The 111,108-nt window shown below is 61.8% G+C and carries 99 protein-coding genes, 5 tRNA genes and 3 pseudogenes (1 of these 107 only partly in view); 71 read left to right on the top strand and 36 right to left on the bottom strand.

The window, feature by feature from the left end; translation table 11 throughout:
* Positions 1-2 precede the first annotated feature (2 nt).
* Both H9642_RS12845 and H9642_RS12840 read right to left on the bottom strand, forming a co-directional pair.
* A tRNA-Asn gene (locus H9642_RS12845) sits at positions 3-75 on the bottom strand.
* A 121-nt stretch (positions 76-196) separates the two neighbouring features.
* Positions 197-1,393, bottom strand: coding sequence for an amino acid aminotransferase (locus H9642_RS12840; RefSeq protein ID WP_251836839.1), 1,197 nt, complete (start codon positions 1,391-1,393; stop codon positions 197-199).
* A 218-nt stretch (positions 1,394-1,611) separates the two neighbouring features.
* On the opposite strand from H9642_RS12840, the gene uvrB reads away from it, so the two are divergent.
* A complete protein-coding gene (gene uvrB, locus H9642_RS12835) occupies positions 1,612-3,633 on the top strand; it encodes an excinuclease ABC subunit UvrB (RefSeq protein WP_251836838.1) in 2,022 nt (673 codons plus the stop codon).
* Positions 3,634-3,832: 199 nt separating this feature from the next.
* Here the strand turns inward: uvrB and H9642_RS12830 are convergent, their stop codons facing one another.
* The 4 genes from H9642_RS12830 to H9642_RS12815 all read right to left on the bottom strand — a co-directional run bounded on the left by H9642_RS12830 (position 3,833) and on the right by H9642_RS12815 (position 7,544).
* Positions 3,833-5,011: a vWA domain-containing protein gene (locus tag H9642_RS12830; RefSeq protein WP_251836837.1), complete on the bottom strand. Its 1,179-nt coding sequence runs from the start codon at positions 5,009-5,011 to the stop codon at positions 3,833-3,835.
* Between the two features lie 21 nt (positions 5,012-5,032).
* A complete protein-coding gene (locus H9642_RS12825) occupies positions 5,033-5,431 on the bottom strand; it encodes a GFA family protein (RefSeq protein ID WP_251836836.1) in 399 nt (132 codons plus the stop codon).
* Positions 5,432-5,450: 19 nt separating this feature from the next.
* Positions 5,451-6,296 (bottom strand): AAA family ATPase, encoded by an 846-nt coding sequence (locus tag H9642_RS12820; RefSeq protein WP_251836835.1) that lies wholly within the window; start codon positions 6,294-6,296, stop codon positions 5,451-5,453.
* A gap of 177 nt (positions 6,297-6,473) precedes the next feature.
* Positions 6,474-7,544, bottom strand: a complete 1,071-nt coding sequence (locus H9642_RS12815; RefSeq protein ID WP_251836834.1) for a DUF748 domain-containing protein — start codon at positions 7,542-7,544, stop codon at positions 6,474-6,476.
* 146 nt (positions 7,545-7,690) lie between these two features.
* Between H9642_RS12815 and cysK the strand changes: the two genes are divergently transcribed.
* The 4 genes from cysK (at position 7,691) to H9642_RS12800 (ending at position 11,664) form a co-directional block, all read left to right on the top strand.
* A complete protein-coding gene (cysK, locus tag H9642_RS12810; protein WP_251836833.1) occupies positions 7,691-8,665 on the top strand; it encodes a cysteine synthase A in 975 nt (324 codons plus the stop codon).
* A 342-nt stretch (positions 8,666-9,007) separates the two neighbouring features.
* Entirely contained in the window at positions 9,008-10,738 is a 1,731-nt protein-coding gene (gene aceK / locus H9642_RS12805; RefSeq protein ID WP_251836832.1) for a bifunctional isocitrate dehydrogenase kinase/phosphatase, read from the top strand.
* Positions 10,739-10,885: 147 nt separating this feature from the next.
* Positions 10,886-11,017 (top strand): PA1414 family protein, encoded by a 132-nt coding sequence (locus tag H9642_RS18355; RefSeq protein WP_286010314.1) that lies wholly within the window; start codon positions 10,886-10,888, stop codon positions 11,015-11,017.
* A 56-nt stretch (positions 11,018-11,073) separates the two neighbouring features.
* Entirely contained in the window at positions 11,074-11,664 is a 591-nt protein-coding gene (locus H9642_RS12800; RefSeq protein WP_251836831.1) for a tRNA-uridine aminocarboxypropyltransferase, read from the top strand.
* Between the two features lie 66 nt (positions 11,665-11,730).
* On the opposite strand, the gene H9642_RS12795 is transcribed toward H9642_RS12800, so the two are convergent.
* Positions 11,731-12,129, bottom strand: coding sequence for a YbaN family protein (locus H9642_RS12795; RefSeq protein WP_251836830.1), 399 nt, complete (start codon positions 12,127-12,129; stop codon positions 11,731-11,733).
* Between the two features lie 10 nt (positions 12,130-12,139).
* On the bottom strand, positions 12,140-12,727 hold the full coding sequence (locus H9642_RS12790) for a UPF0149 family protein (protein WP_251836829.1): 588 nt from the start codon (positions 12,725-12,727) through the stop codon (positions 12,140-12,142).
* Positions 12,728-12,883: 156 nt separating this feature from the next.
* Between H9642_RS12790 and recQ the strand changes: the two genes are divergently transcribed.
* The 5 genes from recQ to H9642_RS12765 all read left to right on the top strand — a co-directional run bounded on the left by recQ (position 12,884) and on the right by H9642_RS12765 (position 19,268).
* Positions 12,884-15,016, top strand: a complete 2,133-nt coding sequence (recQ, locus tag H9642_RS12785) for a DNA helicase RecQ (protein WP_251836828.1) — start codon at positions 12,884-12,886, stop codon at positions 15,014-15,016.
* A 114-nt stretch (positions 15,017-15,130) separates the two neighbouring features.
* Positions 15,131-16,336: a GGDEF domain-containing protein gene (locus H9642_RS12780; RefSeq protein WP_433962701.1), complete on the top strand. Its 1,206-nt coding sequence runs from the start codon at positions 15,131-15,133 to the stop codon at positions 16,334-16,336.
* Between the two features lie 17 nt (positions 16,337-16,353).
* Positions 16,354-17,370, top strand: a complete 1,017-nt coding sequence (locus H9642_RS12775) for a DUF2804 domain-containing protein (protein ID WP_251836827.1) — start codon at positions 16,354-16,356, stop codon at positions 17,368-17,370.
* Positions 17,371-17,442: 72 nt separating this feature from the next.
* Positions 17,443-17,877, top strand: coding sequence for a MarR family transcriptional regulator (locus H9642_RS12770; RefSeq protein ID WP_251836826.1), 435 nt, complete (start codon positions 17,443-17,445; stop codon positions 17,875-17,877).
* Positions 17,877-19,268: a DHA2 family efflux MFS transporter permease subunit gene (locus H9642_RS12765; protein ID WP_251836825.1), complete on the top strand. Its 1,392-nt coding sequence runs from the start codon at positions 17,877-17,879 to the stop codon at positions 19,266-19,268. The genes H9642_RS12770 and H9642_RS12765 overlap by 1 nt, the downstream gene beginning before the upstream one ends.
* A gap of 21 nt (positions 19,269-19,289) precedes the next feature.
* Here the strand turns inward: H9642_RS12765 and H9642_RS12760 are convergent, their stop codons facing one another.
* Positions 19,290-21,476, bottom strand: a complete 2,187-nt coding sequence (locus H9642_RS12760) for a patatin-like phospholipase family protein (protein ID WP_251836824.1) — start codon at positions 21,474-21,476, stop codon at positions 19,290-19,292.
* 72 nt (positions 21,477-21,548) lie between these two features.
* Between H9642_RS12760 and H9642_RS12755 the strand changes: the two genes are divergently transcribed.
* Positions 21,549-21,836 carry an Rdx family protein gene (locus H9642_RS12755; RefSeq protein WP_251836823.1) on the top strand — a complete coding sequence of 96 codons (288 nt, stop codon included), beginning with the start codon at positions 21,549-21,551 and terminating at the stop codon, positions 21,834-21,836.
* A gap of 51 nt (positions 21,837-21,887) precedes the next feature.
* Here H9642_RS12755 and H9642_RS12750 read toward each other — a convergent pair whose 3' ends face one another.
* From H9642_RS12750 to mnmC, 3 genes are all read right to left on the bottom strand, one after another.
* Positions 21,888-22,985 (bottom strand): TRAP transporter substrate-binding protein, encoded by a 1,098-nt coding sequence (locus H9642_RS12750; RefSeq protein WP_251836822.1) that lies wholly within the window; start codon positions 22,983-22,985, stop codon positions 21,888-21,890.
* A gap of 207 nt (positions 22,986-23,192) precedes the next feature.
* Entirely contained in the window at positions 23,193-23,948 is a 756-nt protein-coding gene (locus H9642_RS12745; RefSeq protein ID WP_251836821.1) for a sulfite exporter TauE/SafE family protein, read from the bottom strand.
* A 7-nt stretch (positions 23,949-23,955) separates the two neighbouring features.
* A complete protein-coding gene (mnmC, locus tag H9642_RS12740; protein ID WP_251836820.1) occupies positions 23,956-25,917 on the bottom strand; it encodes a bifunctional tRNA (5-methylaminomethyl-2-thiouridine)(34)-methyltransferase MnmC2/FAD-dependent 5-carboxymethylaminomethyl-2-thiouridine(34) oxidoreductase MnmC1 in 1,962 nt (653 codons plus the stop codon).
* A 114-nt stretch (positions 25,918-26,031) separates the two neighbouring features.
* Between mnmC and pap the strand changes: the two genes are divergently transcribed.
* Positions 26,032-27,582 carry a polyphosphate:AMP phosphotransferase gene (pap, locus tag H9642_RS12735; RefSeq protein WP_251836819.1) on the top strand — a complete coding sequence of 517 codons (1,551 nt, stop codon included), beginning with the start codon at positions 26,032-26,034 and terminating at the stop codon, positions 27,580-27,582.
* 6 nt (positions 27,583-27,588) lie between these two features.
* Here pap and H9642_RS12730 read toward each other — a convergent pair whose 3' ends face one another.
* Positions 27,589-27,948 carry a rhodanese-like domain-containing protein gene (locus tag H9642_RS12730; protein WP_251836818.1) on the bottom strand — a complete coding sequence of 120 codons (360 nt, stop codon included), beginning with the start codon at positions 27,946-27,948 and terminating at the stop codon, positions 27,589-27,591.
* A gap of 87 nt (positions 27,949-28,035) precedes the next feature.
* Here H9642_RS12730 and H9642_RS12725 point away from each other — a divergent pair, with 87 nt between their 5' ends.
* From H9642_RS12725 to H9642_RS12715, 3 genes are all read left to right on the top strand, one after another.
* Positions 28,036-28,923, top strand: coding sequence for an AEC family transporter (locus tag H9642_RS12725; protein WP_251836817.1), 888 nt, complete (start codon positions 28,036-28,038; stop codon positions 28,921-28,923).
* Between the two features lie 398 nt (positions 28,924-29,321).
* Positions 29,322-30,527 carry an acetyl-CoA C-acetyltransferase gene (locus H9642_RS12720; protein WP_251836816.1) on the top strand — a complete coding sequence of 402 codons (1,206 nt, stop codon included), beginning with the start codon at positions 29,322-29,324 and terminating at the stop codon, positions 30,525-30,527.
* Between the two features lie 17 nt (positions 30,528-30,544).
* Positions 30,545-32,689, top strand: coding sequence for a 3-hydroxyacyl-CoA dehydrogenase NAD-binding domain-containing protein (locus H9642_RS12715; RefSeq protein ID WP_251836815.1), 2,145 nt, complete (start codon positions 30,545-30,547; stop codon positions 32,687-32,689).
* 92 nt (positions 32,690-32,781) lie between these two features.
* Here H9642_RS12715 and H9642_RS12710 read toward each other — a convergent pair whose 3' ends face one another.
* Entirely contained in the window at positions 32,782-33,147 is a 366-nt protein-coding gene (locus tag H9642_RS12710; protein WP_251836814.1) for a glutaredoxin family protein, read from the bottom strand.
* Positions 33,148-33,289: 142 nt separating this feature from the next.
* Between H9642_RS12710 and H9642_RS12705 the strand changes: the two genes are divergently transcribed.
* Positions 33,290-34,009 carry an amidotransferase gene (locus H9642_RS12705; RefSeq protein WP_251836813.1) on the top strand — a complete coding sequence of 240 codons (720 nt, stop codon included), beginning with the start codon at positions 33,290-33,292 and terminating at the stop codon, positions 34,007-34,009.
* Positions 34,010-34,145: 136 nt separating this feature from the next.
* Here the strand turns inward: H9642_RS12705 and H9642_RS12700 are convergent, their stop codons facing one another.
* Both H9642_RS12700 and H9642_RS12695 read right to left on the bottom strand, forming a co-directional pair.
* A complete protein-coding gene (locus H9642_RS12700) occupies positions 34,146-34,889 on the bottom strand; it encodes a lysophospholipid acyltransferase family protein (protein WP_251836812.1) in 744 nt (247 codons plus the stop codon).
* A 90-nt stretch (positions 34,890-34,979) separates the two neighbouring features.
* A complete protein-coding gene (locus H9642_RS12695; RefSeq protein ID WP_251836811.1) occupies positions 34,980-35,669 on the bottom strand; it encodes a crotonase/enoyl-CoA hydratase family protein in 690 nt (229 codons plus the stop codon).
* Positions 35,670-35,887: 218 nt separating this feature from the next.
* Here H9642_RS12695 and H9642_RS12690 point away from each other — a divergent pair.
* Positions 35,888-35,977 (top strand) — tRNA-Ser (locus H9642_RS12690).
* 473 nt (positions 35,978-36,450) lie between these two features.
* Here the strand turns inward: H9642_RS12690 and H9642_RS12685 are convergent.
* A complete protein-coding gene (locus tag H9642_RS12685; RefSeq protein ID WP_251836810.1) occupies positions 36,451-38,010 on the bottom strand; it encodes a sensor domain-containing diguanylate cyclase in 1,560 nt (519 codons plus the stop codon).
* Between the two features lie 281 nt (positions 38,011-38,291).
* Positions 38,292-38,564: an HU family DNA-binding protein gene (locus H9642_RS12680; protein WP_251836809.1), complete on the bottom strand. Its 273-nt coding sequence runs from the start codon at positions 38,562-38,564 to the stop codon at positions 38,292-38,294.
* 290 nt (positions 38,565-38,854) lie between these two features.
* On the opposite strand from H9642_RS12680, the gene earP reads away from it, so the two are divergent.
* The 5 genes from earP (at position 38,855) to H9642_RS12655 (ending at position 43,487) form a co-directional block, all read left to right on the top strand.
* Positions 38,855-39,994 (top strand): elongation factor P maturation arginine rhamnosyltransferase EarP, encoded by a 1,140-nt coding sequence (gene earP / locus H9642_RS12675; RefSeq protein ID WP_251836808.1) that lies wholly within the window; start codon positions 38,855-38,857, stop codon positions 39,992-39,994.
* A 126-nt stretch (positions 39,995-40,120) separates the two neighbouring features.
* A complete protein-coding gene (gene efp / locus H9642_RS12670; protein ID WP_251836807.1) occupies positions 40,121-40,687 on the top strand; it encodes an elongation factor P in 567 nt (188 codons plus the stop codon).
* A 253-nt stretch (positions 40,688-40,940) separates the two neighbouring features.
* Positions 40,941-41,135 (top strand): hypothetical protein, encoded by a 195-nt coding sequence (locus tag H9642_RS12665; protein ID WP_251836806.1) that lies wholly within the window; start codon positions 40,941-40,943, stop codon positions 41,133-41,135.
* Between the two features lie 465 nt (positions 41,136-41,600).
* Entirely contained in the window at positions 41,601-41,930 is a 330-nt protein-coding gene (locus H9642_RS12660; protein WP_251836805.1) for an SEL1-like repeat protein, read from the top strand.
* An 81-nt stretch (positions 41,931-42,011) separates the two neighbouring features.
* Complete coding sequence (locus H9642_RS12655) at positions 42,012-43,487, top strand: DNA recombination protein RmuC (RefSeq protein ID WP_251836804.1); 1,476 nt, start codon at positions 42,012-42,014, stop codon at positions 43,485-43,487.
* Between the two features lie 26 nt (positions 43,488-43,513).
* Here H9642_RS12655 and H9642_RS12650 read toward each other — a convergent pair whose 3' ends face one another.
* The 3 genes from H9642_RS12650 to H9642_RS12640 form a co-directional block, all read right to left on the bottom strand.
* A complete protein-coding gene (locus H9642_RS12650; RefSeq protein ID WP_251836803.1) occupies positions 43,514-44,491 on the bottom strand; it encodes an alpha/beta fold hydrolase in 978 nt (325 codons plus the stop codon).
* Positions 44,492-44,712: 221 nt separating this feature from the next.
* Positions 44,713-45,966 carry an MgtC/SapB family protein gene (locus H9642_RS12645; protein WP_251836802.1) on the bottom strand — a complete coding sequence of 418 codons (1,254 nt, stop codon included), beginning with the start codon at positions 45,964-45,966 and terminating at the stop codon, positions 44,713-44,715.
* Positions 45,967-46,083: 117 nt separating this feature from the next.
* Positions 46,084-49,572 (bottom strand): hybrid sensor histidine kinase/response regulator, encoded by a 3,489-nt coding sequence (locus H9642_RS12640; RefSeq protein ID WP_251836801.1) that lies wholly within the window; start codon positions 49,570-49,572, stop codon positions 46,084-46,086.
* Positions 49,573-49,888: 316 nt separating this feature from the next.
* Between H9642_RS12640 and H9642_RS12635 the strand changes: the two genes are divergently transcribed.
* The 3 genes from H9642_RS12635 (at position 49,889) to H9642_RS12625 (ending at position 51,650) form a co-directional block, all read left to right on the top strand.
* Positions 49,889-50,518, top strand: coding sequence for a GNAT family N-acetyltransferase (locus H9642_RS12635; RefSeq protein WP_251836800.1), 630 nt, complete (start codon positions 49,889-49,891; stop codon positions 50,516-50,518).
* 92 nt (positions 50,519-50,610) lie between these two features.
* On the top strand, positions 50,611-51,327 hold the full coding sequence (locus tag H9642_RS12630) for an AzlC family ABC transporter permease (protein WP_251836799.1): 717 nt from the start codon (positions 50,611-50,613) through the stop codon (positions 51,325-51,327).
* A complete protein-coding gene (locus H9642_RS12625; protein WP_251836798.1) occupies positions 51,327-51,650 on the top strand; it encodes an AzlD domain-containing protein in 324 nt (107 codons plus the stop codon). Before H9642_RS12630 ends, H9642_RS12625 begins: the two co-directional genes overlap by 1 nt.
* A gap of 91 nt (positions 51,651-51,741) precedes the next feature.
* On the opposite strand, the gene sugE is transcribed toward H9642_RS12625, so the two are convergent.
* The 3 genes from sugE to rdgC form a co-directional block, all read right to left on the bottom strand.
* Positions 51,742-52,056 (bottom strand): quaternary ammonium compound efflux SMR transporter SugE, encoded by a 315-nt coding sequence (sugE, locus tag H9642_RS12620; RefSeq protein WP_251836797.1) that lies wholly within the window; start codon positions 52,054-52,056, stop codon positions 51,742-51,744.
* Between the two features lie 147 nt (positions 52,057-52,203).
* Positions 52,204-53,172, bottom strand: coding sequence for a bile acid:sodium symporter family protein (locus H9642_RS12615; RefSeq protein ID WP_251836796.1), 969 nt, complete (start codon positions 53,170-53,172; stop codon positions 52,204-52,206).
* Between the two features lie 187 nt (positions 53,173-53,359).
* Complete coding sequence (gene rdgC, locus H9642_RS12610; protein ID WP_251836847.1) at positions 53,360-54,280, bottom strand: recombination-associated protein RdgC; 921 nt, start codon at positions 54,278-54,280, stop codon at positions 53,360-53,362.
* A gap of 205 nt (positions 54,281-54,485) precedes the next feature.
* On the opposite strand from rdgC, the gene H9642_RS12605 reads away from it, so the two are divergent.
* A tRNA-Val gene (locus tag H9642_RS12605) sits at positions 54,486-54,561 on the top strand.
* A 13-nt stretch (positions 54,562-54,574) separates the two neighbouring features.
* A tRNA-Asp gene (locus tag H9642_RS12600) sits at positions 54,575-54,651 on the top strand.
* 201 nt (positions 54,652-54,852) lie between these two features.
* On the opposite strand, the gene ytfE is transcribed toward H9642_RS12600, so the two are convergent.
* Positions 54,853-55,518: an iron-sulfur cluster repair protein YtfE gene (gene ytfE / locus H9642_RS12595; protein ID WP_251836795.1), complete on the bottom strand. Its 666-nt coding sequence runs from the start codon at positions 55,516-55,518 to the stop codon at positions 54,853-54,855.
* 213 nt (positions 55,519-55,731) lie between these two features.
* Between ytfE and moaB the strand changes: the two genes are divergently transcribed.
* Positions 55,732-56,286: a molybdenum cofactor biosynthesis protein B gene (gene moaB / locus H9642_RS12590; RefSeq protein WP_251836794.1), complete on the top strand. Its 555-nt coding sequence runs from the start codon at positions 55,732-55,734 to the stop codon at positions 56,284-56,286.
* The gene (locus H9642_RS12585; protein WP_251836793.1) at positions 56,283-57,515 is read left to right on the top strand and encodes a molybdopterin molybdotransferase MoeA; all 1,233 of its coding nucleotides are present in this window, start codon (positions 56,283-56,285) and stop codon (positions 57,513-57,515) included. The genes moaB and H9642_RS12585 overlap by 4 nt, the downstream gene beginning before the upstream one ends.
* Before the next feature lie 77 nt (positions 57,516-57,592).
* On the opposite strand, the gene H9642_RS12580 is transcribed toward H9642_RS12585, so the two are convergent.
* From H9642_RS12580 to H9642_RS12570, 3 genes are all read right to left on the bottom strand, one after another.
* Positions 57,593-58,000 carry a putative zinc-binding protein gene (locus H9642_RS12580; RefSeq protein ID WP_251836792.1) on the bottom strand — a complete coding sequence of 136 codons (408 nt, stop codon included), beginning with the start codon at positions 57,998-58,000 and terminating at the stop codon, positions 57,593-57,595.
* A 112-nt stretch (positions 58,001-58,112) separates the two neighbouring features.
* The gene (locus H9642_RS12575) at positions 58,113-58,523 is read right to left on the bottom strand and encodes a putative zinc-binding protein (RefSeq protein WP_251836791.1); all 411 of its coding nucleotides are present in this window, start codon (positions 58,521-58,523) and stop codon (positions 58,113-58,115) included.
* A 20-nt stretch (positions 58,524-58,543) separates the two neighbouring features.
* Positions 58,544-59,221 (bottom strand): Crp/Fnr family transcriptional regulator, encoded by a 678-nt coding sequence (locus H9642_RS12570; protein WP_251836790.1) that lies wholly within the window; start codon positions 59,219-59,221, stop codon positions 58,544-58,546.
* Positions 59,222-59,483: 262 nt separating this feature from the next.
* On the opposite strand from H9642_RS12570, the gene can reads away from it, so the two are divergent.
* Positions 59,484-60,113, top strand: a complete 630-nt coding sequence (gene can / locus H9642_RS12565; RefSeq protein ID WP_251836789.1) for a carbonate dehydratase — start codon at positions 59,484-59,486, stop codon at positions 60,111-60,113.
* A 47-nt stretch (positions 60,114-60,160) separates the two neighbouring features.
* On the opposite strand, the gene narL is transcribed toward can, so the two are convergent.
* Together narL and H9642_RS12555 are read right to left on the bottom strand one after the other, a co-directional pair.
* Complete coding sequence (gene narL / locus H9642_RS12560) at positions 60,161-60,793, bottom strand: two-component system response regulator NarL (protein ID WP_251836788.1); 633 nt, start codon at positions 60,791-60,793, stop codon at positions 60,161-60,163.
* On the bottom strand, positions 60,790-62,586 hold the full coding sequence (locus tag H9642_RS12555; RefSeq protein WP_251836787.1) for a histidine kinase: 1,797 nt from the start codon (positions 62,584-62,586) through the stop codon (positions 60,790-60,792). Before H9642_RS12555 ends, narL begins: the two co-directional genes overlap by 4 nt.
* Positions 62,587-62,818: 232 nt before the next feature.
* Here H9642_RS12555 and H9642_RS12550 point away from each other — a divergent pair, with 232 nt between their 5' ends.
* The 8 genes from H9642_RS12550 to moaA all read left to right on the top strand — a co-directional run bounded on the left by H9642_RS12550 (position 62,819) and on the right by moaA (position 74,621).
* Entirely contained in the window at positions 62,819-64,084 is a 1,266-nt protein-coding gene (locus H9642_RS12550; RefSeq protein ID WP_251836786.1) for an MFS transporter, read from the top strand.
* Positions 64,085-64,086: 2 nt separating this feature from the next.
* Positions 64,087-65,499, top strand: coding sequence for a NarK family nitrate/nitrite MFS transporter (locus H9642_RS12545; protein ID WP_251836785.1), 1,413 nt, complete (start codon positions 64,087-64,089; stop codon positions 65,497-65,499).
* A 70-nt stretch (positions 65,500-65,569) separates the two neighbouring features.
* Positions 65,570-69,325: a nitrate reductase subunit alpha gene (locus H9642_RS12540; protein WP_251836784.1), complete on the top strand. Its 3,756-nt coding sequence runs from the start codon at positions 65,570-65,572 to the stop codon at positions 69,323-69,325.
* Positions 69,326-69,429: 104 nt separating this feature from the next.
* Positions 69,430-70,968, top strand: a complete 1,539-nt coding sequence (gene narH, locus H9642_RS12535) for a nitrate reductase subunit beta (RefSeq protein WP_251836783.1) — start codon at positions 69,430-69,432, stop codon at positions 70,966-70,968.
* Positions 70,969-70,970: 2 nt separating this feature from the next.
* Positions 70,971-71,714 carry a nitrate reductase molybdenum cofactor assembly chaperone gene (narJ, locus tag H9642_RS12530; RefSeq protein ID WP_251836846.1) on the top strand — a complete coding sequence of 248 codons (744 nt, stop codon included), beginning with the start codon at positions 70,971-70,973 and terminating at the stop codon, positions 71,712-71,714.
* Entirely contained in the window at positions 71,714-72,499 is a 786-nt protein-coding gene (gene narI, locus H9642_RS12525) for a respiratory nitrate reductase subunit gamma (RefSeq protein WP_251836782.1), read from the top strand. The genes narJ and narI overlap by 1 nt, the downstream gene beginning before the upstream one ends.
* A gap of 180 nt (positions 72,500-72,679) precedes the next feature.
* Positions 72,680-73,546: a peptidylprolyl isomerase gene (locus tag H9642_RS12520; protein WP_433962700.1), complete on the top strand. Its 867-nt coding sequence runs from the start codon at positions 72,680-72,682 to the stop codon at positions 73,544-73,546.
* Positions 73,547-73,628: 82 nt separating this feature from the next.
* Positions 73,629-74,621, top strand: coding sequence for a GTP 3',8-cyclase MoaA (gene moaA / locus H9642_RS12515; protein WP_251836780.1), 993 nt, complete (start codon positions 73,629-73,631; stop codon positions 74,619-74,621).
* Positions 74,622-74,893: 272 nt separating this feature from the next.
* On the opposite strand, the gene H9642_RS12510 is transcribed toward moaA, so the two are convergent.
* On the bottom strand, positions 74,894-76,327 hold the full coding sequence (locus H9642_RS12510) for a M48 family metalloprotease (RefSeq protein WP_251836779.1): 1,434 nt from the start codon (positions 76,325-76,327) through the stop codon (positions 74,894-74,896).
* A gap of 108 nt (positions 76,328-76,435) precedes the next feature.
* On the opposite strand from H9642_RS12510, the gene H9642_RS12505 reads away from it, so the two are divergent.
* Complete coding sequence (locus tag H9642_RS12505; RefSeq protein WP_251836778.1) at positions 76,436-76,678, top strand: sulfurtransferase TusA family protein; 243 nt, start codon at positions 76,436-76,438, stop codon at positions 76,676-76,678.
* A gap of 170 nt (positions 76,679-76,848) precedes the next feature.
* On the opposite strand, the gene H9642_RS12500 is transcribed toward H9642_RS12505, so the two are convergent.
* Together H9642_RS12500 and H9642_RS12495 are read right to left on the bottom strand one after the other, a co-directional pair.
* Positions 76,849-77,322, bottom strand: a complete 474-nt coding sequence (locus H9642_RS12500; RefSeq protein ID WP_251836777.1) for a peroxiredoxin — start codon at positions 77,320-77,322, stop codon at positions 76,849-76,851.
* 13 nt (positions 77,323-77,335) lie between these two features.
* Positions 77,336-77,893, bottom strand: coding sequence for a glycine cleavage system transcriptional repressor (locus H9642_RS12495; protein ID WP_251836776.1), 558 nt, complete (start codon positions 77,891-77,893; stop codon positions 77,336-77,338).
* 164 nt (positions 77,894-78,057) lie between these two features.
* On the opposite strand from H9642_RS12495, the gene dapA reads away from it, so the two are divergent.
* From dapA to H9642_RS12475, 4 genes are all read left to right on the top strand, one after another.
* Entirely contained in the window at positions 78,058-78,936 is an 879-nt protein-coding gene (gene dapA / locus H9642_RS12490; RefSeq protein WP_251836775.1) for a 4-hydroxy-tetrahydrodipicolinate synthase, read from the top strand.
* Positions 78,937-78,954: 18 nt separating this feature from the next.
* Complete coding sequence (gene bamC, locus H9642_RS12485) at positions 78,955-80,055, top strand: NlpB/DapX family lipoprotein (protein WP_251836774.1); 1,101 nt, start codon at positions 78,955-78,957, stop codon at positions 80,053-80,055.
* A 103-nt stretch (positions 80,056-80,158) separates the two neighbouring features.
* Positions 80,159-81,028, top strand: coding sequence for a phosphoribosylaminoimidazolesuccinocarboxamide synthase (locus H9642_RS12480; protein ID WP_251836773.1), 870 nt, complete (start codon positions 80,159-80,161; stop codon positions 81,026-81,028).
* A gap of 105 nt (positions 81,029-81,133) precedes the next feature.
* Positions 81,134-81,223: transfer RNA gene (locus H9642_RS12475), tRNA-Ser, on the top strand.
* 348 nt (positions 81,224-81,571) lie between these two features.
* Here H9642_RS12475 and H9642_RS12470 read toward each other — a convergent pair.
* Positions 81,572-81,684 (bottom strand): annotated as a pseudogene (locus tag H9642_RS12470) (hypothetical protein); the annotation flags it as partial.
* A 9-nt stretch (positions 81,685-81,693) separates the two neighbouring features.
* On the opposite strand from H9642_RS12470, the pseudogene H9642_RS12465 reads away from it, so the two are divergent.
* Positions 81,694-81,896, top strand: a pseudogene (locus tag H9642_RS12465) (IS5/IS1182 family transposase); the annotation flags it as partial.
* A gap of 12 nt (positions 81,897-81,908) precedes the next feature.
* Here the strand turns inward: H9642_RS12465 and H9642_RS12460 are convergent.
* Positions 81,909-82,046 (bottom strand): hypothetical protein, encoded by a 138-nt coding sequence (locus tag H9642_RS12460; protein WP_251836849.1) that lies wholly within the window; start codon positions 82,044-82,046, stop codon positions 81,909-81,911.
* Between the two features lie 852 nt (positions 82,047-82,898).
* Here H9642_RS12460 and H9642_RS12455 point away from each other — a divergent pair.
* The 27 genes and pseudogenes from H9642_RS12455 to H9642_RS12330 all read left to right on the top strand — a co-directional run bounded on the left by H9642_RS12455 (position 82,899) and on the right by H9642_RS12330 (position 111,014).
* Positions 82,899-83,918 carry an ornithine cyclodeaminase family protein gene (locus tag H9642_RS12455; RefSeq protein ID WP_251836772.1) on the top strand — a complete coding sequence of 340 codons (1,020 nt, stop codon included), beginning with the start codon at positions 82,899-82,901 and terminating at the stop codon, positions 83,916-83,918.
* Between the two features lie 25 nt (positions 83,919-83,943).
* On the top strand, positions 83,944-84,963 hold the full coding sequence (locus H9642_RS12450; protein ID WP_251836771.1) for a dihydrodipicolinate synthase family protein: 1,020 nt from the start codon (positions 83,944-83,946) through the stop codon (positions 84,961-84,963).
* 10 nt (positions 84,964-84,973) lie between these two features.
* Positions 84,974-86,449 (top strand): NAD-dependent succinate-semialdehyde dehydrogenase, encoded by a 1,476-nt coding sequence (locus H9642_RS12445; protein WP_251836770.1) that lies wholly within the window; start codon positions 84,974-84,976, stop codon positions 86,447-86,449.
* A 92-nt stretch (positions 86,450-86,541) separates the two neighbouring features.
* Positions 86,542-88,200 carry a DUF1302 domain-containing protein gene (locus tag H9642_RS12440; protein WP_251836769.1) on the top strand — a complete coding sequence of 553 codons (1,659 nt, stop codon included), beginning with the start codon at positions 86,542-86,544 and terminating at the stop codon, positions 88,198-88,200.
* A gap of 38 nt (positions 88,201-88,238) precedes the next feature.
* The gene (locus tag H9642_RS12435; RefSeq protein ID WP_251836768.1) at positions 88,239-89,603 is read left to right on the top strand and encodes a DUF1329 domain-containing protein; all 1,365 of its coding nucleotides are present in this window, start codon (positions 88,239-88,241) and stop codon (positions 89,601-89,603) included.
* A gap of 220 nt (positions 89,604-89,823) precedes the next feature.
* Positions 89,824-90,909 carry a WD40/YVTN/BNR-like repeat-containing protein gene (locus H9642_RS12430; protein WP_251836767.1) on the top strand — a complete coding sequence of 362 codons (1,086 nt, stop codon included), beginning with the start codon at positions 89,824-89,826 and terminating at the stop codon, positions 90,907-90,909.
* On the top strand, positions 90,906-93,341 hold the full coding sequence (locus tag H9642_RS12425) for an efflux RND transporter permease subunit (protein WP_251836766.1): 2,436 nt from the start codon (positions 90,906-90,908) through the stop codon (positions 93,339-93,341). Before H9642_RS12430 ends, H9642_RS12425 begins: the two co-directional genes overlap by 4 nt.
* Positions 93,342-93,417: 76 nt before the next feature.
* Entirely contained in the window at positions 93,418-94,818 is a 1,401-nt protein-coding gene (locus H9642_RS12420; protein WP_251836765.1) for an aromatic ring-hydroxylating oxygenase subunit alpha, read from the top strand.
* Positions 94,815-95,324 (top strand): aromatic-ring-hydroxylating dioxygenase subunit beta, encoded by a 510-nt coding sequence (locus tag H9642_RS12415; protein ID WP_251836764.1) that lies wholly within the window; start codon positions 94,815-94,817, stop codon positions 95,322-95,324. The genes H9642_RS12420 and H9642_RS12415 overlap by 4 nt, the downstream gene beginning before the upstream one ends.
* A gap of 35 nt (positions 95,325-95,359) precedes the next feature.
* Entirely contained in the window at positions 95,360-95,572 is a 213-nt protein-coding gene (locus tag H9642_RS12410) for a ferredoxin (protein ID WP_251836763.1), read from the top strand.
* Between the two features lie 19 nt (positions 95,573-95,591).
* Positions 95,592-96,131 carry a VOC family protein gene (locus H9642_RS12405; RefSeq protein WP_251836762.1) on the top strand — a complete coding sequence of 180 codons (540 nt, stop codon included), beginning with the start codon at positions 95,592-95,594 and terminating at the stop codon, positions 96,129-96,131.
* An 80-nt stretch (positions 96,132-96,211) separates the two neighbouring features.
* The gene (locus H9642_RS12400; protein ID WP_251836761.1) at positions 96,212-97,180 is read left to right on the top strand and encodes a VOC family protein; all 969 of its coding nucleotides are present in this window, start codon (positions 96,212-96,214) and stop codon (positions 97,178-97,180) included.
* 256 nt (positions 97,181-97,436) lie between these two features.
* On the top strand, positions 97,437-98,408 hold the full coding sequence (locus H9642_RS12395; protein ID WP_251836760.1) for a VOC family protein: 972 nt from the start codon (positions 97,437-97,439) through the stop codon (positions 98,406-98,408).
* A gap of 93 nt (positions 98,409-98,501) precedes the next feature.
* Positions 98,502-99,401, top strand: coding sequence for an alpha/beta fold hydrolase (locus H9642_RS12390; protein ID WP_251836759.1), 900 nt, complete (start codon positions 98,502-98,504; stop codon positions 99,399-99,401).
* Between the two features lie 21 nt (positions 99,402-99,422).
* Positions 99,423-99,866 (top strand): lipocalin-like domain-containing protein, encoded by a 444-nt coding sequence (locus tag H9642_RS12385; protein ID WP_251836758.1) that lies wholly within the window; start codon positions 99,423-99,425, stop codon positions 99,864-99,866.
* A 12-nt stretch (positions 99,867-99,878) separates the two neighbouring features.
* On the top strand, positions 99,879-100,712 hold the full coding sequence (locus H9642_RS12380; protein WP_251836757.1) for an alpha/beta fold hydrolase: 834 nt from the start codon (positions 99,879-99,881) through the stop codon (positions 100,710-100,712).
* 41 nt (positions 100,713-100,753) lie between these two features.
* A complete protein-coding gene (locus tag H9642_RS12375) occupies positions 100,754-101,881 on the top strand; it encodes an FAD-dependent oxidoreductase (protein ID WP_251836756.1) in 1,128 nt (375 codons plus the stop codon).
* A 37-nt stretch (positions 101,882-101,918) separates the two neighbouring features.
* Entirely contained in the window at positions 101,919-102,707 is a 789-nt protein-coding gene (gene dmpE, locus H9642_RS12370) for a 2-oxopent-4-enoate hydratase (protein WP_286010313.1), read from the top strand.
* Positions 102,708-102,739: 32 nt separating this feature from the next.
* Positions 102,740-103,870 carry an FAD-dependent oxidoreductase gene (locus H9642_RS12365; RefSeq protein ID WP_251836755.1) on the top strand — a complete coding sequence of 377 codons (1,131 nt, stop codon included), beginning with the start codon at positions 102,740-102,742 and terminating at the stop codon, positions 103,868-103,870.
* 20 nt (positions 103,871-103,890) lie between these two features.
* A complete protein-coding gene (locus tag H9642_RS12360) occupies positions 103,891-104,700 on the top strand; it encodes an SDR family NAD(P)-dependent oxidoreductase (protein ID WP_251836754.1) in 810 nt (269 codons plus the stop codon).
* 99 nt (positions 104,701-104,799) lie between these two features.
* A complete protein-coding gene (locus H9642_RS12355) occupies positions 104,800-105,513 on the top strand; it encodes a hypothetical protein (protein WP_251836753.1) in 714 nt (237 codons plus the stop codon).
* Positions 105,514-105,635: 122 nt separating this feature from the next.
* A complete protein-coding gene (locus H9642_RS12350; RefSeq protein WP_251836752.1) occupies positions 105,636-106,418 on the top strand; it encodes an alpha/beta fold hydrolase in 783 nt (260 codons plus the stop codon).
* 60 nt (positions 106,419-106,478) lie between these two features.
* Positions 106,479-107,714, top strand: a complete 1,236-nt coding sequence (locus H9642_RS12345) for an NAD(P)/FAD-dependent oxidoreductase (protein ID WP_251836751.1) — start codon at positions 106,479-106,481, stop codon at positions 107,712-107,714.
* Positions 107,715-107,783: 69 nt separating this feature from the next.
* A pseudogene (locus H9642_RS18520) lies at positions 107,784-108,851 on the top strand (HAMP domain-containing protein); the annotation flags it as partial.
* Positions 108,843-109,706: a methyl-accepting chemotaxis protein gene (locus H9642_RS18515; RefSeq protein WP_433962704.1), complete on the top strand. Its 864-nt coding sequence runs from the start codon at positions 108,843-108,845 to the stop codon at positions 109,704-109,706. The pseudogene H9642_RS18520 and the gene H9642_RS18515, both read left to right, overlap by 9 nt.
* Before the next feature lie 22 nt (positions 109,707-109,728).
* Complete coding sequence (locus tag H9642_RS12335) at positions 109,729-110,016, top strand: hypothetical protein (protein ID WP_251836749.1); 288 nt, start codon at positions 109,729-109,731, stop codon at positions 110,014-110,016.
* An 89-nt stretch (positions 110,017-110,105) separates the two neighbouring features.
* A complete protein-coding gene (locus H9642_RS12330; protein ID WP_251836748.1) occupies positions 110,106-111,014 on the top strand; it encodes a LysR family transcriptional regulator in 909 nt (302 codons plus the stop codon).
* A 67-nt stretch (positions 111,015-111,081) separates the two neighbouring features.
* Here H9642_RS12330 and dmpG read toward each other — a convergent pair whose 3' ends face one another.
* Positions 111,082-111,108 carry the end of a 4-hydroxy-2-oxovalerate aldolase gene (gene dmpG / locus H9642_RS12325; protein WP_251836747.1) on the bottom strand. 1,011 nt of this gene lie beyond the right edge of the window, so the window shows 27 of its 1,038 coding nt (coding positions 1,012-1,038); its start codon lies beyond the right edge, outside the window — the gene reads right to left on this strand; its stop codon occupies positions 111,082-111,084.

Here is a 111,108-nt window from a genome sequence, read left to right as displayed (position 1 = left end):
GGCTCCGCGACCTGGACTCGAACCAGGGACCCAATGATTAACAGTCATTTGCTCTACCGACTGAGCTATCGCGGAACAACGGCGCGTATGTTACTGATTCAAAAAAGGAAGTCAACAGACTTTTGCCGGTTGCCGTGGCTCTCAACACCAACCTGACCGAGCAGGTTGGTGTTGAGCCAAGCGAAGCCTCGAGGCGTCAGATTACGGCCTTGATGGCGTTGAGCACCGGGCCGAGGTTGTTGCGGTTCAGTGCGGCGACGCAGATGCGTCCGGTGCCGATGGCATAGATGCCGAACTCGGTACGCAGGCGTTCGACCTGTTCCGGGCTGAGGCCGGAGTAGGAAAACATCCCACGCTGACGCGCAACAAAGCTGAAATCACGGGATGCGCCCATTTCAGCCAGGCCCTGCACCATGGCCATGCGCATGCCGCGGATGCGTTCGCGCATTTCAGTCAGCTCGGCTTCCCACAGGCTGCGCAGCTCTGGGCTGTTGAGCACGTTGCCGACGATGGTGGCACCATGGGTCGGCGGGTTGGAGTAGTTGGTGCGAATCACGCGCTTGACCTGGGACAGCACGCGGCTGGTTTCTTCCGGCGAGTCGGTGACGATTGACAGCGCACCCACTCGCTCGCCGTACAGCGAGAAGGATTTGGAGAACGAGCTGGAAACGAAGAATTGCAGACCTGACTCGGCGAACAGGCGTACCGCTTCGGCATCCTGATCGATACCGTCGCCAAAGCCCTGGTAGGCGATGTCGAGGAAGGGCACGTGCTCTCGCTCACGCAGCACGTCCAGCACGGCTTTCCAGTCGTCCAGGCTGAGATCGACGCCGGTTGGGTTGTGGCAGCAGGCATGCAATACGATGATCGAACGGGCCGGCAGTGCCTTCAGATCGGCGAGCATGCCGGCGCGGTCAACACCCTGGCTGTCCGCATCGTAATAGCGATAATTCTGAACCGGAAAACCGGCGGATTCGAACAGCGCGCGGTGGTTTTCCCAGCTCGGGTTGCTGATCGCAACCACGGCCGTGGGCAACAGGCGCTTAAGGAAGTCGGCACCGGTTTTCAAGGCGCCTGTACCGCCCAGCGATTGGGTCGTCACTACGCGACCTTCGGCAAGCAAGGACGAGCCTTCACCGAACAGCAGCTTCTGGACTGCGCTGTCGTAGCTGGAAAGGCCTTCAATCGGCAAGTAGCCGCGCGGTGCATGGGCGGCGAGGCGGGCCTTTTCGGCTTCGGCAACGGCGCGTAGCAGCGGAATTCGACCTTCTTCGTTGTAGTAGACGCCCACCCCCAGATTAACCTTGGTGGAGCGCGTGTCGGCATTGAACGCTTCGTTAAGACCCAGGATAGGGTCACGCGGTGCCATTTCTACAGCAGAGAACAAACTCATGATGACGGAGCTCGAAGAGGAAGAGGGGAGGACGCCGCATCACCCTGCCGCCGTAAGGCACTAGGGCGCTGCGCAAACGGGGTCGTATTATAGACACCAAGTCCGCTAGCTGCGATATGTTGCTAGGGGTTTCGAGCGGCCTTTATCCCGATGGTTCCCAGCAGGGGAGCCGCCCGCCATGGGATTTGCCGCACGATGGTTCACCAATTGAGGTTTTCATGTCCGAGTCAGCGCTCCACCTGGTCACCCGTTTTCAGCCCGCTGGCGATCAGCCCGAGGCCATTCGCCAAATGGTCGAGGGGCTGGAAGCCGGGTTGTCGCATCAGACATTGCTCGGGGTGACCGGCTCAGGCAAGACCTTCAGCATTGCCAATGTCATCGCTCAATTGCAGCGTCCGACCATGGTGCTGGCGCCGAACAAGACCTTGGCCGCGCAGCTGTACGGCGAGTTCAAGGCGTTCTTCCCGAACAATGCGGTGGAGTATTTCGTCTCCTATTACGATTACTACCAGCCCGAAGCCTACGTGCCATCCTCGGACACCTACATCGAAAAAGATGCGTCGATCAACGACCACATCGAGCAGATGCGCCTGTCGGCGACCAAGGCGCTGATCCAGCGCCGCGACGCGATCATTGTCACCACCGTCTCGTGCATCTATGGCCTGGGCAGCCCGGAGACCTATCTGAAGATGGTCCTGCACGTCGATCGCGGCGACAAGCTGGACCAGCGCGAACTGCTGCGTCGCCTCACCGAACTGCAATACACCCGCAACGACATGGACTTCGCCCGTGCCAGCTTCCGGGTGCGCGGCGATGTGGTAGACATCTTCCCGGCTGAATCCGAGCTGGAGGCGGTGCGCATCGAGCTGTTCGATGACGAGGTGGAAAGCATTGCTGCCTTCGACCCGCTGACCGGTGAGGTGATCCGCAAATTGCCGCGCTTCACGTTCTTCCCCAAGACCCACTACGCCACGCCGCGCGAGACTCTGCTGGACGCAATCGAGCACATCAAGGCCGAACTCAAGGACCGCCTGGACTACCTGCGCGGCAAGGACAAGCTGGTCGAGGCTCAGCGTCTGGAACAGCGCACACGCTTCGATCTGGAGATGATCCTCGAGCTGGGCTATTGCAACGGCATTGAAAACTACTCGCGCTACCTCTCCGGTCGTGGTCCCGGCGAGCCGCCGCCGACCCTGTTCGACTACCTGCCAGACGACGCATTGCTGGTGATCGACGAATCCCACGTCTCGGTACCCCAGGTGGGCGCCATGTACAAGGGCGACCGGTCGCGCAAGGAAACCCTGGTGGACTATGGCTTCCGCCTGCCCTCGGCACTGGACAACCGGCCGCTGCGCTTCGATGAATGGGAGTCGATCTGCCCGCAGACCATCTTCGTGTCCGCCACGCCTGGGCCCTACGAGGCCGAACATGCAGGACGGGTGATCGAGCAGGTGGTGCGCCCGACCGGGCTGGTCGATCCCCAAATCGAAGTGCGCCCGGCCACGACCCAGGTGGACGATCTGCTTTCGGAGATCAACAAGCGCGTCGCCATCGAGGAGCGCGTGCTGGTGACCACGCTGACCAAGCGCATGGCGGAAGATTTGACCGATTACCTGTCTGACCACGGCGTGCGGGTGCGCTACCTGCACTCGGACATCGACACGGTGGAGCGGGTGGAGATCATCCGCGATCTGCGCACCGGGGTTTTCGACGTGCTGGTGGGCATCAACCTGCTGCGCGAGGGGCTGGACATGCCCGAGGTGTCGCTGGTGGCGATTCTCGATGCCGACAAGGAAGGCTTTTTGCGCTCCGAGCGCTCGCTGATCCAGACCATCGGCCGCGCCGCGCGTAACCTCAATGGCCGGGCGATTCTCTACGCCGACCGCATGACCGGCTCGATGCAGCGTGCCATTGATGAAACCGAACGGCGGCGCAACAAGCAGATCGCCTTCAACGAACTTCACGGCATCGTGCCCAAGGGCATCAAGAAGGATGTTCGCGATATCCTCGAAGGCGCCACCGTGCCGGGCGCCCGCAGCGGCAAGCGCAAGGCGCAGGCCAAGGCCGCGGAAGAAAGCGCTCGCTACGAAAGCCAGCTGCGCTCGCCCAGCGAGATCAACAAGCGTATTCGCCAGTTGGAAGAGAAGATGATGCAACTGGCCCGCGACCTGGAATTCGAGGCCGCCGCCCAGGTGCGCGACGAGATTCAGGGCCTGCGCCAGCGCTTGTTGCAGGTGTAGCCCTAGCCTTGGCAGAGCAACCTTCTTTGTAGCAATCAGCTTGCTGGCGAACCGTTGGCATAAGCTTGGCCAATCGCCAGCAAGCTGGCTCCTCCTTTACCATCGGCAGCGCCGCTACCTCGCGCGATGGCTGAACTCCGTTGATGGGTATCGCTGCGCTCAACGCCATCCTACGTGGCCGCGAGCAAGGCGTGACCTGCTATTTCGACAGGAAGCGCATGCCTTCTTCCAGCCCGCTCAAGGTCAGTGGGTACATCTGATCATTGATCAGCTCGCGCACGATGCCGGTGGAGGCGGTGTAGTCCCAGCTGGACTTGGGGTAGGGGTTGATCCAGATGAGCTTCTTGTATTTCTCCATGATGCGGCGCATCCACACGTAGCCGGCTTCCTCGTTCCAGTGCTCGACGCTGCCGCCGGCCTGGGTGATTTCGTAGGGCGCCATGGCGGCGTCGCCGACGAAGACGATCTTCCAGTCGGCGCCATACTTGTGCAGCAGATCGAAGGTGGAAAAGCGCTCCGAGGTGCGGCGCATGTTGTTCTTCCACACCGACTCGTAGATGAAGTTGTGGAAATAGAAGAACTCCAGGTGCTTGAACTCGGTCTTGCAGGCCGAGAACAGCTCTTCGCAGACCTTGACGTGGGCGTCCATCGAGCCGCCGATGTCCATTAACAGCAACAGCTTCACCGTATTACGCCGTTCCGGGCGCATCTGAATGTTGAGCAGGCCCGCATCCTTGGCGGTGTGGTCGATGGTGCCGTCAATATCCAGCTCTTCGGCGGCGCCTTCGCGGGCGAACTTGCGCAGTCGGCGCAGGGCAATCTTGATGTTGCGCGTGCCCAGTTCCACCTGGTCGTCGAGGTTCTTGTACTCGCGCTGATCCCAGACCTTCACCGCGCGCCCCTGGCGCTTGCCGGCGTCGCCGATGCGGATGCCTTCCGGGTTGTAGCCGCCAGAACCGAAGGGGCTGGTGCCACCGGTGCCGATCCATTTGTTGCCGCCAGCGTGACGTTCTTTTTGTTCCTCGAGGCGCTTCTTGAATTCCTCGATCAGTTTGTCCAGGCCACCCAGGGACTGGATCATCGCGCGCTCTTCTTCGCTAAGCGAGCGCTCGAATTCCTTGCGCAGCCATTCCTCGGGAATCAGCGCTTCAAGGTGCTGGTCGAGATTCTGCAAACCATTGAAATAGGCGCCGAAGGCCCGGTCGAACTTGTCGAAGTGGCGCTCGTCCTTCACCAGGATCGCCCGCGACAGGTAATAAAATTCATCCATGTCGGCGAACACGACGTTGTGCTTGAGCGCATCGACCAGGTCGAGCAGCTCACGTACCGAAACCGGCACCTTGGCGGCGCGCATTTCATTGAACAAACCGAGCAGCATGAGTACCTCGAATAACGACGATTAGTGATCGCCGCTGTACTGGGGATAGGAGTCGTGGATGCTGTACCAGTCGGCCTTGGAGGTGACGAAGATATGCTCCTGCGCTACCTGGCCCAGGGGGGTGTCCAGGGTGCCGACCGCCACGCCCACTTCATCGTTGCGATCATCGACGAATTGCAGCGAGGCACCACACTGCGTGCAGAAGGTACGCGTCACCGACTCGGAGGAGGCGTAGCGACCGATCCGGTCCTCGCCCTCGATCAGGTGAAACGCAGGCCTCGGCACACTGGCAAAACTGGCAAATGCCGCGCCATGCGCCTTGCGGCACATGCTGCAGTGACAGTGGCTCACGTCGTGAATGGGCGTATCGATGCGGTATTTCACCGCGCCACACAGACAGCTGCCGGTATGCATTGCCACATCCTCCAATAACGCGCCGTCAGCGATTGGCGCGACGGCTCATGAAGGCCAGGCGCTCGAGCAGCATCACATCCTGTTCGTTTTTCACCAGGGCGCCAGCCAGGGGCGGGATGGCCTTGGTCGGATCGCGCTCGCGCAGGACGGCGGCGCCGATGTCGTCGGCCATCAGCAGTTTCAACCAGTCGACCAGCTCACTGGTGGAAGGTTTCTTCTTCAGGCCGGGCACCTTGCGCACATCGAAGAACACGTCCAGCGCCTCGGCAACCAGCTCGGCCTTGATGTTCGGGTAGTGCACGTCGACGATCTTTTGCAGCGTCTCGCGGTCGGGAAAGGCGATGTAGTGGAAGAAGCAGCGGCGCAGGAAGGCGTCGGGCAGTTCCTTCTCGTTGTTGGAGGTAATGATGATGATCGGGCGCTGCGTGGCCTTGATGGTTTCGTTGGTCTCGTAAACGTAGAACTCCATCTTGTCGAGTTCCTGCAGCAGGTCGTTGGGGAACTCGATGTCGGCCTTGTCGATCTCGTCGATCAGCAGGATGACCCGCTCTTCGGCCTCGAACGCCTCCCAGAGCTTGCCCTTCTTGATGTAGTTGCGCACGTCATGGACCTTGTCCACGCCCAGTTGCGAATCGCGCAGGCGGCTGACCGCATCGTATTCATACAGGCCTTGGTGCGCCTTGGTGGTGGACTTGATGTGCCAGGTGATCAGCTTGACGCCGAAGGCGTCGGCCAATTGCTCGGCAAGCAGGGTCTTGCCGGTGCCGGGCTCGCCCTTGACCAGCAACGGGCGTTGCAGGGTGATGGCGGCATTGACGGCCAGTTTCAAGTCGTCGGTGGCGACGTAAGACGGTGTGCCTTCGAATTTCATCGGGAGTTTCCTCGAACGGTGACGCGGGTGGAGCACCCGACGACGCAAAAAAATTTGAGGGCCGACTATAGCGTGGGTGTTGGGTAACTGTGAACGCAGGGAGGGTATTCAGTCATTCGATGGGGATATTTCGGCGGATGTTCCTTCGTTCGGGCCAGATACGATCAGGCGCAGGGCTCAACCTTCTTCCAGTGCCCGCTCGAAGCGCGGCGTGAAGGCTTGCACGAAGGCATTGCGCAGGATGGCCCAGAAGGCCTGGAACGGGCTGATGTCGCGGTCCTTGATACTGCCCGACAGTTCGATGCGGGTGGCGAACTGATCCTTGCGCTGGTTTTTCAACACCGTTTGGGTGCCGCCAACAATGGCCTCCCAGAGGCCGCGCAGAAAGCCTTTATCTTCGGCCTCCACATCCTGTTTCCAGTCGAATACCTCGACATTGTGCAGCAACGGTTTGATATAGCCGCTGAGCTGACTCTTCTCCGCTTCGACTTCCATGACCAGGTCGCCCGTGCCGCCGACAAAATCGAATTTGCCATAGGCGCGGCTGAAGTCGTTCAGGCGGGTCAACTCGATGCCAGTGGTGCGCAGGCGCAATTCGAAGTCTTCCCAGTCGGTAAAGGGGTCGAAGCTGGCCTGTGCTTCCAAAGGTGCCTGGTCGAACAGCCGGGCGGTGCCCTCAAGCTGCGCGACCCGCCGTCCCTGGGCATCGGTGGTGTTGGTGAGATTGAGGACCGTGGCATTCAACTGGTCGGCGTAGATATTCACCGGCGGATCGGAACCGAAGTTGCGAAACGCGACCTTGCTGTTGACGATGTGCAGCTCGTTAAGGGTAATTGGCAGCAGAGCCTTGAGCGTGTCGCGCCAATCCACGCCTTCGCCGGTTTGTGACTGCTCTTTGTTTCGGGCATCCACGAAGTTCAGTTCGGCCGACACGAACTCCACCTGCGCCACGATGGCCTGGTCCTCCCAGAGCGCGCGCCAGCTCACGGCAATGTCGATCAGCGGGGCTTTGAGAAACGGCACGGGCACCTTGCCGCTGGTTTTTTCGATGTTCAGGCCATTGATTCGATAGGCGCCGCGCCACCAGGCCAGGTCCACATCCTCGACGTGACCCCGGTAATCGCCCATTTCAGCCAAGGTATCGTTGAGGTAATTGCGCACTAAAGTAGGCAAGGCCAGATGCGCGACCAACAGAACCAGCGCAACCAGCAGGAGGATCCACAGCGGAAGAGCCCGGTTTCGGTTCATGGCGTTTATCCGTCAGGATTCGTGACGATGGACATATTTTGGCGAAGCGGGTTCGGCTGGACTGACATTCGTGTCGCGCTTAGGCTGATAGTCTTCCGTCGACCATTGTTTCTCCAACCCATTCATTTAGACGCAGGCAGACCATCATGAGCCGCATTTATGCAGACAACTCCCGCTCCATCGGCAATACGCCGCTGGTGATGATCAACCGCCTCGGTCCCAAGGGCGTGACCATTCTGGCCAAGACCGAAGGGCGCAATCCCGCCTACTCGGTGAAATGCCGAATCGGCGCCAGCATGGTCTGGGACGCCGAAGAACGTGGCCTTCTCAAGCCGGGCATGACGATTGTCGAGCCCACGTCCGGCAATACTGGCATCGCGCTGGCCTATGTTGCCGCTGCCCGCGGTTACAAGCTGATCCTGACCATGCCCGCCTCGATGAGTCTGGAACGTCGCAAGGTGGTCAAGGCGCTGGGCGCCGAACTGGTGTTGACCGAGCCGGCCAAAGGCATGAAGGGCGCCATCGAAAAGGCCCAGGAGATCGTGGCTAGCAATCCCGCCACGCACTACCTGCCGCAACAGTTCGAAAACCCGGCCAACCCGGCGATCCACGAGAAAACCACCGGCCCGGAAATCTGGAATGACACCGATGGCGCGGTCGATGTGGTGGTCGCTGGCGTGGGTACCGGCGGCACCATCACCGGCGTCTCGCGCTTCATCAAGCACACCCAGGGCAAGCGAATTCTCTCGGTGGCGGTCGAGCCGATCAGCTCGCCAGTGATTACCCAGGCCATGGCGGGCGACGAGCTCAAGCCCAGCCCGCACAAGATCCAGGGTATCGGCGCCGGTTTCGTGCCCAAGAACCTCGACTTGTCGTTGGTGGACCAGGTAGAACAGGTCGGCGATGAAGAGGCCAAGAGCATGGCCCTGCGCCTGATGCGCGAAGAAGGCATTCTGTGCGGCATTTCCGGTGGCGCAGCCATGGCCGCGGCCGTGCGCCTGGCCGAACACCCGGACATGCAAGGCAAGAACATCGTGGTGATCATTCCCGATTCCGGCGAGCGTTACCTGTCGAGCATGCTGTTTGATGGCCTGTTCACCGAGCAGGAAATGGTGCAGTAACAGTCACTGCGGTTCTAGTGTGGGGTCGACGTGGCCCGGTGGAGACTCCGTCGGCCGATGTAAAATCGGCCCCACACCGTATTTCTTCGCACCGCCCCAGAACACGCAGCAGAATGTGGTTGGTCGTACACGTAACTCGCCGATGTGTCGTCGAGTTACGCTGCGCTGGTTGACGCACGGGCAACTTGGGCCGACTTCATGTCGGCAGCGAAGCTTTGCCGATCGATGAGCAAGCGGTTGCGAAACCGCGGTGCCGCAACGCTTGGCGCAACCGCTGCTTGCCGCCCGTCTCGACGACTGGCTAAGCTCCGGCTTCCATTCGCCACCACAGAGACGTGATCCATGGCGCAGCAATGGCCGGTAGCCGATATCGCGCGTTCTATCCTCGACGGTTTCGACGACTATCGGGAGCATTTTCGTCTGATCACCGACGGTGCCCGCCAGCGCTTTGAACAGGCGCAGTGGCAGGAAGCCCAAGTCGCTTCGACCGCGCGCATCACCCTGTACGAAGAAAAAGTCAGTGAAACCACTGCCAAGCTGCGGCCGTTGTACGGAGACGCTTGCTTGCTCGATGTGCACCTGTGGCCTCAGGTCAAAAGTGCTTACATCGAGTTGATCAATCCCCGCTTAGACGATGAGCTGGCGGAAACCTGGTACAACTCGATCTTCTGCCGTCTGCTCAGCCATGACTGCATCAGCGATGACACCATGTTCGTGCACACCACGCGACCGGCGTTGCATGCACAGATGCGTGTCGTACAGACCCGCATTTACCATCCGCGGGGCAATCTGCCCGGCATGCTGGAAGAGATCTTCAGCCATTACCGCTTCGATGCGGTGTACGAGGATCTTCCGGGCGATATTCAGCGCCTGGAGGCGCAATTGCGCTACTGTCTGCCGGATTGGGTTTGCAAGGATGCCGGGCTGACCGTCGAACTCTTTTGCTCACCGCTGTACCGCAACAAGGGTGCGTATCTGGTTGGGCGAATCTATACCCACGACGAGCAGTGGCCGCTGGCAATCGCCTTGATTCATCGCGAGGGTCAGGGCATCAAGCTCGATGCGCTGATTACCGATGAGGCGGAAGTCTCGATCATTTTTTCCTTCACCCGGTCCTACTTCATGGTCGATGTGGCCAATCCGGCGGAATTCGTTGGCTTTTTGCAGCGCATCCTGCCGGGTAAACACATTTCCGAGCTGTACACCTCGATCGGCTTTTACAAGCAGGGCAAGTCGGAGTTCTACCGGGCGCTGATCGATCACCTGGCCAATGTCGATGACCGTTTCGTCATGGCCCCCGGCGTGCGGGGGATGGTGATGAGCGTGTTTACCCTGCCTGGCTTCAATACGGTGTTCAAGATCATCAAGGACCGGTTTTCGCCGTCCAAGAGCGTTGACCGCGCCACGGTCATCGAAAAGTATCGCCTGGTGAAAAATGTCGATCGGGTCGGGCGCATGGCGGACACCCAGGAGTTTGCCGATTTCCGTTTTCCGGTCAGCAAGTTCGATCCGGAATGCCTGGCCGAGTTGTTGGAGGTGGCGCCGTCCACGGTGGAGGTGCAAGGCGACACGGTGTTGGTTCGCCACTGCTGGACCGAGCGGCGCATGACGCCCCTCAACCTCTACCTGGAGCAGGCCAGCGAGGCGCAAACCCTTGATGTGCTGGAAGATTACGGGCTGGCGATCAAACAGCTGGCCGCCGCGAATATCTTTCCCGGTGACATGCTGCTGAAGAACTTCGGGGTTACTCGCCATGGTCGTGTGGTGTTTTATGACTACGACGAGATCAGCTACCTCACGGAGGTAAATTTTCGACGCATTCCGCCACCGCGCTACCCAGAGGATGAGATGTCGGCTGAACCTTGGTATTCCGTGGCGCCCAACGATGTCTTTCCGGAAGAGTTCCCGCGTTTTCTCTTTGTCGATCTGACGCAGCGCAAGCTGTTCGCCAAGCTGCATGGCAACCTGTATGACGCGGACTACTGGAAAAGCCTGCAGGACGCCATTCGTGCCGGCAAAGTCATCGACGTGTTCCCCTACCGGCGCGGGGAGCGGAACGAGGCATTGCAGTAGGCCTCATTTAGGCCTCACCCACTGCAGACCGCCCTCTAGTCAGACGATGGTGTGGCAGTCCGGAGGTAAGGGCTAGACTCTGGGAGAGGCAAGCGGGCCGCTTGGTAGTCGGCCGACTCGTTCCATGCAGTCTCGGAGGGTGAGTTAATGAAAGCTTGGTGCAAGCAGTTGATTGACAACCTCGGTAGGGCGCTCGGCATGCTCGACGCGCCTCGTCTGCAACCTGTGCCTGTGCGTGATGACGGGCCGCGGCAGGGCAAGGCTCGCCCCGCACGTTGATTGGGTCTGGAAACGGGCGGGGCTGTGGCACACTGCGCACCCTTGCAGGAGATGCCATGCCCCGGCCAACATGTTCACAGTGCTGTCGCCCCCTCGCTTATTGTTTATGCGCACTTGTGTCGCGCCTGGACAGCCGTACCCGCGTATTGATCCTGCAGCACCCGAGCGAAGCCGGACATGCCTTGAATACGGCCCGGTTGGCGGCCCTTGGGCTGGAGAATGCCGAATTGCGCATAGGCGAGCACTTCGCTGATCTGGCGGACCTGTTGGCAGATCCCGGCTACGACGCTCGGCTGCTATTTCCAGGCGACGAGGCGGAGCTGCCCAGCCAGCAACGCGCCGAGCAACGTCCGTTGTTGCTGGTAGTGCCGGACGGCACCTGGCGCAAGGCGCGCAAGCTTCTGTACTGCAACCCGCTGCTGGAACATCTGCCGCGTCTGACCCTGCCTGAGGGGCTGGAATCGCGTTACCGCCTGCGCAAGGCCCCGAAAGTCGGGGCCTTGTCCACCTTGGAAGCCATCACCGAAACCCTCAATCGCCTGGAAGCACCCCGGCGCTTCGATGCCCTGCTGCGACCCTTCGAAGCACTGATCGACGGGCAGATCGCCGCGATGGGTGAAGAAGTCTTCCAGCGCAATCATGGCTGAGCTGTGGTTAGAGCGTTTTAGCTCATCGCTGGCGAAGCGCGGATATCCATGGATGCCAGGGCAGGCTTAGCGCATTGGCAGGGTTTTCTGTCGCAGGATATAGATCGTCACCAGCACGGCGCTGCTCAGCATGGCGATGCGGGCCAAGGGGATATTCACCAGCCAGCAGGCGAAGAGGATGCTTAGCCACATCAAGACCAGGGTGTAGACCTTGCCTTTTAGCGGGATGCCCTGGCCGTCGAGGTAGTCGCGTATCCAGGGGCCCAGACGTGGATGGCCCACCAGCCAGGCGTAGAAGCGCGGCGAGCTGCGCGCAAAGCAGGCGGCCGCCAGTAGAAGGAAAGGCGTGGTAGGCAAGACCGGCAGAAAGATACCGATGACTCCCAAGGCCACGCTCAACCAGCCCACCACGAGCAGGCAATAGCGAATCCAGGGCGAGCGGCCTGGCATGCCGGAATCGGTCATGCCAGTGCGATCAGTTCTGGCGCGGCTTGAGCAGCGAGGGTTTTTCCTCGGGCGCCTGGCAGATCAGGTAGAGGGCGGTAAGCAGCTCAGGAATCTGATCGATCATGCTGTCCACCAGCGCGCGGTCGGCGGCAATCTCCTCGAACTCCGGTTGTTCTTCGAACAGGCCGGAACCGACCATGATGGGCAGCAGCAGCTCGCTGACTTCGTCTTCCGAGTCCTCGAACCACACCGCCTCGCGCATGAACACCCCTTCCATGAAACCAATGCACCAGCCGCGCAGGTCGGACTCGTCCGGCTCATCGCCCAGGTCCAGGTCGCAGGGCAGCTCCATGTCTTCGTCGCTGGCCAGCTGGCGGGCGATGTAGGCCTTGAGTTGCACTAGGCTGGTTTCGATTTCCTGGCGTTCGGCCTCATCGCGGTAGTGCGGCGGCTCGGCGAACAGCGCATCGATCCATTCGCGATCCGGAACCTGCTGCGGGCAGATGGACAGGGCGGTCAGGTAACCGTGGGCGGCCACGTAGTCCAGCGCTTCCTCATGCAGGTCATCGGCATCAAGGAAGGTTTGCAGGCGGGACAATTGCTCGGCGAAAGACATACGAGGACTACCTTGGAGAGGGGATAGCGCGGATTCTAGTCCACAGGGCGCCTGCAGGCCACAGGCATAAGGTCGCTCACGGTTAGGCAACTGCTTAGCGGCCTGAAGCCGGTCGCGACCTCGCGTATACTTCCCGGCCTTGCTTCGGAGACCGGCATGCTCGATTCAGCCCAGCGCATTCTCAAAGACGTATTCGGTTACGACGCCTTTCGTGGCCACCAGGCGGCGATCATCGAACGCGTGGCGCGGGGCGGCGATGCGTTGGTGTTAATGCCCACCGGGGGCGGCAAATCGCTGTGCTATCAGGTGCCGGCCTTGTTGCGCGATGGATTGGCGGTTGTGGTTTCGCCGCTGATCGCCCTGATGGACGATCAGGTCGCCACCCTCAATGAGCTGGGCGTGGAGGCGGTGGCGCTGAACTCCACCCTGAACCTCGATGAGCAGCGGGAGATTGCCGAGCGCATCCGTCGCAATGAAATCAAGGCGCTGTACCTGGCCCCGGAGCGGCTGGTGCAGCCGCGTATGCTGGCTTTTTTGCAGCGTCTGGAGATCGCCCTGTTCGCCATTGATGAGGCCCACTGCGTTTCGCAATGGGGGCATGATTTCCGCCCTGAATACCTTCAGCTCGGCCAACTCGCCGAATATTTTCCCGAGGTGCCGCGCATTGCGCTGACCGCCACGGCGGACATGCGCACCCGCGAGGAAATCGCTCAGCGGCTGCATCTGCAGGATGCCGAGCGTTTCCTGTCCAGCTTCGACCGGCCCAACATTTTCTACCGCATCGTGCCCAAGGAACAGCCGCGCAAGCAGTTGCTGGGGTTTCTGGCCGAGCGCAAGGGCGATGCCGGCATCGTCTATTGCCTGTCGCGCAAGAAGGTCGACGACCTGGCCGCCTTCCTTAGCGAGCAAGGTTTTCCGGCATTGCCCTACCACGCCGGTCTGCCCAGCGAATTGCGTGCGTATCACCAGAAGCGCTTTCTCAACGAGGAAGGGCTGATCATGGTGGCGACCATCGCCTTTGGCATGGGCATCGACAAGCCCAACGTGCGCTTTGTCGCTCACCTCGATTTGCCCAAGTCACTGGAGGCCTATTACCAGGAAACCGGTCGGGCCGGTCGCGATGGCCTGCCGGCCGACGCCTGGATGGCCTATGGGCTGCAGGACGTGATCTTCCTTAAGCAGATGCTCAACAACTCCGAAGGCGATGAACGACACAAACGCGTGGAGCAGCACAAGCTCGACGCCATGCTCGCTCTGTGCGAGGAGACCCGCTGCCGCCGTCAGGCGCTGCTGGCCTACTTTGACGAAGACCTGCCCAAACCCTGCGGCCATTGCGACATCTGTGTCGACGGGGTGCAGACCTGGGATGCGACCGAGCCGGCGCGCCAGGCGTTGTCGACCATTTACCGCAGTGGCCAGCGCTACGGTGTCGGTCATCTGGTGGACCTTCTGTTGGGTCGTGACAATGACAAGGTGCGCAGCCTCGGCCATCAGCACCTGTCGGTATTCGGCATGGGCAAGGCGCTCAGTGAAAGCGAGTGGCGCACGTTGTTCCGCCAGTTGGTGGCGCGCGGTCTGGCGGATGTCGATCTGGATGGTTTCGGCGGTCTGCGCCTGTCCGACAGCTGCCGTCCCTTGTTACGCGGCGAAGTCACCTTGGAGTTGCGCCGCGAGCTGCCCAGCAAGACGCCCAAGGCATCGGGCGGCGCCAGCGCAGCCAGCCAGTTGGTGCGCCATGATGAGCGGGAAAAGTGGGAAGCCCTACGTACCCTGCGCCGCAAGCTCGCCGAAGAGCACGGTGTGCCGCCCTATGTGATCTTCCCGGATGCAACCTTGCTGGAAATGCTGCGCAGCCAGCCGAGTACGATGCCGGAAATGAGCCGCGTCAGTGGTGTGGGCGCCCGCAAGCTGGAGCGCTATGGCGAGGCGTTTCTCGAGGTGCTCAATGGCACGGCGCAAGAGGCACCGCGCGCCGTGGCCGACCTGCGCCATGAGCTGGTAACCCTGGCCCGCGCCGGGATGACGCCGGCACAGATCGCCAGCCAGCTGCACTGCACCGAAAAGAATGTCTACAGCATGCTTGCCGAGGCCATCGGCAAGCAGCAGTTGAGCCTGGAGCAGGCACTGGATTTACCCGAAGACCTGCTCGGTGAAATCCAGGATGCTTTTCTGGATGGCGAAGGCGAGTTGCCGCAAGTGGCGCAGATTGCCGAACACTTCGATGGCCGCGTGCCAGACGGTGTTTTATATTGCGTGCGAGCGGCCTTGCAGGCTGAATTCGAAGTGTAATAAAAATGACGCGATCGCCATGGAGTGGCGGTTTTCTGGCGGTCCTCATTCAAGTCTTGTGGCGTTTTCCGCGAGCGTATAGGGTGAGATCGTGCTCCGACCAAAGGACTGATTGTGGGTAATCGACCGCAGACTTGGCTCGACGATGTTCGAGCCAACCCCTATGCCGAACAATTGGCTCAAGGGTTCACCCGGCTGCGATTCGCAGCGCCGCTGGAGGAACAGTATCGCGCCTACCAGCTTGAGCACAGCTTCGATCTCAAACGTATTTCATTGCTGGCCGCCATCCTTATCTGGATGGCGCAGACCTTGCTGGACCTGCGCTTGGTCGACAGTCCGGAACGCGATGCCATGCTCGTCGTACGCGTGGCAGTAAGCGCATTGCTGCTGGTATGTGGTGGCTTGATCCTGTGCAGTCGACGTACCAACTTGTTGGTGCCGTTGACCCTGGCCTGCATTCTGGCGCTGGGCATCGGTTCGGCTGCCGTGGTGGCGCTGGCCCACCGGATCGATCCGGCCTACCCGGAAGAAGGCCTGTTGCTGGTGTGCATGGCCGGTTTTTTTCTGGCCGGCTTGCGACTGTCCGAGGCACTCGCATGCTCGGTGGTAGTGCTGGTGACCTATATCGGCTTTGAGCTGTTGTTTGGCGCGGCCGTGGTCCGTTTACTTTATGTCCTGTTGTATTTGCTGTTCGGCATTCTGATCGGCGCGGTCGGGTGCTATCAGCTGGAATACAAGTCTCGCGAACATTTCCTGTCCCGGCGCTTGCTCAAGGTCATGGCTGACTGCGACAGCCTGACGGGCCTGCATAATCGGCGCAGCTTCCGCCGTCAGTTCGACCGTGTGTGGCGCCAGGGCCTACGCGAAGGCCAGCCGCTGGCCATGCTTTTGTGCGATGTCGATCATTTCAAGGCCTATAACGATTGCTATGGCCACCAGGCCGGCGATGACGTGTTGCAACGCATCGGCCGCTTGCTGGAGGAGCGGGCGCGACGTCCGCTGGATATGGCCGTGCGCATGGGCGGCGAAGAATTTGCCTTGCTGTTGTATGGCAGCGATGCCGATGACGCCCGTGAGGCGGCGGAGCAGGTGCGCGGAAGCCTTGAGCGGCTCGGCATCGAGCACGCGCAGTCATCCACCGCGCCGGTGGTGACCATGTCCATTGGGGTGGCCTGCCTAAACAGCAACGATACCAATGTCAGCCTGAAGGAGCTGTACGCGCGAGCGGACCAGCTCCTCTACGAGGCGAAAAACAGCGGGCGCAATCGCATCGCGGTCAGCGCCTGTGGGCAACCGATGCTCACCGAAACTACGATCTAGCACGAGAGCAGTCTGTCATGGAGCGATTGATCCAGGCCGATGGCCAGCCGCACTACGGCATCTTCAAGAGCGCACCTAAACAGGTGAATTACCGCGATTTCGATTTTCGCTCACCGATGGGGCGTCGTTCGGGTGCATTGGCCAAATGGCGCCGCTTCCACCAGTTCCAGTATTTCGGGGTGATCAGCGACGAGCTGATCGGCGGCTGTGCGTTGGCCAATCTGAGTCTGGTCGGAATCGGTTTCGTCTATTTGTTTCACCCTGCCAGCGGGCGTTTGCTGCAGCGCCAGTTCAAGTTGCCGCTGGGGTTCGGCACTGTCTTCAGCCAGACGCCGGATGACGGTGTGTGCGAGCTGATCCAGGGTCGTAATCGGCTGCGACTGGAAAACTGCGCCGCCACGGGTGAGAAACGCCTGCTGGTGGAGCTGGATGATGGGCTGCGCATCGATGCCCGCTTCAGCGAGCGTGAACCCGCCTTTCAGCCGATGCATATCTGCACGCCGACCGCCGTGAATGGCTGGGTGTATGCGCAAAAGGTCGCCGGGGTGCGGTGCCGGGGCCAGGTGCGCAGCGCACTGGGCAATTTTGACCTGGCGGCCCTGAACGCCTTCGCCCATCACGATTGGTCAGGCGGTTACATGCGCCCGGAAACCCATTGGAACTGGGCTTGTCTGTCCGCTCAGGTAGGCGACGTTCGGGTTGGGCTCAACCTGTCCTGCGGGGTCAATGAAACCAGCTTCAGCGAAAATTGTTTTTGGCTGGACGGCGAGTTGCTCAAGGTGGACGGCGTGAGGTTTCAATTCGATCGCGACCAACCGCTGCACCCTTGGCATATTCGCTCCGGTGACGGTCAGGTGGAGCTGCGTTTCACGGGCGAAGGCATGCACCGCGAACGGTTGAACCTGGGCTTTCTGGCCAGCAACTTCAAACAGATCTTCGGTCGGTTCTCCGGTGAGCTGCGTCCCCTGGGCAGGCCCGTGGTGCCCATCGACGGGATATGGGGGTTCGTCGAGGACCAGTACGCAAAATGGTGAGCGAAGTGGGCCATCGTGCCCATTCACGGTTATTATTAGCCGCCTAATGATTAGCTCTTACAAGAACAGTCCATGAACGAGTTTGATCAACATCTCTTCGCCATGCAGTTGACCCAGTTGTCACGCTCCTGGCGAGCTGAGTTGGACCGCCGCCTGGCCGAACTGGGTTTGTCCCAGGCACGCTGGCTGGTCTTGCTGCACCTGTCACGCTTTCCCGAACCTCCTACCCAGCGGCAACTGGCGCAAAGCGTCGGTGTAGAAGGCCCGACCCTGGCCCGGCTACTGGATAGCCTGGAAGCGCAGGGGCTGGTACGCCGTCAGGAAGTCCCCAATGATCGACGCGCCAAGAACGTCATGCTCTGTGAGCAGGCGCATCCGTTGATCGACACGATTCGCACCATCGCCGACCAGCTGCGATGCCAATTGCTCGCCGGCATACCGCCTGCTGACCTGGAGCACTGCAAGCGCGTCCACGCGCGGATTCTGGCCAATCTCGAAGCGCTGTGATGGCTGAGACACTGGATGATTTGTGCGCCCGCTTCGGGCCGCGCTATCCCCAGTGGATGCTGGTTGTGCTGATGCTCGGCACCATCGCCATGGTGTTGTCCACCACCACGATCTTCGTCGCGCTGCCGGCGATCATGGACGAGTTCGCCATGGGGCGTCCTATGGTGCAATGGCTGTCTACAGGTTTTCTCGCATCAATGACTTCGGGGCTGCTGCTGGCCGCCTGGGCACAGTCGCGTCTGAGCGCGCGGCGCACTACCCAATATGCGTTATGGCTGTTTATCTTCACCACCTTATTGGCGCCGCTGGCGACACAGGGCTGGGAGTTGATTGCCTTGCGCATCGTGCAAGGGTTCTGCGCCGGGATTATCCAGCCCCTGGCCACAGTGCTGATTTTTCGGGTGTTCAGCAGCGGCGGGCGCGGCAAAGCCTTGGGGGTATACGCCCTTGGCGTGACGGTGGCGCCCAGCCTGGGGCCGAGCCTGGGCGGCTATCTGGTGGATCACTTTGGCTGGCTGGCCGTGTTCTGGCTGCCGTTGCCATTGTGTGCTGTGGTATTGCTGAGCGCCCGCCTGTTACCCAGCGATCGCCAGCCGGGCGTCTCCAAGCTGGATCTGTGGGGTTTCGTCCTGCTCAACCTGGCGCTATTCGCCTTGCTGCTGGCCTTGGCCGAAGCCCAGCGCGTGGGCTGGGGCAGTTCACGCGCCTATGCGGCCGGTCTGCTCGGCGTGCTCGCCGCGACCTGGTTTGTGCGGCGCAGTCGCACCCATGCCCAGCCCTTGCTGAACTTCACGCTCTGGCGGCATGCCGCCTTTCGCAGTGCCAGTTGGGTGGCGGCGGTGATCGGTATGGGGCTGTACGGGATGATCTACCTGATCCCGCTGTTCTTGCAGACCATAGAGGGCTACAGCGCCGGACAGGCCGGCATGCTGCTGTTGCCCGCCGGCCTGGCGCTGGGTGCGGCCTCGTACCTCAGTGGCTGGCTATGCGATCGCTGGCAAGTGGCCTGGATCATGGCGGCTGGTCTGGCTGTCTGCGCCCTGTCATCGCTGGTATTCGGCCTATTGCCCAGCACGGCTTCATTCTTTGCATTCTGTCTGTGGGCGAGTATCGGGCGCGGCGGACTGGGCCTGCTGCTGCCAGCCTTGACAAGTGGCTCGCTGAGCGGCTTGCCGGCGGACGAGTTGGCCTCCGGGGCGGGGGCGATCACCTTCATCCGCCAGCTCGGCGGTGCGTTCGGCGTGAACCTGCTGACCTACTTTCTCGAGTGGCGCAGCGCATCGGCCGGTGATGTGCTGGCCTTCCAGCACACCTTCTGGCTGAGCGCCGCGATTTTCCTGCTGGCGATAGTCGCTGCGTGGGGTATGCGTGTGCAGAGCCAGACGTCATGAGCTCGCGGCCTGCGGCTTTGGTCAAAAGCTGCTACCCAGGTTGAAATACAGCGCCTGCTCATCTTCATCGTTGAAGCCATAGCCCAGGTTCAGCGGGCCGAGCGGGGTTTCATAGCCGAGGAACAGGCTGGCGGCCGTGATCACGCCGCTGTCGAAGTCGTTGTCGCGGTTCCAGGCGCGGCCTCGTTCCAGTGAGGCTCCCAGGTAGACCGGAAAATCCAGGGGCAGAAATGCCTGTTGGGTCATGCGCCGGTAATACACCAGCCGGCCCAGGCCGATGTTCTGCCCGGAGATGGCGCCTTGGCTGAAGCCAGACAATTGCTGCGGACCGCCGAGCAGGAAGCTCGAGGTCACCACCTCGGCGTCGTCGAGGGTACGCGCGTAGCGACCGCCGATGAGCAGGGTATGCGCGCCATGGCTGAGCGCCTTGGTGGCGTTGAGTTGCCATTGCCGATAGCGCAGGTCGCCGCCCAGTTGCGGCTCATGATGGCGCAGGACCAGGCTGAGGTCTTCGCCGGAATGGGGAAAGTCGAGGCTGTCCAGCGTATCGAAGGAGTAACGCAGCTCGGTGTAAGCCTCGTTGAAGCTGAAGCTGGGCAGGTCCTGATCGCCGATTCTGACATTGGCCTCGCCCCAATTCTGGCCAACGCCCAGGCGGATTTCGCCGGAGTTGCCGATCTGCCGACCCACATTGAAACCCAGGCCATAGCGCTCCAGGCGGTATTCAGCGATCGGGTCACGGTCGAGGATCGACTCGATATTCTGCGCGGTGGCTTGCAGATAGGGCGCAACAAAGTAACGTGAACCGGCATCCAGGGGCTGATAGAACTCGCTGTACAGATCCTGATGATCACCCAGTTGAACGCGCGTCAGCCATTCGGCACCCAGGCGGTTGATGCCATTGACCCGGTAACTGGCGCCGATGTTGAACGCACTGTCACCGCGGAAATCATCCGACAGGTTGATACCCAGGCGTAGATAATCGGTGCCGGCGCGCTTACCCCGCGCGCTGATCACCAGCGTGTTCTCCAGGTGCCGGTGACGCACCACGCGGTACTGCACCTGCTCGAAATAATCGAGGCCGTAGAGCGTACCCATGTCGACCTGCAAGCGTTGCAGATCCAGTGGCTGACCCACCGGCTGGCGGATGTGCCGGCGAATCACCTGATTGTCGACCTTGGAGGTGTTTTCGATATGGACGGCGGTGATCAGTGGGCTGCGGTCTTCGGCTGCCTGGCGGGCGGCAATGCTCGCGGCGGGCGCCATGGGAGGAACAAGGGCTGCCAGGCGTGTGGCGAGGCGTTGCGTGGCCTGATAGCCGGCGGCGATCAGGGGTGAAACAAGGCCAAAATCGGTGGAACCATAGCCACTCAGTTCCGGTTGCACGAGGATGTCGTCGGCTTTCAGCGTGGCGAGCTGGACTTCGGAGTTGCTGCGGGTCATCAGCGTGGTCGATTGGTTGAGTACGTCGACCACGGTGAGCAAGTCCTTGCGCTCCATAAGCGGCGTGCCGATATCAACGACGATGACCCGATCGACGCCCATGCTTCTGGCCACGTCGATGGGAATGTTGTCCACCATGCCGCCGTCGACCAGCAGCCGGCCGTCAACCTCGACCGGCGCGAAAACAGCGGGAATCGACATGCTGGCACGGATCGCCAGGGGCAGATGTCCGGTGTTGAACACGATCTTTTCGCCGCTGGCGATATCGGTCGCCACAGCGCGAAAGGGAATCGGCAGTTGGTCGAAATCACGGGTATCGCTGCTGTTGACCAGCAGACTTTCCAGCCACAGGGCCAGGTTCTGGCCCTGGATCACGCCCAGCGGCAGGCCCAGGCTGCCGTCGTCGCGGAAGCTCAGTTGTTGCTGAACGAGAAAGTCGCGATCGTCCTGCTTGCGCCGGAACGGGATGTCCTTGCGCGGCGGTGAGTCGGACAATACCTGCTGCCAGTCCATGCGCAAGGCCAGCGCTTCGATTTCCTCCGCGCGATAGCCTGATGCATACAAGCCGCCAATGACCGCGCCCATGCTGGTGCCCGCGATGGCATGGATCGGCACTCCCTGTTCTTCGAGTGCCTTGAGCACACCAATGTGGGCCAGGCCGCGCGCGGCACCGCCGGACAGGACCAGGCCGATTCTCTCGGCGGCTTGCACACTCGAAATACACAGGGGAAGGATCAACAACAGACAAAACAGCATGCGACGCATGGACACATCCGCAAACGCCGAAGGGGAGGGCTGGCTATTATAGGGGCCCCGATTTTTTATTCAGAGCGCTGTATGCAGCAACACAAAGCCGAAATCGTCATTACTTATTGCACGCAATGCCAATGGCTGTTGCGGGCCGCCTGGTTGGCGCAGGAGCTGCTCAGTACCTTTGCCGAAGATCTGGGCAGGGTGAGTCTGGAACCGGCGAGCGGCGGGGTCTTTCGCATTACCTGTAACGGCGAGCAGATCTGGGAGCGCAAGGCAGACGGTGGCTTTCCGGAAGCCAAGGAGCTCAAGCAACGGGTGCGCGACCGTATCGATCCGGCGCGTGACCTCGGGCATAACGAACGGAAACGTTGAATCCCGGCGTTTGCCGGCCTCCCTACCGTTGCGGCAGGGAGGCCGAGAGGATCAACGCCAGTTGTAGATTTGCTTGTCGGTGACGTCGCTCATCGGGCCGACTTCTTCACGGAACGCCTTCATGGACGTCCAGATGCGCTGATTGAGGTCGCTGGTCTGGGCGAACTGATCCATCACCACCTCGGACTGCTCACGCAGGGCAGCGATGACCTCATCGGGGAATTTCTTCAGCAGTACGCCCTGCTTTTGCAGTTCCTGCAGTGCTTTGGCGTTGTGATAGACGTATTCGTCGAGCATCAACTGCACCGAGCCGCGGGCGGCTTCTTCGAGAATCGCGTGCAGATCGTCGGGCAGCGCGTCCCAGGCTTCCTTGTTGACCAGCAGCTCAATGGCCGCCTGCGGTTCCGCCCAGCTCGGGTAGTAATAGTACTTGGCGGCCTTGTGAATGCCGGACGCCAGGTCGTTGTAGGGGCTGACCCAGTCGGTGGCGTCGATCATGCCGGTCTGCAGCGCGGTGAACACTTCGCTGCCGGGAACGATGACCGGCGTAGCGCCGATGCTGCCGATCACTTCGCCGCCCAGGCCGGGCATGCGAATCTTCAAACCCTTGAGGTCATTGACGCTGTTGATTTCCTTGTTGAACCAACCGCCCATCTGCATGCCGGAGTTGCCGCCAAGCAGCGGCTTCACGCCGTGCGGGGCGTAGGCTTCCTCCCACAACTGCATACCGCCGGCAAAGCTCAGCCAGGAATGGAATTCATGGGTGGCCAGGCCGAAGGGCACTGAGGTGAAGAATTGCGCAGCCGGTACCTTGCCTTTCCAGTAATAGGAAGGACCGTGGCCCATCTGCGCAGTGCCACGGGAGACCGCGTCGAAGACTTCCATGGCCGGTACCAGTTCACCGGCGGCGTACACCTTGATATTCAGGCGGCCATCGCTCATGCGGTTGACGCGCTTGGCGAAGTCATCGGCGCCGGTCCCCAGGGCCGGGTAGTTCTTAGGCCAGGTGGTGACCATTTTCCAGTGCACGGTCTCGACCGGTGCAGCGGCAGTTTGTGCGGCGCTCTGGGTGGGTTCGTCTTTGCACGCGGTCAGGCCGAGTGCCATCAAGAGCGCGGTGGTTGCACCGAGCAGGTGGCGTCGATTCATGAACAGTTTTCCCCAAGAGTGTGAATGCCCCTCTCAGTCGGCGCGGCGGACGGCGGTGAGGGCCGCCGCGGCCGCCCGAATTGCCTGAGGAGGCGAGGCAGAGCCTGCGATCAAGGTCGAGGCCGTGGGCACAATAATGCAGCGCCAATTCGCTTCACAACCTTTATCGGACTCATGATGGCCTTTGGTCTAGTTAAGAGGGGAGCCTCAGGCCGCCGTGATCAACTTTTGCACCGCCAGGGAGATGCTCACGATGACCAGCATCACGGCAAACAGGCGTTGCAGGATCTGGCTGTTGAGCCGCTGCGCCAACAGGTTGCCGGTCAGCACCCCGCTGGCACCGCCGGCGGCCAGGCCGCCGAGCAACAACAGCGGCGGGTGAGCATCGGTGAGGTAAAGAAGAAAACCACCGCCGCTGACCAGCGCGATGACTGCCATTGACGTAGCCATGGCGCTGAGCAGCGACAACGAGGTAAACCAGAGCAGGGCGGGGACGATCAGGAACCCCCCGCCGACCCCCATCAGTCCGGACAGCACCCCCACGGCCAGACCGACCAACAGCAACGCAGCAGGCCGGGTGTGGGTCACAGCCTGTCGATCCAGGCCGGCACCCCGCCACATGCGCCGGGCCGACCAGAGCACTAGTACGCAGAAGCAGACGATCAGGACGTTTTCCGGAAGGTGGCGACCCAGCCACTGGCCGATGGCGTTGCCCGGTAGGCCACAGATCGCCAGCAACAGCACTGGGCGCCAGGCCACCTGGCCAAGGCGGGCACGGGGAATCGCGCCAATCAGCGCGGACATGGCCACGGCGCCCAGGCTGACGCCGATGGCGTCGCGCAACGGCAGTTGCAGGCTGAGCAGTAGCGGCAGGGCGACCAGCGAGCCGCCCGCGCCGGTGAGCCCCAACAGCAGGCCGAGGATCAGGCCGATGCCTAATCCCTCGATGATCATCCATTCCATGGCGTGTTCAGTCCTGGCCGCGAATCAGTTGGCGCAGCGCGAAGCGATTGGGATGGCAGGCTTCGGCCACCGCGCGCGGCAGCGGCAACGGCTCGTCTTCCAGCCAGGCGGCGAGCAATTCTCCAGACAAGGGCACGGTGACCACACCGCGCGAGCCGTGGGCAAGATTGAGATACAGGCCATCAAGCCAGGGACAGGGCAGATCGGGCGTTTGCCGGGCATCCTTGCCAAGCGCGGCATAGACCTCAGCGAATGCCCTGCTGTCGGCCAGCGGACCCACCAGCGGCAGGTAGTCGGAACTGGTGCAGCGGTAGGCGGACCGCCCTTGCATCTGCGCGGGATCGAGCTGATCGATGTGCAAGCGCTGGCCTAGATCCTCGGAAATCCCTCGCAACAGCTCGAGGTTGCTCTGGTGTTCTTCCGGGGTGACGCCTTGATGCTGGTTCTTCAGGTCGAAACTTGCGCCCAGGGTGTGTTCACCGGCGCGCGGCGGGGCCACATAACCGTCGGCGCACACCACGGTGCTCAGCTCCCGGCTGGCGTCGGTAGCGGGCAGGCAACTGATCTGTCCGCGAATGCGCTTGAGCGGCAGTTCGGCGGTCTGGGCGAAGGCTTTGGCATCGGCGGCGTTGGCCAGGATCAGCACTGGTGCGCTGGCCAGCACGCCGTCAGCGCCCAGCGCCCGCCATTCGCCGTTCTCGCGCTGCAAGCTCAAGGCGTCATGGTGGGTAAGCAACTGAATGTTGGCATGACTGCTCAGCAGCCGGCACAGCGCGGGCGGATGGGCCCAGCCGGCTTCCGGGAAAAACAGCCCGCCGCTGGGTAGGGCAACACCCGCCAGTCGTTCGGCGGCCGACTGATCTACAGCATGCAACAGACTGGGCGGAAAAGCGGCGCTGAGCTGAGCCTGGCGCTCGGCTTCCTTGGCGTTAAAGGCCAGTTGCAGCACGCCGCAGGCGTCCCAGTCGACGCCGCGTTCGAGGCGTTCCAGCAGGCGACGGGTATGGCCAAATCCGCTGAGCACCAATTGCGAGAGCGCTGTACCGTGGGCGGACAGCTTCAGGTACAGCACGCCCTGGGGATTGCCGGAACCTTCCTGGGCGGGCGCGGCGTGGCGCTCCAGCACCGTCACCTGCCAGCCCCGTGCCGCCAGGCTGGCGGCGCTGGCGCAGCCGGCCAGCCCAGCACCGATCACCAGGGCACGGCGTTCGCTCGGCCGGGGCGGACGCGCGAACCAGGGTTTTTGAATGTCGTTTACCTGGTCGTGAAACGCCCCGGCGAGCATTTCCCGCTTGTGACCAAAGCCGGGCACCTTGGCCATGACAAAACCGGCCTCGTTGAGGCCGCGGCGCACCAGGCCCGCACAGGTGAAGGTGGCCAGTGTGGCACCGGGGGCTGAGAGTCGGGCCAATTGAGTGAACAACTCGGGCGTCCACATCTGCGGATTCTTGGCAGGCGCGAAGCCATCCAGGAACCAGGCGTCGATGCGCGCATCGAGCTGCGGCAGGCAGTCATGCACATCGCCAATCAGTAGAGTCAGCACCACCCGGCCGTCGTCAAACAGCAGGCGCTGAAAACCCGGCTGGATGCCGACGTACAGAGCCAGCAATTGGGCGCTGAAAGCCTGCAGCTCCGGCCACAAGGCCAGGGCGCGCTCGAGATCGTCGCGTGTGAGCGGATACTTTTCGACGCTGACGAAATGCAGGCGAGCGTCGTGCGGGGCGAGTTGGTCAAAGGCCTGCCAGGCGCAGAGAAAATTCAGCCCGGTGCCAAAGCCGGTTTCGCCAATCACCAGCCGTCCGCCCGTCGGCAGGGCGGCAAAACGTTCTGGCAACTGATTGTTGGCCAGGAACACGTAGCGGGTTTCCTCCAGGCCGCTGGCGCGGGAGAAATAGACATCGCCGAACTGCCGCGACAGCGGTTGGCCGTGATCATCCCAATCGAGGTGGGCTTCTGAAGCGTCAGACATGGCAGGCACCGGGAAAAACGAGACGCGTAGTGTAACGCCCACGCTGGCAATTTCGGTTTTGTCGATGGAGTCGCGTTCCGTTAGTCTGACGCCCTGCAGTCCAGGAATACCCCTATGTTCGAATCCGCCGAAATCGGCCACGCCATCGACAAGAAAACCTATGAGGCCGCCGAGCCCGCCCTACGTGAGGCGCTGCTGGAAGCCCAGTATGAACTCCGCCAGCAGGCGCGCTTTCCGGTCATCATTTTGATCAATGGCATCGAAGGCGCCGGCAAGGGCGAAACGGTCAAACTGCTCAACGAGTGGATGGACCCGCGCCTGATTCGAGTAGAAACCTTCGACCTCCAGACCGATGAAGAGCTGGCGCACCCGCCGGAGTGGCGGTACTGGCGGCAGCTGCCGGCAAAAGGCCGGATCGGGGTGTTCTTCGGCAATTGGTACAGCCAGATGCTGCAGAACCGGGTCAACGGACGGACCAAGGATGCCCAGCTGGATCAGTCCATCAATCGCGCCCTGCGCCTGGAGCGCATGCTGTGCGATGAAGGCGCGCTGATTTTCAAGTTCTGGTTCCATTTATCCAGGCACCACATGCAGGCTCGCCTGAAAAGCCTGGCCGATGATCCTCTGCACAATTGGCGTCTCAGTCCGCTGGATTGGCAGCAGTCGAAAACCTATGACCGTTTCGTTCATCATGGCGAACGAATCTTGCGCCGCAGCAGCCGCGATTACGCACCCTGGTATGTGATTGAAGGGGTGGATCCGTACTATCGCAGCCTGACCACCGGGCGCATTCTGCTCCAGGGGTTGCAGGCGGCGCTGCAGTCGGGCCGGGGTGCCACGCCGGCACCTCATGCCGCGCCCTTGGTGGCCAGTCCAGATAATCGCAGCCTGCTCAACAGCCTGGACCTGACCCAGGTGCTAAGCAAAGACCACTACAAGGCGCAGCTGGCGACCGAGCAGGCACGGCTGGCGCATTTGATGCGCGACAAGCGCATGCGCCGCCAGGCACTGGTCGCGGTCTTCGAAGGTAACGACGCGGCTGGCAAGGGCGGCGCTATCCGCCGCGTGACCGGTGCCCTGGACCCACGCCAATACCGCATTGTGCCGATTGCCGCGCCCACCGACGAAGAACTTGCCCAGCCGTACCTGTGGCGCTTCTGGCGTCACGTGCCGGCGCGCGGCAAATTCACCATTTTCGACCGTTCCTGGTATGGCCGGGTGCTGGTCGAGCGGGTCGAGGGACTCTGCGCGCAAGCCGACTGGCTGCGGGCCTATGGCGAGATCAACGACTTCGAGGAAAGCCTGGTGGAGCATGGTGTGGTGCTGGTGAAGTTCTGGCTGTCGATCGATAAGGACACCCAGTACCAGCGCTTCAAGGAGCGCGAAGCCACGCCATTCAAGCGCTTCAAGATCACCGAGGAAGACTGGCGCAACCGTGAAAAATGGGACGCCTATGTCGAGGCAGTTGAAGACATGGTCGACCGCACCAGCACGGAAATCGCTCCCTGGACGCTGGTGGAGGCCAACGACAAGCGTTTTGCCCGGGTCAAGGTGCTGCGCACGATCAACGATGCACTGGAAGCAGCCTTCAACAAAAATAATCAGCCTCGGCCCTGCGGTCTTCATCGTGACGGAACCGGCCGCCTGGTCAGGACGCATTCGTGACGAGCGCTACTCGCGACTGTCCAGCACGGTTTTCAATTCGTCATAGCCGCCGGCATTGAATACCTGGCGATAACCCAGTCCGTGGAGGGTGTCCTGGGCAATGGATGAGCGGCTACCGCTGCGGCAATAGAGCACGATGGGCGTGTCCTTGTCAGGGGCCACGTCGTCGATCTGTGCGGCGATTCGGGTGTGCACGATATGCCGGGCTTCGGGCAGCGCGCCGGCGGCGTATTCCGCGTCGCTGCGGACATCGATCAAGACTGCGTTGGGTTGTTCAAGTGCCCGCAAGGCGCTTTCCTGGTCAACCTCCACGGACAACGCCGGCAGGCTGAACGCGAGGGCGGCGGCAAACAGTAAATGGCGCATGGTAGACGGTTCCGTTAGGGTTTGAGGGGCGGCTAGAGCATCCTCCAGCGTGATAGCATCGCACGGATTTTTCTGGTGGAGATCGTCATGCTAGCCGAGTTGTTTGCCATTCTGGCTCCCGTGCTGATTGCCGCGGGTATCGGCTATGGCTGGGCGCGTAGCGGGCAGGCGTTCCCCACGGCATTTATCGCACAGCTGACCCTGAATGTCGGCACGCCCTGCCTGGTGCTTTCCGCGCTGACGCGCACCCGTGTGGAGCCGCAGGCATTTGCCGAAATGGTGCTCGGTTGCGTGCTGGTCACCGTCTTCATGGGCGTGGTCGGCTGGTTGGCCAGCCGGTTGTGGCGCCAGGACTGGCGGGTGCTGGTGCCGGCCTTCCTGTTTTCCAATACCGGTAACCTGGGCCTGCCCATCAGCCTGTATGCCTTTGGAGAACAGGGTCTGGCGCTGGCCGTGGTGTTCTTCATGGTGCTGTGCGTCAGCCAATTCAGCCTCGGCGCGCTGTTGGCCGGCGAACGTTCGCCGCGCAAGCTGCTGCTTAATCCGACCATGCTCAGCGTGATGCTCGCGCTCATAGTGGTGATCTTCCAGGTGCCATTGCCGCGATGGTTGGATAACACCCTGGGGCTGATGGCCGGCATGACCATCCCGCTGATGTTGCTGACCCTTGGCGTGTCGCTGGCCTCGATCCGCGTGCGGCATCTGGGCAACGGTATGCTGCAGGGCGGCCTGCGGGTGTGCAGCGGGGCGGCGCTGGCCTGGCTGGTGGGCACCTGGCTGGAGCTGCCACCCTTGACACTGAATGTGATGATTCTGCAATCGGCCATGCCGGTGGCGGTATTCAACTACCTGTTCGCCGTGCGCGCCAATCGTGCTCCAGAAGAAGTGGCAAGCCTGGTGCTGTGTTCGACGCTGCTGGCGTTTCTGTTCCTGCCGCTGTTGCTGGCCTGGTTGCTGCCGGTGCTGCCTCTTTAGCTGAACAACCGGGTCAGATTGGGCAGGATCAGGACCAGGGCGACCGCACACACGATCCAGCCCGCCTGGCGAATTTTCTTCGGCTCTTTGTGCATGATTTTATTCCTTCTTCTTGTTGTTGGGCTTCGCAGGGCCTTGTTGATTGACTCTATCTGGGTCCCTACGTTCTGTTAGACCCCTTGGTTCTCAGCCCGCAGGGGTGCAGAGCGCGGACTTCTCAGCCGTGGTAAAAGCGTGCGGCAGACGGGTTGCCCGGCCAGCCGCCACGCAGCGCCATTCGTCTGAGCGCAGGCGTCAACGCAGCTGAGCGTATTGGTCATTGCCGATAGTCATGCCGGGTCTAAGGTAACGGGCGAACCGGAATTCCGGATGCCAGAACAATGACAAGAGACCAGGCCATGAGCGAAGCATTGATATACGACGCGGTGCGTACGCCGCGCGGCAAAGGCAAACAGGACGGCGCGCTGCACAGCGTCAAACCAGTCAATCTGGTCGCTGGGCTGTTGCGCGTCATGCAACAACGCAACCGGCTGGATACCGCCCAGGTGGATGACCTGGTGCTGGGTTGCGTGACCCCGGTGGGCGATCAGGGCGCCGATATCGCAAAGACGGCGGCTCTGGTGGCCGGTTGGGACGAACAGGTTGCGGGCATGCAGCTCAACCGCTTTTGCGCCTCGGGCCTGGAGGCGGTGAATCTCGGCGCCATGAAAATACGCTCCGGCTTTGAGGATCTGGTGGTGGTCGGCGGCGTGGAGTCCATGTCCCGCGTGCCCATGGGTTCGGATGGCGGCGCCTGGGCATTGGACCCGGAGACCAACCTGAGCACACAGTTCGTGCCGCAGGGCATTGGCGCCGATCTGATTGCGACGCTGGAAGGTTTTTCCCGTCAGGATGTCGATGCGTTCGCCCTGCGCTCCCAGCAAAAAGCCGCCCAGGCGCGCGCCGAAGGGTTGTTCGCCCGATCACTGGTGCCGGTCATCGACCAGAACGGCGTGGTAGTACTCGATCATGATGAGTTCATACGCCCGCAAACCACCTTGGAAGGCCTCGGCGCCCTCAAGCCGAGCTTCGAGATGATGGGCCAGCTGGGCTTCGATGCCACGGCGCTGCGCAAATACAGCCAGGTCGAGCGCATCAACCATGTCCATACACCGGGCAACAGCTCGGGCATTGTCGATGGCGCAGCGCTGATGTTGATTGGCTCGGCGGCCAAGGGCCGTGAGCTGGGGCTGACGCCGCGCGGGCGCATTGTCGCCACGGCGGTCACCGGCAGCGACCCGACCATCATGCTCACCGGTCCGGGTCCGGCCACCCGCAAGGCGCTGGCCAAGGCTGGGCTGTCGGTGGGCGATATCGACCTGTTCGAAGTCAACGAAGCCTTTGCCTCAGTGGTGATGAAGTTCATGAAGGACATGGGCGTGCCGGAGGACAAGGTCAACGTCAATGGTGGGTCCATTGCGATGGGTCACCCGCTGGGCGCCACCGGTTGCATCATCCTCGGCACCCTGCTCGACGAGTTGGAGCGGCGCAATCAGCGCTACGGCCTGGCCACCCTGTGCGTGGGTGGCGGCATGGGCATCGCCACCATCATCGAACGACTTTAAGGCGGAGAAAAAGAACCATGACTGACGCCATTCGCTACGAAAAAGGCCCGGACAACATCGTCGTCCTGACCCTGGATATGCCGGGCCAGAGCGCCAACACCATGAACGCCGCCTACCGTGAGGCAATGGGCCGCACGGTGACTCGCCTGGAGGAGGAGAAGGACGCGATTGCCGGAGTGATTCTGACCTCGGCGAAGAAGACCTTTTTTGCCGGCGGCGATCTCAATGAACTGATCCAGGTCACCCGCGAGGACGCGCCGGCGTTCTACCAGATGGTGCTGAACATCAAGAGCCAGCTGCGACGGCTGGAAACCCTCGGCAAGCCGGTGGTCGCCGCAATCAATGGCGCAGCGCTGGGCGGTGGTTGGGAAATCTGCCTGGCCTGCCATCACCGCATCGCTTTGGACGATGCGCGTATCCAGCTCGGGCTGCCGGAAGTGACCCTCGGCCTGCTGCCGGGCGGCGGCGGTATCGTGCGCACCGTGCGCCTGCTGGGCATCGAGAAGGCGCTGCCGTATCTGGCTGAAGGCAAGAAGCTGCGCCCGCAGGAGGCGCTCAAGGCCGGGTTGCTGCATGAGCTGGCCGCCACCCCGGACGAGTTGCTGGCTAAGGCGCGGCAGTGGATCCTGGCGAATCCCGCCGCCGTACAGCCGTGGGACGTGAAGGGCTACAAGATTCCCGGCGGCACCCCATCCTCGCCCGCCGTGGCGCAGATGCTGGCCATCGCGCCCAGCGTGTTGCGTGACAAGACCAAGGGCTGTTTCCCGGCGCCGGAAAAGATCCTCTGCGCCGCGGTGGAAGGTGCCCAGGTGGACTTCGACACCGCGCAACTGATCGAGGCGCGCTATTTCACCGAGCTGGTCATCGGGCAGGTGGCGAAAAACATGATCGGCACCTTCTGGTTCCAGCTCAATGAAATCAACGCCGGCCGTTCGCGCCCCCAGGGTTTCCCCACCTATGCGACGCAAAAAGTCGGCGTGCTTGGGGCTGGCATGATGGGCGCCGGCATTGCCTATGTGTCAGCCATGGCTGGCATCGAGGTGGTACTCAAGGATGTCTCGCTGGCGGCTGCCGAGAAGGGTAAAGCCTATTCGGCCGCCCTGCTGGACAAGAAGGTGTCCCGTGGCCAGCTGAGTGCAGAGAAACGCGACGCCATCCTTGCACGCATCACCCCGAGCGTTGACGATGCTGATTTTGCCGAGTGCGACCTGATAATCGAGGCGGTTTTCGAGGACCGCGCCCTCAAAGCCAGTGTCACGGCCGCCGCCGAAGCCTGCGCACTGCCGGAGGCGCTGATCGCCTCCAATACCTCGACGCTGCCGATTACCGGCCTGGCCAGCGCCGTGCGCCATCCGGAAAAATTCATCGGCCTGCATTTCTTCAGCCCGGTGGACAAGATGCCGCTGGTGGAGATCATTCGCGGCGAGCAAACCAGCGACGAAGCTCTGGCGCGGGCGTTCGACTTCGTGCTGCAAATCAACAAGACGCCCATCGTCGTCCATGACAGTCGCGGCTTTTTCACCTCGCGGGTGTTCGGCACCTTTACCAATGAAGGCATTGCCATGCTCGGCGAGGGCGTGTCGGCGGCAATGATCGAGAACCAGGCCCGTCAGGCGGGCATGCCGGTCGGTCCGCTGGCGATCTCCGATGAAGTGTCGATGAGCCTGATGGAGCATATTCGCCGGCAAGCAGTCAGTGACCTGGCTGCCGAAGGCAAGACGGCGCCCGAGCATCCGGCATTCGCGGTGATTGACTTGATGCTCAACGAGTACCAGCGTCCCGGCAAGGCCGCCGGTGGCGGTTTTTACGACTACCCGCAAGGGGACAAGAAACATCTGTGGCCCGAGCTCAAGGCGCGCTTCGAAAAAGCCGGGGCACAGATTTCACCCCAGGATGTGCGCGATCGTCTGCTGTTCATCCAGGCCATCGAGACCGTGCGCTGTGTGGAGGAGGGCGTATTGCGCTCTACCGCCGACGCCAACATCGGTTCGGTGTTCGGTATCGGCTTTGCCGCCTGGAGCGGTGGTGCCTTGCAGTTCATCAACCAGTACGGCCTGGCCGACTTCATCGCCCGTGCTCAGTACCTGACGGAGCAGTATGGCGATCGATTCTCTCCGCCGGCGTTGTTGTTGGAGAAGGCGGCGCGAGGGGAAACCTTCTAAAAAACACTGATGACCCTGCGGTGCCGGCTGCATGCCGGCATCCGCAGTTCTGGTGTGCCGATGTGAAATCGGCCCTACATGGCGATTGCCGCTCAGGCGAAGCGCTGTTCCAGCCAGGCAATGATTGCCTTGGATTCATACAGCCAGGAAACCTGGCCATTTTCTTCGATACGCAGGCAGGGCACCTGGATCTTGCCGCCCTGGGTTTCCAGTTCCTGGCGGGCCTGGGCGTCGTTCTTGGCATCGCGCAGGGCGATCGGCAAGTTCAGCCGATGCAGGGCACGCCGCGTCTTCACACAAAACGGGCAACCGTGAAACTGATAAAGCGCCAGGTTGGCTGTGCGTGCCTTGACCTCGGCTTGCGCCTCCGCGCTGCGCTGCATTTTTTTCGGGCGGGTGAGGAAATCAATAAAAACGATCAGTTGGCCCAAGCCAACCCGTAAGGCCTTGATAAGCACAGTCAGGCTCCAGAATAGAAAAGGTTGCGCAGTGTAGCCGATTGACGGCTGTGTCTGGCGGGCGCGGGCTATTCCTCACCACGTACGGGCTATGGTAAGAAGGGTAACAACCGCTCCATACCTTTATGTTTTTGGGATTCCCATGTCGTTGCGTATCTGTATTCTGGAAACCGATCACCTGCGTCCTGAGTTCGTCGAGCAGTACACCGGCTATGGCCATATGTTCGAACGGTTATTCGCTAACCAACCGATTGCCGCGCAGTTTGAAATTTTCAACGTGGTTGAGGGCCATTACCCGGCCGATGACCAGCGTTATGACGCCTATCTGGTTACCGGCAGCAAGGCGGACTCGTTCGGCAGCGATCCGTGGATCCAGACGCTTAAGACTTATCTGCTGGAGCGCTACCAGAACGGCGACAAGCTGCTGGGCATCTGCTTCGGTCATCAGTTGCTGGCGTTGTTGCTCGGTGGCCAGAGCGAGCGGGCCGGTCAAGGGTGGGGCGTGGGCATGCATCATTACAGCGTTCAGGAGCAACTGGACTGGATGCAGCCGGCGCTGGATCAACTGACCCTGCTGATCAGCCATCAGGACCAGGTCACCCGCGCTCCGGAAAACGCCACGGTGCTGGCCTCCAGCGAGTTCTGCCCAATTGCTGCGTTCCGCATCGAGGACCGCGTACTGTGCTTCCAGGGGCATCCCGAGTTCGTACCGGATTATTCACGGGCACTGCTCGACGTGCGCCAGCAAACCCTGGGCGAGACGCTCTATCAGAATGCCTTGCAAAGCCTTCATCTGCCGCATCACGGCAGTGTGGTGGGCGAGTGGATGCTGCGCTTTATCGCCCAGGGGCGCGAAGCGTAACGTTCAATATGTGTTAGCTGCTGTAAGGGTTAAGGGGCGCGGCAGCAGGGAATTGGGTTCGTCCCGTGCATCGCGCCGAGCCCCATCAATGCCCATCAATGATGGGCATTGTCTCGCTCAACGCAACGCTACCGACCTAAAGCGGCTGCGCCGCGGCCAGGCGCTGCTCCAATTCTTCATCTAGCTCGTCAATGCATGCCTGCATGCGGGCATGGCATTGCTCGATCAGCGCCGGCATGTCTTCCAGGCTCAGGTGTGCGGTTGGAATGGCCGGCAGCGCGCGGACGCGTATCTGCCCACTGTCCCAGCGATTCAGATCCAGTGTTTGGGTGTAGCGGCTGACGCACACCGGCACGATCGGAGCCCCAGCGGCGATGGCCATCTGAAACGCCCCTTTCTTGAACGGCAGCAGCTCCTGGCCGCCATTGCGCGTACCTTCCGGAAACACCCAGATAGACGTCTGGCGCTTTTGCAGGGTTTCGGTGGTGGTGAGCATGGTCTGCCTGGCCTTGCAGGCATTGCTGCGATCAATCAGGACATTGCCGGCCAGCCAGTAAAGCTGGCCGAACACTGGAATCCACTTCAGGCTTTTCTTGCCCAGGCTCACGGTGCGTGAGGGCACCGTGCCGCCGAGGACGAACAGGTCGTAATTGGACTGATGATTGGCAATGATCACACAGGCCTGTGTTTGACTGTTCAGGTGCTCCAGTTCGGTCTCGACCTTGATGCGCAGCAACCATTGGCTCGGGGTGGCGAACAAACGGGCGCACAAAGACGTATTGTTGGGATTGAAAGGGCGGAGCACGCCAAGCAACGCGCCGAGGCAGCTGGCAATAACGGAATACACGCTCAGCAACAACAAGCGCAGAACGGACAGCATGGCAGGATCTCCAGCAAAGGGACGTCGAGTGTACGAACGTCCACTGTGCTCGGCAATCCACTCGCCTTGGCAGCGGTCCCAAACGGTCTGTTAGAGACCGTGGCGCTTGTCCAACTCGATAGCCTGCTCAAGGGCGTCAAGCAATTCTTTGCGTACCTTGAGCTTGGTGTTGCGGTGAGCGGTCATGTTGATCTTCTTCAACTGATTCGCTGTCTCCAGTGCGGTGCTCATCAGCGCCTCGGGGGTGACCACCTTGTCCAGGAAGCCGGCTTCGCGCGCGCCCTGCGGATCGAACATCTCGCCGTTGATCACCGAGCGGTGGAAAGCGGATTTGCGTAAGCGATCACGGGCCAGCTCGATACCGACGTAATGCATGGTCATGCCGATCTGCACTTCGTTCAGGCCGATGCTGAACGGACCTTCAACACCGATGCGATAGTCTGCGGAGAGCAGGATAAAGGCACCCTTGGCTACTGCATGGCCTGGGCAGGCGACGATGATCGGGAAGGGGTGAGCAAGCATGCGTCGGGCCAATGTCGAGCCGGCGGCGACCAGGTCCAGTGCGTTTTGCGGGCCGGAGGTCATGACCTTGAGGTCGTAACCGCCGGAAAGAATGCCCGGCTGCCCGGTGATGATCACCACGGCGCGGTCCTGCTCGGCGCGATCCAGCGCCGTATTGAGGGCAACAATCATGTCCGGTGAAATCGCGTTGACCTTGCCATTGTGCAGGGTCAGGGTGGCGATACCGTCTGTGCATTGGTAGGAAAGCAGCTCACTCATGGCGGGGGTTCCTTGTGATAAGTGGCGCTGACGTTACCCAGCCGGCTTGCACAGGTAAAGCGCGATGACTGACTGGGCGGTCGCAGAGCTGCGCGAAAATGCAGCTATTTTCGCTGGGGATACTTAAACGCATGAAAAAGCTGAAAAAAAGTTTGCCTTTGGAGAAACGTTCGACTAAATTAGCGCGCCTCGACGGGGTGAACGCCTCGAAGAGATCCGGTGAGGTGTCCGAGCGGTTGAAGGAGCACGCCTGGAAAGCGTGTATACGGGAAACCGTATCGTGGGTTCGAATCCCACCCTCACCGCCAGACCATATACACAAAGCCCCGTTCTGCGGGGCTTTGTTGTTTCTGGCATTCGCCTAGTCCTGGAACGGCGCTGCAGTAAGCGCAACGCGTCCAGGTTTCCCTGATGCCGGGTTCCCCGCTTCCCCCTCCTGTCACTTCGTTCTGGCGGCGCTGGCGCGCCCTGGAAAAGCGGCAGCTGGCACGTGTGCGGGCGCCTGGCGGCAGGCTATTCGTCCGCTGCGCCTTCAGGCTTGGCGACCTGCTGATACTCAGTGGCGTGCTGTTGATTAGTGGTTGGGTGCTGCTGCCGGTGTTGCTATTGGCTGGGTTTGTTCACCTCATTGCCCGGACTCTAACGATTGATCCGTGGCCCGAATCGCCAACGTCCGATCAAGTTGATCATCCAGACCATCGAGCTCAATGGCCGGAGCGTTATGACGAGTGGGGCAATTTGAAGTAGCCGCCATTCTGCGTTGTACTGCCGCAGGCGCTGATCAGCTTCTTTGGGCAGCTGCGATAACCACTTTGTTGCGGCCCTGGCGCTTGGCCTGGTAAAGCGCCTGATCAGCCGAGCGCAGCACCATTTCGATGCGCGCATTGCTAATGGGGTAATGGGCTACCCCCAGCGACAGGGTGATCGGCTCTCCGGCCGGACTGCGGGTGCTGGCCAGCGTGGCACGTAGGTTTTCGGCGAATTCACCGGCTTCTTTCAAGTCGGTGTCAGGCATGAGCACCATGAACTCTTCGCCCCCGCTTCGACACAGGACATTTTCGTTGCCTGAGAGTCGGCGCATCTGCCTGGCGAGAAACTGCAACGTCAGGTCGCCAATGTCATGCCCATGGGCATCATTGACCTGCTTGAAATGATCGATATCCAGAAGAATCACGGCAAATGGCTGGGCACTGACATGCCATTTATCGATGGCCGCTTGTGCTCCGCGTCGGTTCAGCAGCTCGGTCAGCGGGTCGGTCATCGAGTCAAGATTGAGTTTGCCGATTCTGTGGTTGAGCATTTCCAAGCCGGACAAGATCGACTGCTTGAGTTGGGCCACTTCGAAATACCACGGCTTGATCTGCCGAACCGCGTTTTCGGCGATGCGGGCATCATCCTTCTGCACACTCTTGGCCAGGCTCCACAGGGGCTGGGAAATGATTCGCGACAGCCACCAGATGGCGAGCATCACGGCCAGGAAAAAGGGGACCAGGGTGATCAGCATGTTCAGCATCAGCTTGTTGAGTTCCGTCAGCGTGGCCTGCAGGGGCCGTTGCGCAACGATGCCCCAGCCTGTGCTCTGAACGGGCGCGAAACCGGCCAGCATCTCGATACCTTCCGAGTTGGTCAGCAGCTGGTTGCCTTCTCTGCCTTGGCTCACCTCATGGATCGCTGGATTGCCATGAATGATTTCCCCCACGCGCTCCTGCTTGTTGTGATAAATCAGTTGGCGGTCGTGCACGACATACAGGTATGAGCCGTCGCGGTAATAGTGCTCGCCCAGCAGGTCATGAAGGGAATTGTTTTCCTGGAGGTAGATCGCGCCGCCGATATAGCCCAGGTAGTCACCCTGCGCAGTGTGCAGCGGGTGCGTCATCGCCACGATCAAACGTCCGTGGGGGGCACTGTAGGCCTGGACTATGGAAGGCTGCTGGCTGGCCAGTGCGGAATACGAGCCTGGGTTGTCGATCAGGCTGTCTTCCGCCTGGTGATTTCTTGGGGCTCGGGCCAGCAGTTTGCTCTCGGTATTGACGACATACACCGAGTTGAACGTATTGGTTTGCAGCAGGAGGCGGTCGACTTCGCCATTGAGATGCTCGGCCGTGTTCAGGCGCGGGCCGATCACCGAAGCGCTGTAGGCCAGTTGTTTGTGTGCTGTGTTGAGAAAATTTTCCGTGACCTCGGCCAGTTTCACCGCATAAATGCGATTGGCCTCCAGCGTCTGCTTGATCAGCAGTTCGCGCTGCATCTGATAGCTGGCATACAGGAAATAAGCCAGAACCAGTGAGGTTGCTGACATGCTCAGGAGTAGAATCAAACGACGCAGATCAAGCTTGGGCATGGTGACGGATGGGTTACTGCATGGCCGAAGTCGAATGCGTAAGCAACGCCGTTTAGGTAACTCGACGCAGGGCAGTCAGATTGCCTGAGGCGGGGGGCAGGCTCTGGATGTAGTCAGATCGCCGCGCGCAATGAACGTCGCACCGGGAGGGGATACTACTTCGGGGTTGATCGTTAGGGGTAGGTGCGCAGGTGCATTTGCGACGTGCGGATGGCAAATAGCCTGTGGGGAGGAGGCTAGGCAGGAACTGCCCCGGCGTGTTAGCCGGGGCAGTCGGAGAATCAGTTTACAGCGTCTTTCAAACCCTTGCCTGGCTTGAAGCCTGGCAGCTTCGCAGCGGCGATTTGCAGGGTGGCGCCGGTCTGCGGGTTGCGGCCTTCACGGGCGGCGCGCTCCTTGACGGCGAAGGTGCCGAAACCGACCAGCGATACGCTGTCGCCATTTTTCAGGGCGTTGGTAATGCTCTCGGTGATGGCATCCAGCGCACGGGCAGCGGTGGTTTTCGGCAGGTCGGCGGAGGCGGCAATCGCCTCGATCAGTTCAGCTTTGTTCATGGATGACTCCAGTGGGGAATGGTTGGCCAGTATACGCAGCCACAAATGAATAAACTGCGCTGTGTTTGACCGATTGCACCTCGCCTGGCTACGACCTAAGCAGGCCTTGCCGGCAGGGGCGAAAGAAAGCGCCTGCAAAAGATAAAGGCTGAGGGCTTGTCTGGCGAGCCCCCAATAGGGAAGTTACTGCGATTTAGACGCTTGCCGTGTGCTGCGTGCCGCGATTTGACGGTTTTTTATCCGCTGACTGGCGCGTTTCCAGTGTAGCGATGATTTTTCGGAGTTTTTGCATGTCGCGTTCCTGGGACATTTTTTGCTGTGTCGTCGACAACTATGGCGACATTGGTGTGACCTGGCGCCTGGCTCGACAACTGGCGACTGAACATGATCAGCGCGTGCGCCTGTGGGTCGATGAGCTGGCCGCGTTCGTGCGTTTGTGTCCTGAGGCGACAGTCACGGCGAGCGTACAACACCACGCAGGGGTCGAGGTGCGTCAATGGCCGCGGGATTGGCAGCCGGTTGAGCCCGCCGAGGTGGTGATCGAAGCCTTTGCCTGTCGCCTGCCTGCGCTTTTCGAGGCCGCCATGGCGTCTCGGACGCCTGCGCCGCTGTGGCTGAACCTGGAATATCTCAGCGCCGAAGACTGGGTGGCGGGCTGTCATGGGCTGTCCTCGCCGCAGCCCGATGGCCTGCAAAAGCATTTCTTTTTCCCCGGCTTTGGCCCGGCCACCGGCGGATTATTGCGTGAAGGCGATCTGCTGGCGCGGCGCAGGGCTTTTCAGGCCAATGGGCAGGCGCAACAGGCCTTTCTGGCCAGGCTGGGTGTGCAACGGAGTCCCGAGGAGCGGCTGATCTCGCTGTTCGCCTACGAGAATCGGGGACTGGCCAGTTGGCTGGAGGCGTTGACAGAAGTTACCCGGCCTACTCGGCTGTTGATTCCCGAAGGGCGTATCCAGGCTGATTTGCAGGCCTGGCTGGCTGGCCCTGCGTTGCGTGCGGGCGACAGTTGCCAGCGTGGCAATCTGCGCATCAACGTGCTGCCCTTCGTTCGTCAGGAAGAGTACGACCAACTGCTGTGGTGCTGCGACCTCAATGCGGTGCGTGGCGAGGATTCCTTCCTGCGCGCGCAGTGGGCCGGGCGGCCCATGCTCTGGCATATCTATCCGCAGGAAGACGGAGCGCACTGGGACAAGTTGCAGGCCTTTCTGGATCAATATTGCCAGACCCTGGCGCCCGATGCGGCGCGGGCGGTGGGTGAATTATGGCGGGCCTGGAATGCCGGCGAGGACATGGCGGGGCCGTGGCAGCGCTGGCTGGCGTGTGAGGGCGATCTGCAGCGGCATGCCGAGGCCTGGAGTAGCGACCGGGGAGCGGAAACGGATCTGGCCAGCAATCTGCTGCGCTTCAGCGAGCGCATGCGCGATGCCTGAGGGCGTGCAGTCAGGGCAGGCGGAGAAGGGTCGTCAGGCCGTGCGCGGGGCAGAGTTACTAATTTCGCGCGAATTGGCTATCATACGCGGCCTGTTTTTTGTCCCTCATCTGCTCGGATATCCCGTATGAAAACCGCACAAGAATTTCGCGCTGGCCAGGTAGCCAACATCAACGGCACTCCCTGGGTCATCCAGAAAGCCGAGTTCAACAAGTCCGGCCGTAACTCTGCGGTCGTCAAGATGAAGCTGAAGAACCTGCTCACCGGCGCCGCTACCGAAACGGTATTCAAGGCCGACGACAAGTTCGAAACGATCATCCTCGAGCGCAAGGAAGTTACCTACTCCTATTTCGCCGATCCGCTGTACGTATTCATGGACGCTGAGTTCAACCAGTACGAGATCGAAAAGGACGACCTGGAAGGCGTGATGACCTTCATCGAAGACGGCATGACCGACGTCTGCGAAGCCGTGTTCTACAACGACAAGGTAATCTCGGTTGAACTGCCGACCAGCATCGTTCGCCAGATCGCTTACACCGAGCCGTCTGTACGTGGTGACACGTCCGGCAAGGTGATGAAGACCGCTCGCCTGAACAACGGCGCCGAGCTGCAAGTATCCGCCTTCTGCGAAATCGGTGACTTCATCGAAATCGACACCCGCACCGGCGAGTACAAGGCCCGCGTCAAGGCCTGAGCCTGATACGTATGTCGAGCTGCCGCCAGCCCGGCTGACCGCGAGCAGATCGACACAAAACCCCGACTTCCTCGGAAGGGCGGGGTTTTTTATTGGCTGAAAACCGCCAAACGCCCATGCCTTTGGTCGGTTTTAGCCTGAGCAATCATGGGTTTGTGATTGGGGTCGCTTTTACGGACATTCGCTGAATAGTCTTCGGCAATCGCCTGTCTACGCTGTGGGGACCATACCAACATGCCCCAAGGAGGGAGGAATGCTGTGTACATCTACTGATGCCGAACGACGCGCCGTCAATGCTTTGCTGGACTGGCTGAAAGCCAGGCGCCTGGTCACGGGTGCCATGGAGATGGCAGAGGCGGAACAGATGCTCGATGAGGCAGCGCGGCAAGTCATTCTGACCGGGGCGCGCAAACTACCCAAGGAACATTTGCAGGAGCTTGAGCTGTAACCACGAAGGATCTGCGGATGGTGCAGGTCTGTCACAACGAAAAACCCCGGAGCATCTTGGCCGGGGTTTTTCGTTGTCCGCGTTGGCAGGCTGGTGTTCACCTATCATGATTCGCGGGCACTGTGCATTTATCGAGGTAGGGCCTGCCAACTTGTGCACAATAGCGTCGTTCGTTGTCAAGTCACTCTCAGATTCATTTGCAAGTCATTGATTTACGATTGAGCTTTTTATAAGCCATTGAAAAATAATGAATTTATTTGAATGGTCAAAGAATGGACAATTTGACTCAATGGCCCGAATCACCACGCTTTGCGGCGTTTCTCAGCGGCTTCTCAACAGAGTTATCCACAGAAATTGTGGATTGCTGAGCGCTGGCGCCAAGGCTTATTTGAGCGTTTTTTGCAAGCCTTTACCCGGCTGTAAAAAAGTGTAGAGTGCCGCCCCCCTTGGCTATTTGCTGAACCCATGAAGCGTCTACATCCGACCATTCATTCAACCTGCGCTGCAATGCCGCGCAGTGGTTTGCCGCTGCGGCTGGCCGGCTGGTTGTTGGATAGCCCGAGACTGGGACAGGCCACCAGCGTCAAGCGCCTGGCCGGCAACCTGCTCAAGCAACCGGCGCGTCAGGGTGTGGTAGAAGCGCAGAGCCGGCTGGGATTGCTGTTGTGCCGCGATTGCGGCAACGCCCGCGATCGGCGTATCGGCCAGGCGCTGTTGCAACAGGCGGCACGCGCGGGCGATGAACGTGCCCTGCAGGCGTTGGGCCAGGCGGAAAACCCGCCGCTTTCCGAGTAATTCTCCTGGTTTGGCCGCACGGCCCGATCAGTGGGCTGGATATACTCGCCGCATTCGCTGAAATCCATGCCGGGAGCTGTCATGCCGATCCATGTTTCCTATCTTTTAGCCGGCTTGTTGCTGGCCGCGTTGCCCTTGCTCGGCCTGGCGTGGCAGCAGCAGCGCCAACTGGCGCGGCTGCGCGCTGAAGCGGCAGTTCTCAAGGAGCGCGCCGACACCGCCTTGCTGGCCCAGGATGTGCTCGGCGGCCAGTTGAATGAGTGCCGTCAGGAACTCGCCGAAGTGGCCCAGCACAATGCCGCGCAACAGGCCGAACTGGCAGCCCAGCGCCGCGAGCGCGAACTGCTGGCCCTGGACCAGCAGCGCGCCCGTGCCGACCAGCAGGCCTGGCTCACCGAACGCGAACACAAGGAAAGCGAACTGCGCCGGCTGGGTGCCGAGCGTGCGGCCCTGGCGGCGGAGCTGCACGAGCAGCAGCAGGCTCATCAACAGCGTTTGCAGGATTTGCAGGGCGCGCGCGACGAGCTGCGTGCGCAATTTGCCGAGCTGGCCGGCAATATCTTCGCCGAACGCGAGCAGCGTTTCGCCGAGTCCAGCCAGCAGCGGTTGGGCCAATTGCTCGATCCCCTCAAGGAGCGCATTCAGGCGTTCGAAAAACGCGTCGAGGACAGTTATCAGCAGGAAGCTCGCGAGCGTTTCTCGCTGGGCAAGGAACTGGAGCGCCTGCAGCAGCTCAATCAGCGCCTGGGCGATGAGGCCACCAACCTGACCCGCGCCCTGCAGGGCCAGAAGACCCAGGGGAACTGGGGCGAGCTGGTACTTGAACGGGTGCTGGAGCATGCCGGGCTGGTCAAGGGCCGCGAGTACCACACCCAAGTCAGCTTGCAGAGCGCCGAGGGCCAGCGTTTTCAGCCGGATGTGCTGATCCAGCTGCCCGGTGAAAAACAGGTGGTGGTGGATTCCAAGGTCAGCCTGACCGCTTATCAGGCGCTGGTTAGCGCAGAAAATGACGAGGTGCGCGAGCAGGCGCTCAAGCGTCATGTGCTGTCACTGCGCAGCCACCTGAAAGGCTTGTCGGTGAAGGATTATCAGCGCCTGGAAGGCTTGCACAGTCTGGATTTCGTGTTGCTGTTCGTGCCCATCGAGGCGGCGTTCGCCGCGGCCTTGCAGGCCGATCCGGGCCTGTTCCAGGAAGCCTACGACCAGCACATCGTGATTGTCAGCCCGACGACGCTGCTGGCCACCCTGCGGGTGATCGACAGCCTGTGGCGTCAGGAACGCCAGAGCCAGAATGCCCGTGAAATCGCAGAGCGCGCCGGAGCGCTGTACGACAAGTTCGTGGCCTTCGTGCAGGATTTGGACGAAATGGGCAGCCGCCTGCAGCAGTTGGACAAGGCCTACGCCAGCGCCCGGAACAAGCTGGTGGATGGCCGCGGCAACCTGATCGGCCGGGTGGAAAATCTCAAGCTGCTGGGGGCGCGCGCCAGCAAGAGCCTACCCAATGAACTGCTGGAACGTGCCGCCGGCCTGCCGGCGCTGGATGATCAGGACATCTGATGCTGTTCTAGCTTTCAGGGCTGCGGCTAACGGCGTGACTGTGCTGAGTGGAAATCGTTTTCCACCTGGTGGGTGAACTGCCGCATCCAGTCGGCCATTTTCTGGGGACGCGCCAGCAACTGCCAGTGCCCCGCGTCAGCGTCGCGTCGAGTTACGTTGGGCGCCCAGCGCGACAAGCCGTCGAACAGTTGCGGGCGCACGAAGCGGTCGCGCAGCGGTACGATCAGTTGCACCGCCACCTCGGTGCTGCGCAGGCGCGGCCTGAACAGGCAGCGGAAGAAATTGGCTCGGTACAGGTGGATGCCATGCATGCCATCGGCGCGCTGGCTGGTACTGGGGGGCATGTTTGGCAACCCTTCAAGCCTGGCCAGCAACCACGGCCAGGCCCGGTCCAGTCCCAATCGCCAGCACAGCTCCGGTAGCAGCGGAATGTGGAAGAAGCCGATGTACCAGGAGCTGAGCAATTGCCCGGTCAGCTGGCTTAACGCGCCGGTCCGTCTTTTGGGCTTCAGGCGGTCGCGCATCCAATGGCCAACGTGATCGAGGCAAGGACCGGAAATACTGGTAAATGACGCCAGTAGCGGCTGCATGCGCGGCTCGGTTACCGCTTCCCAGCACTGAATCGAACCCCAGTCATGGGCCAGCAGGTGCACAGGGCGATCCGGGCTGGTGGCGCGAATCACCGCTTCAAGGTCATTGGCCAGCTTCTTTAGTCGGTAGTCCTGGCGCCGTCGGGGTTTTTGCGAGGCGCCGAAGCCGCGCACGTCATAGGCGATGATCCGGTAGTCGTCAGCCAATTCACTAATCAGCGGCAGCCAGACGGTATGGTTATCGGGGTAGCCATGCACCAGCAGCAAGGGTGGTGCGTCGGCCCGGCCCCAGCAGTAAACCGCCAGGCGCACGCCATCAGCGGATATATCCAGACGTTGCGCTTTCGCCGTGTTCAGGTTGATCGCAGGTGCGGGTTGAACAGGCGTGGAAGGCGTGTCGGTGTGGCTGGGCATGACGACTCCTGGCGGTGGCGTGACCGTGACAGCCCTCAGTGTGATGCCGATTGTTCCTGGGCGATGGGAGCCACGCGCTCGCTGACAGCCATCCAGTCCTTGGTTGGGGGAGTCAGGCGTTTTCTTGTCCGCTCGCCGGAGGCCAAAAATGTTCCGCATCACTACCACAGGATGGGTATCGTTGTGCTCAACGCCTTCCTACGGACGCGCGCCCAGGCGCTTCATGCCGTCAACAGCAGCGCCGCGCCGGCCATTAAGCCCACCGCCATAAAGGGCAGGGTACGCAGCGCCAGGTGACGACCACCGACCACGGCGATCAGCAGGCCCTTGACCAGGCTGTTGCTCAACGCGGCGAGGAAGATGCCATACACGGCGGTGCTGGCATGCAGATCGCTCTGGGCATTACGCGCCAGTGACAGGGTGATGGCGTCCACATCGGCCAGGCCGGAGAGCAGGGCGACCAGATAAACCCCGGCATCACCGAACAGCCGACGGCCGCCTTCGACCAGGAACAGGATCAGCACCAGCAGGGCGGCGAAACGCAGCGCCGGCGCCAATTCGAACGGGTTCGACAGTGGCGCCTCGCTGTCTGGACTGCCGGGCTCGTGGGGTCGGGAGATCCACCACAGTGCGCCGGCTGCATAGACCGCGCAACTGACCAGCAAGGGACCAAGCAAAGCGGGCAACAGGCTGGCGTTGATCACGCCGACCTCCAGCAACACGCGCGGAAACATCAGCGCCGAGGTGGCCAGCAGGCCGGCGGCTAGAACGTTGCGCAGGCGCGTCTGATCATGCAGGCGTGCCAGGCTCAGGGTCATTGCGGTGGAAGACACCAGGCCGCCGAGCAGTGCGGTCAAGAGCAGGCCATGGCGCGTGCCCACCAGGCGCACAGCAACGTAAGCGGCGAAGCCAATACTGGCGATCAGCACCACCATCCACCAGATGCTGTAGGGATTGAGCACGCCCCAGGGGCCATAGCCCTGGTTCGGCAATACCGGCAGCAGCACCAGCGAGATGAACAGCAACTTCAGTGCGCCGCTCACCTCGACGGCGGACAGGCGCTTGAGCGCGCCGTGCAATTGGTCCTTGAGGCTCAACAGCACCGCCACCAGCACCGCGCAACTGGCGGCCAGGGCACGGTAATCGGCCAAGGCCAGGCTGCCGAGCACGAAGGTCAGCAGCAGGGCGATTTCGCTGGTCAGGCCGCGATCGCCGTTCTTGTGTAGATCATTGACATACCCGGCCAGCACCAGCAGCCCCAGAACCACCAGGCTGGCGATCCAGGCTCCGCCGCCAAAGGTATCCGCCAGCAAGGTGGACAGTCCGCCGAACAGGCCGACCAGCCCATGGGTGCGAATACCGGCAGCCAACTGGCCATCGTTAAGGGTGCGCCCGCGCCAGCCGCGCTCGGCGCCGATCAGCAGGCCGATGGCCAAAGCGGTAGCAAGGCTGAGAAGTAAGTGGGGAGTATCCATGGAGGTTCCTGGCAAGCGGTGATTCCGGGCCGCATAGTACCGCTCAACACCCCGTGGTAAAGCCACTCAGGTCAATCATGGAAGGACTGGCCCGTGGCAACACGGGCCGTGTCAGCCTCAGCGCAGCTTTAGGTGGCGACTGATCAGCGCGCGCAGGGCGGCGGGTTTGACTGGCTTGCTCAGGTAATCGAGGCCGGCGGCATGCACCTCGCTGATCAGCTCCGCTCGGCTGTCGGCGCTGATCACCACGCCCGGAATCGGTTCGCCCAGGCGGGTGCGCAACCAGGCCATCAGCTCGGTACCGGTGTCGCCTTCATTAAGGTGATAGTCCACCAGGGCCAGTTGCGGCTGCACATCGTCATTAAGCAACTGTTCGCACTCTTCACGGCTGCGCGCCGTCCATACCTGGCAACCCCAGCGGCTCAACAGGCTGCGCATGCCGATCAGAATGCTGTCTTCGTTATCGATGCACAGCACCTGGGCACCGTTCAGGTTGCCGTTATGGATGGCGTTCTGGCGGCCGGTCACCGCACTGGGCGCCGCACTGGGCGCCGCCGAGCGCGCCAGCGGCACGGTGACGCTGAATACGCTGCCCTTCCCCGGCCAGGAACGTACTTCGATGGGGTGCTTGAGCACCTTGCAAAATCCATCGGCAATCGCCAAGCCCAGGCCCAGGCCCTTTTCGGCGCGGGTCTGATGGTTATCCAGTCGCTTGAACTCCTCAAAGATCTCGCGGCGCTTGTTTTCCGGAATTCCGGGCCCTTGGTCCCACACCTCCAGGCGCAAATGGCTGCCGGTGCGGCGCACGCCCAGTAGCACACTGCCTTTGGCGTAGCGGAAGGCGTTGGTAAGGAAGTTCTGTAGCACACGGCGCAGCAGCTTTTGGTCGCTGTCAATGCGCAAGCGGCTGCCGCGCAGGCGGAAGTCGATGCCCTGTTCCTGGGCCAGCGCCTTGAATTCGACGCCCAGGGTGTCGAACAGGCTGCTCAGTGCAAAGGCATGGCGATCCGGGGCAATGCGGTCGTTCTCCAGGCGCGAGATATCCAGCAGGTCGGTGATCAGGTCTTCCACTGAGCGCAGCGAGCTGTCCAGGTGCTGGACCAGTTCGCGGGTTTCCGGTTGCAGACTTTGCTCGGCATGGGCCAGGGACGCGGAAAACAGCCGGGCGGCGTTCAGGGGTTGCATCAGGTCGTGGCTGACGGCGGCCAGGAAACGGGTTTTCGACTGGTTGGCGGCTTCGGCGATGCCTTTGGCGGCAATCAGCGCCACGTTGAGCTGGGACAGTTCCCGGGTGCGCTCGGCGACCCGCTGCTCCAAGCCTTCATTAGCGACCTTGAGCGCCGTCTCGGCTTCGCGGAATTCGGTGATGTCGGTGAAGCTCATGACAAAACCGCCACCGGGCATCGGGTTGCCAATCAGTTCGATGACCCGACCATTGGGGAACAGGCGCTCGGAGGTGTGCGCAGTGCCCTGGCGCATCCAGTACAGACGCTTGATCACATGGTGTTCCGCATCGCCCGGGCCGCACAGGCCGCGCTCGGCGTTGTAGCGGATCAGGTCGGCGATCGGCCGACCGACATAAATCAGCCCCTCGGGGTACCCGAACAGCTCCAGGTAACGGTGGTTCCAGGCGACCAGGCGCAGCGACTGGTCGACCACGCTGATGCCCTGAGTGATGTTCTCGATGGCGCCCTGCAGCAAGGCGCGGTTGAACTGCAGCACCTCTGAGGCTTCGTCGACGATGCGCACCACATCCTCGACCTGCATGTCGCGGCCTTCAATGGCGGCCTTGACCACCGCCCGGGTGGACGAGGCGCCCAGTACCCCGGCGAGCAGGCGTTCGGTGTGGGCGATCCAGTCGCCATCCGCGGCTTGGCTGAGGTTCAGGGCCTTGCCCTGGCGCATGGCGAAGCGTTCGAAGCTCTGCTCGGCGCGTTCATCGCCGACGAAACGTGCGGCCAGGGTGCGCAGGTCGTTGATCTGCACCGCCAGCAAAGGCCGGTTGCTTGGGCGATAGACTTCCTGGCCGATGAAACGGCTGGCCTGCCAGTACTCCGAAACCCGGGTGCGCGAGAAAATCGACACCAGGGCGAAGAGCAGGAAGTTACCGGCCAGCGACAGCACCACGCCGCGGGTCAGGGGATCCACTTCGATCCATAACGGGAAGTACAGTACGGTGCGCAGACCGGGGAAGGCATCCAGCGACCAGCCCAGGCCGCCTGCCACCAGCGGCAATACCAGGGTGTACAGCCAGATCAGCGAACCGGCGGCCAGGCCGGCGAACACACCGCGGCGGTTAGCCTGTTTCCACACCAGGGCGCCGAACATGGCGGGCGCCAACTGGCCGATGGCAGCAAACGACACCTGGCCAATGGTCGCCAGGCTGGCGTTGGCGCCCAGCAGGCGATAGCTGACGTAGGCAAGCAGCAAAATCACCACAATGCTCACTCGGCGTGCGGTGAGCATCCAGTGGCGGAACAGTTCGAAGGGCCGCTCCGATGTCTGCCGGCTGAGCAGCCAGGGCAGCAGCATGTCGTTGGAGATCATCGTTGACAGCGTCACGCTGGCGACGATGACCATGCCGGTGGCCGCCGAGGCGCCGCCGATGAATGCCAGCAGTGCCAGGGCCGGGTGGGATTCGGCCAGCGGCAGGCTGATCACGAAGGTGTCCGGCATCACGCCGGCAGGCAGCAACATCTGCCCGGCCAGGGCAATGGGCACCACGAACAGCGCGGCGAGAGCCAGGTACAGCGGGAACACCCAGCGCACTTGACGCAGGTCCTGCGGGGCGTTGTTTTCCACCACGGTGACGTGGAATTGTCGGGGCAGGCAGACGATGGCGATCATGGCCATTCCGGTCTGCACCAGCATGGCCGGCCAGTTCATCTGCTTCGCCCAAAATGCTTCCAGTTGCGGCGCCAGGTGGGCCTGGCTGAGCAGATGCTCGAAACCGTCGAACAGACCGTAGGTAACGAAAATCCCCACCGCGAGGAACGCCAGCAGCTTGACCAGCGACTCGAAGGCAATGGCCATGACCATGCCGCGGTGGTGTTCGGTGACGTCCAGCTTGCGGGTACCGAACAGGATGGAAAACAGCGCCAGCGCCCCCGACACCAGCAGTGCGGTGTCCGTGGCACTGCTGGTGGTGGAATCCGGGTTGGCGCCGATGAGCAAGTTGACGCCCAGCACGATGGCCTTCAGTTGCAACGCCAGGTAGGGCAGGATGCCGACCAGGCAGATCAAGGCCACCACCACCGCCAGGGGCCGTGACTTGCCATAGCGCGCAGCAATGAAGTCGGCAATCGAGGTAATGCTTTCCTGTTTGGAAATCATCACCATTTTCTGCAGCACCCAGGGTGCGAACAGCAGCAGCAGGACGGGCCCCAGGTAGATGGGCAGAAAGGCCCACAGCTGCTCGGTGACTTGTCCCACGGCACCGAAGAAGGTCCAGCTGGTGCAATACACGGCCAGCGACAGGCTGTAGACCCAGGCGCGCAGGGCGGGCGACAGCGGAGTACGGCGACGGTCGCCATAAAAGGCGATGGCGAACAGAAGGGCCATGTAGGCGAAGGCGACCAGCGCGATCAGCCCGGGGGACAGCGACATGCGAACTCCAAACGTTTCAAAACAGCGTCGGCCGGAGGTGGCCGGACAGGGTGTGGCGACAGTGATCGATCCATGCTCGGTAACATCGGGGCAATGACCGAGTAGCGCAAGGTGATGCCACGTCCGTGCCTATAGTTTCGCAGTAAAGCGGTGCGGCGTCAGGCGTCTTGCTACCAATGTCGCAGATGCCCACCCCAGTTCGACCCTGACACAGCGCAGTGCTCGAAACGGCTTGTTTTATGCCAGGGCGGCACTTCTGGCGGGGCCGATGTTCATATGGGACCGAGGCCCGTCTGGAAAAAACAAGGAGAGTGCGATGTTCATGCCGCAACCTATTACTTTGCAGCGCGGGGCGCTGCGTCTGGAGCCTCTGCTCGAAAGCGATATTCCGGCCTTGGTCAGCCTGGCCGAAGCCAATCATGAGCGCCTGGTCTACATGCAGGGCCCTCTGCGTCCGGACTGGTATCGGCAGGCGCTGGTGGAGCAGCGTGAGGGGCGGGCAGTGGTCTTTACGGTGCGCCTTGATGAGAGCGTGGTCGGTACTACACGATTCGCCGATTTCCTGCCTGCTTTGCCGGCAGCCGAAATCGGCTGGACCTGGCTCGACCATCACCAGCACGGCACGGGACTGAACACTTCGATCAAGTTCCTTCTGCTGCGCCAGGCGTTCGAGCAGTGGCAATTGGTCCGCGTGCAACTGAAAACCGCCGCCAGCAACTTGCGTTCCCAACGGGCGATTGAAAAGCTCGGCGCTCGGCGCGAGGGCCTGTTGCGCAACCATCGTCGCCTGGCGGACGGCCGTCTCGACGATACCGTGCTGTACAGCATCACCGACCTGGAATGGCCAGACGTCAAGCGGCAACTCGAGGACAGTTTTGCCGGTGGGCGTGCCAGCGAGCATTCCCTACAAAGCGGCCCGCCGAAACAGCCCCTGGCGGCCAAGTGAAGGATTTGCGGGTCGTCGCGCTCTGAGGCCGCTGGCAGAGTGAGACGAACCACGCCGACTTGGTGTAGGTTTCTTCTCCCCAAGGAGAAACCATGTCCCGCTTACACGAATTCCTCAATGGCGCCCGCGATACCCTACCTCTGATTCTCGGCGCGATTCCCTTCGGCATCATCTTTGGCACCCTGGCCAGTGCCGCTGGCCTGTCCCTGTGGCAGGCATTGGGCATGTCTCTACTGGTCTTCGCCGGCTCCGCGCAATTCATTGCGGTCAGCTTGCTGGGGGGCGGCGCCGGTATGGTCGTACTGCTGCTCACCACCTTTGTGGTCAACCTGCGACACGCCCTCTACAGCGCCACCCTGCAACCGTTCGTGCGCCATCTGCCGGGCCGCTGGCGGGCGCCCCTGGCGTTCTGGCTGACCGATGAAACCTTCGCCGTGGTCCAGCACCGCTACGCGGCACGCGACGAGTCAGCGCATAAACACTGGTATTTTTTCGGTTCCTGCCTGGCCATGTACACCAACTGGCAGCTGTGCACGCTGATCGGCGTGGCCTTCGGCCAGGCGGTGCCAAACCTGGCGACCTGGGGATTGGATTTCGCGATGCTCGCCACCTTCATCGGCATCGTCGTGCCGATGCTGCGCAATGTGCCGCAAGTTGCCGCGGCGCTGGTGGCCGGTGCAGTGGCATTGGCCTTTCACGGCCTGCCGTACAAGCTCGGCCTGCTGGTTGCAGCACTCGCCGGAATCATCGTCGGTGTCTGGCTGGAGCAGCGTCGTGAAACCCGCCACGCAGTCGGGGAGGATGCCTGATGGATATCTGGTTGCTGATACTGGGTATGGCAGTGATCACCTTCGTCATCCGTTACAGCTTGTTCGCCTGGCCGAACCTGCGATTTCCACCGCTGGTGCGTCAGGGCCTGCGCTATGTGCCCATCGCTGTGCTATGCGCCATCGTCGCGCCGGGCATGTTCATGCCTGACGGACAAACGCTGCAGGTGCGCCTGGACAATGCCTATCTGCTGGGCGGGGTGGTGACCATTGCGATTGCCGCACTCAGCCGTAACCTGCTGGCCACCATCGCGGGCGGGTTGCTGGTGTTCTTTCTGTTGCGCTGGGCGCTGGGTCAGATCTGACTGTCAGTCGCAGGGCGGGAAATCCGCCCTGCGCTGGGTCAGATCTGACTGTCAGTCGCAGGGCGGGAAATCCGCCCTGCGCTGAGACACGTCAATGACTGAGCTTGAGCCCGACCAGGCCGGTGACGATCAGCGCCACACTGGCCAGGCGCAGCGGCGCCATGGACTCACCGAACAGGATGATGCCGGCAATCACCGTGCCGACGGCGCCAATGCCGGTCCACACCGCATAGGCGGTGCCCAGGGGCAGCCCCTTCATGGCCAGGCCCAGCAGCCCCAGGCTGACCAGCATGGCTGCGACCGTCAGGGCGGAGGGAATCAAGCGGGTAAAGCCGTCGGTGTATTTCAGGCCGATGGCCCAGGCAATTTCGAACAGGCCGGCAAAGAACAGAATGAGCCAGGACATGGGGATACCTCCAAAAAGCTGGGGCCGTCCCCTGATGTGAAGCGCTCTTGCGGCCGCACAGGGCCAATAAGAACGCCGGCGGGGTCGTCCCCGCCGGCGTTTTATTTTGCACAGCTGGGCGCCCCGGGCAAGGGGCCCCCAGCATTTTTATTCGGCGGCGGCCTGCTTGGCCGGCGCCGTTTGCGGATCGTTCATGCGCCGGAACACGGTCGCCAGCATCGGGCCGGAAAGGTTGTGCCAGACGCTGAACAGCGCACTGGGCACCGCCGCCAGCGGCGAGAAATGGGCGCTGGCCAAAGCGGCGCCAAGCCCGGAGTTCTGCATGCCGACTTCCATAGACAGGGTCTTGCGCTGCGCCAGTGGCAGGCCGAACAGTTGGCCGGCGGCATAGCCCATGGCCAGTCCCAGGCCATTGTGCAGCACCACCACGGCCATGATCAGCAGGCCGGATTCGGCGATTTTTGCCTGGCTGGCCGCCACCACGGCGGCAACGATGGCGACGATGCTGAACACCGACACCAGCGGCAACACATCCACAGCCACCCGCACGCGCGCGCCCAGCAGGCGCTGCGCGAGCAAGCCGAGCACGATGGGCAGAATCACCACCTGAACGATGGACCAGAACATGGCGCCGAAATCCACCGGCAGCCAGGCCGAGGCCAGCAACCAGATCAGCGCCGGGGTGACGATCGGGGCGAGGAGGGTGGACACCGAGGTGATGGCCACCGACAACGCCACGTCGCCGCGGGCGAACCAGGCCATCACGTTGGACGCCGTGCCGCCCGGGCAGCAGCCGACCAGGATCACGCCAACGGCGATTTCCGCGGGCAGATTCAGGACCTTGCACAGCAGCCAGGCCAGGCCCGGCATGATGATGAACTGGGCGAGTACGCCGATCAGCACACGCAACGGTTGGCGCGCCACTTCGCGGAAGTCTTCAGTCTTCAGGGTCAGGCCCATGCCGAACATGATCAGGCCCAGCAGCGGCACGATCCAGCCGCCCTTGGCGATAGGTAGAAACCAGGCGGGTTGATAGAAGGCCAGTACAGCGAACAGCAAAACCCAGAGGGCGAACGTGTTACCGACGAAGCGGCTTAAAGCGGCCAATGCACGCATGGAGCTTTCCTTGAAAGGCAGATTAATAAAGCCAGGGTTTGCACCGTGTCCGGTTGCGTTGCACCTTCCCGGCGTGACGGGAACGCATGGCAGGCCTGTCGACACACAGGTGGCGCGCCGCCGCAGCCTGCCCATCAGGGCATGCTCCTGTGTATAGGGCTACTGCAACGGGCAGCGGAAGCAGGAATCAAATGGCCTGGGGAATCTCCTCACCGCCAAGGGCTTCGAACAACTGCGGCAGGAACTCGATGAAGGTCAGCATCATCAAGGTAAAGCTGGCGTCCAACTGGCCGAGGGCGTCATCGCCACCGTCCTGTTCAGCCTGGTCCTGCAACAGGTCTTCAAAACGTAGGCGTTTGATCGCCAGCTTGTCGTCCAGCACCAAGGACAGTTTGTCTTCCCAGGCCAGGCTCAGCTTGGTGACCAGCTTGCCGGCGGTGAGGTGGTGCTGGATCTCCTCGCTGGCCAAGTCTTGGCGTTTGCAGCGAATGATGCCGCCATCTTCCTGAGTGTCGCGCAGTTCGCATTCATCCAGCACGTGCAGGCCATGGCTGGCTGCGTTGCTTTTCACCCATTCGGTGAACGTGGCGGTCGGCGCCAGCTTGACGTTCAGCGGCCGTACCGGCAGTGAGCCGAGCACTTCGCGCAGGGTGGAAAGCAGGTCTTCGGCGCGCTTGGAGCTGGAGGCATCGACGAGAATCAGGCCCTGCTCAGGCGCGATGGCGGCAAAGGTGGCGGATTTGCGGATGAAGGCGCGGGGTAAGAAGTCCAGGATGATTTCATCCTTGAGCTGGTCGCGCTCCTTCTTATAGACCTTGCGCATCTGCTCGGCTTCGATCTGGTCGACCTTCTCCTTGAGGGCATCGCGCACTACGCTGCCGGGCAGGATGCGTTCTTCCTTACGCGCAGCCAGCAGATAGAAACCCTGACTGGTGTGCATCAGCGGGGCGTCCGCACCTTTGCCGAACGGGGCGATGAAGCCGTAGGTGGACAGCTCCTGGCTGGCGCAGGAGCGGGCAGGTTTGCTGGCCAGTGCGGTTTCCAGGGCCTCGGCATCGAATCGGAAATCGGCATTGAGGCGGTAAACGAGCAGGTTGCGGAACCACATGGCGGGGAGGATCTCCTGAAAACGCAAAGCGGGCATTATTCCCGCCCGCCGCGCGCAGGCCAACCCTGGCGGGTATCAACGGTGGATGAATCGTCTAAAAAGCAGAAATTTCCTAAGTCATTGGAACATCTGCAAAATTTTTTTCATTTAGGGCTTGCCAAGGTCATTCGGGCTCTCTAGAATGCGCCCCACTTCGAGAGCAAACGGGTGATTAGCTCAGCTGGGAGAGCATCTGCCTTACAAGCAGAGGGTCGGCGGTTCGAACCCGTCATCACCCACCACTCGAGGTAATGCGCAGTGGTAGTTCAGTCGGTTAGAATACCGGCCTGTCACGCCGGGGGTCGCGGGTTCGAGTCCCGTCCACTGCGCCATATTCGATACGGGTCAGACTGAAGCCCGCATCAACGAGAAAGCGACCTTAGGGTCGCTTTTTTCGTTTCTGCCTTCCGCGCATACCGCGCTCATTCCTGCAACGCTAGATTGCCTGTTCGGATTCGAGCCGTGGCCCACTTTTTTCGAGCCACGTTGCCCGCATTAATTATCTGCCCTCGTCGCAGCCGTGCGTTGGGCAGTCACGAGCGCACAAACAAAACAGTGTTCTCCAGGTGGATGTGCTGTATCAGGTCATCGCGAAATTCCCGCAGGCCGCGATACAGCGCGCGCCAGGTGTTGCAGGCGCCGGGCGGCGGTTGGATATCGTGGGTCAGTTCGGCCAGTTGCTCCAACGCTTCGCCGTGCTGATCGTGTTCATGGCGCATCACTGCAATTGGCCCGCCCACCAGTACCGAGGCCGCCACACCCTGGTTGAACATCGGGAACAGAATACGTTCCTCCTTGCACATATGGTGCTCCAGTTCGCCGTAAATCTCGTCCAGCAGTGCGGCCAGGCCGTGGGGGCAGTCGGGGTTGCGGGTGTGAACATGCTCCACGCGGTTGGCCAGACGAATAAGTTCCGGCAGCTGTTCACGGTGGCGGGCGTGGTAGCGCTCCAGAATGTGCTCGATCAACTGCGGGGTAGGCGTCAGCTCCCAGTTGCTATTCGCGCCGGGCTGTTGCTGAAGGTGCAGCAGTTGTTCGGCCACCAGGGTTGCATCGATTCCGCGCTGTTCGCAGGCCTGCTGCAGGGACTGCGCGCCGCCGCAGCAGAAATCCAGCCGTTGCTCGCGCAGGATACGGGTTGCGCCGGGAATGCGCGTAGCCAGGCTGCCGAGTGTTTCGTTCAACAATGCAGTGCTCATAGGGCAGGCTCGTGTCGGATGAAGGGATCGATACTCTGCCGCCAGATAACCCGTGGCCCCTTGACGTTGATCAAGGGGTAAAAAATCGATTGGGCCTAGGCTGACGCTCACATGTTCTCCGGCCCCCGTTGCCGGTAGTACCTCCTTGGGGGGATGGGCTGCACGTCGGTGGCGGTGCAGTCTGCATCGATATTTTCAACGGAGATTTCTTCCATGGCGCATTTATCCAACGCTGAATTCCTGCCTCTGCGCATCGCGGTGCTGACAGTCAGCGATACCCGCAGCCTGGACACCGATACCTCCGGGCAGGCCCTGATCGACGGGCTGTTGGCAGCCGGCCATGAACTGGCCGATCGGGCGCTGGTGAGCGACGACATCTGGCAGATCCGTGCCCGGCTGTGCAGCTGGATTGCCGATGGGCAGGTTCAGGTGGTGCTGATTACCGGCGGCACTGGTTTTACCGCGCGTGACAACACACCGCAGGCGGTGACGCCGCTGTTGGAAAAGACCGTGGACGGCTTTGGTGAGCTGTTCCGGCAGGTTTCCCTGGTCGATATCGGCACCTCCACCGTGCAGTCGCGGGCGCTGGCCGGGATGAGCAACGGTACCCTGGTGTGCTGCCTGCCGGGATCGCCGAATGCTTGCCGCACCGCCTGGCAGAAGATTCTTGTCGAACAGCTCGACAGCCGTACCCGGCCATGCAATTTCGTGCCCCATCTCAAGCGCCCGGCGGATCAGGCGGCGACCTGCTGCGGGAGCCGCTCATGAGCGCCTGTGGCTGTGATACCCACGGGCTGCGCCCGGTGGATGAAGCGATAACGGCCTTGCTGGAGCGCGTGCCGGCAGCGCCGCAAGTAGAGTCGTTGCCCCTGGCGCAGATTCTCGGTCGGGTGTTGGCAGAGGAGGTGCGTGCACCCTCCGATGTGCCGGCCTGGGACAACAGCGCCATGGACGGTTACGCCCTGCGTGCCGCCGATGTGCCGGCGCAGGGTGGCTGGCTGCCTTTGGCTGGGCGTATCGCGGCTGGCGACGCGGCCCTGGAGCCGTTGCCGGGCGGTCATCTGGTGCGGATTTTTACCGGGGCGCCACTACCTCCGGGTGCCGACACTGTGGTGCCCCAGGAGGTGTGCAAGGTGGAGCCCGAGAGGGTCTGGGTACCGGCGCTGGACATCGGCGCCAATGTGCGTCGGCAAGGCGAGGAGTTGCTGGCCGGCACACCAGTGCTGGCGGCCGGCCAACGTATGCGTCCGCAAGAATTGGGTCTGCTGGCCAGCCTGGGCTATGCCCGGGTGGCGGTGTACCAGTCACTGCGCGTCGGGCTGCTCAGCAGTGGCGACGAGCTGCGTGAGCCGGGCGAGGAGTTGGCCCCCGGCCAGCTGTACAACGCCAACCGCTACAGCCTGCTCGGCGTGCTCAGCAGCCTGGGCTTGCAGGTAACGGATTACGGAGTGATGGCCGACGATCTGGCCGTTACCCGTGACACGCTGGCCCGGGCTGCGGCTGAACAGGACGTCGTGATGACCTCCGGCGGCGTTTCCGTTGGTGAGGAAGACCATCTCAAGCAGGCGGTACGCGAACTGGGCGAACTGCACCTGTGGCGCCTGGCGATCCAGCCGGGCAAGCCGCTGGCGTTCGGTGAAATCCACGGCACGCCGTGGCTTGGTCTGCCGGGCAATCCAGCGGCGGCGCTGATTACCGCCCTGGTGGTGGCGCGGCCCTTCCTGCTCAGTGCGCAGGGCTGTCGGGAGGTGGTGCCGCAGCCGCTGCGCCTGCCTGCGGGTTTCGCCTGGCGCAAGCGCAATGTGCGCCGCCAATATTTGCGCGCGCGCCTGGAAACAGTCGACGGCGAACTGCGTGTCTGTCTGCATCCACGTCAGGGCTCGGCGATGCTGACCTCGGCCTGCTGGGCCGATGGCCTGGCGCTGGTCGAATGCAATCACACCCTGGAAGAGGGCGAGTCGGTCGAATACCTTCCGTTCAGCTCGTTATTGAACTAATAGAAGGAAATGGGGAGCGGCTTGTTCCCCATCTGTTTTGGTCACGGGTGATTTCATGTGCGCCATTTCTGCTCCCATTACTTGATGACGTGCAGCTTCGGTTGCTCGGGCGGCGCGGTCATGCGGTCACTGGCAATCAGCTGGCTCAGCTCGTCGTACAGCTGATCGGCTTGCGCACTGGAAAAATCTTCCCGGTAGCGCTTCTTCAAACCGTACTCACTGAGCACCACATGTACATTGGCGGTCACTCCATGCTGGGCCAGGCAGGCCTTGGCGCAGTGCAGGTGGCAGCCGTCGATGGCTAGAATCGGCCGGCCGGCGCTGGCTTTCTTGACCAGCGCGGGGACATTGCCACCCACCCCGGCAATGCAGGACATCTCCGCCAGCCCCGCGCGGTCCAGGCGCACCGCCAGCGTATTGGCCAACTGGGCCACGTTGGAGCAGCCGGAACAGGAATAGACCAGGGCAGGTGACGGCTTGGGCATCGTGGTATCTCCCGGAGGTGGCCTGCAAAGGGCCTCAGTATGGTGGGCGGGTCATGTCTTGACCTTGATCATGCTCAAGGACGGCAGAGCGGTCGGCGCTACCGCGCATGCGCTATCTGACAATCCTCAGTTGCGGTGTTACCTGGGGTGGTGCCCGGCCAGCCATGCGCGGGTCGTCCAGCAACGTTTGCATTTGTGCGTATACCCGTTCGGTTTCCTCGCGGGAGCAGTCTTCGCGATAGCGCTTTTTCAGGCCGTACTGACTGAGCACCACATGGATATTGGCGGTAACGCCGTGCTGTTTTAGGCAGGCCCTGGCGCACTGCATGCGGCAGCCGTCGATGGCCAGGATCGGGCGCTGGGCATTGGCCTTGTCGACCAGTGAGGCGACCCGCCCGCCGATGCCGGCAATGCAGGACATTTCCGCCAACCCGGCGCGATCCAGGCGCACGGCCAAGGTATTGGCCAGTTGGGCCACATTGGAGCAGCCGGAGCAGGAATAAACGAGTGGGAGAGAGGACATGGGCGTTTCATCCTAACGGCTTATTCGCAGTATTGGGCCAGGCTGGGACTGTCGAGCACGCGGATGGTACGACGCTCCATGTCGATCAGCCCGGCATCGATCAGGCGGTGCAGGATGCGTGAGAAGGTTTCCGGCTGGATGCCCAGTTGCGAGGCGATCAGGCGTTTGGGTGCGCGCAGCTGGATTTGGCCGTTGCTGCCTTCCAGTTCCTGGCAGAGAAAGCGCACCACGCGCCGGCTGGCGTTGCCCACCGTCAGGGTGTCGATCTCGTTGAGACGCTGATGCAGGCGAATGCTGAAACTGGCCAGCAGGTCGAGGCAGATCCTGGGTTGCTCTTCCAGCAGGCGCCGGTAATGAGCGCCATCGATGCTCACCAGGCTGCTGGCTTTGAGTGCGCCGGCGGTCACCGGATAATGGCGAGTACCGTTGAACAGCAGGGCTTCGGCGAAGCTCTCCCCGGGCTGGATCACTTCTACCAGCTTTTCCTGGCCTTCGAGCAGGACCCGCGTCAATTTTATCTGCCCCTGGATCAGCAGGTAGAAGCGGTCGGCGTTTTCACCCTGGTGAAACAGCGTCTCGCCTTTATCCAGGCGGCGGAAGATGGCCAGATCGCAAACATCCTGGAACACATCAAGTGGCAACTTCTGGAACAGGTGATGGCGGCGCAGGGCGCTAAGCGTGGCGGGGTCGGTCAGCATAAAGTCACCTCCGTGGACTGCATGGTAAAAGTCACGGGAGCGCGGGCAAATCCCTCCAAGGCGCTACCTCCAAAGAGGCAGGTGTGTAGGGCGGAGGTAGATAAAACGCGCCAGCCCGCGACGGCTGGAGAGGAGGATTCCATCGCGGCTGACGCTGTGGCTAGAGTAGCGTTCGGTGTGCCGGGCACCCTTGACGATGGACAAGACGGGCGTCGCCGACGGGTGATATTTCTGCGCCCCACAGGTTGCGACAGGAAAGGACATGAACGTCAAGCAGTTGTTGATCAACAATCGAAGCTGGTCGGAGGCGTTGCGTGCGCAAGACCCGGAGTTTTTTGCGCGTCTGGCCCGCCAGCAGCGTCCGGAGTTTCTGTGGATCGGCTGCTCGGACAGCCGCGTTCCGGCCAATGATGTGGTCGGGCTGATGCCGGGCGAGCTGTTCGTGCACCGCAATGTGGCCAATATGGTGGTGGCCACCGACATGAATATGCTTTCGGTGCTGCAGTATGCGGTGGATGTCCTGGAGATCCGCCAAGTGATCGTCTGCGGCCATTATGGCTGTGGCGGCGTGCGCGCGGCGCTCGGACATACCGAGATGGGGCTGATCATCGACAACTGGTTACGGGCTTTGAAAGCGCTTTATCATCAAAACCTGCCTCGGTTTGCGGGGTTGGACCACGGCGCCAGGGTCGACCTGCTCTGCGAGTTGAATGTGCAGCGTCAGGTACGCAACGTGTGTCATACCACCATCGTGCAGAACGCCTGGCAGCGGGGCCAGCCATTGGCGGTGCACGGCTGGATCTACGGGCTGGACAACGGCCTGGTCAAGGACCTGATGGTTACCGTGAGCGGCCCGCAACAGCTGGATGCCACCTTCCGCTATGAACCCTAAGAAAGCGGCAAGCCGCAAGCTCTGAGCTTGCCGCTTGCCGCTTGCCGCTATCGCAGGTGCTCCAGGGCCCACACCGCCGCTTCCACCCGCGAGCGCAGGCCGAGCTTGTGCAGCAGGTTCTTCATATGCACCTTCACGGTGCCCTCGGTGATGCCCAGTTTGTTGCCGATCATCTTGTTGCTGTTGCCGAGGGCAACCATTTTCAGCACCTGTCGCTCGCGGTCGGTAAGGTCGGCCTGGGTCGCGCCTTGCGGGCTGCGCAGGGCTTGGGCCAATACCTTGGTCAGTGCCGGGCTGATGACCAGATTGCCGTGTAGAACCCGGCGCAACTGATCGATCAGTTGTTCAGGCTCCATGTCTTTGAGCAAATAGCCGTCGGCGCCGAAACGCATGGCGTCGCGCACGTCCTCTTCAGCGTCGGAGACGGTGAACAGCAGGACCTTGCCGGCATAGCCCTGCTCGCGAATCTTTTTCAGGGTTTCCACGCCATTCATCTGCGGCATGTTGTTGTCGAGCAGGATCAGGTCGGGGCGCAGGTCGGTCAGCAAGTCGAGTGCTTCGGCGCCATGGCCGGCCTCGCCGATGACGTCGAGGTCGTCTTCCAGTTCGAGCAGCTGGCGGATGCCGCGGCGCATCATCGGATGGTCGTCGACCAAGAGCAGGGTGTGCGGAGTGGTCATGCAAGGGCCTCGTTGAAAGGATGGCCAAGAAACTCGGGGCGAAAGCGCAACTGCACGCGAGTGCCATGGGGGATTTTGTCTGTCACGCTCAGTTGCCCGGCCAGGCTGCGCGCGCGTTCCTGCATGATGGTCAGGCCATGATGCTGGCGTTTGTCGTGCTCATGGGACAGCCCGCAGCCGTCGTCTTCGATCAGCAGTTCGACAGCCTCGCCGGTTTGGTGCAAGGCAACTTGCACCTGGCTGGCACCGGAGTGGCGGGCGCAATTGGACAGCGCCTCGCGGGCGATCTGCAGCAGGTGGATCTGTTCGCTGGCCGACAGCGGCACGGCCAGCGGACTGACCTGCAGGTCCACCTCGAACGGGCTGCGCGTCGAGAACTCCAGGGCGGTGTCGCGCAGGGCCTGGTCGAGTCCGCCTTCCTTGATGCTCAGGCGGAAGGTGGTCAGCAGCTCACGAAGTTGGCGGTAGGCGGTGTTCAGGCCGTCGCGGATCTCTTCACTGACCGTTTCCACCTTGGCCAGCGATTCGCCGCGGCGAATCAGCGTTTGCAGGCGACTGACCTGCAATTTGATGAACGACAGTGCCTGGGCCAGCGAGTCGTGCAGCTCACGGGCGATCACGGCGCGCTCCTCGAAAATCAGCAGGCGATGCTCCTGTTCACGCTGGCGCTCCAGCGACAGCGCGGTGCCGATCAGGTTGGCCAGCGCCTGGATCAGTTCCATTTCCCAGGCCTGGGCAGGGCGGCCGCCGGTAAACGCCGCGCGTAATTCGCCGAGCTCGCTGCCCAGGTTGACCACCGGGCAGGCGATCAGGTTATGGCGGTTGTGCAGCGTGCAATTGGCGCAATCCGCCGGTGAGCAGATCTCGCGTAGTTCCTGGCCATGCAGGGCGATCAGCTGGCCCACCGGCTGCTGGGGGTCGCCATGCAGGCACAGCGACAGGCGCAGGCCAGGCAAACGCTCCTGAAAGCTGTCCAGCAGATGGCCGAGGGTGTCGGCATCGGCGGCCTGGCTGGCCAGGCTGCGGCTGCTGCGGTACAGCAGCTGCAAGGCGGCATTGGCCTGGGCCAGGTTGGCGGTTTCTTCGGCGACGCGACTTTCCAGCGTGCGGTGCGATTCCTCAATGGCTGCGGCCATGGCATTGAAGCTGTTGACCACCTGGCCCAACTCATCGGTTGCCTGGTAGTCGACCCGCGCGCTCAGATCGCCGGCGCGAAAACGCTCATTGGCCCGATTCAGCTCCTGCAATGGCGCCAGGACGGTTCCCTGCAATTGATACATGCCGATCATCAGCACGATGGTGGTGACGAACAGCGCCAGGCCTTGAATGGTCTGCTGCCAGGCCTGTTTGCTTTCATTGTCCTGTTGCAAGACATAGACGAACTGGTCGAGTTGCTCGACGAAGCTGTCTGCATGGTCCAGGAACTGTCGGGTATCGCCGCCGAACAAGGCAGGCTTGAGTTCGTTCACCCAGCGCTGATGGAGTTGATCGTAGGCGTGGCGTAACGCGTCGCTGTTCTGCAGCACGCCGGTCAGGTCGGAGCTTTCCAGGCGCTTTTCGAGGTTACCGCCGTGCATCTGCAGCAGCTGGATGTCAGCTCCCGCCTCGATCTTCCAGCTCAGCCGGTAGGTGGCCATGCGCAGGGAGCCGGCGGTATTGATGGCAGCCGCATCGCCTTCGCTGAGGCGGGCGATCACGCCGGAGCTGAGCGCGCTGGCCAATGCAAAGATGGCAATCAAGGCCACCGCGAGGCCCGCTCGGGCCGGCAACGAGCCTTTCAACCATTGCAACATGGCAACTACCTCTAAAGAGTCCGGGGGATCGATCAAGCCGGTTTTCTCAGCAGGCTTGATTGATTAACTTGTTGAATTAAAAAGGGAATTTTAATTTTTACGGGTTTACCTCTTTGTGGGTAGGCGCGTGGATAGTAGGGGGTGAGGGGCTGTCTTGCCCTTGATCTGCATCAAGGGTTTGCTCGGCTCCGTCGCTAGGCTGCGGCCATAACAGCTACCCCTGGAGGTCGTTATGGCCGGTCACAAGATGCAGCAAGGCCTGATATTGGGCATGAGTACCCTGGCGTTCACGGTGTGCTTCATGGTGTGGATGATGTTCGCCGTGCTGGGTGTGCCGATCAAAGAGCTGTTGCAGCTCAACGAAACCCAGTTCGGCCTGCTGGCCGCCACCCCGGTGCTCACCGGTTCGCTGATCCGTCTGCCGCTGGGCATGCTCACCGACAGGTTCGGTGGGCGCGTGGTGTTCTTCGTGCTGATGCTGGTCTGCGTGCTGCCGATCTACCTGATCGCCGAGGCCACCGCCTACTGGCACTTCCTGGTGCTCGGCCTGTTTGTCGGTCTGGCCGGCGGCTCGTTTTCGGTGGGCATCGCCTATGTCGCCAAGTGGTTCGACAAGGACAATCAGGGCTTCGCCATGGGCATTTTCGGCGCTGGCAACGCCGGGTCGGCGCTGACCAAGTTCCTCGCCCCGGCGCTGATTGCCGCCGGCAGTTGGCAGCTGGTGCCCAAGGTCTTCTCGGCGACGATGTTCATCACTGCGCTGCTGTTCTGGTTTTTCACCCGCGAGAACAAGGCGCACCGCGTGGCTGGCGGAGTGACCCTGCGCGAGCAGATGCAGGCGCTGAAAGACCCGGCGGTGTGGCGCTACTGCCAGTACTACTCGATCGTCTTTGGCGGCTATGTGGCCCTGGCGCTGTGGATGACCAAGTACTACGTCGAGGAATACGGCTTCAACCTGCAGACCGCTGCGCTGCTGGCTGCCTGCTTCTCGCTGCCCGGCGGTGTATTGCGCGCGGTGGGTGGCTGGATGTCGGATCGCTGGGGCGCGCAGAGCGTGACCTGGTGGGTGATGTGGGTGAGCTGGGTGTGCCTGTTCCTGCTGTCCTATCCACAGACCGATTTCACCATCCAGACCGTCAACGGCCCGAAGACCTTCTCCCTTGGCCTCAATGCGTGGGTGTTCACCGCGCTGATGTTTATCGTCGGCATTGCCTGGGCGTTCGGCAAGGCCTCGGTGTTCAAGTACATCTCCGATGACTACCCGCACAACATGGGCGTGGTCTCCGGCATCGTCGGTCTGGCCGGCGGCATCGGCGGCTTCATCCTGCCGATCATGTTCGGCGCTCTGGTGGACCTCACCGGCGTGCGCACCTCCGCTTTCATGCTGCTGTATGGCGTGGTCTGGATCTCCCTGATCTGGATGTACCGCAGCGAAATCCGTCAAACCCCGCTCATGGGCAATAGCGTGCCTGCGCGCGTTAGTGTCCAAGGAGAATAAGCATGTCCACCCTTGAAAGAACGGTCGCCGACTTCCAACCGCCCAAAGGCGCGGTGATCACCGACTGGCGCCCCGAAAACCCGCACTTCTGGAGCGACGTCGGACAGAGGATCGCCACCCGCAACCTGTGGATCTCGGTACCCGCGCTGCTGTTGGCCTTCGCCGTGTGGATGGTGTGGAGCACCGTGACGGTGCGCCTGAACAGCATCGGTTTCAGTTTCAGCACTGAACAGCTGTTCATGCTCGCCGCGCTGCCCTCCTTGTCTGGTGCCACGCTGCGCATTTTCTACTCGTTCATGGTGCCGATCTTCGGCGGGCGGCGCTGGACGGCGCTGAGCACCGCCTCGCTGCTGATCCCCTGCATCTGGATGAGCATCGCGGTGCAAAACCCGGATACCCCCTACGGCGTGTTCGTGATCATCGCCCTGCTGTGCGGTTTTGGCGGCGGCAACTTCTCTTCGAGCATGTCCAACATCAGCTTCTTTTTTCCCAAGGCCCGTCAGGGCACCGCGCTGGGGCTGAATGCGGGCCTGGGCAATCTGGGCGTGTCGGTCATGCAGTTCGCCGTGCCACTGGCGGTAGTGGGTGGGTTGTTCGGTAGCTTCGGCGGCGAGCCTCAGGTGCTCAGCGATGGCACCCAGCTGTGGGTGCAAAACGCCGGTCTGATCTGGGTGCCGTTCATTGCCGTCTCCGCTCTGGCGGCCTGGTTTGGCATGCATGACATTGCTGATGCCAAGGCATCGGTCAAGGACCAGGCGGTGATCTTCCAACGCAAGCACAATTGGCTGATGTGCTGGCTGTACATCGGCACCTTCGGCAGTTTCATCGGCTTCTCCGCCGGCTTCGCCATGCTCAGCAAGACCCAGTTTCCGGACATCAACCCGCTGCAGTACGCCTTTCTCGGCCCGCTGGTGGGCGCGCTGAGCCGCACCCTGGGCGGCATGCTGGCGGACAAGTTCGGCGGCGCGCGCATCACCCTGTGGAACTACGCGCTGATGATCGCGTTCGTGTTTGCGGTGATCAGTTTCCTGCCCGGTGAGAACGGCGGCGGCAATTTCTGGGGCTTCCTGGGCTCCTTCATCCTACTGTTTTTCTTTGCCGGCATCGGCAACGGCTCGACCTTCTGCATGATCCCGGTGATTTTCCGTGGTGAGTGGGCTAAGCGCCTGCAGCGCGGCGAGGTCAGTGAAGACGCCGCCAACAAGAACGCCAGCATCGAATCGGCCGCCGTCATCGGCTTTAGCGCCGCGCTGGGTGCCTACGGCGGCTTCTTCATTCCCAAAGCCTTCGGCACGTCGCTGGCCCTCACCGGCAACGCCGAAGCCGCCCTGTACCTGTTCATCGCCTACTACCTGAGCTGCATCGCCGTCACCTGGTGGTGGTATGCGCGGCGCGGCGCCTCGAATCCCTGCTAGCCACCGATCTGCCAAGCCATTACGACAGAGCGCGCCGGCAGTGGGCGCTCAGCCTGAAGAGGAAAACACCATGAGTCACCTACTCGACCAGCTGCGCTTCTTTAACCGCAAGCAAGGCGAGTTCGCCGAGGGTCACGGCGAAACGCGCCAAGAATCACGCGACTGGGAGAACGTCTACCGCTCGCGCTGGCAATACGACAAGATCGTGCGCTCCACCCACGGGGTGAACTGCACCGGTTCCTGTTCCTGGAAGATCTACGTGAAGAACGGTCTGATCACCTGGGAAACCCAGCAGACCGACTACCCGCGCACCCGCAACGACCTGCCTAACCACGAACCGCGTGGTTGCCCGCGTGGTGCGAGCTACAGCTGGTACATCTACAGCGCCAACCGCCTCAAATACCCCAAGGTGCGCAAGCCGCTGCTCAAACTGTGGCGTGAGGCGCGGGCCAGCAAGAGCCCGGTCGAGGCCTGGGCGAGCATCGTCGAGGACAAGGCCAAGGCCGAGTCCTACAAGAGCAAGCGCGGCATGGGTGGCTTCGTGCGTTCCAGCTGGAACGAAGTCAACGAGATCATCGCCGCCGCCAACGTCTACACCGTCAAGCAATACGGCCCGGACCGCGTGGTCGGCTTTTCGCCGATTCCGGCCATGTCCATGGTGTCCTACGCCGCCGGCTCGCGTTACCTGTCGCTGATCGGCGGCGTGTGCCTGAGCTTCTACGACTGGTACTGCGACCTGCCGCCGGCCTCGCCGCAGGTGTGGGGCGAGCAGACCGACGTGCCGGAATCGGCCGACTGGTACAACTCCAACTACATCATCGCCTGGGGCTCCAACGTCCCGCAGACACGTACCCCGGACGCCCACTTCTTCACCGAGGTGCGCTACAAGGGCACCAAGACTGTGGCCATCACCCCGGACTACGCCGAGGTGGCCAAGCTCACCGACCTGTGGCTGAACCCCAAGCAAGGCACCGACGCGGCCTTGGCGCAGGCGTTCTCCCATGTGATCTTCAAGGAATTTCACCTCGAGAAACCGAGCGCCTATTTCACCGACTACGCCAAGCGCTACACCGACATGCCGATCCTGGTGCTGCTCGACGAGAAGGACGGCTACTACCGCGCCGACCGCTTCCTGCGCGCCTCGGACCTGGCCGACAACCTGGGCCAGGACAACAACCCCGAGTGGAAAACCATCGCCGTGGACGGCAGCACCGGTGAGCTGGTGTCGCCGCTGGGTTCGATCGGCTACCGCTGGGGCGAGAAGGGCAAGTGGAACATCGAAGCCCGCGAAGGCAAGGACGGCCGCGAGGTTGATCTGCAACTGAGCCAGATCGGCAGTGGCGAAAGCGTGGACGTCGGCTTCCCCTACTTCGGCGGCCAGCTGCATGAGCACTTCACCGCCGTCGAAGGCGAAGACGTTCAGGCACGTCGTGTACCGGTGCGCTCGCTGACCCTGGCCGACGGCAAGGCCGTCAAGGTCGCCACGGTGTTCGACCTGATGGCCGCCAACCTTGCCATCGACCGCGGTCTGGGCGGTGCCAACGTGGCGTCCAGCTACGACGACGCCAGCGTACCCGGCACCCCGGCCTGGCAGGAGCAGATCACCGGTGTGGCCCGCGAGAAGGCCATCCAGATCGCCCGCGAGTTCGCCGACAACGCCGACAAGACCCACGGTCGTTCCATGATCATCGTCGGTGCGGCGATGAACCACTGGTACCACATGGACATGAACTACCGCGGGCTGATCAACATGCTCATGCTCTGCGGTTGCGTCGGCCAGACCGGCGGCGGCTGGGCCCACTACGTTGGCCAGGAAAAACTGCGTCCGCAGTGCGGCTGGCTGCCGCTGGCCTTCGGCCTCGACTGGAATCGTCCGTCGCGGCAGATGAACGGCACCAGCTTCTTCTACAACCACAGTTCGCAGTGGCGCCACGAGAAGATGAGCATGCATGAAGTGCTCTCGCCGCTGGCCGACAAGTCGCAGTTCCCCGAGCACGCGCTGGACTACAACATCCGCGCCGAACGCGCCGGCTGGCTGCCCAGCGCACCGCAACTCAACCGCAACCCGCTGCAGATTACCCGCGATGCCGCCGCCGCCGGCCTGTCGCCCAAGGACTATGCGGTCCAGGCCCTGCAGGACGGCAGCCTGCGCTTTGCCTGCGAACAGCCGGACAACCCCGATAACTTCCCGCGCAACATGTTCATCTGGCGCTCCAACCTGCTGGGCTCCTCCGGCAAGGGCCACGAGTACATGCTCAAGTACCTGCTGGGTACCAAGAACGGCGTGATGAACGAGGACACCGGCAAGTCCCAGGGCTTCAAGCCGGGCGAAGTGGACTGGCAGGAAGACGGCGCCATCGGCAAGCTCGACCTGGTCACCACCCTCGACTTCCGCATGTCCTCCACCTGTGTGTATTCCGACATCGTCCTGCCGACCGCGACCTGGTACGAGAAGGACGACATGAACACCTCGGACATGCACCCCTTCATCCACCCGCTGTCGGCGGCCATCGATCCGGCCTGGGAAGCTCGCTCCGACTGGGAAATCTACAAGGGCATCGCCAAGTCGTTCTCGGAAATGGCCGAAGGGCACCTGGGCGTCGAGCAGGACCTGGTCACCGTACCGCTGATGCATGACAGCCCCGGCGAACTGGCCCAGCCGTTCGGCGGCACCGACTGGAAAACCGCCGGCGAAGCGCTGCAGCCGGGCAAGAACGCGCCGAACATCACCGTGGTCGAGCGCGATTACCCAGCCACCTACAAGAAGTTCACCTCCCTCGGTCCGCTGCTCAATACCCTGGGCAATGGCGGCAAAGGAATCAACTGGAACACCGACGAAGAAGTGAAATTCCTCGGTGAGTTGAACTACACCGTGCGCGAAGAAGGCGTCAGCCAGGGTCGGCCGAAGATCGAAACCGCCATCGACGCGGCGGAAGTGATTCTGTCGCTGGCACCGGAAACCAACGGCCACGTGGCCGTGAAGGCCTGGGCCGCACTGTCGGAATTCACCGGCCGCGACCACAGCCACCTGGCACTGCCCAAGGCGCACGAGGCCATTCGCTTTCGCGATATTCAGGCCCAACCGCGCAAGATCATCTCCAGCCCCACCTGGTCGGGCCTGGAAGACGAACACGTCAGCTACAACGCCGGCTACACCAACGTTCACGAGTACATCCCGTGGCGCACCCTCACCGGCCGCCAGCAGTTCTACCAGGACCACCCGTGGATGCAGGCTTTCGGCGAGCAATTGATGAGCTACCGACCGCCGATCAATACCCGCACCGTCGAGTCGGTGAAGGGCAAGAAGAGCAACGGCAATCCCGAGATCGCGCTGAACTGGATCACGCCGCACCAGAAGTGGGGCATCCACTCCACCTACACCGACAACCTGATCATGCTCACCCTGAGCCGTGGCGGGCCGATCGTGTGGATGTCGGAAGTCGACGCCAAAAAGGTCGGCATCGAGGACAACGACTGGATCGAGTGCTTCAACGCCAACGGTGCGCTGACCGCTCGTGCGGTGGTCAGCCAGCGGGTGATGGAAGGCATGGTGATGATGTACCACGCCCAGGAACGCATCGTGAACGTGCCCGGCTCCGAGACCACCAAGACTCGCGGCGGCCACCACAACTCGGTGACGCGCGTGGTGCTCAAACCCACCCACATGATCGGCGGCTATGCCCAGCAAGCCTACGGTTTCAACTACTACGGCACCGTGGGCTGCAACCGCGACGAGTTCGTTGTGGTGCGCAAAATGGCCAAGGTCGACTGGCTTGATGGCCCGTATGGCGACGACCTGCCGCAACCCCTGCCGCAAGACATCTGAGGATCTGCCATGAAAATCCGTTCACCAATGGCGATAGCGCATGGTGCCTACACCATGCCATTTCACGAGGTTCAGGCTGGGGTCCAGGTTGAGGAGTCGACACAATGAAAATCCGTTCACAAATTGGCATGGTGTTGAACCTGGACAAGTGCATCGGTTGCCACACCTGTTCGATCACCTGCAAAAACGTCTGGACCAGCCGTGAGGGCATGGAATACGCCTGGTTCAACAACGTCGAGAGCAAGCCCGGCATCGGTTACCCGAAGGAATGGGAAAACCAGGACAAGTGGAAGGGCGGCTGGGTCCGCAATGCCGACGGCTCGATCAACCCGCGCATCGGGGGCAAGTTCCGTGTGCTGGCGAATATCTTCGCCAACCCGGATCTGCCGAGCATCGACGACTACTACGAGCCGTTCGACTTCGACTACCAGCACCTGCACACCGCGCCGCTGGGCCAGCACCAGCCGGTGGCGCGGCCGCGCTCGCTGATCACCGGCAAGCGCATGGAGAAGATCGAGTGGGGACCGAACTGGGAGGAAATCCTGGGTACCGAATTCGCCAAGCGTCGCAAGGACAAGAACTTCGACAAGATTCAGGCGGACATCTACGGCGAGTACGAAAACACCTTCATGATGTACCTGCCGCGTCTGTGTGAGCACTGCCTCAACCCGACGTGCGCGGCGTCCTGCCCGAGTGGTGCGATCTACAAGCGCGAAGAAGACGGCATCGTGCTGATCGACCAGGAAAAGTGCCGCGGCTGGCGCATGTGCATCAGCGGCTGCCCGTACAAGAAGATCTATTACAACTGGAAGAGCGGCAAATCCGAGAAGTGCATCTTCTGCTTCCCGCGCATCGAAGCCGGCATGCCGACCGTGTGCGCCGAAACCTGCGTGGGTCGCATCCGCTACCTCGGCGTGCTGCTGTATGACGCCGACCGTATCCACGAAGTGGCCAGCACGCCCAACGAGCAGGACCTGTACGAAGAGCAGCTGGGTCTGTTCCTCGACCCGCACGATCCCAAGGTCATCGCCCAGGCCCTGAAAGACGGCGTGCCGCAGTCGGTGATCGATGCCGCGCAACAGTCTCCGGTCTACAAGATGGCTGTGGATTGGAAGCTGGCGCTGCCGCTGCACCCGGAATACCGCACCTTGCCGATGGTCTGGTACGTGCCGCCGCTGTCGCCGATCCAGAACGCCGCCCAGGCCGGTCACGTGAGCATGGACGGCGTGCTGCCGGACGTGGACAGCCTGCGTATTCCGCTGCGCTACCTGGCCAACCTGCTCACCGCCGGCGACGAAAAGCCGGTCAAGCTGGCCCTGAAGCGCCTGCTGGCCATGCGCGCCTACAAGCGCGCCGAGCAGGTGGACGGCGTACTTGATCTGGAGGTGCTGGAAAAGGTCGGCCTGAGCCGTCACCAGGCCGACGACATGTACCGCTACCTGGCGATTGCCAACTACGAAGACCGCTTCGTAATTCCCACGGCGCACCGTGAAGAAGCCATGAGCGATGCCTTCGCTGAGCGTTCCGGCTGCGGTTTCAGCTTCGGCAACGGCTGTGGCGGCAGCTCCGAAGTGAACATGTTTGGCGCCAAGAAGGCGAACAAGCGCGACATCATCCAGACCGTGCAGGTGTGGGAGGAATGAGCATGCAGATTCTCAAGGTGATTTCCCTGTTGCTCGACTACCCGACCGAGCAGTTACGTGAGGGCTATCTGGAGCTGGCGAAGGCCATCTCCACTGCTCGCGAGATCAGCCCGGAGCAGCGCGGCGAACTGCGCCTGTTGCTGGAGGAGCTGGTGGGCGGCGAGCTGATGGACGTGCAGGAAGCCTACAGCGAACTGTTCGACAAGGGCCGCTCGCTGTCGCTGTTGCTGTTCGAACATGTCCACGGCGAGTCGCGCGATCGCGGCCAGGCAATGGTCGACCTGATGGCCCAGTACGAGGCCGCCGGGTTCGCCATCGGCGTGCGCGAGCTGCCCGACTACATCCCGCTGTACTTGGAATACCTCTCCACACGCGACGATCTGGAGGCCCGCGAGGGCCTGGCGGATGTGGCGCACCTGCTGGCGCTGCTGGCCGCGCGCCTGGAGGAGCGCCAGAGCCCGCACGCGGCCTGTTTCGGCGCGCTGCTGCAGATTGCCGGACAACCGCTGACCGCGGTCGCCCAGCTGCGCGAGCAGGTGGCTGCCGAGGAGCGCGACGATTCGCTAGAGGCCCTCGACAAGATCTGGGAGGAGGAGCAGGTGAATTTCCTGCAGGCCGAACAGCAGGACCGTTGTCCGTCGCAAGCGTCGGGCCCGGGCAAGGCTCGCGAGGAAGCGGCGGTACCGCTGCACTGGACCGATTTCAAGCATGACGGGCAAGCCGCGCTGGCCCAGGAGGTGCGTTAATGGCTAACTTCAATTTCCTGCTGTTTGGGGTTTATCCCTACATCGCCCTGGCGATCTGCCTGATCGGCAGCTGGGCGCGCTTCGACCTGGCCCAGTACACCTGGAAGACCGGTTCCAGCCAGATGCTCGCCCCCCAGGGCATGCGCCTGGCCAGCAACCTGTTCCATGTGGGCATCATCTTTGTGCTGTGCGGCCACTTCGTCGGTCTGCTGATGCCCGAAGCCCTGTACCACCACGTCATCAGCAGTGCCGACAAGCAACTGCTGGCGATGGTATCGGGCGGCTTCTTTGGCCTGCTGTGCCTGATCGGTCTGATCATGCTGATCCATCGTCGCTTCACCAATCCCCGCGTGCGCGCCTCGTCCAGCACCTCTGACCAATTGGTGCTGATCGTACTGCTGGTGCAGCTGTTGCTGGGCCTGGGCACCATCGTCGCCTCCACCGGACACATGGACGGCTCGGTGATGATCATGCTGGGCAATTGGGCGCAGAGCATCGTCACCCTGCAACCGGTAGTGGCCGCCGAGGCCATCGCCCCGGTGTCGCTGATCTACAAGCTGCACGTGTTTCTCGGCGTGACCCTGTTCGTGCTGTTCCCCTTCACCCGCCTGGTGCACATTGTCAGCGCACCGGTGTGGTACCTGGGCCGGCGCTACCAGATCGTGCGCATGAAGAACACCGGTCGCAGCCTGCCGCCGGTGCAGGCACCGGCCGGCTACCGTGCGCCCGTCCAGGCGACGCCACACCGCGTGGCGCCCAAGAAAATGAGCGAGCCGGTGGCTTGATTCCCTGAATCCGTGGGCGGGCTCAGCCCGCCACGTTGGCCCGGCGGGGTGTGCCCGCCTACGGCCCAGGCAACACCCAGTGAGGACATGATCATGGGATGCGGATGTGGTGGCGGTGGTAGTGGCGGCGGTTGCGGCGGTGGGCATCAACAGCCTGCGGCTCCCGCCTATGAGGCAGCGATGCTTCACGAACCGAAGGTCTTCGAGCCGGAGGAGTCTGAACAGGCGAAGGCCGCTCCGGCTGAGCTGATCGCGTCCAGCGAGCAGGAATGGCCGCGCATCAAGGTTAACGGCGTGGCGATTGCCGCCGAGGCGATCGCTCAGGAATTGCAATATCACCCGGCAGGCAGCCGGGAAGAGGCGGTGTTCCTGGCCAGCCAGGCCCTGGTGATCCGCGAGTTGCTCCAGCAACGTATCGCTGCCTTGGGACTCAAGGTGAGCCCGGCTGCCGGGGAAAGCGAGGAAGAGGCGTCCACGCGCGCCCTGGTCGAGCGCGAAGTGCCGATGCCCCGTGCTGACGAGCCGGCCTGCAGACAGTATTTCGACAGCAACCGTGCACGTTTCGCCAGCGCGCCCCTGCTGGCAGCGCGGCACATCCTGCTTGGCTGTCCGGCGGACGATGTGGAAGAACGCAGCCGCACGCTGGAACGCGGCGAGGCGCTGCTGGAGCAGCTCAAGGCCGACGGCTCGCGTTTTGCCGAGCTGGCCCTGGTCCATTCGGACTGCCCGTCGAAAGCGCAGGGCGGCGCCCTCGGACAGATCAGCAAGGGCCAGACGGTGCCGGAATTCGAGCGCCAGCTGTTTCGTCTGCCGCTCGGTCTGGCCGGCCGGCCCTTGGAAAGTCGCTACGGCTTCCACGTGGTATGGGTCGATCAACGTGTCGAGGGCGAACTGCTGCCCTATGAGGCGGTGGCCGGTTCCATTCGCGCTGAGCTGGATCAACGTGTCTGGCAGGTGGCTGTGGCACAGTACCTGAAGAACCTGGTGGGTGAAGCGGATATCCAGGGCATTCACCTGGAAGGCGCCGACTCACCCTTGGTGCAGTAACGGCCATGCAGGCTTCAGCGGGGGATCAGGCATTAACGGTCCGCCGCACGAAGCCGGAGCCCTTCAAAACGGGAAGTAGCCCATGAACACCCCTTTGCAGGACGGCTTCGGCCGCCGTATCGATTACCTGCGTCTGTCGGTGACCGACCGCTGCGATTTCCGCTGTGTGTACTGCATGGCCGAAAACATGACCTTTCTGCCGCGCCAGCAGGTGCTCAGCCTGGAAGAGCTGTATCGGGTCGCCGCGCTGTTCGTGGCCCGGGGCGTGAAGAAAATTCGCCTCACGGGCGGTGAGCCGCTGGTGCGGCCGGGCATCGTCGGACTGTGTGAGAAAATAGCCGCGCTGCCCGGCCTGCGTGAACTGGTAATGACCACCAACGGCTCGCAACTGACCAAGCTGGCCAAACCCCTGGCTGAGGCGGGGGTCAAGCGCCTGAATATCAGTCTGGACAGCCTGGATGCAGCGAAATTTCGCGCCATTACCCGCACCGGTTATTTGCATCAGGTGCTGGCTGGCATCGAGGCGGCCCGCGAGGTGGGTTTTGCGCGCATCAAGCTGAATGCGGTGGTGATGAAGGGGCGCAATGACGAGGAAGTACCGGCGCTGGTGAACTATGCGCTGTCTCGCGGTCTGGACATCAGTTTTATCGAGGAAATGCCGCTGGGCGACGTGGGTCGTTCGCGGGGCGAGAGTTTCTGCTCCAGCGATGAGGTGCGGGCGCTTATCGCCCAGCGCTATGAGCTGTTCGACAGTGCTGAGCACAGCGGTGGCCCGGCCCGTTACGTGCGAGCCAATGAGTTTCCCGACAGCCGCATCGGCTTCATCTCGCCCCATTCACACAACTTCTGCGCCACATGCAACCGCGTGCGCATGACGGTGGAAGGCCGCCTGCTGCTGTGCCTGGGCCATGAAAATTCAATCGATCTGCGCGCCTTGCTGCGTCGCCACCCCACGAGAGACCAGCCGATACTGGCGGCCATCGACGCCGCCGTGCAGCGCAAACCGTTGCGCCACGAATTCTCCACGGGCGGCGAGGTGCAGGTGTTGCGCTTTATGAATGCCAGCGGGGGGTAGCGCTGGCTGCTTCCCGTGGCCCCAGCGGAAACCATGCCTGGCCCGGTGGGGCGCTCCCTCTCGGCGCGGCATGGTGCGATTTTGTAGGAGCCTGTGCCGAGCACGGTTTGTCGATGTGGGAGTCGTGACCTCGCGGCGAAGGCGATGGTATGACGCGGAGCATACGGCTTCGCTCGCTAAAGGCTTCGGCCCGAGGTCGGGCCTCCCACGGGTTGCGTGCCAGCCCGTAGAACGGGGGAAACCCGCCATATGGCCAGAGTGGCCAAGCGAACCTAGCGCAGCATTTCCTTGAGCAGCCGCTGTTCATTGCGCAGGTCGCTCTGCCGGGCATCGATGCGTGCGGTCAGGGGGAAGTTGTTGCTGACCCGGCGCTTGGCATAGTCCAGCTGTTCCAGGGCCTGGTCATAGTCGCCGACCAGGGCGAAAAACTCCGCGCGGGCCTGGTGCAGGCCCACGATATTGCCGGCCAGGCCGCGCACTTCGGATACCTGGTACCAGACGTCCGGGTCTTTATGCCGGGTTTTCAGCAACTGGTCCAGCACCGCTTCCGCCTGGCGCGGCTGACCTTGCTTGAGGAACAACTCGGATTGCTCCTGTAGCAGCGGATAATTGTTCGGGTACAGGGCAAGCAGACGCGTGAGGCGTTGTTGCGCAGCGTCCAGGCGGTTGGCGGTGGCGTCGATTTCGATCAGCGCCAGGTTGTAGGCGATGTCGTCGGGTGCTTTGTTCAGCAAGCTTTGCAGCGTCTGGCGCGCTTCCTCGAGCTGGCCGGTGCGGCTCAGGCTGAGGGCCAGGCCGTAGCGCGCCGCGTCCATCTGCGGATTTTCCTCGAGCTGGGCACGAAAGCGCTTGGTGGACAGCCCCGCAGTGGACTCGAATTGCAGCTGTGCGCGGGCGCGCATCAATTGATAGGCCAGGCTGTCCTGCTTGCCGCCATTGGCGGATTGTTCGGCGCGGTTGCGTGTGTCGGCGATACGCGATTCGGAAACCGGGTGAGTGAGCAGAAACTCCGGTGGCTTGGCGTCGTAGCGGTATTGACGCATCAGGCGCTCGAACATGTTGGGCATGCCGCGCGGGTCGTAGCCGGCGTTGCGCATGTTGACCAAGCCGATGCGGTCGGCTTCCTGCTCGTTCTGCCGAGAGAAGCTACGCTGGCTCTGGATCGCCGCCGCCTGGGTCGAGGCAATCGCGGCAATCCCTGCATCGCCGGCGCCGGCAGCGGCGGCAATCACCCCGGCGAGCAGCGCGGCCATCATCGGCAGCTGCATGCGCTGCTGAGCTTCCAGTCCGCGAGCGAAGTGGCGTTGTGACAGGTGAGCGAGTTCGTGGGCAAGCACCGAGGCGAATTCGGCTTCGGTCTGGGCGTGCAGGAACAGCCCGCCGTTGACGCCGATGATCCCGCCCGGCGCGGCGAAGGCGTTCAATTGAGAGCTGTTGAGCAGCACGAACTCCAGGCGCCGATCCTGCAGTTGGCTGGTTTCCGCCAGACGGTAGACGCTGGTTTCCAGGAAATCCTTGAGCAGCGGATCGGACAGTTGCGAGACCTGTCCGCGCAACACGCTCAGCCAGGCACGGCCGAGCTGGTGTTCCTGCTCCGGCGAGACAATGGCCGAGCTGGCATCGCCCAGAGCCGGCAAGTCACTGGCCGGCACGGCTTGGCTCAGGCACAGGGCGAGCGTCAGCAGGGTAGGGCGCAAAACATTCATGCAGGCGGCTCATGGCGGAAAGGGAATCTTACTTTAGCCGTGCCGGATGCTTGCTGGCCAGCGGCGCGGCGACTTGGGTATCCTTGCGCGCCTGATCGGAGATGAACCATGACTGATGTTGCCCCGGCCCATGATGCGCAGGTGGATGCCAGCGGCCTGAACTGCCCGCTGCCCTTGCTCAAGGCCAAGCTGGAACTCAATCGCCTGCCCAGCGGTGCGGTGCTCAAGGTGATTGCCACCGATGCCGGCTCGCAACGCGACTTTCGCGCCTTCGCCCGCTTGGCTGGGCATACGCTGCTGCGCGAGGAAGAAGAAGCGGGCGTGTTTCGCTATTGGTTGCAGAAGGCGTAAGGTGCTGCCGCGTTAGATGCGTAGGGTGGGCTGAGGCGCGAGCGAGGCGTTTCCAGTCTATTCGGAGGCATCACGCCAATACCCATCAGCGTCAAATCCAATGGGTATCGCTGCGCTCAACGCCATCCTGCGGATGCGCCGCCTAAGTCGTCTTTCTTTGGGAATTTAAATCAGCCCTGATGCAGTGCCTGCGCCGCCGCCAGCACGGCGTCCACATGGCCGGGCACTTTCACACCACGCCATTCCTGGCGCAGTACGCCCTCGGCATCGATCAGAAACGTGCTGCGCTCGATGCCCATATATTCCTTGCCGTAGAGCTTTTTCAGCTTGATCACGTCGAACTGCTGGCAGAGCTGTTCTTCCTTGTCGGAGATCAGCTCGAAGGGAAAGGCTTGCTTGGCCTTGAAGTTTTCGTGGGCTTTGAGGCCGTCTCGCGATATGCCGAACACGCGGGTATTGGCAGCCAGGAAGTCGTCGTGTCGATCACGAAAGCCCTGGCCCTGGGTGGTGCAGCCCGGCGTGCTGTCCTTGGGATAGAAGTACAACACCACCTGCTGACCCTTGAGCGCACTCAGGGAAATCTGCTGGCCGCTGGTGGCCGGCGCCAGGAAGTCGGCAACCGGTTGGTCGAGGCTGACAGTCATGACAACTCCTTACTTACGGGTTCTGCGGGCGCCAGGGTTCGATCAGCGCGTCCAGGTTCAGCGCATCGGCGAAGTCCAGGAACTGATCACGCAACCAACTGATTTGCGTGCCGGCCGGCAAGGTCACGGTGATGGTGGCGTTGAGCATGGTGCTGCCGGTCTGCGGTGCCTCGTAGGTTTCACAGGTGAGGTTTTCCAGCTCGACCTTGTGATCGAGGAAAAACTGGCACAGCTCGTTGAGGATGTCCGGCCGGTAGGCGGCGCTGACATAGGCGACGTAGGGCAGTGCCTGGGGGCGGTCCTCCAGCGGCACGCTGCGCACCACATTGGCGGTGAATGCGTGGCGCTTGGCCAGGATCGGCAAGCTGCCTTCCAGGCGCGCCAAGGCATCCCAGCTGCCAGCCACCTGCAAGGTCAATGCACTGCATTCACCGTGGCGGCTCAGGTGCGTCGAGGTAACCAGGCAGCGGTTCTCATGGCAGGCCCGGCACAGGACGTTGGTCAGTTCCATGGGATTGGGGCCGAGGGCACTGATGACCAAAAATTGTTCACGAACGGGCGGGGTGGACATGCAACCTTCCTAAAACGATGAAGTCGACACCAGGCGGCGTCAAACAGATGCCGAAGGGTAGCGAAAAGCAGCGCCAAGGGGAATGCTCGGGCTCCGAACTTCGCTTGTGCCTGACTAAAGCCGACAGTACCATTGCGGTCTCTTTTTCCGGCAGGAGCGGTTGCATGATTGCGGGCAGTATGGTGGCGCTGGTCACTCCCATGGATGCGCAGGGCGCTCTGGATTGGGACAGCCTGAGCAAGCTGGTGGACTTCCACCTGCAAGAAGGCACCGACGCCATCGTCGCGGTCGGGACCACGGGCGAGTCGGCGACCCTGACCGTTCCCGAGCACGTCGAAGTGATTCGTCGAGTGGTCGACCAAGTCAATGGCAAGATTCCGGTGATCGCCGGTACCGGGGCCAACTGCACCCGTGAAGCCATCGAGCTGACCACCAACGCCAAAAACGTTGGCGCCGATGCCTGCCTGCTGGTGACCCCCTACTACAACAAGCCGACCCAGGAAGGCCTGTACCTGCATTTTCGCGCCATCGCCGAAGCCGTGGCGATTCCGCAGATCCTTTACAACGTGCCGGGCCGTACCGTGTGCGACATGCTGCCCGAGACCGTCGAGCGCCTGTCCAAGGTGAGCAATATCATCGGCATCAAGGAAGCCACCGGCGACCTGCAGCGCGCCCAGGAGGTCCTGGATCGCGTGAGCAAAGACTTCCTGGTCTATTCCGGTGATGATCCCAGCGCCTTCGAGCTGATCCTGCTCGGCGGCAAAGGCAATATCTCGGTAACCGCCAACGTTGCGCCGCGCGCCATGAGCGACCTGTGTTCTGCAGCCATGCGTGGCGAAGCGGGTATCGCTCGCGCTATCAACGACCGCCTGATGCCACTGCACAAAGCCCTGTTCCTGGAAGCCAATCCGATTCCGGTGAAGTGGGCGCTGCATGAAATGGGCATGATGCCCGACGGCATTCGCCTGCCGCTGACCTGGCTCAGCGAGCGCTACCACGAGCCGCTGCGTCAGGCCATGCGCCAGACCGGTGTGCTGGCCTGACTTGAGGAACTACTGCGCATGAAGCGACTCGCCGGACTGTCTGTACTCGCCATGGTCATCACCAGTACCGGCGGTTGCGGCTGGCTCTGGGGCCAGGATGGCTATTTCCGTGACCGCGGCAGCGATTACCTGGAGGCGCGCCAGAGCGCCCCGATGCGTTTGCCCGAAGGCGTGCAGGCCAAGCCACTCGATCCGTTACTGCCGGTGCCCCGGCAGGTTGCCTCGTTGGAAACCCGTGGCACGTTCGAGGTGCCGCGTCCGCAGCCGTTGCAAGTCGACAGTGGCAGCGAGTTCAGCCTGCAGAAAAGTGGCGAGTCGCGCTGGGTTCTGGCCCAGCGTCCGCCTGCCGAAGTCTGGCCATTGGCCCGGCAGTTCTTTGAAAGCAATGGTTTCCGGATTGCCAGCGAGCAGGCTCGCACCGGCGAGTTCAGCACCGACTGGCAGCGTTATGACAATCTCCCAGCCTCGTTGGCCCGTCGCTTGAGTGGCCGCGTTGCAGTCTCAGCGCCCGATGCGCAAACCCGGGTTCGGGTGCGCATCGAGCCGGGCGTGCAGCGTAATACCAGTGAAGTCTTCGTGGTCAGCGCCGAGCGTCCAGCCGGTAGCACGGCAAACGTGGACTTCCCCAGCCGCTCCAGCAACACCAGCCTGGATGGTGCGCTGTTGGACGAGTTGCTGACCAGTCTGGAACGCAGCACGGTGCAAGGTGGTTCCGTGTCACTGGCCGCACGCGATTTCAACACCCCAAGCCGGGTCAGCCTGAGCGAAGACGGCAACGGTAACCCGCTGCTGAACCTGGGCACCGATTTTGATCGGGCCTGGGCGAATGTGGGACGCGCTCTGGAAATGTCCGACCTGCGCATCGATGACCTCAACCGCAGCCTGGGCATCTACTACGTGGATCTGAGCAAGGGTGCGCAGAAAGCCGGTGACAAGCCCGGTTTCTTCTCCCGCCTGTTCGGCGGCAGCGATGAGACCAGCTCCGATGACCGTTACCAGGTGCGCCTGACCCGTGTGGGCGACAGCGTGCAGGTTTCCCTGGAAAAGGATGCCGACACCCTGGCCCCGGCTGACATTTCTCGTCGCGTGCTGCGCCAGTTGCAGGAAAATCTTGGCTGACAGGCGTGCCTGCCGCGCCACCTGCCGGGTACGCCCGGCTCTCTGAACATAGGCGAAACTTCGGTTTCGCCTGTTTCGTTTAATGAATGCGGATACTGCCGATATGACCACGCCTACCGCTCTGAGCCTGAAGAAACTCTATTCCGGCAAAGTACGCGACCTCTATGAAATCGATGACCAGCGCATGTTGATGGTCGCCAGCGACCGCCTCTCGGCCTTCGACGTCATCCTCGATGAGCCGATCCCGGAAAAAGGCAAGATCCTCACCGCGATCTCCAACTTCTGGTTCGACAAGCTCAAGGATCTGGTGCCCAACCACTTCACCGGCGACAAAGTTGAAGACGTGGTGCCCGCCGCCGAGCTGCCGCTGGTGGAAGGCCGCGCGGTAGTCGCCAAGCGCCTCAAGCCGGTCGCGGTGGAGGCCATCGTGCGTGGCTACATCGTGGGTTCCGGTTGGAAGGAATACCAGCAGAGCGGTACCGTCTGCGGCATTCAGCTGCCCGCAGGACTCAAGGAAGCCGCCAAGCTGCCAGAGCCGATCTTTACGCCTTCGACCAAGGCTGCCGTGGGCGACCATGACGAGAACATCTCCTTCGAACAGTGCGAAGCCATCATCGGCAAGGACCTGGCGGCCAAGGTGCGCGACACCTCCATTGCGCTGTACACCGCCGCCGTCGAATACGCTGCCACCCGCGGCATTATCATCGCCGACACCAAGTTCGAATTCGGCCTGGATGAAAACGGCACCCTGACCTTAATGGACGAAGTGCTGACCCCGGATTCCAGCCGCTTCTGGCCGGCTGATAGCTACGCCGAAGGCAGGAACCCACCGAGCTTCGACAAACAGTTCGTGCGCGATTGGTTGGAATCCACCGGCTGGAACAAGGAGCCACCGGCCCCCGCCGTACCGGCCGATGTCGCCCAGAAAACCGCCGATAAATACCGCGAAGCGCTGACCCGCCTTACGGCTTGAGCTGGCACGGGCGACGCATCGCACGCAAGCATCTGATCCTGCGCGAAAATTCCCTGCAAAAGGGTTCGACAAATGGACATGAGCTGGTATGATGCGCGCCGACTTGGGAAGATGCCGGAGTGGCCGAACGGGACGGATTCGAAATCCGTTGAACCAGCAATGGTTCCTAGGGTTCAAATCCCTATCTTCCCGCCAAATAGTACGTCGAAAGCCCCGTTCTACGGGGCTTTCGCGTTTCTGGGGTTTGCAATTTTGGCTCGACCCACAACCTGACCCACACCTTAGTGTTGGCTTCAACATCAACAGATGTCGGTATCGCGATGTTCACGGTGGAGCGCTGAGTGTGCGCGGGCTGCGCCCGTTATTAATCCTCATCCAGCGTCTGGAGCTGCGACCAGGAAGTTGAGCAGGCGCGCACCGCAGTTGCCCCGGAGCGAAGGGTATACAGCATGGAGGATCTCGCGCTGTGGCTCCCAGCCTGGCAGCACATGGGTCAGTTCGCCGCTGGCCAGCCAGTCGCGCACCATAACCTCACGCGCAACAAATCAAATGGTGCTGTGTATCGACCGCCGTCTGCACGTTGTAGCCGACAATTCAGTGTCGCGAGTCATCATGGAGCGGGCATCAGGATCGGCCAGCGAGACCTGCTTGTCCGGGTGATTCGTTCCAACGCCGGCTCAGACCGGGATCAGCTCAGTTCGATGGCCAGGCAGGCCCGAGAGGTGATGGGGCCAGAAACACTGTCGGTGGTGGCTGACCGAGGTTATTCAAGGGCGCGGAAATCCTGGCTTGCCACGATGCCAACATCATCGCATATGTACCCAAGCCGATGACATCAGGCGCCAAAGTTGACGGGCGTTTCAACAAATGCAGAACCGCCTCAATAACGCACCGGAAATGTTGCGAGTCCGGAGAGAGTGCGGCGAGCCAGCACGTCGTAATCGGTTAGCAGGTAGGTGGGCAGGGTCAGGCTTATGTTGCTGCGCAAAGCGCCCAGGAGCGGATGGAACGAGTTCACGGCCAGGTCCTCGCGACGGCGTAAGTGGCGTGATGATGCGCAATGTCGTGAGCCAATACAGCCAAAAAACTGAAAGTGAATCGTTCGGTTATTGCCTCTCGAGGTACGGACGGTTATGTCACTGACATAACCGTCAATGAGCCGGACGGTGGAATTATTCCACTGGCATAACGGATCAGGATTCGCGCCTGAATCGGCTGTGCTGACGAAGCTCATCGAGGCAGACCTGTACCTGTGCGAACACCTGGTCGTCGAGTTGGCGTTTGGGCGGCGTCGGCTCACAGCTTGAAGCCTAATGGCCTGCCGCCGCGAGATGGGGTGAGTTTCAGTTTGTTCAGCCCATCGAGGCACAAGCCAAGCGCTGCATCCTCGTGCGCGCGGTACAGTACTAATACTAATGCTTGTATTTGTATGTACTGTACTAGGGGAGTTCGGATTCCGAACTGCGCCGTAATTATTTGATTTCAGGCTTGGTTCGGATTCCGAACTGGGCGTTGCACGATTCCGAACCAGGGCTTGCACGAATCCGAACCGGGCCAAATCACCTGGTTCGGATTCGTACGGTGGCATAGCTGTGCCGCGACATCGTGATTCCTATTAGCGATTTGATAAATCGCAAGCTTGGTAGCACTGTCTGTGAGTACCTATTGCCTCATGCGGATATCAACTGACCTCATCACATTGACTCTTGTACGACGCTTCTCGTTTTTTTAAAAGCCTTAAGTCAACACATCCAATAGATGTTGTATTACATCCCGAGCCCCTCATTTTATAGATAACTGAATTAGACCGCGTTGCGTAGCTGCTCCCTGGGCGAGTTCTTACACTCCGGCCCAACACAGGAGAGCCTCTATGAACACGGCTGTATCTAACCAGAGTACTAGCATTTCGACCCCGTTTCTCCGGGATTCAGACGTCGCCGAATTGGCTGTCTGGTCAAAATCCATTGCAGCGCTCGCCGATGCTTACGCAAAACCCATCAAGCCCGAGATGGTTCCCCCTCGTGTGATGGCGCGGGGGGAGGGGTTCTGGTTGCGCAGCCTGTGTGCGCTGTCGCCCTCCGGTGAATACATGGGCTGCAAGCTGATTTCGGCTTCGCCCAAGATCCATCGCGCCAGTTACCTGATATCGCTTTTCGACCAGCGCACTATGGAATTGGCCGCGCTGATCGACGGCAATCGCATTACCGACATTCGCACTGCTGCCACCGCAATAGTGGCGGTCAACGCGTCGAATCCAACCGGCGCGTTGCGGGTGGGGGTGATCGGCTCTGGCGCGTTGGCGAGCGGGTTGCTGACAGCCTTACTGGCAGTGCGCGAGGTGTCGCAGGTCCGGGTATTCAGCCCGACCCCAAGCAGCCGCCAGCGATTTGCCGATGCCTTTTGGGCCTCCCATGACGTGCGCGTGGAGGTGGCTGACACGCCGCAGGCCGCCATCAAGGATGTGGATGTGGTGTTTTGTGCGGCGCGCAGTCGCGATGAATCACCGGTCCTGCTCGGCGAATGGCTGCAGCCAGGGATGGTGGTGATTTCGGTCGGATCCACCCTGCCCGAACAACGTGAAGTGGACTCGGCGGCCATGGCCCGCGCCGATCTCATCATTGCCGACATGCCCGAAGAAGTGCTGCACGAGACCGGCGATGCGCTGGAGGCCGTGCGCCAGGGTGTGGATGTGGCCGGGAAAACGGTCGGCCTCGGCGATGTCATGGCCGGGCGGGTCGCCGCCCGCAAAGCCTCGACGGACATCGTCCTCTACAAGTCGGTCGGCACCGCACTCCAGGATGTGGTGATCGCAGAAATGCTGCTGCGCGAAGCGCTGGCCACCCAGCAATACCAATTGATTCCCGCCGGCATCGTAACCATCGACCGCTGAAAAATAATAAATAAGGAGAAGCAAAATGGCTGACTACAAGCGCAATGAGGCCCGCGAGTGGGCCTGGCAAAATCTGATGGGCTGTTCGGGTGTGACCATCCCCAGCTACAGCGCCGACCTCAAGCATTTGAACGAACGCGGCATTCGCCACGATATCCAGAAGATCGCCAGCCTCGGTTTCAAATCCACCCTGCTGTGCACCGAAGTGGCGATTACCCCGGAAGAGAATGCGCAGTTCACCGCCTGGGCCAAGGACACCGCCGGCGGCAGGCTGGACCTGTTCTTCCATGCCGGCTTCGGCACCTTGGGTGACAACATCGAAGCGGTGAAGCTGGCCGAGAAGGCCGGCGCCGATATCGCGCTGCTGTCCTATCCGTCGAACTTCTGGCCGACCAGCGAGCAGGACATTTACGACTACACCAAGGAATTCTGCGACGCGACCGATCTGGCGGTGATGCTTTTCGCTATCCCGCTGTGGGGCTTCGAGCGCGTGCACCCGCAGGGAATGTCACCGGAGCTGATTCGTCGCCTGATTGACGAATGCCCGAACGTGGTCTCGCTCAAGGCCGAGCAGGGCTTTCCGCATATTGGCGGGCTGGTCGAGTCCTACCACCGCTTCAAGGACGACGTGATCATCAGTTGCCCGATCGAAAGCGACATCATCCCGCTGATGAAATTCATGGACCTGCAGTTCTCTGGCACCAGTTACACCCAGTGGATGGGCGATCATTTCCCGAAGACTTTCAACCTGGCCCGCGAAGGCAAGTGGGAGGAGGCCATGGCGCTGTACTGGCAGGCGCAGCCGGCGCGTGCCGCCGTAGGTGCCGCCACCGGTGCCTACATGGCCGGTTCCAACTACATCAACCGCGCCCATTGGAAATACATGGACTGGCTGGCCGGTTTCAACGGCGGCCCGTTACGTGCGCCGATCGCGCGTATCCCGGATCGCATGATGAAGACCCTACGCCAGGGCCTGGTGGCGTCGAAGCTCGAGTGCACCTCGGACGACGACAGCCAGTTCCTGATCGGCCGCTTCCCCTGCTGAGGACCCGATGATGTCAGTCGAACTGCTGAAAGATCGCGGTCTGTGGCGCACCGGCGCCCTGATCGACGGCACGTGGATCACCGAAACAGCGCATGGCATCTACACGCTGAACAACCCGGCGACCGGCGAGCTGCTGGTCGAATTACCGATCTGCAAGGAAGCGGAGGCCGAGGCGGCCATCGAAGCCGCCGACCGGGCCTTCCGCACCTGGAGCCAGACCACCGCCAAGCACCGCTACGAGGTGATCAACCGCTGGTATCAGCTGGTGGTGGAGCACAAGGACGACCTGGCCACGTTGATCACCCTGGAAGAAGGCAAGCCGCTCAGCGAGGCCCGTGGCGAGATCGACTACGCCGCGTCCTTTCTGCAGTGGTTCGCCGAGGAAGCCAAGCGGGTGCGCGGCGACGTGATTCCCGCGACCAAGCCGAGCCAGCGCATCCTCGCACTGAAGCAACCGATCGGTGTGTGCGCGGCGATCACTCCCTGGAACTTCCCGGCGGCAATGATCACCCGCAAAGCCGGACCGGCACTGGCCGCCGGCTGTTCGATGGTGGTCAAGCCTGCCAGCCAGACACCACTGACTGCCCTGGCACTGGGCGAACTGGCCCTGCGTGCGGGCGTCCCGGCCGGGTTGTTTTCTGTGCTCACGGGCAACGCCACGCGAGCCACCGGCGGCGTGCTGACCAGCCACAAGCTGGTGCGCAAGATCACCTTCACCGGCTCCACCGAAGTCGGGCGCATCCTGCTCGAGCAGTCAGCCAGCACCATCAAGAAGTGTTCCATGGAGCTGGGTGGCAACGCGCCCCTGATCGTCTTTGAAGATGCCGATCTGGACGCGGCGGTTGAAGGCATCCTGGTGGCCAAGTTCCGCAACTCCGGGCAGTCCTGCATCGCCGCCAATCGCGTGCTGGTGCATGACAGCATCTACGAGCAACTGGCCGAGCGGCTGGCCGCACGGAGTGCCGAACTGCGGGTTGGCAATGGTCTTCAAGAGGGCACTCAGATCGGTCCAATGATCGACGAGGCTGCGGTGGCCAAGGTTGAGCAGCACCTGCGCGATGCCATAAGCGGCGGCGCTCGCGTGCTGGTGGGTGGTCGTCGTCACGACCTGGGTGGCGCCTTCTTCGAGCCGACCGTGGTAGCGGACGTGAATCTCGGTATGACCATCGCCCGCGAAGAAACCTTCGGTCCAGTGATGCCGCTGCTGCGCTTTGCTGACGATGCCGAGGCCATCGCCATGGCCAACGACACCGACTTCGGTCTGGCCGCCTACCTGTTTAGCCGCGATGCGCAGCGGGTCTGGCGCACCGCCGAAGCCCTGGAAGCCGGCATGGTCGGCATCAACACCGGGCTGATCTCCAGCGAGGTGGCGCCGTTCGGTGGGGTCAAGCAGAGCGGCCTGGGACGTGAGGGTTCTCAGTACGGCATCGATGAGTACCTGGAAATCAAATACCTCTGCTGGGACGGGCTGCAGCCTGCGGACTGAGTGTTCGCTATCAGGCCCCGAGGATCGAGCTTTTGGCAGGTTCTGGAAAGCGTAACGCCAAACAATAATGATAAATGTGCGGAGCTAAACCCATGATCTACATGAAGAAAAACAAAAATGGCTATTTAGCGTGGGGGACAGTGCTGTTGTCGGCCTCGTTGTTGCCCTCCGCTGGCTGGGCATCCCTGAGTTGGGAGGTGGCGGATGGCGTCAGGGCCGACTTCACCAACACGCTGCGTTACTCGGCGGCCTTCCGTACTCAGGAGCGTGACAGCGAGCTGCTGGCCAACCCCAACCTGGACGATGGCAATCAGAATTTCAGCACCGGCCTGATTTCCAACCGTCTCGAGCTGTACAGCGAGCTGGACGTGGTCAGCGACCATGGCTTCGGTGCGCGTATCAGCGCCCAAGGCCTGTACGACACGGTGTACAACCGCGAGAACGACAACCCCGGCGGCACGGTCAATCATCGTTCGCGTGAGTACAACGAATTCACCAAGAAGACCCGCGAACAGCATGGCCGCGACGTGGAGTTGCGTGATGCCTTCCTGTTCGGGCGATTCCAGCTGGGCGACATGGCCGCCGGCTTGCGGGTCGGGCAACATTCGTTGGTCTGGGGTGAGAGCCTGTTCTTCGCCAACAACGCCATTGCCGGAGCGCAGAGCGCATTCGATATCACCCGCCTGCTGGGCGATCCGACTGCCGAGGCCAAGGAATTCGTGCTGCCGGTGCCGCAGATATCGGCGCAGCTGGAGCTGAGCAGCGACCTCACGCTCGAGGGCTATTACCAGGTCCGCCATCTGCACAACCGCATACCGGCGGTGGGAAGCTATTTCTCCTTCTCCGATGTGGTCGGCAGCGGGGCGGAGCGGCTGTTGATGGGGCCAGGGTTGTCTGCTGAGCGTGAATCCGACATGGCGGCCAGCGATTCCGGCCAGTTCGGTGTCCAGTTGCGCTGGCGTCTGGGTGAAACCGACCTGGGCTTCTATGCCCTGCGTTTTCACGACAAGGATTTCCAGCAGGTGATGCGCTTGGGCCAGCCGTTCGGTCCGATGGGGCCAACTATGCCGACTAGCTATTACCTGGCCTATCACGAGGACACCACGCTGTATGGCATCAGTGCCAGCCGCAGCTTTGGCGAAATCAACCTGGCGACCGAAGCGTCGATCCGCAAGGACCAGTCCCTGGCCTCCACCCATGCCGTGGATGCCTCGGCCCTGGCCCCGCCGGGTGTGATTGCCAGCCCCGATAACCGGGACAACCCTGCCTATGCCGTGGGTGATACCGCGCATATCAACGTCTCGACCATCTGGAGCGTGCCACATACCCCGCTGTGGAACGAGGCCAGTCTGGTGGCGGAAGTCGCCTGGACGCGTCTGCTGAACTGCGAGCAGAGCTGTGCAGCGCTGGATACCAACGCAACCCGTGATGCCTGGTCCATGCGGGCGGTGTTCAAGCCGACCTACCGCCAGCTGTTTTCCGGCTGGGATGTTGGCGTACCACTCGGGGTCGGTTTCTCGCCCAATGGCTCGCGCAACATTCTCGGTTCCTCGGCGGTACCACCCGAGGGCGGCGGCGACTTCACCCTCGGCCTCAGCGGCCTGTACATGAGTGAGTGGGAGTTCAACCTGGCGTATACCCGCTTCTTTGGCCCAGGTGGCGAGTTCCTGGATGAGAACAATGAGTTCAGCTATCGCCAGGCCCGTAAAGATCGTGATTTCGTCGCTGTCACGGTCAGACATAGCTTCTGAAACGGCTTTAAAACAATAACAAGAGCGGTGAGGTATCTATGAAAAAGCTTCTTGCTATAGGACAAGGCCTGGCGCTGGTGGCCTGTGCCCTTGCGACGTCCGTCCATGCCAGCGTGAGTGCCGATCAGGCCCAGCGTCTCAAAGGTGATTTGACTCCACTGGGCGCCGAAAGGGCGGGTAACGCCGACGGCTCCATTCCGGCCTGGGCCGGCGGTTTGACCACGGCAACGGCCGGCGATACGGCAGGCGGGCGACGGGGTGATCCGTTCAAGGACGAAAAGCCGCTGCTCTCGATCACGGCGCGCAATATGGAACAGCACGCCGCGCAGCTCACGGAAGGCACCAAGGCGATGCTGAAGAAGTATCCCGACTCCTTCCGTATCGACGTCTATCCCACGCACCGAACTGCGGCGGCGCCGCAGTGGGTGTATGACAACACCTTCGCCAACGCCACCCGCGGCACCCTGGAAAAGGGCGTGCCCAAGGGCGTTTACGGCGGTATCCCGTTCCCTATTGCCCAAAGTGCCGAGCAGGTCATGTGGAATCACGTGCTGCGTTGGCGCGGGATGCGTTTCGAGCACCATACGACCTGGTACCAGATCCTCGCCGATGGGCGCTCGGTCCTGGTGACCGATGCGGTGACCAACGAGCAATTGCCGTTTTACGACCAGAACAGCAACCTGGAACAGTACGAGAAGGCCAATAAGCCGTTCTGGCAGGTGGCGATCCGCAACATCGGTCCGCCGCTGCGTGCGGGCGAGGCCTTGCTGGCCCACGAATACCTGGACCCCGATCAGTTGCAGACCTGGGTCTACCTTAAGGGTCAACGCCGGGTGCGCAAACTGCCGAACGGCTGCTGCGATACGCCGACACCCGCGGCGGCGGGGGTGATGACGTTTGACGAGATGTACACCTGGACCGGGCGCATGGACCGCTTTGACTGGAAACTGATCGGCAAGGAGGAGATGTACATCCCCTACAACAGCAACCGCCTGCTACAGCCGAGCGACGATATGGACGTGTTGTCGCCGGGCCACCTGAATCCCGACCATGTGCGCTGGGAGAAGCATCGCGTCTGGGTGGTCGAGGCCAACGTGCGCAACGGCGCTCGCCATCAGGCCGCCAAGAGCCGCTACTACTGCGACGAGGATACCTGGGTCTGCACACTGGCCGATCGCTGGGACGCTAAGGGCCAGCTATGGCGCACCATGTGGTCGATCCCCATGGTCGTGCCGGAGCTGCCTGGCTCCGCGATAGCAACCTTTGGGTATTACGACCTGCTGGCCGGCACTGGCTTCGTGGCGCAGCTGCATAACAGCAAGCCCAAGCACTACGTGTTGCATGACGGCGGCAGTGAGTCGGTGTTCTCTCCGGCTGGCCTGTCCGGTAACAGCGTGCGTTGAGATAGCAGTGGAGTTAAAGAAGGGGCCGCAAGGCCCCTTTTTCATTTCCGGAGCGTCAGCCACTGAGCGTGACGCCCCAAGGTGTCCATTTTTTAGATAACTGAAATTGAGCCTGCCGCGTAGCCGAGCCTCTGGGCGGTTCATACACTCGGTCCAAGCCTGCCGCTTAGTCGATGGCTAGCGGTTGAAGTTGATAATAAGAAATCCAGAGGCATGTCCCATGAACTGGAAAGTGAAACAGCTGCGTAATGGCGTGCTCGGGTCGGTACTCTGCGGGATCTCGGTCGGTGTGTTCGCCCTGGTGTCCTCCGGTGCGGACTTTGCCGATGCCTTGCAACGACCGGCGGTGCAGATCGCCCAGGCGGAAAAGGCCGTGTTGCTCGGCGCTGCCACCAGTGCCAGCGGGCGTATCGTCGCGGTGGGTGAGCGCGGCCTGGTGGTGCTGTCGGATGACGGCGGCGTTCACTGGCGCCAAGCGCCGACGCCGGTCAGTGTAACCTTGACCGCCGTTCGCTTTGGTGCCGACCAGCGTGGTGTCGCGGTCGGGCACGGCGGGGTGGTGTTGACCTCCACCGACAATGGTGAAAGCTGGATCCAGCGCTTGGATGGCGTCAGCGTCGCCCAGCTGGCGGCCGCCGAGGCCGAGGCCTCCGGTGATGAGCTGATGCAGGAAAGTGCCCGCCTGCTGCGGGACGAGGGGCCGGATAAACCCTTGCTCGATGTGCACCTGGGTGAGGCGGGCGAGCTGCTGGTGGTAGGCGCCTACGGCCTGGCTTTTTCCTCGAGCGATTTCGGCCAGACCTGGACCTCATGGATGGGGCGGCTGGACAACCCCGACGGCATGCACCTGTATTCCGTGCGCCAGCACGGCCAGGTGATTGTCATTGTCGGAGAGCGTGGGCTGGTGCTGCGCTCCACGGATAGTGGCGAGCACTTTACCCCGGTGGACATTCCCTACGCTGGCAGCCTGTTCACCGTCGAGCTGCTGTCGCCGAGCGAGATGGTGGTGGCCGGCCTCAAAGGCACCGTGCTGCGCAGTCAAGACGGTGGTGGCAGCTGGCAGGCGCTGGATGCCGGCAGCTCCGCATCGCTTACCGCCTCAAGCCTTGCCGCGAACGGCAGCCTTTATTTCGTCAGCCAGGCGGGCCAGGTACTGATGCTCGGGCCTCGGCGTCTGACGCCGGTGAGCAGCCAGCCTCGAGCGGCGCTGAACGGCATCCTGGTCATCAATCCTGAAACCGTCGTGTTGCTGAGCGGCAGTGGTGTCTCGACGCTGCGCTTGGGTGATGAGGAGCGTCGTCCATGAACCTGCAAACAGAAACCCCATGCGCCCTGTCAGCGAGGGACTTCAATTCCGCCTCCGGTTCGTTCGTCGAACGGGCCATTTTCAACCACCGTCTGATCGTAATTCTGCTGTGTGCGGTCTTGACCGCGTTTCTCTCCTTCCAACTGACCCGCCTGGAACTGGCGGCCAGCTTCGAGAAGATGATCCCTCAGGGTCACCCCTATATTCAGAACTTCATGCACCACCAGAATGACCTGGTCGGTCTGGGCAACGCGGTGCGCATGGCTGTTTCCAACCCGGACGGCACCATCTACGACGCCCGTTACATGGAGGCGCTGCGTGAACTGAACGATGAGCTGTTTCTCTTGCCCGGCGTCAACCGGATGCAGATGAAGTCGCTCTGGACGCCCTCGACCCGTTGGGCCGGCGTGACCGAGGACGGCCTGGAAGGTGGGCCGGTGATCCCCGACGGTTATGACGGCTCGGCGCAGAGCCTGGAGCAATTGGCTGCCAACCTGAGTCGTTCGGGGGAAATTGGCCACAGTGTATCCACTGACTTCACCTCCAGCGTGATCTTCGTGCCGCTGCTATCCAGCGATGCGCAAGGCCGCCCGCTGGATTATCCGGCCCTGGCCGAGTCGCTGGAAATACTGCGTGCCAAGTACGAGGCGCAGGGCTACGGCGTGTACATCACCGGCTTCGCCAAGCTGGTGGGCGACCTTATCGACGGTGTGCGCATGGTGATGCTGTTCTTCGCCATCACCATTGGCCTGGGTGCGTCGATCCTGTTCTGGTACACCCGCTGCTGGCGGGCAACGGCGGCGGTGGTGACCTCCTCACTGATCGCGGTGGTTTGGCAATTGGGCATGTTGCCGACACTGGGCTACGCGCTGGACCCCTATTCGATTCTCGTGCCCTTCCTGGTGTTCGCCATCGGCATCAGCCACGGCTCGCAAAAGATGAACGGCATCCTGCAGGACGTCGGCCGTGGTTCGAGTAAGCTGATCGCCGCGCGTCTGACGTTCCGCCGCCTGTTCGGCGCGGGCCTAGCGGCGCTGGTGATCGATGCGGTGGGCTTCGGCGTGCTGCTGGTGTTCGATATTCAGGCGATCCGCGAGCTGGCACTGGCCGCCTCGATCGGTGTGGCGGTGCTGATCATGACCAACCTGATCCTGTTGCCGGTCATTCTCAGTTATGTCGGCGTCGGTCGCGCCGCCGCCCAGCGCAGCCTGCGCGCCGAACACGCGGAACAATCCGGGCAGCGCAAGCACCTGTTGTGGCGCTTCCTCGGCTGTTTTACCGAGCGTCGCTGGGCCAGCGTGGCCATTCTCGGCGCCGTGGCGTTGGCGGCGGTCGGGCTGCTGATCGCCTCCCATCTGCAGGTCGGTGATCTGGACCCGGGCGCGCCGGAGCTGCGCCAGGACAGTCGCTACAACCGCGACGTGGCCTTCCTAAACGCCAGCTACGGCGCGTCCAGCGACGTCCTGGCGATCATGGTCAAGACCCCGGCGGGCTACTGTTCGGCGTACGAAACGTTGAACAAGGTGGACTCGCTGGAATGGCAATTGCGCCAGCTGCCGGGCGTAGAAAGCACCAATACCCTGGCACTGCTCAACCGTCGCATGAGCGCGGCGCTCAACGAAGGCAACCCGAAGTGGTACGACTTCGTGCCCAACCAGTCGATGCTTAACGCCGTCACGGCGGGCGCCCCGCGCGGGCTGTATGACGATGCTTGCTCGTTGTTGACCATGTACGTCTACCTGACTGACCACAAGGCGGCGACCCTGTCCCGCGTGGTCGAGCATGTCGAACAGTTTGCCACTGTCAATAACACGGACGAGGTGCGCTTCCTGCTGGCTGCGGGTTCGGCGGGAATCGAGGCGGCGACCAACATCGTGGTGAAGGACGCCTGGCTGAAGATGAACGTCCTGGTCTACGCCATCGTTTCTCTGCTGGCTCTGATCACGTTCCGCTCGTGGCGCGCGGTGGTGATCGCCATTCTGCCGCTGATGCTGACCTCGATCCTGGCCGAGGCCTTGATGGTCGGCCTGGGCATGGGCGTGAAGGTGGCGACGTTGCCGGTCATCGCGCTGGGCGTGGGAATTGGTGTCGATTACGCGCTGTACATCCTCTCGGTGATGCTGGTGCAACTGAAGTCGGGTCAGCCGCTGTCGGTGGCGTATTACCGTTCGCTGATCTTCACCGGCAAGGTGGTGATGCTCACCGGGGTCACCCTGTCCCTCGGCGTGGCCACCTGGGTTCTCAGCCCCATTAAATTCCAGGCGGATATGGGAATACTGCTGGCATTCATGTTCCTGTGGAACATGCTCGGTGCGCTCATATTAGTTCCTGCGCTCTCACACTTCCTGCTCAAGACTAAAGTTGCAGTTGACGGTGATATTGAAGTTGTGAGCAATAGCGCGAGATCAAATGTCAAGGCTGTTGTTGTTTAAGTAAGAAGCTTGTTTTAGAGTGGCTTCTATATAAATGCAAGTTTCGATAATAATTATAATGAGTGAGGTGCATAGTATGTTGAATTACGATCTTATCTATTCGGGTGATCGTGATGCGTTTCTGGATAACCTGTGTCAGCGCGTAGAAGCCGGTATGGATCAAGGCCTGCTGCCCGTCGAAGTGTTCCGCGATGACACGGTGTTCCGGGCCGAGATGGAGCGCATCTTTACCCGTAACTGGATCTTCGTTGCCCATACTTCCGAAATTCCCAATAAAGGTGATTTCGTTCTTCGCCGCCTGGGTCTGGATAAGGTGATAATTACCCGCGATAACAGTGGAGAGATTAATGTCTTGCTTAATCACTGCCGTCACCGGGGTAGTGAGATATGCCATCACGATAAGGGTAATGCCAGTACCTTTAAATGCCCCTATCACGGTTGGGTCTATCGTAATAATGGCGACTGGGCCGGTGCGCCGCATTTGGACGATGCCTACGGCGGGCCGCTGGATAAAAAGGAATGGGGCCTGCTGCGCACGCCACGGGTCGAAGTACTCCATGGCTTCATCTTCACCTCGCTGTCGGACAACGTACCGCCGCTACGGGAATACCTGGGCGGGGCAGCCTGGATGTTCGATGCCATTTTCGGCTTGCATCCGGACGGCATGCGAGTTCTCAAGGAGCCCGAGCGCTTTATCGTCAAGGCGGACTGGAAGAGCGGGGCGGAGAACTTCAGCGGCGATGCCTACCACGTCAGTACCGCGCACTTGTCGGCGTCCCTGTCGAACTTCATTCCCGCGGTCAACGAGGTCAGTAGTGTTGCCTGCGCCTATGACTTCGGTAACGGCAACAGCTTCATCGGCCACGACCTGCCCAAGCTGATTCATCCCATGTTTGAAATGTGGGGATACCCGCCCGAGTTTCGCGAGCAGTTCGACCTATCGGGCCTGGATGAAACCCAGATCGAGATGATCACCAACAAGCCGCCGACCATCGGCACGATTTTCCCCAACTTCAGCTACCTGCGCTTTCCGCAGCCTGCGGTTCCTGGCGAAATGCCGGTGCCTTTCACCAGTATTCGTGTGTGGCAGCCGGTTGCGCCAGGCGTCATGGAACTGTGGAACTACGAGCTTGAATACGCCTTCCTGCCGGATGAGTTCATCGAAAAATGCTACTTGGCGGGCCAGTTCGGTTTTGGCTCCGGCGGTATTTTCGAGCAGGACGACACGGCAGTCTGGGAAGGCATTGCTAAGGCGGCATCGAGCCCCTGGAACCGCGCCAAGGGCACTCAGCTGCATTATCAGCAAAAGCGCGAGCCGATCGACGAAACCTGGAAAGGGCCGGGTAACTTCCATCCCTCGGTGTACGGCGAGTCCTCCCAGGAAGCCTTCTGGCGCCGCTGGCTGAAGGAAATGGCCGACGGCAAGGCCGAGCGGATTATTCGCGATGATGCCTGTAATAAAGGAGCGCAGAGATGAGCCAGAAAACCGACCCCCAGCTGCGCGAGATTGCCGCCGAGTTTCTTGCCACCGAAGCCTTGTTGCTGGATGAGCGACGCTTTCGCGACTGGTACGACATGCTCGATGACGAACTCAACTATGAAGTGCCCATTCGCATCGCGATGAAGACCTACGCCGAGGAATTCCCCGACGGCGCCTACCGCATCAGCGATTCCAAGGCTCATATCCAGACCCGTATTGCGCGCCTGGAAAGCGGCCACGCTTGGGCCGAAGTTCCGGCCTCCCGCACTCTGCGTCTGGTGGGCAGCCTGCTGGTGGAGCCCACCGAACAGGAGGACGTGATCTCGGTGATCAGCGCGATGATCATGTACCGCCAGCGCGGCCACGACGACAAGGGCGACGTGGTCCCCGTTCGCCGCTATGACCTGCTGCGCCTCACGGACACGGGCGCGAAGTTGCTCAAGCGCAAGGCCGTCATCACCGAGGCCGTGTTGCAGACGCCAAACCTGGGTGTGTTCCTGTAACCATCTGAGCCCAACAAGAACAAGAGAGCAGTGCGATGGCAGAACGAGTTGAGGTCATTCTGGATACCAAGAAGTGCCAGGGCTATGGACTGTGCCTGGGATCTGATGATGTGTTTGAAATGGAGCCGGAGGGCAATGTTGCGCGGTTGAAAATGCGCTTCGTGGATATCTCGCGCCTGGACGAAATGGAAGACGCGGCACGCGACTGTCCCGCCAACGCCATCAGTTGCCGAGTCGTCCAAGACTAACTATTCAGGAGCGCAGGACATGAGTAATAACGTCAAGAATATTATTGGTGGCAAGTTCGACCAGATCTGCTTCGTGGTCGACGACATCGAGGCCGCCATCGAGGTGTGGAAAAAAACCAATGGCGTCGAAGTCTGGAACATTGCCTACGACCTGGCCAAGGAGCAGACCCAGAAGGAGCTCTGGGGCAAACCGGGCGATTTCCAGTTCAGCTGCGCCTACGGCTATGCCGGCGACACCCTGATCGAGCTGGCCCGCCATGACGGCGGCCAGAGCCTGTACAAGGACTTGCAGGAAACCCGCGGCTTTGGTCCGCACCACATCGGCTTTCGCCAGAGCAATGCCGAGGAATACGACCAGGCGGTAAGCCATTACCTCGAACAGGGCGTGGTCAAAGCCATGGCCGGTTTCTTCGAGGGGCCGTTCGGCAATTGCCGCTGGAGCTACTTCGACACCCGTGAGCTGATCGGTTGCTACACCGAGTTGTACTACGTCGACGGCGAGCTGAGCGCGCGCATGGACGCCCTGCGGCACGGCGAGAACGTCAGCATCACCTCATGATTGACTGCTGCGCCGGGGCGTCGCGGTCATGCCAGGCGCCCCGCATACCCCCTTCGTACACTAACAAGAGCACGAAATGTATGAACATCATCGGTCCAGACGCGCTGGTTTTCGCGGTTGACGACATCGCCACCGCCGCCAGGTACATGACGGATTTTGGCCTGCAAGCCGCGGGTAGCACTCGTCATGGTCAATTGTTCGAAACCCTGGACGGCACGGGTGTGGTCATCTGTGACGTCAACGATCCGGCGCTGCCCCCGGCGCTGAGCCCCACCAACAAGCTGCGCAAGATCATCTACGGGGTTAGCGATCAGCGGAGCCTGGAGCAGATCGCCGCCGAACTCGGCAAGGACCGCGAAGTGCGGCGCATGGACGACGGCAGCCTGGAGGCGGTCGACGACATGGGTATTCACCTGGCTTTCCAGCTGACGGTGCGCCGCGAGATCAGCCTGCCGGCGGAAAAGATCAACGCACCGGGCGCGCCGCTGCAACGGGGTGTCAACGTGGTCGGTATTGACCCGGATACCCCGGCTCGGGTGCAGCTCCGCTCGCTGGGCCACTTTGCGCTGTTCGTGCCCGATGTACCCAAGGCCGAAGCCTTCTACACCGAGCGCCTGGCCTTTCGCTGCAACGACCGCCTCGGGGGTGGCCCGTTCATGCGGCCCAAGGGCACCCAGGAACACCACACTATGTTCCTGATCCAGACTCCGCCCCAACTCAAGGGCGTGGAGCACATGGCGTTTCACCTCGGTGGCCCGAGCGAGGTGATGGAGGCGGGCAATCGTTTCCGCGAGCTGGGTTACAGCAGCTTCTGGGGGCCGGGCCGTCACTCGTTCGGTTCAAACTGGTTCTGGTATTTCGAAAGTGTGCTGGGCTGTCGTTTCGAGTATGACGCCGACATGGACCAACACGACGACAACTGGGTACCCCGGGAAAAGCCTCTGCACGTGGACAATGCCCAGGCCTACCTGCTGCAGGTGTGCGAGAACTGGGCACCCTTCGGCCCGCCGCCGGTCAAGCCGACCACTGAAGAGGTGGCTAAAGCCTGACTCCCACCGCAGAAACACGAAACCGCACTCAGGTGCGGTTTCGTGTTTTTCAGCGCCCTGTTTTTCAGTGTCACCACCGTCTGCCACACGGCATACGAGCCGGCACTGTATTCACTTCGCAGATAGCTGGATTGATTCAACTTGGGTGGCTCGTGCCAAGGGGCATTCTTAGAATGATTTTCACGCGATTGTCTGGGGTTGGGCCGGCCCCGTGCCAGGCCCATGAATAACTACAAGAAGAAACGGGAAGATCAGCATGGCATCGGAAAATCGTTTTCGCTTCACCGGCGTAGAGTGCATCAAGTTCGCGGTCGAGAACGTTGACGACGCCGTTCGCTTCGCCACCGACTGGGGGCTGACACCTGTTGCGTCTGTCGACCCCGAGGTGAGGATCTTTCGCAGCGTCGACGGCTCCGAAGTGCATGTGGCACAGGCCGATGAGGCGCGCGCGGATCGTCGCCCAGTGGGCGGTGGTAGCGGTATGTGCGAGGTGGTCTGGGGTGTAGAGGATCGCGCCAGCCTGCTGGCCCTGGCCGAGGAGTTGGGCAGTGACCGGCGCGCCGAGTTCGATGCCGAGGGTGTGCTGCACAGCGTCGATGACCTGGGCATCAACCTGGCCTTTCGCTTGGCCCAGCGCCGTTCCGCGGTGTATGAAGCGACGCGCTTCAACTCGCCAGGCCGCCCCGACCGCATCAATCGGCGCGCGCCGCGTTGCGAGGCGGCCAAACCCCACGAAATCAGCCACTTGGCCATTGGTGTGGATGACGCCGGTCAGGCGGTGCAGTTCTACCTGAAACGCCTGGGCTTCATCGTTTCAGACCGCTACGCCAACCGTGGCGTGTTTCTGCGCTGCTCGCCCAGCGGCAACCATCATCATGTGTTCTTCATGAATGCCAAGGTGCCGGGCACGCGCTTCAACCACCTGGCCTTCAAGGTGCGTGACATTCACGAAGTGATTGGCGGCGGCCAGCACCTCGAATCGCTGGGCTGGAAGACTTTCGCCGGTCCGGGCCGGCACATCATTTCCTCGGCCTGCTTTTGGTACTTCCAATCGCCGTTTGGCGGCGCCTGGGAATACGCCGCCGATGAGGACGTGGTGACCACTGAGTGGGAATCCCAGGACTTTGCCGCCACGTCGCACATCTTTACCGAATGGACCTTTGGCCTGGAGAAATCCGACGGCACCCTCAAAGGCCCGATTTCCGGCAGTAAAGACAAAACACTGTAATCGGCCTATCGGTCCTGCTTCACCGCCGCCATTGGCGCGGCGGAGTCGGCCGACGATAGGCGGACCATTTCGCCGGCAACAAGGAGTTCTCCCGTGTCTGCATCGCGTCCTTGCGAAACCCCTTACTGGATCGAACTGCTGCACAGCCAGGTTCGCCAGATCCAGGGAAAATACCGTACCCGCATCATTGAGGCTGGCTCCGGGCCGGCATTGATCCTGCTGCATGGCACGGGCGGTCATGCGGAAAACTACGCGCGTAACATCGCCCAGCTGGCGCAGGACTTCCACGTCATTGCCCTGGATTTCCTGTGGCATGGCAAATCCCAGACCGAGGGTTATGACCCCGAGATCATTCCGCCGCTGGTGGACCAGGTCATCGATGTGATGGATGAACTGGGCCTGGCGAGTGCCTGTGTCGAAGGCCAGTCGCTGGGCGGCTGGGTGGCGATGCAGCTGGCCTTGCGTCACCCGCATCGAGTGAATGCGCTGGTACTGACCACCACCATGGGCTACACGCCGGACGCCGGTGCCATCGACGGCTATGTGGAACCGAACTGGGCGAGCAACCTGGCCAGCTCGCTCGAGGTGCTGCGCAACCCCAGTTATGACGCGGTGCGTACACGCATGGAGCGGATTCTGGCCAAACCCGAACGGCTGACTGATGAGGCCATTCGCGTACGTCAGGCTCTGTACCAACAGTCCGAATTGGCCGAGGTGCAGCAGCGGTTTATTGCCGAGTACCTGGCCGGCGAGACCATTCGCCAGCATCGGGTCACCGATGCGCTGGCCCGGCAGATCGCCGCGCCCACGCTGGTGTACTGGGGCGAACGCAACCGTACGCCGCCGTCACTGGGCCAGCACATTGCTCGCCAGGTACAAAACGGCCGCTTCCATTGCGCCAGCGACACCGGGCATTGGGCGCAGTTCGAGAGCGCTCCGGAACACAACGAAGTGGTGGCGGCCTTCCTCAAGGCGCACCTGCCCCCGGTCTGAATCAGCAGAAGGAAAACAACAATGTCGATACCCCCCCTCACGCTTGCCGGCCGCTGGGAAATTCTTTCCTGGGAACAGGCCTACGACGACGGTCGCCGCGAACTGCCCATGGGCGAGCGGCTACAGGGTTTTATTCAGTACACCGAGGCGGGCGACATGGCTTGCATGATCGCCGCCCAGGATCGCCCGAATTTCGAGACCGGCGGCCAATGGAATGCCAGCAACGATGAGAAGGCTCGTGCCTACAACAGCATGCTGGCCTATGGCGGTCGCTACGAAGTGAACGGCGACGTCATTTCTCACCGTGTCGAGATCAGCATGTTCCCCAACTGGAAAGGCGGTGTGCAGAAACGCCATTTCGAGGTCAATGCCGACGGCACCCTGACCTTGAGTGCCCGCCTGGAAGAGGGCACTCCCCAAGCACGTACCGCCCGCCTGGTGTGGCGGCGCGCCGCAGCACATTGAGGAAGAACGACCATGAGCGAGCAAGCCAGCAATCCAGAAATCGGCCAGAGCATCCAGACGGGCGCCATTCTCACCAATTACCACGATATCGGCAGCGGCGAGCCGGTGCTGTTGCTGCACGGTTCGGGGCCGGGCGTGAGTGCCTGGGCCAACTGGCGCCTACCGATCCAGGGCCTGAAAGATCAGTTCCGCCTGCTGGCGCCGGATCTGGCCGGTTTCGGCTACACACAGGTGCCGGAAGGTATCGAGTATTCGCGCCAGCTGTGGCTGGAGCAGATTGTCGCCTTCATGGATGCCAAGGGCATCGACCGCGCCAGCGTGATCGGCAACTCCTTTGGCGGTTCCATGGCCTTGGCCCTGGCTATCCATCACCCGGAACGGGTCAACAAACTGATCCTGATGGGCAGCGTCGGCGTGCCCTTCGAGCTGACGGCGGGACTGGATGCGGTCTGGGGCTATGAGCCCTCGGAAGACAACATGCGCGCCATCATGCGTATTTTCGCTTACGACCAGAAACTGGTCGGCGATGACCTGGTGCGCATGCGCTACGAGGCAAGCAAACGCCCCGGCGTGCAGGAGGCTTACGCCAGCATGTTCCCGGCTCCGCGCCAGCGCTGGGTCGAAGCCATGGCCCACGAGGAAGCGCAGGTGCGCGGCATCAAGCATCCGACTCTGCTGGTGCACGGTCGCGACGATCGGGTGATCCCGCTGGAAACCTCGCTCACCCTGCTGCAATGGATCGACAACAGCCAACTGCACGCCTTCGGTCGCTGTGGCCACTGGACCCAGATCGAACATGCCGCCGCGTTCTGCCAGCTGGCCTCCAGCTTCCTCAAGGCAGACTGAAACCGGCCCTTACCTAAAAACAAGAACAAGGATCACTCGATATGGCCAGCAAAGCAGCACGAAGAGCACTGATTGTCGGCGCCGGAACCGCCGGCATGTCCGCCGCCATTACCTTGCGCCGGATCGGCGTGGCGGTGGATCTGGTCGACATCAACCCGCAATGGGGCGCGCTGGGCGCCGGTTTGACCATTACTGGCCCGACCTTGCGCGCCCTGCACCAGTTGGGCGTGTATGAGGATGTGGCTCGCAAGGCGTATGTGGGCGAGGGCATTCAGGTCTGCGATACCGCAGGCGATCCGCTGCGCACGCTGGCGACACCCATGCCCGAAGGCAGCGAAGTACAGAGCAGTGGCGGCATCATGCGCCCGGTGCTGCATGGCATTCTGGAGAAGCACACCCGCGCCGCCGGAGCCAGCATCCGCATCGGCCTGAGCATCGAGGCGCTGCAGCAGGACGGCACCGGGGTGGATGTCACCTTCAGTGATGGCAGCCAGGGCCGTTACGACCTGGTGTTGGGCGCCGATGGGGTTTTTTCCCGCGTGCGCGGCCTGATCTTCCCGGATGCGCCCAAGCCCGAGTACACGGGCCAGAGCGCCTGGCGCCTGTTCCTGCCGCGTCCGCCGCAGGTCGAACGGCGCACCTACTTCCTCGGTGGGCCGGTCAAGGTGGGCTTCACACCGGTGTCGGAAACCGACATGTACCTGTTCCTGCTGGAGCGCACGCCCCAGGTGTTCATCAAACCGGAACACTTCCACAGCGAACTGGCCAAGCGCCTGGAAGGCTACGGCGGCATTCTCCAACAGATTCGCGAGTCGTTGAACCCGCAGTCCGATATCAACTTCCGCCCGCTGGAAGCCTTCATCCTGCCGTCGCCCTGGTACCGCAATCGGGTGCTGCTGATCGGCGATGCTGCGCACCCGACCACACCGCAACTGGCCTCAGGTGCCGGTATGGCCATCGAGGACGCGCTGGTTCTGGCTGAGGAACTGGAACAGGCGCAAACCGTGTCCCAGGCCTTTACCCATTTCATGGAGCGTCGTGAAGGACGGTGCCGGCTGGTCACCGAAAGCTCGATGGAACTGGGGCGTCTGGAACAGGCACGAGCACCGGTCGAGGCGCAGACGGCGGTGGTCGAGCGAGCGTTGCTCAAGTTGAGCGAGCCGGTCTGACGGCAGCGGCGGTTACCGAACAGTGAGGGAAATTGACATGAGCATCGACCCATCCGTGTTGCACAGTCTCAGTGCTGGGCTGTACCAAGCGCTGCGCCAGGCCGAGGCCATCGAGCCGCTGACCACACGCCATCCGCAACTGACTATTGAGGACGCCTACGGGATTCAGCAGCAACTGATTGCCCGGCGTCTGGACGACGGCGAGCGCATCGTCGGCAAGAAGATCGGCGTGACCAGCGTCGCGGTGATGAACCTGCTGGGGGTGGACCATCCCGACTTTGGCATCCTTACCGATGCCATGGTGTACAACTCCAGCGAGGCGATTGCTGCGTCTGCGCTGATCCAGCCCAAGGCCGAAGGCGAGATTGCCTTCGTTCTCAAGCATGACCTGAGCGGCCCGGGCGTCACCGTGGCCGAGGTGCTGCGCGCCACCGAAGGGGTGATGGCCTGCTTCGAGATTGTCGATTCGCGTATCCGCGACTGGAAAATCAAGATCCAGGATACCGTCGCCGACAACGCCTCCTGCGGGGTGTTCGTGCTCAGCGACCGGCTGGTGCCGGTGGCCGAGGTGGACCTGAGCCTGTGCGGCATGGTGCTGGAGAAGAACGGCGAGATCGTCGCCACCGGTGCGGGCGCGGCGTCCATGGGCTCGCCGGCGGTGGCCGTGGCCTGGCTGGCCAATACCCTGGGGCGCCTGGGTATGTCGCTGAAAGCGGGCGAAGTGATTCTGTCAGGCTCGCTCGGGCCGATGATCCCGGTCACCGCTGGCGACAACCTGCGGGTGTCCATCGGCGGCATCGGTTCCTGTTCGGTGCGTTTCGTTTGATGTCACCTGAAATACCGCTTGGGAGAATAAAAATGACAACTCCAATTGCAAATGCCCTGATCGTGGGCGGTGGTTTTTCCGGCATGGCGGCGGCTATTCAACTGCGCAAGCTGGGGGTTGCGGTCGATCTGCTGGAAATCGATCCGCAATGGCGCAGCTACGGCGCCGGCATCAGCATCGGCGGGCCGACGCTGCGGGCCTTCCGCACCTTGGGCGTGCTTGAGCGTTTTTTGGAAGAGGGCTATGCCTGTGACGGGCTGGATATCCTGTCTTCGGGCGGTCACTTGCTGGCGCAGATACCAACACCACGCATCGCGGGTGATCAGGTGCCGGGCAGCGGCGCGGTAATGCGTCCGGTACTGGCCAGGATTCTGGCCGATGCGACGCGCGCCTGCGGTACCCAGGTGCGCCTGGGCTGCAGCTTCAGCGGTTTTCAGCAGGACGCCGAGGGCGTCGAGGTGGGCTTCACCGATGGCAGCCGCCAGCGCTACGACCTGGTGATCGGCGCCGATGGCCTCTATTCCAAGATGCGCCAGCACTTGCTGCCAAACGCGCCAGCGCCGCGCTACACCGGTCAGGGGGTATGGCGTGCGGTACTGCCCCGTCCGGCGCATATCGTGCGCACCATGCTGTGGGTGGGCGAGCACCTCAAGGTGGGGCTCAATCCGGTCTCGCAGGACGAGATGTACCTGTTCGTCAACGAAGACCGTCCAGTCAACGATTTCATTCCTCCGGAACAATTCCTGCTTCGGCTGAAACGCCTGCTCGAATCGTTCTCGGCGCCGGAGGTTCGGCAAGCCAGCGACCAACTGAATGAACACTCGCTGGTGGTGTTCCGGCCGCTGGAAGGCTTGCTGGTGCCCGAGCCCTGGCACAGGGGACGCGTGGTGTTGATCGGCGATGCGGTGCACGCGACCACGCCTCATCTGGCGTCGGGGGCGTGCATCGGCATCGAGGATGCCATCGTGCTGGCTGAAGAACTGACGGGGGCCACCGATCTTGCCGGGGCACTGCATCGCTGGCAGCACCGCCGTTGGGAGCGCTGCCGGATGGTGGTCGAAAATTCGGCGCGTCTGGGGGAGATCGAAATCAGCGGTGGGGACAAGACCGAGCACAGGCGCATCATGGACGAGTCGTTCAGAGCCCTGGCAGAACCGATTTGAACACGCAATCTGGAGGTAGCATGCCAATGCTTGACGATCATGTGGTACTGGTTACCGGCGGTGGTTCGGGCCTGGGACTGGGCGTGGCCCGCTATTGCAGAGAACAAGGCGCCGAGGTAGTGATCCTCGACGTTTCCGCGGCCAAGGTAGCTCAGCTGCAGCACGAGTGGGGGTCCGAGGCGCTGGTTCTGCAGGGCGATGTAACGCGGCTGGCAGACTTGCGTGCCTGCCGCGACGCCATCATCGAACGCTACGGCCGGCTGGATGCGTTGATTGGCGTGCAAGGCATCTTTGATGGCAATCTGCCGCTGCGCGAGGTGGCGGAAGAGCGGCTGGATTCGCTGTTCGACGAGATCATGCACGTCAACGTCAAAGGCTATCTGCTGTCGGCGCGAGTCTTTGCCGACCTGCTGCAGGCAAGCGCCGGCGCCATCGTGCTGACCACCTCCACCGCTGCGTATGCGGCCGATGGGGGCGGTGCCTTCTACACCGCCAGCAAGGGAGCGATTCGCAGCCTGGTAAGCCAACTGGCTTTTGAGTTCGCGCCGCATATCCGGGTCAACGGCGTGGCGCCGGCCGGCATTGCCAACAGTCAGCTCGCCGGCCCCAGCACCTTGGGCATGGCTGAGCAGAAGCAGTCGGACATTCCCAAAGACGCCTTCCTGTCGATGTTCCGCTCGATCAGCTTGCTGCAGGAACTGCCCAGCGCCGAGGATCACGGCCCGCTCTATGGGTTTCTGGCATCCAGGCACAACAAGATCATGACGGGGCAGACGGTGGTAGCCGATCAGGGCCTGCTCAATCGCACACTGCTCACCCGCGGCGCTTAAATCAGGATCGATTCAGGAGCATGCAAGCGCCCTTGGACGGGGCTGTGTTGAGCCCCGTGTTACCTCCACAACAATAATAATTCGGGAAGGTATCGCGACATGAACACACGCCTGATCAGGCAGATGGCCGCACCCTTGCTGTTGCTGGTCTGCCTTAAGGTGAGCGCCGGATACGAGCTGCAGGACAGGGTTCAAGGCGTCCGCAGCAACAGTTTCCTCATTGTTTCCAGCATCCTGCTGAGCTACGACCCTTTTGCCAGAACCTTCGATCATGGCAAACGTGATGACTACCTGACTCGGTTGGCAACCATGGCCGTGATCATGGATGACCCTGACCTGGTGCTTCTCAAAGTGGACTTCGACCACTTCTCCACGGCGATCCGCGATCTAGATACCCGCTCGGCCGAAGTGCCGTTAGGCGTCATCAACGTCATTCTGGATAGCCAGGCAAACCTGGTGGCGCGCGCTAGCACCCTTTATTCCACCCAGCCGAGCGAGCGGACCAAGAGCCGGCTGCATGCGTTGAGCCTGGCCAGTGCCAGGATGCTAATTCTTTATCAGATGCGGCCTTACGGAGGGCTGGTGATGTATCCGGGCATCCTGCTGGACGAGCAGCAGATCTTGGCGCTGGATGCGCACATCATGGCCGGACTCGACGCTGAAGCGCTTGCGGGCATCGACTCGATCAGGCGCCACTACCTGTTTGTCCGGCCCAGGCTGTTCGATGTCGACAAGGATTTCACGGCTTACGGCGTGAACTATTACCTAGGGCAAAACATTGTGCGGCTGGACGCGCTCGCCGGTGCCTTGTGATGCCGGTGGGCTTGGCGCCGGGTGCCAGCCATGCAATCGCCGCATAGCTGTATTCGGCCTCTGCGTCTGGCTCCGGGCGGGCCGCGGTCTCTATCCTCGTGGCAAAAAGGAGTGAGCGATCGATGAAAACCTTGCCCAGCTTCCATTACGTCATTCAGGGCTCCGACCAGGCGCCCTGGCTGACTTTCATCCCCGGTATCGGCAACGATGCGTCATTCTGGGCGCGCCAGGCCGCCGCCTTGTCCAGTTCGTTTCGCGTGCTGTGTTTTGACCCTTGGGGGCATGGCCAAAGCCCTGTGCCACCTACGGACTGCCGCTTCGATGACATCGTGCGCGGGGTGGTGAACCTGTGGGATGAGCTCGACATCGAGAGTTCCAGCGTGGTCGGGCTTGGCTTTGGCGGCTCCCTCGGCCTGGCGTTGGGCATCGACTATCCGCAGCGCGTGGAACGCCTGGCTGCGTTCTGTTGCCGGCCACGGCAACCGGATGAGCGCCGCGATTTCTGGCGCGCGCGCCTGGAGTTCGCCGCAGCCCAGGGTATCCACACCCTGGCCGACATCACCGTGGACCGTTGGCTGAGCGCGGAGTTTCGCGCCAGCCATCCAGAGGTAGATGACTGTTTGCGGCAGATGATGAAAGGCACCCGCCTGGAAGGCTACCGGGCCTACGTGAAGGCCTTTATCGACATGGACCTGACCGACGCTTTCTCCTCGCTGCGCGTGCCGACCCTGTTGGTGGCTGCCGAGCACGACCATGGCGGTGGCCCGGTTGAAGCGATGCGCGCCATGGCTGAGCAGAACCCCCATACGTCGCTGACGGTGATCAGCGGCGTCGGGCATATCTGCAATCACGAGGCGCCTGCACAGGTCGAGCAGATCCTACAAAAATTTCTTGTCGGCACCTGAATCACGGCGTTTGGGCAGCGAAGCGGCCCTGAGCTATCGGCAATCGCCAGAGGACTAAACATGACAACAATAAAAACGGGCATCGTCATCGTGGGTGCGGGTCATGGCGGTTGCAGCCTGGCTGCCGCTTTGCGGGCCTCGAATTATGCCGGCGATATCACCTTGCTCAGCGAGGAAGCGGATTACCCCTACCACCGTCCGCCGCTGTCCAAAGCATTCATGTGCAGCGGTGAGGCGAATGACGGCGACAGACTGCTTCTGCAACACGAAAGTTTTTACCGCGACAACCGCATCGATCTGAAACTCGATGCCCGAGTCGCGGCCATCGATGTCGCCAGCAGTTGCCTCACGCTGGCTAGCGGGGAGCGACTCGCATACGGCCACTTGGCGCTGGCCACCGGCTCGCGCGCACGTAGTCTGTCGATCCCCGGCAGCGATCTGCAGGGTGTCGAAGTGCTGCGCACACTGGTGCATGCACGGCGCTTGCGCGAACGCCTGGAGAACTGTCAGAACGTGGTCGTGGTGGGCGGGGGCTTTATTGGCCTGGAGGTAGCTGCCACAGCCCGCAAGCTGGGCAAGGAGGTCAGGGTGCTGGAAACCGCCGAGCGGATACTGCAGCGCTCGGTGGCGCCGGTCACGTCGGAATACATCACCGGTCAGCACCGGGCAAAGGGCATCGCCATCGAACTCAATACCTGCGTTGAAGCCTTTGCCGGCAGCAACGGCCGGGTAACGGCGGTAACCTGCGCAGGACAGCACTGGCCGGCCGACTTGGTGATTGTGGGCGCGGGCGCTATGCCCAATAGCGAGTTGGCAGAAGCGGCGGGCATTGCCTGTGCCAACGGCATTCTGGTGGATGCACAGATGCGAACGTCGGTGCCGAATGTCTTCGCCCTGGGCGACTGCGCTGCCCATGAAAACGCCTACGCAGGCAAAGAGCGTATCCGCCTGGAGTCGATCCAGAACGCCAATGACCAGGCTCGCGTGGTGTCCCAGGTGCTGACCGGCAACGAGTCCCGCTATCACAGCGTGCCCTGGTTCTGGTCCGATCAGGGCGATATCAAGTTGCAGATGGCCGGTCTGTCCATCGGCCGCACCGAGTGTGTCACTCGCGGCGATCCGCAGCAGGGCCGCTTCTCGGTATTTCATTACCGGGATGACACGCTGATTGCGGTCGACTCCATCAATCAGCCGCTGGAGCACATCCTGTCCCGCAAGCTGTTGGCCCAAGGTATTTCACCGGCCAAGACGGTTATCGCCGACACCGCTGCCGACCTCAAGCAATTACTCGGCTGAGACGCCCCGGCTTTTTTCCAACGCAGCGCGCTGGCTCACGGCTGCATCACCCACAGAAAAGGGCATGCTATGTTCACTCGCTTGTTGGGCAATCTGTCGCTGGGGATGAAGTTATCGCTGGGCTTCGCGCTGGTGATGGCATCGACCTTGGGGGTAGCCGCCACCGCGCTCTATGCCCTGAATGTGCTGGAGGTGCGCGGTGAAAAAATCCGCCAGTCGGGAAGCATTCAAACGCTGCTGTTGCAGGCTAGGGTGGCCGAGAAGGAGTTCGGTTTGGCGTTGACGTCCGAGTCGGCCATAAGGGTTGCTCTGGTGGTGAACGAACTGGTTACGCTCCTGCGTGCGCAAGATCCTGGCGATATCCGTTCAGCTCGGGCCGTCGATGTGTATCTGGAGCAGTTTGAACGCTACGCCCAGGCCCAGCGCACTGCACGCCAAGCTCGTGTTCACATGCAGGAGCGGGCGCAGGCGGTGGGCGAGCGCTTTACGGCAGTGCTGCTGGATCAACTGGATGCCGTAAACCATCTGGCTGACCAGTCGTTGCCGGCAGACAGCCTGCGCATGTCCTTGCTTGAGCAAGCCTCCATGCTGCGAGACACACTGGCGGCGCTGCGCAACAGCGAGTTGTACTTCACCCTCGAAGACACGGCCGAGATCCGCAATGACTGGGAGACGCGGATGACGGAAATGCGCTCCTACGTGGATGGGCTTGCCCGCCAGCTCGAAGGCAGTGAACAACAATCTTTGATGCAGGCCAATCTGGCACTGGATGAATACCGTGCGGCCTTCGAGCGCTTCGCCGCCAGTCGTGCGCAAGCTGGAGACAGCCAGGCAGAAATGAGCCGTTCCGCCGAGCAGGTCAGCGAAGTGCTCAAGGTAATCAACGGGACGCAGGTTCACGCGTGGCAGGAGTTGAATAAGCAGGTCTCGCGGCTGCTGCTGGTCATGGTGGCGATGGCGCTGGTGTTCTGCACGGGCGCCGGGCTGCTGATTCGCCACCAGATACTTCAGCCGCTGCGTCTGGTCGTCGCGTTGACGCAGCGAGTGGCGTCAGGAGATCTCACCGCGACCATCACGACCCAGGGCCGGCGCGATGAGCTCGGCCAATTGCTTGGCAGCGTCGGCAGCATGCTTGACAGTTTGCGCGACCTGGTCGGCCGCATCGGTCAAGGCGTTGGCCAGCTGAATATGGCGGCCGGCGGTCTGGTACAAGTCACCGAGCGCACGCGTCAGGGGGTTGAACAGCAGCGCGAAGAAACCGAACGGGCAGCGACCGCGATGCAGCAGATGGCGGTCAGTGCCCAGGAGGTGGCGCGCGATGCCGGCGATACCCGCGATGCGGTCGGCCGCGCGGGAAGCCAAGCGCGCAAGGGCGATGAGCTGGTGCAGCGGGTGACCGACAATATTGATCGGCTGGCGCAGGAGATGGGCGGTTGCTCCGAGGCGATGGGCTTGTTGCTCCTGGAAAGCAACGCCATTGGCAAGGTGCTGGATCTCATCAATGCCCTGGCCGGGCAGACCAACCTGTTGGCGCTCAACGCCGCCATCGAGGCGGCGCGGGCTGGCGAACAGGGTCGCGGCTTTGCGGTGGTGGCCGACGAGGTGCGCCACCTTGCGCTGCGCACGCAGGCGTCAACCGACGATATCGTGGCGATCATCCAGCAGTTGCGCCAGGTCGCCGAGCAGGCCGCCGGCCGTTTGCAGGGCAGCCAGGCGTTGACCCGGGAAAGCGTGCTGCTGGTGGCGCAGGCCTCCGACACCCTGCGGGAAATTGCCGTGGCGGTTACCGCCGTGGAGCAGATGAGCCAGCAAATCGCCGCCGCCGCACAGATGCAGAGCATGATGGTCGGTGAAGTAGGTGGCAGCATGCAGCGGGTACGGGCGGTGTCCGAACAGAGCACGCACGCAAGCGGCTTGCTGGAAGAGTCGGTGCGCGAGTTGGAACAGGTAGGCGATTCCCTCAATGCCGCTATCGGTGGCGTGCGAACCTGAGCGATAGAGGCGTATCGCCGGGATGCGAACGATCGTAATCAAAAGGCCGTTTTCGCAGGCCGCACAAAAAGCTATTGGCCCGGCAGCAACGTTCCATCTAACTATGGCGACTCTGGGTCAGTATCTATTTGCAAATATTTCTGGAATAAAAGCAGCTGCGCACTTGCAAGTACCGCATGCCAAAAAAACATGGCGTCGGGTTCAAACGAGTGTTTCAACTTTGAAAGTGCGCCATGCCGCTCTTCTCGTTATGCTCTTGGGCGATGGAAATCAGAGATATATAAAAGCTGCGCGGCTATCAAGTTATTAATAAGTGTCTGTGAGGGTGGTAGTGTTGCGTTGGTACGTTATCTCCTGATTGAATAAGCCTGAATATATAATAATAAATGGGAGGTTGTTTTGCAGACGATTCTTGATCCCAAGTGGCATCTCTTTATTACCGTGGCCAAGTTGGGAAGCCTTACCCAGGCTGCAATAACGCTGGATGTTCCGCAGTCAATGATCAGTCGGCATATTTCTCAATTGGAAAGAGCCTGCGGCGTACGGCTGTTCAATCGTACGGGACGCGGTGTAACGCTTACCGACTTTGGCCGTGAGCTGTTGCCGCGCATTGAAATCATTGCCGGTGAGGCGGAAGAACTTGCCGATGTCATCCAAACCTCGGGTGGGTTACCTATCGGGGAAGTACGGGTTGGTCTGCTCCATTCTGCGGTTGGTCCGATGGCGGGGCCTTTGTTCGAACTGGTGCGCGAGCGTTATCCCCGCGTCAAGCTGCACCTGTGCGAAGGCAGCAGTTCCCAGCTCGAAGAGTTGATAGCGGATGGTCGCATCGACATGGCTATTCTGCTGCGCGAATGGGATGTGTCCACCAACGAGGAGTTCGTGCTCACACAGCCGAAGTTGATGCTGGTCGGGCGTACCGGCGAGGCGGCGGTGGCACAACCGACCATCGACTTGGAGGCGCTGGAAGGTTTGCCGCTGGTTTTGCCCTGCCGGCCCCACACATTGCGCCTGCGTCTGGAAAAACTCTCCAAGTCCCACAAGATCGATTTCAATTGTGTGGTGGAAGCCGATTCGATACGCCTGCAATGGGAGCTTGTGGCGGCGGGGGCGGGCTATGCGATTACGTCGGGCCTATTCGAACGTGTCCACGACTCCCGATTTGCCATGTCCCGAATTACCAACCCCGAATTGATCCGCAGCGTGGTACTAAGCAGCTCGTTGCGCCGTCCCAACTCCCTGGCTACCCGAACGGTGCAAAAGCTCATCGAGCAGGAAGCGCCACGGCTATTGAGGAACATTGCCTGAGGCGCGCCTGTAACCCATGCCGTTAAGATGTGCCGGCGCCAGGCACATCTTCTGGTGCAAAAGGGACTTAGATACCCTGGGTTTTCCGCGCCGC

Source organism: Serpens gallinarum, from assembly GCF_014836765.1.
Lineage (GTDB): Bacteria > Pseudomonadota > Gammaproteobacteria > Pseudomonadales > Pseudomonadaceae > Serpens > Serpens gallinarum.
This window is presented reverse-complemented; position numbering and strand designations above follow the sequence as displayed.

What these genes read in the sequence shown, in the direction of transcription:
- H9642_RS12840 (WP_251836839.1), bottom strand. Translation starts at nt 1,393, where the DNA reads ATGAGTTTGTTCTCTGCTGTAGAAATGGCACCGCGTGACCCTATCCTG.
- uvrB (WP_251836838.1), top strand. Translation starts at nt 1,612, where the DNA reads ATGTCCGAGTCAGCGCTCCACCTGGTCACCCGTTTTCAGCCCGCTGGC.
- H9642_RS12830 (WP_251836837.1), bottom strand. Translation starts at nt 5,011, where the DNA reads ATGCTGCTCGGTTTGTTCAATGAAATGCGCGCCGCCAAGGTGCCGGTT.
- H9642_RS12820 (WP_251836835.1), bottom strand. Translation starts at nt 6,296, where the DNA reads ATGAAATTCGAAGGCACACCGTCTTACGTCGCCACCGACGACTTGAAA.
- H9642_RS12815 (WP_251836834.1), bottom strand. Translation starts at nt 7,544, where the DNA reads ATGAACCGAAACCGGGCTCTTCCGCTGTGGATCCTCCTGCTGGTTGCG.
- cysK (WP_251836833.1), top strand. Translation starts at nt 7,691, where the DNA reads ATGAGCCGCATTTATGCAGACAACTCCCGCTCCATCGGCAATACGCCG.
- aceK (WP_251836832.1), top strand. Translation starts at nt 9,008, where the DNA reads ATGGCGCAGCAATGGCCGGTAGCCGATATCGCGCGTTCTATCCTCGAC.
- H9642_RS18355 (WP_286010314.1), top strand. Translation starts at nt 10,886, where the DNA reads ATGAAAGCTTGGTGCAAGCAGTTGATTGACAACCTCGGTAGGGCGCTC.
- H9642_RS12800 (WP_251836831.1), top strand. Translation starts at nt 11,074, where the DNA reads ATGCCCCGGCCAACATGTTCACAGTGCTGTCGCCCCCTCGCTTATTGT.
- H9642_RS12795 (WP_251836830.1), bottom strand. Translation starts at nt 12,129, where the DNA reads ATGACCGATTCCGGCATGCCAGGCCGCTCGCCCTGGATTCGCTATTGC.
- H9642_RS12790 (WP_251836829.1), bottom strand. Translation starts at nt 12,727, where the DNA reads ATGTCTTTCGCCGAGCAATTGTCCCGCCTGCAAACCTTCCTTGATGCC.
- recQ (WP_251836828.1), top strand. Translation starts at nt 12,884, where the DNA reads ATGCTCGATTCAGCCCAGCGCATTCTCAAAGACGTATTCGGTTACGAC.
- H9642_RS12775 (WP_251836827.1), top strand. Translation starts at nt 16,354, where the DNA reads ATGGAGCGATTGATCCAGGCCGATGGCCAGCCGCACTACGGCATCTTC.
- H9642_RS12770 (WP_251836826.1), top strand. Translation starts at nt 17,443, where the DNA reads ATGAACGAGTTTGATCAACATCTCTTCGCCATGCAGTTGACCCAGTTG.
- H9642_RS12765 (WP_251836825.1), top strand. Translation starts at nt 17,877, where the DNA reads ATGGCTGAGACACTGGATGATTTGTGCGCCCGCTTCGGGCCGCGCTAT.
- H9642_RS12760 (WP_251836824.1), bottom strand. Translation starts at nt 21,476, where the DNA reads ATGCGTCGCATGCTGTTTTGTCTGTTGTTGATCCTTCCCCTGTGTATT.
- H9642_RS12755 (WP_251836823.1), top strand. Translation starts at nt 21,549, where the DNA reads ATGCAGCAACACAAAGCCGAAATCGTCATTACTTATTGCACGCAATGC.
- H9642_RS12750 (WP_251836822.1), bottom strand. Translation starts at nt 22,985, where the DNA reads ATGAATCGACGCCACCTGCTCGGTGCAACCACCGCGCTCTTGATGGCA.
- H9642_RS12745 (WP_251836821.1), bottom strand. Translation starts at nt 23,948, where the DNA reads ATGGAATGGATGATCATCGAGGGATTAGGCATCGGCCTGATCCTCGGC.
- mnmC (WP_251836820.1), bottom strand. Translation starts at nt 25,917, where the DNA reads ATGTCTGACGCTTCAGAAGCCCACCTCGATTGGGATGATCACGGCCAA.
- pap (WP_251836819.1), top strand. Translation starts at nt 26,032, where the DNA reads ATGTTCGAATCCGCCGAAATCGGCCACGCCATCGACAAGAAAACCTAT.
- H9642_RS12730 (WP_251836818.1), bottom strand. Translation starts at nt 27,948, where the DNA reads ATGCGCCATTTACTGTTTGCCGCCGCCCTCGCGTTCAGCCTGCCGGCG.
- H9642_RS12725 (WP_251836817.1), top strand. Translation starts at nt 28,036, where the DNA reads ATGCTAGCCGAGTTGTTTGCCATTCTGGCTCCCGTGCTGATTGCCGCG.
- H9642_RS12720 (WP_251836816.1), top strand. Translation starts at nt 29,322, where the DNA reads ATGAGCGAAGCATTGATATACGACGCGGTGCGTACGCCGCGCGGCAAA.
- H9642_RS12715 (WP_251836815.1), top strand. Translation starts at nt 30,545, where the DNA reads ATGACTGACGCCATTCGCTACGAAAAAGGCCCGGACAACATCGTCGTC.
- H9642_RS12705 (WP_251836813.1), top strand. Translation starts at nt 33,290, where the DNA reads ATGTCGTTGCGTATCTGTATTCTGGAAACCGATCACCTGCGTCCTGAG.
- H9642_RS12700 (WP_251836812.1), bottom strand. Translation starts at nt 34,889, where the DNA reads ATGCTGTCCGTTCTGCGCTTGTTGTTGCTGAGCGTGTATTCCGTTATT.
- H9642_RS12695 (WP_251836811.1), bottom strand. Translation starts at nt 35,669, where the DNA reads ATGAGTGAGCTGCTTTCCTACCAATGCACAGACGGTATCGCCACCCTG.
- H9642_RS12685 (WP_251836810.1), bottom strand. Translation starts at nt 38,010, where the DNA reads ATGCCCAAGCTTGATCTGCGTCGTTTGATTCTACTCCTGAGCATGTCA.
- H9642_RS12680 (WP_251836809.1), bottom strand. Translation starts at nt 38,564, where the DNA reads ATGAACAAAGCTGAACTGATCGAGGCGATTGCCGCCTCCGCCGACCTG.
- earP (WP_251836808.1), top strand. Translation starts at nt 38,855, where the DNA reads ATGTCGCGTTCCTGGGACATTTTTTGCTGTGTCGTCGACAACTATGGC.
- efp (WP_251836807.1), top strand. Translation starts at nt 40,121, where the DNA reads ATGAAAACCGCACAAGAATTTCGCGCTGGCCAGGTAGCCAACATCAAC.
- H9642_RS12665 (WP_251836806.1), top strand. Translation starts at nt 40,941, where the DNA reads ATGCTGTGTACATCTACTGATGCCGAACGACGCGCCGTCAATGCTTTG.
- H9642_RS12660 (WP_251836805.1), top strand. Translation starts at nt 41,601, where the DNA reads ATGAAGCGTCTACATCCGACCATTCATTCAACCTGCGCTGCAATGCCG.
- H9642_RS12655 (WP_251836804.1), top strand. Translation starts at nt 42,012, where the DNA reads ATGCCGATCCATGTTTCCTATCTTTTAGCCGGCTTGTTGCTGGCCGCG.
- H9642_RS12650 (WP_251836803.1), bottom strand. Translation starts at nt 44,491, where the DNA reads ATGCCCAGCCACACCGACACGCCTTCCACGCCTGTTCAACCCGCACCT.
- H9642_RS12645 (WP_251836802.1), bottom strand. Translation starts at nt 45,966, where the DNA reads ATGGATACTCCCCACTTACTTCTCAGCCTTGCTACCGCTTTGGCCATC.
- H9642_RS12640 (WP_251836801.1), bottom strand. Translation starts at nt 49,572, where the DNA reads ATGTCGCTGTCCCCCGGGCTGATCGCGCTGGTCGCCTTCGCCTACATG.
- H9642_RS12635 (WP_251836800.1), top strand. Translation starts at nt 49,889, where the DNA reads ATGTTCATGCCGCAACCTATTACTTTGCAGCGCGGGGCGCTGCGTCTG.
- H9642_RS12630 (WP_251836799.1), top strand. Translation starts at nt 50,611, where the DNA reads ATGTCCCGCTTACACGAATTCCTCAATGGCGCCCGCGATACCCTACCT.
- H9642_RS12625 (WP_251836798.1), top strand. Translation starts at nt 51,327, where the DNA reads ATGGATATCTGGTTGCTGATACTGGGTATGGCAGTGATCACCTTCGTC.
- sugE (WP_251836797.1), bottom strand. Translation starts at nt 52,056, where the DNA reads ATGTCCTGGCTCATTCTGTTCTTTGCCGGCCTGTTCGAAATTGCCTGG.
- H9642_RS12615 (WP_251836796.1), bottom strand. Translation starts at nt 53,172, where the DNA reads ATGCGTGCATTGGCCGCTTTAAGCCGCTTCGTCGGTAACACGTTCGCC.
- rdgC (WP_251836847.1), bottom strand. Translation starts at nt 54,280, where the DNA reads ATGTGGTTCCGCAACCTGCTCGTTTACCGCCTCAATGCCGATTTCCGA.
- ytfE (WP_251836795.1), bottom strand. Translation starts at nt 55,518, where the DNA reads ATGAGCACTGCATTGTTGAACGAAACACTCGGCAGCCTGGCTACGCGC.
- moaB (WP_251836794.1), top strand. Translation starts at nt 55,732, where the DNA reads ATGGCGCATTTATCCAACGCTGAATTCCTGCCTCTGCGCATCGCGGTG.
- H9642_RS12585 (WP_251836793.1), top strand. Translation starts at nt 56,283, where the DNA reads ATGAGCGCCTGTGGCTGTGATACCCACGGGCTGCGCCCGGTGGATGAA.
- H9642_RS12580 (WP_251836792.1), bottom strand. Translation starts at nt 58,000, where the DNA reads ATGCCCAAGCCGTCACCTGCCCTGGTCTATTCCTGTTCCGGCTGCTCC.
- H9642_RS12575 (WP_251836791.1), bottom strand. Translation starts at nt 58,523, where the DNA reads ATGTCCTCTCTCCCACTCGTTTATTCCTGCTCCGGCTGCTCCAATGTG.
- H9642_RS12570 (WP_251836790.1), bottom strand. Translation starts at nt 59,221, where the DNA reads ATGCTGACCGACCCCGCCACGCTTAGCGCCCTGCGCCGCCATCACCTG.
- can (WP_251836789.1), top strand. Translation starts at nt 59,484, where the DNA reads ATGAACGTCAAGCAGTTGTTGATCAACAATCGAAGCTGGTCGGAGGCG.
- narL (WP_251836788.1), bottom strand. Translation starts at nt 60,793, where the DNA reads ATGACCACTCCGCACACCCTGCTCTTGGTCGACGACCATCCGATGATG.
- H9642_RS12555 (WP_251836787.1), bottom strand. Translation starts at nt 62,586, where the DNA reads ATGTTGCAATGGTTGAAAGGCTCGTTGCCGGCCCGAGCGGGCCTCGCG.
- H9642_RS12550 (WP_251836786.1), top strand. Translation starts at nt 62,819, where the DNA reads ATGGCCGGTCACAAGATGCAGCAAGGCCTGATATTGGGCATGAGTACC.
- H9642_RS12545 (WP_251836785.1), top strand. Translation starts at nt 64,087, where the DNA reads ATGTCCACCCTTGAAAGAACGGTCGCCGACTTCCAACCGCCCAAAGGC.
- H9642_RS12540 (WP_251836784.1), top strand. Translation starts at nt 65,570, where the DNA reads ATGAGTCACCTACTCGACCAGCTGCGCTTCTTTAACCGCAAGCAAGGC.
- narH (WP_251836783.1), top strand. Translation starts at nt 69,430, where the DNA reads ATGAAAATCCGTTCACAAATTGGCATGGTGTTGAACCTGGACAAGTGC.
- narJ (WP_251836846.1), top strand. Translation starts at nt 70,971, where the DNA reads ATGCAGATTCTCAAGGTGATTTCCCTGTTGCTCGACTACCCGACCGAG.
- narI (WP_251836782.1), top strand. Translation starts at nt 71,714, where the DNA reads ATGGCTAACTTCAATTTCCTGCTGTTTGGGGTTTATCCCTACATCGCC.
- H9642_RS12520 (WP_433962700.1), top strand. Translation starts at nt 72,680, where the DNA reads ATGCTTCACGAACCGAAGGTCTTCGAGCCGGAGGAGTCTGAACAGGCG.
- moaA (WP_251836780.1), top strand. Translation starts at nt 73,629, where the DNA reads ATGAACACCCCTTTGCAGGACGGCTTCGGCCGCCGTATCGATTACCTG.
- H9642_RS12510 (WP_251836779.1), bottom strand. Translation starts at nt 76,327, where the DNA reads ATGAATGTTTTGCGCCCTACCCTGCTGACGCTCGCCCTGTGCCTGAGC.
- H9642_RS12505 (WP_251836778.1), top strand. Translation starts at nt 76,436, where the DNA reads ATGACTGATGTTGCCCCGGCCCATGATGCGCAGGTGGATGCCAGCGGC.
- H9642_RS12500 (WP_251836777.1), bottom strand. Translation starts at nt 77,322, where the DNA reads ATGACTGTCAGCCTCGACCAACCGGTTGCCGACTTCCTGGCGCCGGCC.
- H9642_RS12495 (WP_251836776.1), bottom strand. Translation starts at nt 77,893, where the DNA reads ATGTCCACCCCGCCCGTTCGTGAACAATTTTTGGTCATCAGTGCCCTC.
- dapA (WP_251836775.1), top strand. Translation starts at nt 78,058, where the DNA reads ATGATTGCGGGCAGTATGGTGGCGCTGGTCACTCCCATGGATGCGCAG.
- bamC (WP_251836774.1), top strand. Translation starts at nt 78,955, where the DNA reads ATGAAGCGACTCGCCGGACTGTCTGTACTCGCCATGGTCATCACCAGT.
- H9642_RS12480 (WP_251836773.1), top strand. Translation starts at nt 80,159, where the DNA reads ATGACCACGCCTACCGCTCTGAGCCTGAAGAAACTCTATTCCGGCAAA.
- H9642_RS12455 (WP_251836772.1), top strand. Translation starts at nt 82,899, where the DNA reads ATGAACACGGCTGTATCTAACCAGAGTACTAGCATTTCGACCCCGTTT.
- H9642_RS12450 (WP_251836771.1), top strand. Translation starts at nt 83,944, where the DNA reads ATGGCTGACTACAAGCGCAATGAGGCCCGCGAGTGGGCCTGGCAAAAT.
- H9642_RS12445 (WP_251836770.1), top strand. Translation starts at nt 84,974, where the DNA reads ATGTCAGTCGAACTGCTGAAAGATCGCGGTCTGTGGCGCACCGGCGCC.
- H9642_RS12440 (WP_251836769.1), top strand. Translation starts at nt 86,542, where the DNA reads ATGATCTACATGAAGAAAAACAAAAATGGCTATTTAGCGTGGGGGACA.
- H9642_RS12435 (WP_251836768.1), top strand. Translation starts at nt 88,239, where the DNA reads ATGAAAAAGCTTCTTGCTATAGGACAAGGCCTGGCGCTGGTGGCCTGT.
- H9642_RS12430 (WP_251836767.1), top strand. Translation starts at nt 89,824, where the DNA reads ATGAACTGGAAAGTGAAACAGCTGCGTAATGGCGTGCTCGGGTCGGTA.
- H9642_RS12425 (WP_251836766.1), top strand. Translation starts at nt 90,906, where the DNA reads ATGAACCTGCAAACAGAAACCCCATGCGCCCTGTCAGCGAGGGACTTC.
- H9642_RS12420 (WP_251836765.1), top strand. Translation starts at nt 93,418, where the DNA reads ATGTTGAATTACGATCTTATCTATTCGGGTGATCGTGATGCGTTTCTG.
- H9642_RS12415 (WP_251836764.1), top strand. Translation starts at nt 94,815, where the DNA reads ATGAGCCAGAAAACCGACCCCCAGCTGCGCGAGATTGCCGCCGAGTTT.
- H9642_RS12410 (WP_251836763.1), top strand. Translation starts at nt 95,360, where the DNA reads ATGGCAGAACGAGTTGAGGTCATTCTGGATACCAAGAAGTGCCAGGGC.
- H9642_RS12405 (WP_251836762.1), top strand. Translation starts at nt 95,592, where the DNA reads ATGAGTAATAACGTCAAGAATATTATTGGTGGCAAGTTCGACCAGATC.
- H9642_RS12400 (WP_251836761.1), top strand. Translation starts at nt 96,212, where the DNA reads ATGAACATCATCGGTCCAGACGCGCTGGTTTTCGCGGTTGACGACATC.
- H9642_RS12395 (WP_251836760.1), top strand. Translation starts at nt 97,437, where the DNA reads ATGGCATCGGAAAATCGTTTTCGCTTCACCGGCGTAGAGTGCATCAAG.
- H9642_RS12385 (WP_251836758.1), top strand. Translation starts at nt 99,423, where the DNA reads ATGTCGATACCCCCCCTCACGCTTGCCGGCCGCTGGGAAATTCTTTCC.
- H9642_RS12380 (WP_251836757.1), top strand. Translation starts at nt 99,879, where the DNA reads ATGAGCGAGCAAGCCAGCAATCCAGAAATCGGCCAGAGCATCCAGACG.
- H9642_RS12375 (WP_251836756.1), top strand. Translation starts at nt 100,754, where the DNA reads ATGGCCAGCAAAGCAGCACGAAGAGCACTGATTGTCGGCGCCGGAACC.
- dmpE (WP_286010313.1), top strand. Translation starts at nt 101,919, where the DNA reads ATGAGCATCGACCCATCCGTGTTGCACAGTCTCAGTGCTGGGCTGTAC.
- H9642_RS12365 (WP_251836755.1), top strand. Translation starts at nt 102,740, where the DNA reads ATGACAACTCCAATTGCAAATGCCCTGATCGTGGGCGGTGGTTTTTCC.
- H9642_RS12360 (WP_251836754.1), top strand. Translation starts at nt 103,891, where the DNA reads ATGCCAATGCTTGACGATCATGTGGTACTGGTTACCGGCGGTGGTTCG.
- H9642_RS12355 (WP_251836753.1), top strand. Translation starts at nt 104,800, where the DNA reads ATGAACACACGCCTGATCAGGCAGATGGCCGCACCCTTGCTGTTGCTG.
- H9642_RS12350 (WP_251836752.1), top strand. Translation starts at nt 105,636, where the DNA reads ATGAAAACCTTGCCCAGCTTCCATTACGTCATTCAGGGCTCCGACCAG.
- H9642_RS12345 (WP_251836751.1), top strand. Translation starts at nt 106,479, where the DNA reads ATGACAACAATAAAAACGGGCATCGTCATCGTGGGTGCGGGTCATGGC.
- H9642_RS18515 (WP_433962704.1), top strand. Translation starts at nt 108,843, where the DNA reads ATGCTTGACAGTTTGCGCGACCTGGTCGGCCGCATCGGTCAAGGCGTT.
- H9642_RS12335 (WP_251836749.1), top strand. Translation starts at nt 109,729, where the DNA reads ATGCGAACGATCGTAATCAAAAGGCCGTTTTCGCAGGCCGCACAAAAA.